83 protein-coding genes, 3 pseudogenes and 2 riboswitches are annotated in these 95,400 nt (G+C 65.5%); of the genes and pseudogenes, 36 read left to right on the top strand and 50 right to left on the bottom strand.

Annotation, left to right across the window (positions count from 1 at the left end; all coding sequences use genetic code 11):
• Positions 1-2 precede the first annotated feature (2 nt).
• A complete protein-coding gene (locus GPA27_RS10130) occupies positions 3-779 on the top strand; it encodes a lysophospholipid acyltransferase family protein (protein ID WP_211164921.1) in 777 nt (258 codons plus the stop codon).
• Here the strand turns inward: GPA27_RS10130 and GPA27_RS10125 are convergent.
• The 13 genes from GPA27_RS10125 to GPA27_RS10065 form a co-directional block, all read right to left on the bottom strand.
• Positions 776-1,573 carry a symmetrical bis(5'-nucleosyl)-tetraphosphatase gene (locus tag GPA27_RS10125; protein WP_169140080.1) on the bottom strand — a complete coding sequence of 266 codons (798 nt, stop codon included), beginning with the start codon at positions 1,571-1,573 and terminating at the stop codon, positions 776-778. The two genes, GPA27_RS10130 and GPA27_RS10125, sit on opposite strands and share 4 nt — an antisense overlap.
• 189 nt (positions 1,574-1,762) lie before the next feature.
• Positions 1,763-3,655, bottom strand: coding sequence for a nucleoside-diphosphate sugar epimerase/dehydratase (locus GPA27_RS10120; RefSeq protein WP_169140078.1), 1,893 nt, complete (start codon positions 3,653-3,655; stop codon positions 1,763-1,765).
• Between the two features lie 53 nt (positions 3,656-3,708).
• Positions 3,709-4,884, bottom strand: a complete 1,176-nt coding sequence (locus tag GPA27_RS10115) for a DegT/DnrJ/EryC1/StrS family aminotransferase (protein ID WP_169140076.1) — start codon at positions 4,882-4,884, stop codon at positions 3,709-3,711.
• 2 nt (positions 4,885-4,886) lie between these two features.
• Positions 4,887-5,546, bottom strand: a complete 660-nt coding sequence (locus GPA27_RS10110; protein WP_169140074.1) for an acetyltransferase — start codon at positions 5,544-5,546, stop codon at positions 4,887-4,889.
• Entirely contained in the window at positions 5,543-6,148 is a 606-nt protein-coding gene (locus GPA27_RS10105; RefSeq protein ID WP_256222883.1) for a sugar transferase, read from the bottom strand. The genes GPA27_RS10110 and GPA27_RS10105 overlap by 4 nt, the downstream gene beginning before the upstream one ends.
• A complete protein-coding gene (locus GPA27_RS10100) occupies positions 6,148-7,401 on the bottom strand; it encodes a glycosyltransferase family 4 protein (protein ID WP_256222882.1) in 1,254 nt (417 codons plus the stop codon). Before GPA27_RS10100 ends, GPA27_RS10105 begins: the two co-directional genes overlap by 1 nt.
• Entirely contained in the window at positions 7,386-8,516 is a 1,131-nt protein-coding gene (gene wecB, locus GPA27_RS10095) for a non-hydrolyzing UDP-N-acetylglucosamine 2-epimerase (RefSeq protein ID WP_169140072.1), read from the bottom strand. The genes GPA27_RS10100 and wecB overlap by 16 nt, the downstream gene beginning before the upstream one ends.
• Positions 8,517-8,536: 20 nt before the next feature.
• Complete coding sequence (wbjC, locus tag GPA27_RS10090) at positions 8,537-9,655, bottom strand: UDP-2-acetamido-2,6-beta-L-arabino-hexul-4-ose reductase (RefSeq protein WP_169140070.1); 1,119 nt, start codon at positions 9,653-9,655, stop codon at positions 8,537-8,539.
• A 3-nt stretch (positions 9,656-9,658) separates the two neighbouring features.
• The gene (locus tag GPA27_RS10085) at positions 9,659-10,699 is read right to left on the bottom strand and encodes a polysaccharide biosynthesis protein (protein ID WP_169140068.1); all 1,041 of its coding nucleotides are present in this window, start codon (positions 10,697-10,699) and stop codon (positions 9,659-9,661) included.
• Entirely contained in the window at positions 10,686-11,906 is a 1,221-nt protein-coding gene (locus tag GPA27_RS10080; protein WP_169140066.1) for a glycosyltransferase, read from the bottom strand. The genes GPA27_RS10085 and GPA27_RS10080 overlap by 14 nt, the downstream gene beginning before the upstream one ends.
• A 161-nt stretch (positions 11,907-12,067) precedes the next feature.
• Positions 12,068-13,675 carry a hypothetical protein gene (locus tag GPA27_RS10075; protein ID WP_169140064.1) on the bottom strand — a complete coding sequence of 536 codons (1,608 nt, stop codon included), beginning with the start codon at positions 13,673-13,675 and terminating at the stop codon, positions 12,068-12,070.
• Between the two features lie 161 nt (positions 13,676-13,836).
• Positions 13,837-15,177 (bottom strand): MATE family efflux transporter, encoded by a 1,341-nt coding sequence (locus GPA27_RS10070; RefSeq protein WP_169140062.1) that lies wholly within the window; start codon positions 15,175-15,177, stop codon positions 13,837-13,839.
• A gap of 520 nt (positions 15,178-15,697) precedes the next feature.
• Entirely contained in the window at positions 15,698-16,705 is a 1,008-nt protein-coding gene (locus GPA27_RS10065; RefSeq protein ID WP_169140060.1) for an NAD-dependent epimerase, read from the bottom strand.
• A 202-nt stretch (positions 16,706-16,907) separates the two neighbouring features.
• On the opposite strand from GPA27_RS10065, the gene waaA reads away from it, so the two are divergent.
• Positions 16,908-18,170, top strand: coding sequence for a lipid IV(A) 3-deoxy-D-manno-octulosonic acid transferase (waaA, locus tag GPA27_RS10060; protein WP_169140058.1), 1,263 nt, complete (start codon positions 16,908-16,910; stop codon positions 18,168-18,170).
• A gap of 448 nt (positions 18,171-18,618) precedes the next feature.
• On the opposite strand, the pseudogene GPA27_RS10055 reads toward waaA, so the two are convergent.
• Positions 18,619-18,815, bottom strand: a pseudogene (locus GPA27_RS10055) (ISAs1 family transposase); the annotation flags it as partial.
• Here GPA27_RS10055 and GPA27_RS10050 point away from each other — a divergent pair.
• On the top strand, positions 18,763-19,971 hold the full coding sequence (locus GPA27_RS10050; RefSeq protein WP_308446328.1) for an acyltransferase family protein: 1,209 nt from the start codon (positions 18,763-18,765) through the stop codon (positions 19,969-19,971). The pseudogene GPA27_RS10055 and the gene GPA27_RS10050 overlap by 53 nt on opposite strands.
• A 177-nt stretch (positions 19,972-20,148) precedes the next feature.
• Here the strand turns inward: GPA27_RS10050 and GPA27_RS10045 are convergent.
• The 9 genes and pseudogenes from GPA27_RS10045 to GPA27_RS10005 all read right to left on the bottom strand — a co-directional run bounded on the left by GPA27_RS10045 (position 20,149) and on the right by GPA27_RS10005 (position 30,899).
• A pseudogene (locus tag GPA27_RS10045) lies at positions 20,149-21,185 on the bottom strand (IS5 family transposase).
• Positions 21,186-21,227: 42 nt separating this feature from the next.
• Positions 21,228-21,837, bottom strand: a pseudogene (locus tag GPA27_RS10040) (IS3 family transposase); the annotation flags it as partial.
• Between the two features lie 113 nt (positions 21,838-21,950).
• Entirely contained in the window at positions 21,951-23,267 is a 1,317-nt protein-coding gene (locus GPA27_RS10035; RefSeq protein WP_169140054.1) for a TolC family outer membrane protein, read from the bottom strand.
• Between the two features lie 30 nt (positions 23,268-23,297).
• Entirely contained in the window at positions 23,298-23,621 is a 324-nt protein-coding gene (locus GPA27_RS10030; RefSeq protein WP_169140052.1) for a rhodanese-like domain-containing protein, read from the bottom strand.
• 11 nt (positions 23,622-23,632) lie between these two features.
• Complete coding sequence (locus GPA27_RS10025) at positions 23,633-24,286, bottom strand: protein-L-isoaspartate O-methyltransferase family protein (protein ID WP_169140050.1); 654 nt, start codon at positions 24,284-24,286, stop codon at positions 23,633-23,635.
• Between the two features lie 67 nt (positions 24,287-24,353).
• A complete protein-coding gene (locus GPA27_RS10020) occupies positions 24,354-27,569 on the bottom strand; it encodes an efflux RND transporter permease subunit (RefSeq protein ID WP_169140048.1) in 3,216 nt (1,071 codons plus the stop codon).
• The gene (locus tag GPA27_RS10015) at positions 27,566-28,660 is read right to left on the bottom strand and encodes an efflux RND transporter periplasmic adaptor subunit (RefSeq protein WP_169140046.1); all 1,095 of its coding nucleotides are present in this window, start codon (positions 28,658-28,660) and stop codon (positions 27,566-27,568) included. Before GPA27_RS10015 ends, GPA27_RS10020 begins: the two co-directional genes overlap by 4 nt.
• A complete protein-coding gene (locus tag GPA27_RS10010) occupies positions 28,657-29,304 on the bottom strand; it encodes a TetR/AcrR family transcriptional regulator (protein WP_169140044.1) in 648 nt (215 codons plus the stop codon). The genes GPA27_RS10015 and GPA27_RS10010 overlap by 4 nt, the downstream gene beginning before the upstream one ends.
• 194 nt (positions 29,305-29,498) lie before the next feature.
• Entirely contained in the window at positions 29,499-30,899 is a 1,401-nt protein-coding gene (locus GPA27_RS10005) for a carbonic anhydrase (RefSeq protein ID WP_169140042.1), read from the bottom strand.
• A gap of 146 nt (positions 30,900-31,045) precedes the next feature.
• A riboswitch (yybP-ykoY riboswitch) is annotated at positions 31,046-31,226 on the top strand.
• Between the two features lies 1 nt (position 31,227).
• Here GPA27_RS10005 and GPA27_RS10000 point away from each other — a divergent pair.
• A complete protein-coding gene (locus GPA27_RS10000) occupies positions 31,228-31,806 on the top strand; it encodes a TMEM165/GDT1 family protein (protein WP_169140040.1) in 579 nt (192 codons plus the stop codon).
• A 36-nt stretch (positions 31,807-31,842) separates the two neighbouring features.
• On the opposite strand, the gene GPA27_RS09995 is transcribed toward GPA27_RS10000, so the two are convergent.
• The 6 genes from GPA27_RS09995 to GPA27_RS09970 form a co-directional block, all read right to left on the bottom strand.
• Positions 31,843-32,664, bottom strand: a complete 822-nt coding sequence (locus tag GPA27_RS09995) for a thiazole synthase (RefSeq protein WP_169140085.1) — start codon at positions 32,662-32,664, stop codon at positions 31,843-31,845.
• A 30-nt stretch (positions 32,665-32,694) separates the two neighbouring features.
• Positions 32,695-32,898, bottom strand: coding sequence for a sulfur carrier protein ThiS (thiS, locus tag GPA27_RS09990; RefSeq protein ID WP_169140038.1), 204 nt, complete (start codon positions 32,896-32,898; stop codon positions 32,695-32,697).
• Complete coding sequence (gene lipA, locus GPA27_RS09985) at positions 32,895-33,848, bottom strand: lipoyl synthase (protein WP_169140036.1); 954 nt, start codon at positions 33,846-33,848, stop codon at positions 32,895-32,897. The genes thiS and lipA overlap by 4 nt, the downstream gene beginning before the upstream one ends.
• A 300-nt stretch (positions 33,849-34,148) precedes the next feature.
• Complete coding sequence (locus GPA27_RS09980) at positions 34,149-35,261, bottom strand: acetoin dehydrogenase dihydrolipoyllysine-residue acetyltransferase subunit (RefSeq protein ID WP_169140034.1); 1,113 nt, start codon at positions 35,259-35,261, stop codon at positions 34,149-34,151.
• Positions 35,261-36,271, bottom strand: coding sequence for an alpha-ketoacid dehydrogenase subunit beta (locus GPA27_RS09975; RefSeq protein ID WP_169140032.1), 1,011 nt, complete (start codon positions 36,269-36,271; stop codon positions 35,261-35,263). Before GPA27_RS09975 ends, GPA27_RS09980 begins: the two co-directional genes overlap by 1 nt.
• A 29-nt stretch (positions 36,272-36,300) precedes the next feature.
• Positions 36,301-37,275 (bottom strand): thiamine pyrophosphate-dependent dehydrogenase E1 component subunit alpha, encoded by a 975-nt coding sequence (locus GPA27_RS09970; protein WP_169140030.1) that lies wholly within the window; start codon positions 37,273-37,275, stop codon positions 36,301-36,303.
• Positions 37,276-37,672: 397 nt separating this feature from the next.
• On the opposite strand from GPA27_RS09970, the gene GPA27_RS09965 reads away from it, so the two are divergent.
• A complete protein-coding gene (locus GPA27_RS09965) occupies positions 37,673-39,715 on the top strand; it encodes a sigma-54-dependent Fis family transcriptional regulator (protein WP_169140029.1) in 2,043 nt (680 codons plus the stop codon).
• Positions 39,716-39,797: 82 nt separating this feature from the next.
• Here GPA27_RS09965 and GPA27_RS09960 read toward each other — a convergent pair whose 3' ends face one another.
• The 3 genes from GPA27_RS09960 to GPA27_RS09950 form a co-directional block, all read right to left on the bottom strand.
• Positions 39,798-40,220, bottom strand: coding sequence for a c-type cytochrome (locus GPA27_RS09960; protein ID WP_169140027.1), 423 nt, complete (start codon positions 40,218-40,220; stop codon positions 39,798-39,800).
• 111 nt (positions 40,221-40,331) lie between these two features.
• On the bottom strand, positions 40,332-41,993 hold the full coding sequence (locus tag GPA27_RS09955) for a pyrroloquinoline quinone-dependent dehydrogenase (RefSeq protein ID WP_169140025.1): 1,662 nt from the start codon (positions 41,991-41,993) through the stop codon (positions 40,332-40,334).
• A 29-nt stretch (positions 41,994-42,022) separates the two neighbouring features.
• On the bottom strand, positions 42,023-42,913 hold the full coding sequence (locus GPA27_RS09950) for a transporter (protein WP_169140023.1): 891 nt from the start codon (positions 42,911-42,913) through the stop codon (positions 42,023-42,025).
• Positions 42,914-43,242: 329 nt separating this feature from the next.
• Between GPA27_RS09950 and thiD (GPA27_RS09945) the strand changes: the two genes are divergently transcribed.
• The 15 genes from thiD (GPA27_RS09945) (at position 43,243) to mgtE (ending at position 58,152) form a co-directional block, all read left to right on the top strand.
• Positions 43,243-44,082 (top strand): bifunctional hydroxymethylpyrimidine kinase/phosphomethylpyrimidine kinase, encoded by an 840-nt coding sequence (gene thiD / locus GPA27_RS09945; RefSeq protein WP_169140021.1) that lies wholly within the window; start codon positions 43,243-43,245, stop codon positions 44,080-44,082.
• A gap of 152 nt (positions 44,083-44,234) precedes the next feature.
• Positions 44,235-44,345, top strand: a riboswitch (TPP riboswitch).
• 51 nt (positions 44,346-44,396) lie between these two features.
• Complete coding sequence (gene thiC, locus GPA27_RS09940; protein ID WP_169140019.1) at positions 44,397-46,313, top strand: phosphomethylpyrimidine synthase ThiC; 1,917 nt, start codon at positions 44,397-44,399, stop codon at positions 46,311-46,313.
• Between the two features lie 261 nt (positions 46,314-46,574).
• Entirely contained in the window at positions 46,575-47,576 is a 1,002-nt protein-coding gene (locus tag GPA27_RS09935) for a c-type cytochrome (RefSeq protein ID WP_169140017.1), read from the top strand.
• Between the two features lie 126 nt (positions 47,577-47,702).
• Entirely contained in the window at positions 47,703-47,849 is a 147-nt protein-coding gene (locus GPA27_RS09930) for a hypothetical protein (RefSeq protein WP_169140015.1), read from the top strand.
• Positions 47,850-47,939: 90 nt separating this feature from the next.
• The gene (locus GPA27_RS09925; protein ID WP_169140013.1) at positions 47,940-48,467 is read left to right on the top strand and encodes a DUF2478 domain-containing protein; all 528 of its coding nucleotides are present in this window, start codon (positions 47,940-47,942) and stop codon (positions 48,465-48,467) included.
• A gap of 3 nt (positions 48,468-48,470) precedes the next feature.
• Positions 48,471-48,728 carry a YkgJ family cysteine cluster protein gene (locus tag GPA27_RS09920; RefSeq protein ID WP_169140011.1) on the top strand — a complete coding sequence of 86 codons (258 nt, stop codon included), beginning with the start codon at positions 48,471-48,473 and terminating at the stop codon, positions 48,726-48,728.
• 110 nt (positions 48,729-48,838) lie between these two features.
• Positions 48,839-49,663, top strand: a complete 825-nt coding sequence (locus GPA27_RS09915) for an undecaprenyl-diphosphate phosphatase (protein ID WP_169140010.1) — start codon at positions 48,839-48,841, stop codon at positions 49,661-49,663.
• A gap of 62 nt (positions 49,664-49,725) precedes the next feature.
• Positions 49,726-50,313 (top strand): YqiA/YcfP family alpha/beta fold hydrolase, encoded by a 588-nt coding sequence (locus GPA27_RS09910; RefSeq protein ID WP_169140008.1) that lies wholly within the window; start codon positions 49,726-49,728, stop codon positions 50,311-50,313.
• Positions 50,310-51,158, top strand: a complete 849-nt coding sequence (locus GPA27_RS09905) for a methyltransferase domain-containing protein (RefSeq protein ID WP_169140006.1) — start codon at positions 50,310-50,312, stop codon at positions 51,156-51,158. Before GPA27_RS09910 ends, GPA27_RS09905 begins: the two co-directional genes overlap by 4 nt.
• On the top strand, positions 51,155-52,054 hold the full coding sequence (rarD, locus tag GPA27_RS09900) for an EamA family transporter RarD (protein ID WP_169140004.1): 900 nt from the start codon (positions 51,155-51,157) through the stop codon (positions 52,052-52,054). The genes GPA27_RS09905 and rarD overlap by 4 nt, the downstream gene beginning before the upstream one ends.
• A 72-nt stretch (positions 52,055-52,126) precedes the next feature.
• Positions 52,127-54,040: a ribonuclease catalytic domain-containing protein gene (locus GPA27_RS09895; protein ID WP_169140002.1), complete on the top strand. Its 1,914-nt coding sequence runs from the start codon at positions 52,127-52,129 to the stop codon at positions 54,038-54,040.
• A 12-nt stretch (positions 54,041-54,052) separates the two neighbouring features.
• Positions 54,053-55,048 carry an energy transducer TonB gene (locus GPA27_RS09890; protein WP_169140000.1) on the top strand — a complete coding sequence of 332 codons (996 nt, stop codon included), beginning with the start codon at positions 54,053-54,055 and terminating at the stop codon, positions 55,046-55,048.
• Positions 55,045-55,884 (top strand): shikimate dehydrogenase, encoded by an 840-nt coding sequence (gene aroE / locus GPA27_RS09885; RefSeq protein WP_169139998.1) that lies wholly within the window; start codon positions 55,045-55,047, stop codon positions 55,882-55,884. Before GPA27_RS09890 ends, aroE begins: the two co-directional genes overlap by 4 nt.
• Positions 55,881-56,573, top strand: a complete 693-nt coding sequence (gene mtgA, locus GPA27_RS09880; protein WP_169139996.1) for a monofunctional biosynthetic peptidoglycan transglycosylase — start codon at positions 55,881-55,883, stop codon at positions 56,571-56,573. The genes aroE and mtgA overlap by 4 nt, the downstream gene beginning before the upstream one ends.
• 136 nt (positions 56,574-56,709) lie before the next feature.
• The gene (mgtE, locus tag GPA27_RS09875) at positions 56,710-58,152 is read left to right on the top strand and encodes a magnesium transporter (RefSeq protein WP_169139994.1); all 1,443 of its coding nucleotides are present in this window, start codon (positions 56,710-56,712) and stop codon (positions 58,150-58,152) included.
• A 97-nt stretch (positions 58,153-58,249) separates the two neighbouring features.
• Here the strand turns inward: mgtE and hemL are convergent, their stop codons facing one another.
• From hemL to thiD (GPA27_RS09860), 3 genes are all read right to left on the bottom strand, one after another.
• Positions 58,250-59,533: a glutamate-1-semialdehyde 2,1-aminomutase gene (gene hemL / locus GPA27_RS09870; protein ID WP_169139992.1), complete on the bottom strand. Its 1,284-nt coding sequence runs from the start codon at positions 59,531-59,533 to the stop codon at positions 58,250-58,252.
• Between the two features lie 83 nt (positions 59,534-59,616).
• Positions 59,617-60,261: a thiamine phosphate synthase gene (gene thiE, locus GPA27_RS09865; protein ID WP_169139990.1), complete on the bottom strand. Its 645-nt coding sequence runs from the start codon at positions 60,259-60,261 to the stop codon at positions 59,617-59,619.
• The gene (thiD, locus tag GPA27_RS09860; RefSeq protein ID WP_169139988.1) at positions 60,242-61,207 is read right to left on the bottom strand and encodes a bifunctional hydroxymethylpyrimidine kinase/phosphomethylpyrimidine kinase; all 966 of its coding nucleotides are present in this window, start codon (positions 61,205-61,207) and stop codon (positions 60,242-60,244) included. Before thiD (GPA27_RS09860) ends, thiE begins: the two co-directional genes overlap by 20 nt.
• 390 nt (positions 61,208-61,597) lie before the next feature.
• Here thiD (GPA27_RS09860) and GPA27_RS09855 point away from each other — a divergent pair, with 390 nt between their 5' ends.
• The 5 genes from GPA27_RS09855 to GPA27_RS09835 all read left to right on the top strand — a co-directional run bounded on the left by GPA27_RS09855 (position 61,598) and on the right by GPA27_RS09835 (position 71,143).
• On the top strand, positions 61,598-61,993 hold the full coding sequence (locus GPA27_RS09855; RefSeq protein WP_169139986.1) for a response regulator: 396 nt from the start codon (positions 61,598-61,600) through the stop codon (positions 61,991-61,993).
• Between the two features lie 16 nt (positions 61,994-62,009).
• The gene (locus tag GPA27_RS09850; protein WP_169139984.1) at positions 62,010-62,375 is read left to right on the top strand and encodes a response regulator; all 366 of its coding nucleotides are present in this window, start codon (positions 62,010-62,012) and stop codon (positions 62,373-62,375) included.
• A 6-nt stretch (positions 62,376-62,381) separates the two neighbouring features.
• Positions 62,382-62,897, top strand: a complete 516-nt coding sequence (locus GPA27_RS09845) for a chemotaxis protein CheW (protein WP_169139982.1) — start codon at positions 62,382-62,384, stop codon at positions 62,895-62,897.
• A gap of 67 nt (positions 62,898-62,964) precedes the next feature.
• Complete coding sequence (locus GPA27_RS09840) at positions 62,965-65,100, top strand: methyl-accepting chemotaxis protein (protein ID WP_169139980.1); 2,136 nt, start codon at positions 62,965-62,967, stop codon at positions 65,098-65,100.
• 28 nt (positions 65,101-65,128) lie between these two features.
• Entirely contained in the window at positions 65,129-71,143 is a 6,015-nt protein-coding gene (locus GPA27_RS09835) for a hybrid sensor histidine kinase/response regulator (RefSeq protein ID WP_169139978.1), read from the top strand.
• A gap of 25 nt (positions 71,144-71,168) precedes the next feature.
• On the opposite strand, the gene GPA27_RS09830 is transcribed toward GPA27_RS09835, so the two are convergent.
• Complete coding sequence (locus GPA27_RS09830) at positions 71,169-72,608, bottom strand: cryptochrome/photolyase family protein (RefSeq protein ID WP_169139976.1); 1,440 nt, start codon at positions 72,606-72,608, stop codon at positions 71,169-71,171.
• Positions 72,609-72,704: 96 nt separating this feature from the next.
• Here GPA27_RS09830 and GPA27_RS09825 point away from each other — a divergent pair, with 96 nt between their 5' ends.
• From GPA27_RS09825 to GPA27_RS09805, 5 genes are read left to right on the top strand one after another with little or no spacing between them, the layout of a single operon-like run.
• Positions 72,705-73,271 carry a YqgE/AlgH family protein gene (locus tag GPA27_RS09825; protein ID WP_169139974.1) on the top strand — a complete coding sequence of 189 codons (567 nt, stop codon included), beginning with the start codon at positions 72,705-72,707 and terminating at the stop codon, positions 73,269-73,271.
• On the top strand, positions 73,264-73,743 hold the full coding sequence (gene ruvX, locus GPA27_RS09820; protein WP_169139972.1) for a Holliday junction resolvase RuvX: 480 nt from the start codon (positions 73,264-73,266) through the stop codon (positions 73,741-73,743). Before GPA27_RS09825 ends, ruvX begins: the two co-directional genes overlap by 8 nt.
• On the top strand, positions 73,730-74,230 hold the full coding sequence (gene pyrR / locus GPA27_RS09815) for a bifunctional pyr operon transcriptional regulator/uracil phosphoribosyltransferase PyrR (RefSeq protein ID WP_169139970.1): 501 nt from the start codon (positions 73,730-73,732) through the stop codon (positions 74,228-74,230). Before ruvX ends, pyrR begins: the two co-directional genes overlap by 14 nt.
• Positions 74,223-75,197 carry an aspartate carbamoyltransferase catalytic subunit gene (locus GPA27_RS09810; protein WP_169139968.1) on the top strand — a complete coding sequence of 325 codons (975 nt, stop codon included), beginning with the start codon at positions 74,223-74,225 and terminating at the stop codon, positions 75,195-75,197. The genes pyrR and GPA27_RS09810 overlap by 8 nt, the downstream gene beginning before the upstream one ends.
• A complete protein-coding gene (locus GPA27_RS09805; RefSeq protein WP_169139966.1) occupies positions 75,197-76,477 on the top strand; it encodes a dihydroorotase in 1,281 nt (426 codons plus the stop codon). The genes GPA27_RS09810 and GPA27_RS09805 overlap by 1 nt, the downstream gene beginning before the upstream one ends.
• A gap of 24 nt (positions 76,478-76,501) precedes the next feature.
• Here the strand turns inward: GPA27_RS09805 and GPA27_RS09800 are convergent, their stop codons facing one another.
• From GPA27_RS09800 to GPA27_RS09785, 4 genes are read right to left on the bottom strand one after another with little or no spacing between them, the layout of a single operon-like run.
• Positions 76,502-76,804, bottom strand: a complete 303-nt coding sequence (locus tag GPA27_RS09800; RefSeq protein ID WP_169139964.1) for a DUF167 domain-containing protein — start codon at positions 76,802-76,804, stop codon at positions 76,502-76,504.
• The gene (locus GPA27_RS09795; RefSeq protein ID WP_169139962.1) at positions 76,801-77,379 is read right to left on the bottom strand and encodes a YggT family protein; all 579 of its coding nucleotides are present in this window, start codon (positions 77,377-77,379) and stop codon (positions 76,801-76,803) included. Before GPA27_RS09795 ends, GPA27_RS09800 begins: the two co-directional genes overlap by 4 nt.
• Positions 77,380-77,384: 5 nt before the next feature.
• Positions 77,385-78,197 carry a pyrroline-5-carboxylate reductase gene (proC, locus tag GPA27_RS09790; RefSeq protein ID WP_169140083.1) on the bottom strand — a complete coding sequence of 271 codons (813 nt, stop codon included), beginning with the start codon at positions 78,195-78,197 and terminating at the stop codon, positions 77,385-77,387.
• Between the two features lie 8 nt (positions 78,198-78,205).
• On the bottom strand, positions 78,206-78,907 hold the full coding sequence (locus GPA27_RS09785; RefSeq protein WP_169139960.1) for a YggS family pyridoxal phosphate-dependent enzyme: 702 nt from the start codon (positions 78,905-78,907) through the stop codon (positions 78,206-78,208).
• Positions 78,908-79,009: 102 nt separating this feature from the next.
• Between GPA27_RS09785 and GPA27_RS09780 the strand changes: the two genes are divergently transcribed.
• Together GPA27_RS09780 and GPA27_RS09775 are read left to right on the top strand one after the other, a co-directional pair.
• A complete protein-coding gene (locus tag GPA27_RS09780; RefSeq protein WP_169139958.1) occupies positions 79,010-80,050 on the top strand; it encodes a type IV pilus twitching motility protein PilT in 1,041 nt (346 codons plus the stop codon).
• A 131-nt stretch (positions 80,051-80,181) separates the two neighbouring features.
• Positions 80,182-81,315: a PilT/PilU family type 4a pilus ATPase gene (locus GPA27_RS09775; RefSeq protein WP_169139956.1), complete on the top strand. Its 1,134-nt coding sequence runs from the start codon at positions 80,182-80,184 to the stop codon at positions 81,313-81,315.
• Between the two features lie 180 nt (positions 81,316-81,495).
• Here GPA27_RS09775 and GPA27_RS09770 read toward each other — a convergent pair whose 3' ends face one another.
• The 3 genes from GPA27_RS09770 to GPA27_RS09760 form a co-directional block, all read right to left on the bottom strand.
• Complete coding sequence (locus GPA27_RS09770) at positions 81,496-82,656, bottom strand: THUMP domain-containing class I SAM-dependent RNA methyltransferase (RefSeq protein WP_169139954.1); 1,161 nt, start codon at positions 82,654-82,656, stop codon at positions 81,496-81,498.
• A gap of 83 nt (positions 82,657-82,739) precedes the next feature.
• Positions 82,740-83,159: a CopD family protein gene (locus GPA27_RS09765; RefSeq protein WP_169139952.1), complete on the bottom strand. Its 420-nt coding sequence runs from the start codon at positions 83,157-83,159 to the stop codon at positions 82,740-82,742.
• Between the two features lie 9 nt (positions 83,160-83,168).
• Entirely contained in the window at positions 83,169-84,053 is an 885-nt protein-coding gene (locus tag GPA27_RS09760; RefSeq protein WP_169139950.1) for an NAD-dependent epimerase/dehydratase family protein, read from the bottom strand.
• A 21-nt stretch (positions 84,054-84,074) separates the two neighbouring features.
• Between GPA27_RS09760 and GPA27_RS09755 the strand changes: the two genes are divergently transcribed.
• The gene (locus GPA27_RS09755) at positions 84,075-85,094 is read left to right on the top strand and encodes a CDP-6-deoxy-delta-3,4-glucoseen reductase (RefSeq protein WP_169139948.1); all 1,020 of its coding nucleotides are present in this window, start codon (positions 84,075-84,077) and stop codon (positions 85,092-85,094) included.
• 4 nt (positions 85,095-85,098) lie between these two features.
• Entirely contained in the window at positions 85,099-86,235 is a 1,137-nt protein-coding gene (locus tag GPA27_RS09750; RefSeq protein WP_169139946.1) for an EAL and HDOD domain-containing protein, read from the top strand.
• Positions 86,236-86,305: 70 nt separating this feature from the next.
• Here the strand turns inward: GPA27_RS09750 and GPA27_RS09745 are convergent, their stop codons facing one another.
• The 4 genes from GPA27_RS09745 to GPA27_RS09730 all read right to left on the bottom strand — a co-directional run bounded on the left by GPA27_RS09745 (position 86,306) and on the right by GPA27_RS09730 (position 90,087).
• Positions 86,306-86,614, bottom strand: coding sequence for a c-type cytochrome (locus GPA27_RS09745; RefSeq protein ID WP_050417422.1), 309 nt, complete (start codon positions 86,612-86,614; stop codon positions 86,306-86,308).
• A gap of 186 nt (positions 86,615-86,800) precedes the next feature.
• Positions 86,801-87,532 carry a PA4824 family protein gene (locus GPA27_RS09740; protein ID WP_505606748.1) on the bottom strand — a complete coding sequence of 244 codons (732 nt, stop codon included), beginning with the start codon at positions 87,530-87,532 and terminating at the stop codon, positions 86,801-86,803.
• A 93-nt stretch (positions 87,533-87,625) separates the two neighbouring features.
• Entirely contained in the window at positions 87,626-88,477 is an 852-nt protein-coding gene (gene queF / locus GPA27_RS09735) for an NADPH-dependent 7-cyano-7-deazaguanine reductase QueF (RefSeq protein WP_169139942.1), read from the bottom strand.
• A 146-nt stretch (positions 88,478-88,623) separates the two neighbouring features.
• Positions 88,624-90,087, bottom strand: a complete 1,464-nt coding sequence (locus GPA27_RS09730) for a TolC family outer membrane protein (protein WP_169139940.1) — start codon at positions 90,085-90,087, stop codon at positions 88,624-88,626.
• 297 nt (positions 90,088-90,384) lie between these two features.
• On the opposite strand from GPA27_RS09730, the gene GPA27_RS09725 reads away from it, so the two are divergent.
• On the top strand, positions 90,385-91,032 hold the full coding sequence (locus GPA27_RS09725) for a transglutaminase-like cysteine peptidase (RefSeq protein WP_256222876.1): 648 nt from the start codon (positions 90,385-90,387) through the stop codon (positions 91,030-91,032).
• A gap of 37 nt (positions 91,033-91,069) precedes the next feature.
• Positions 91,070-92,986 carry a bifunctional diguanylate cyclase/phosphodiesterase gene (locus GPA27_RS09720; protein ID WP_169139936.1) on the top strand — a complete coding sequence of 639 codons (1,917 nt, stop codon included), beginning with the start codon at positions 91,070-91,072 and terminating at the stop codon, positions 92,984-92,986.
• Positions 92,987-93,022: 36 nt separating this feature from the next.
• On the opposite strand, the gene GPA27_RS09715 is transcribed toward GPA27_RS09720, so the two are convergent.
• From GPA27_RS09715 to GPA27_RS09705, 3 genes are read right to left on the bottom strand one after another with little or no spacing between them, the layout of a single operon-like run.
• Positions 93,023-93,346 carry a hypothetical protein gene (locus GPA27_RS09715; protein ID WP_169139934.1) on the bottom strand — a complete coding sequence of 108 codons (324 nt, stop codon included), beginning with the start codon at positions 93,344-93,346 and terminating at the stop codon, positions 93,023-93,025.
• Positions 93,347-93,348: 2 nt separating this feature from the next.
• Positions 93,349-93,972: a response regulator transcription factor gene (locus tag GPA27_RS09710; protein WP_169139933.1), complete on the bottom strand. Its 624-nt coding sequence runs from the start codon at positions 93,970-93,972 to the stop codon at positions 93,349-93,351.
• Positions 93,969-95,387 (bottom strand): HlyD family type I secretion periplasmic adaptor subunit, encoded by a 1,419-nt coding sequence (locus GPA27_RS09705; RefSeq protein ID WP_169139931.1) that lies wholly within the window; start codon positions 95,385-95,387, stop codon positions 93,969-93,971. The genes GPA27_RS09710 and GPA27_RS09705 overlap by 4 nt, the downstream gene beginning before the upstream one ends.
• Between the last annotated feature and the right edge of the window lie 13 nt (positions 95,388-95,400).

Here is a 95,400-nt window from a genome sequence, read left to right as displayed (position 1 = left end):
GGCTGCGCGCGTGGCGTTACCTGCGCCTCGCACTGCACCTGGCGCAAGGGTTGCTCACGGTTCTCACCATCTATCCGCTAAGCCGTGATGCGACGCGCCTCAGCCTGCGTCGCCGCTGGTCGCAGAGACTGCTCGCCATCCTCGGCATCGAACTGCGGGTAGCGGGACAAGCCATCCAGCCCGGCTGCATGCTCGTCGCCAACCACATCTCGTGGCTCGACATTTTCGTCATCAACGCCCTCGCGCCATCGGCCTTCGTGTCCAAGGCGGAAGTGCGCGGCTGGCCGCTGATCGGCTGGCTTGCAACCAGGAACGAAACCGTCTTCCTGCGCCGCGGGAGCCGCGGTCACGCGAAAATCATCAACGCGGAAATCGCCACCCTGCTCGATGGCGGACGCAATGTCGCGGTCTTCCCTGAAGGCACCACCACCGACGGCAGCCACGTCCTGCATTTCCACGCCGCACTGCTGCAGCCGGCGATCGAATGCGGCCATCCGATCCAGCCGCTTGCGCTCACCTACGCAGGCGCCGGCGGTCAGCCCAACCGCGCCGCCGCCTACGACGGGGACATCACCCTCGGACAATGCCTCCGCAACATCGTCGCCGAACCGCACCTCATCGCACGCATCGACGCCGCAGCACCGATAGCCACCCAAGGCGTCCACCGCCGTCACGTGGCTGCGATGTCCCATGCGGCAATCGTCGCGCGATTGCCAAGCGTCGGGGATGTGACTGCGCACAGCCCCGGCGACGAGGACGCGAGAAAGAAGGTCGCCTAAGCCTGAACCTGGAACACGGCGCCGTCCTCGAGGCGCACCGCCGTCAGCTTGCCGCCCCACACGCAGCCGGAATCGAGCGCAATGAGGCCCGGCGCCCGGTAGAAGCCCAGCGCCGACCAATGGCCGCAGACGATCGTGTGGGTCGTGCTCAGGCGCCCGGGCGCCGTAAACCACGGCGTCGTGCCGGCCGGCGCGCGCATCGGCGAACCCTTCGCCTGCAGCGCCATGCGCCCGTCAGCGCTGCAGAAGCGCATGCGCGTCAGCGCATTGACGACGACCCGGAGGCGCTCCAATTCGGTCAGGTTCTCCGACCAAGCATCCGGCTCGTTACCTCCCAGATTCTTGAGCAATTCCTTCGCACCCGGGCCAACCAGAGCGGCACTCACATCCGCCGCCAGTTCCGCCGCACGAGCCACGCTCCACTGAGGCAGCAACCCCGCATGCACCATCGCGAAATCGCCCTCGACGTGCATCAGCGGCCGGCTCGCAACCCACGCCAGCAGCTCATCACGATCCGGTGCTTCCAGCACCTGGAACAGGGTGTCGTCGTCGTCCAGTCGCTTGTGCCCTGCCGCGACCATCAGGAGGTAAAGATCGTGGTTCCCCAGCACGATCGTCGCCGCCTCCCCCAGACCGGAAAGGAAGCGCAGCGTCTGCACCGACTCGGGGCCGCGATTGACCATGTCTCCGACGACCCACAGGCGATCCGCCTTCGGGTCGAAAGCGATCCGCTCCAGCAGGCGCTGGAGCACTGAATAACAACCCTGGATGTCACCTACCGCGAAACTGGCCATGAAAATCGGGTGCGCTACAAGAAGTCCGTCGCGAAATTCTATCGCGTCGGAGCTGCTTCAGTCGCGAATCAACGCCGATTCACCTGCGGGAGCGGCTTCAGCCGCGAATGGGCGGCATCGCACGCTGCACGCCCCATTCGCGGCTGAAGCCGCTCCCACAACTATTCGGCTACGACCCGAACCGCTTAGTCACGCGGCACCACCCACACGCACAACGCTCCGATCGCCCGGCTCGACAACACGCAAGGCAGGACGACCGCTCATCGGGACGTATTCCGGCACCCAACGCAGCAGGCCGCGGCGAACCTCGTCGTCACTCACGGGACCTGCCTGCGCAAGCCACGCATTCAGCTCTGCGAGAAAACCCGTCGCCACCGGCCGCGAACGAGCAATACGCAGCTTCGGATGGGGCGTTTCGCGCGTCACTTCGGAATCCGCGAGCAGCTCCTCATAAAGCTTCTCGCCCGGCCGCAATCCGGTGAACTCGATGCGGATGTCGTCTTCCGTATACCCAGACAACCGGATCATGTTGCGCGCCAGGTCGGCGATCTTCACCGGCTCGCCCATGTCGAGCACAAACACCTCACCGCCCTGCCCCATCGCCGCCGCTTGCAACACAAGTTGCGCCGCCTCGGGTATCGACATGAAGTAGCGGTTGATGTCGGGGTGCGTCACCGTCACCGGCCCACCACGCGCAATCTGCTCCTGGAATTTCGGAATAACGCTGCCTGTGCTACCGAGCACATTTCCAAAGCGAACCATTTCAATCTGCGTTGAACCGCCACGCGAATGCAGCGCCTCACATGCCATTTCCGCGAGACGCTTGGTCGCACCCATCACGTTCGTCGGATTCACTGCCTTGTCCGTTGAAATCAGCACAAAGCGCTCGGCACCATATCGCTGCGCGTGCTCGGCAACGCGCAGCGTCCCCAGCACATTGTTTCGAACGGCCTGCCATGCATTGCGCACTTCCATGAGGGGAACGTGCTTATAGGCCGCTGCGTGAAAGACTGCGTGCGGTCGCCAGGCCGTAAATACCTCGGCCAGTCGCGCGGAATCCTTGACGTCCCCCGCTAGACAGACGATTTCAATCTCGGGCCGATGGAGTGAAAACCACTGCTCGATCGTGTAGAGCGCAAACTCGCTCGCCTCAAAAAGCACCAGCCTCTGTGGTGCAAAGCGCGCCAGCTGCCGACACAGCTCACTGCCGATCGATCCTCCCGCCCCGGTCACCATCACCGTCTTGGCGGCGAGCATCGCCTGGACGTGCGCCGAATCGATACGCACCGGTGCGCGTCCGAGTAAGTCCTCGATTGCCACCGGCCTCATCGAATTGATCGCGACCCGCCCGTTCATCAGGTCTTCGAGACCCGGCACAGTAAACACATGGGCGCCCGCACGAACCGCGAGATCTGTTGCACGACGCAACACGTCACTGGCCGCTGACGGCATCGCCAGAATTACATGCTTGGCCCGATGATCCGCGAGTACGTTCGCGATATCCTCGACGCCCCCCGCAACGGGATGACCGCAGAGTTCCAGCCCCCACTTCGAGCGATCATCATCGACTAGTGCTACGACACGCCAGTCGGGGCTGCGCTCAAGCGCACGCACGAGCATCAAGCCGCCCGATCCGGCACCAACCACTACAACCGGTTTGCCCTGGGCGATCAAACCGCCATATAGATGATGCTCCTTCCACATCCGCCACGCCGCGCGGCCACCGCCCATCAATACAAGCAACAATATCGGGTAGACCAGAATCAAGGACCGCGGTATCAATGGATTTCCGCGATCTAGCGCTACCAAAGCAACCAAGGCAGCAACTGAGATCCCCACGGCCTTGAGCACACGCTTCAAATCAGGAAGGCTCGCAAATACCCACATCCCGCGGTACAAACCAGCCCAACGACAGGCCACAGCCTGCGTCACCAACAACACCCCGAGCCCCAAGAGCCATTGCTGCTCATATCCCTCGGGCCACTCGAAGTTGAACCGAATCAGGAAGCCCCCCAGCCAAGCTACGACGACAGCCAGCAGGTCAAACAGGAAGATCAGCACGGACCGTATTGTATTTTTCATCTGTTGCTCCTCTTCGTGGCCTCCAACTCCCGGGACCACGAGAACTCAAACCGCTACGCCGCAGCCATTTCCATGATCTCGGTCAGCACGTCACAGGTCTTTCCAATTTCGTCCGGTGTCAACGTGGGATGGACGAGGAACATCAGGCTCGTATCTCCCAATTCCCGAGCTTTGGGCAGGCGCGGTTCCGGGCGCCAACCAGTGCCCTCAAATGCCTTCTCCAGGTAGACCTCGGAGCAAGAACCCGAATAACACGGGATTCCGAGCGCATTAATCTCGCCAAGAATGCGGTCACGGCTCCAGTCGGGTTTGAGGTGCTCCGGCTCTACGAACACGTAGCACTTATAGGCGGCATGCTCGACGCCCTCAGGAATTTCGGGCACACGCAGGCCCCTCAATCGGCGCGCACACGACCATAGCGCTTCGGCGTTTTCCAGCCGCTGTGCGTGCCAGTCGGGCATCCGCCGCAACTGGATGCGGCCGATCGCCGCTTGCGTCTCCAGCATGCGCCAGTTAGTACCGAAGCTTTCGTGCAGCCAACGGAAACCGGGAGGGTGATCGCGCTCGTACACCGCCTCCCAGGATTTGCCATGGTCCTTGAACGACCACATCCTTGACCAGAGTTCGCGATCGTTGGTGGTGACCATTCCGCCCTCCCCTCCGGTCGTCATGACTTTGTCCTGACAGAAGGACCACGCACCGACATGCCCGATCGATCCCACCGGACGCCCCTTATACGTGGCTCCGTGCGCCTGGGCGCAGTCTTCGATCACGAACAGGCCCTTCTCTTTCGCCAAGGCCATGATTGGGTCCATGTCGCACGGCCAACCGGCCAGATGGACACAGATAATCGCCTTGGTGCGCGGCGTCAGGACAGGGCGGATCGTCTCGGCGTTAATGTTCTGCGAGTCGCGGTCGACATCGGCAAATATGGGGACAGCCCCCGCGTTGACGATCGCCGAAACCGACGCAAGAAATGTGCGCGGCGTGACGACAACCTCGTCACCAGGACCAACGCCCAGGGCCTTCAGCGCAACATCCAAGGCCACCGTCCCATTGGCAAGGGCGATTGCATACTCAACGCCAGCCCACGCGGCAAACTCCTTCTCGAACGCCCGGCACTCCTGTCCGGTCCAGTAATTAACCTTGTTCGACAGGATGACATTGCGAGCAGCGTCGGCTTCTTCGGCGCTGAAGCTCGGCCAAGGGGAAAAAGGGGTATTCAGCACATTCAACCTCTTACTAACGGTTTGGCCGGGTTTCCGGCCACAGTGACGCCAGGCGGTACATCTCTCGTTACCACGGCGCCCATTCCGATCACCGCACCGCACCCGATCACCAGCGGTCGCCCCGGGCGGCCCTGCCTTATCACGGCACCCGCACCTATGTAGGCATGATCCTCGATCACGACGTTGCCATTGCACTTCACCCCGGGAGCAAACGTTACGTAGTCGCCGATTACGCAGTCATGCTCGACGTAGCTGTAAAGATTGGCATGAAAATGTTGGCCAATGTGAATATTCGAAGTGAGTGTTACAAATGGGCTCAGAATTGCTCCAGCGCCCAGGTTGACATCATCCATCGTCACGACATTGGAGGCGGCAATCGTCCACGGGCGCACGCCGTCGTTGGCACAACGCGAAGCGAGTTGCTCTCGCACCTTGCTATTGGCGATCGCGAGAACCGCGTACCGCTCGGTCGCTTTACGCTCGAGGAAGCTTCTGTAGCTCAATATGGGATGTCCATTGACATTGACCGCTTCGGGATTGTCATCAATGAACACCAGGCTGTCGGCCGAAATGCCCAGCTTCTGCAGTTGCATTCGCGCCAATGGCATGACGCCGCGTCCACAGCCGCTCGCGCCATACACGCCGAACAGAGGCTGCATCATTTCACGCCTCCTGACGAGCCGGTGAAGCGCGGCATGGTCGCCTCGCCTTGGGCACTGATGCCGTCCCGAATCAACACTTTCTTGACAGTCAATAGCAGTATTTTCAGATCCAGCCAGAATGACTGGTGATTGACGTACCACACGTCCAGTTTGAACTTCTCATCCCAACTGACGGAATTGCGACCATTGATCTGTGCCCATCCTGTCACCCCCGGGCGCACCTCGTGGCGCCGCGCCTGCTCTGCCGAATATAGCGGAAGGTATTCCATCAGCAGAGGCCTGGGCCCAACGAGGCTCATGTCGCCCTTGAACACGTTCCAGAGCTCCGGCAACTCGTCAAGGCTGCTCGCACGCAAGAAGTTGCCGAACGGGGTCAGCCGGTCCGCGTCGGGCAACGGGCAGCCCGCCTTGTCGACGGCATCACGCATGGTCCGGAACTTAACCATCTCGAACGGCACACCACCAAGTCCCGGACGGATCTGACGAAAGAGCACCGGCGCCCCCATCTTGCGACGAACCTGCCACGCGACATACGCAAGAACGGGTGAAAGCAACAGGAGCGCCATGCCAGCTGCGGCGATGTCAAATGCGCGCTTGAGCACTACCTACCCCCTTCACACGCAAGACGGGCGAAGATTTCGGAAAAACGAGTCGCTCCCTTCGACAAGGATAGCTCCTCGCGATAAAACCGATGACTATTGGCTGCCATCCTCTCGCGCTCGACCGCACTGCTGTTCATCAACGCCAAGGCGGCGTCGGCGATGGATGCAGCATCCTCGGACGCGGCAACCCTTCCGCAATCGCTGTCCTTCACCAGCTTGGCCGCATCGCCGTCGACGGCCATCAGGATGGGCTTACCGACTGCCATGTAGGCCTGCGTCTTCGACGGGATGGTGATTGTGAATAGCGGATCCCTCTTGAGATGAACGAGGAGGGCATCCGCAGCAGACAACAAGCTACCAACTTCACTCATCGGAACCTGCGGCAGAAAGACCACGTTGTTCAAGGCCATCTCTGCGGAGAGTTGCTTCAGCCGCGGAAGCTCGACGCCTCCTCCGACAAGAACGAAACACAAGGCAGGCGCCCGATCCTGCAGCAGCTTGGCCGCCTGCAGGACAGAATCGAGCGCTTGCGCCTTACCCATGTTCCCGGCAAAGAGAATGCGGAACCTATCCGGACCGGGGAACGAGGACGGCGCCCCTCCCGCCGCCGACGCCAAACTGTCCTCCGCGCACCAGTTATAGACAACTTCGATCTTCGTCTCTGGCACACCTCGCTCAATCAATAGGCGCTTGAAACCGGGCGATAGCACCACCAACTGATCGACATGACCATAGACCCAGTCGCAGACGGCCGAAACCATCTTCAATGCTCTCTCGTTCGAGAACATGCCAGTCGCCCGCAGCGTGTCTGGCCACATATCCTGAATGTCATAAACAACAGGTACGCGCCGAAAAAGCCGGATCAATGCCGCACAGATACCCACGGTCAGCGGCGGATGGTACGCGTAGATCACGTCGGGGCGCGGGGCTCCAAAAAGCCCGTAGAACAATGAGCTCGCCGCGAAACTGACATAGTTCAGCACACGGCCCACCGCGCCAGTGTCATGACTGGGGTACAAGGGCACCCGCACCACCTTGACGCCGTCGATTTCCTCTCGCTGCAGTACCGACAGCTTATATCCCGGGTAGAGCTTGCCACCTGGGTAATTCGGAAACCCCGTGACAACCTCGACCTCGAACCCACGCTTCACCAACTCGCGTGCGAACACCAGCCCCTTGAAAGTCGGCTCAGGATCAAACCACTGCGTGAGCAATAATATCCGGGTCGGCATGCCGCTCAATACTGCTTCCACGTTACGCGGCTAACGTAATCCGCGTAGCTGTGAACGATTCGAACTACTTTGTCCGAGACATTCGGCATGCTGTAGTCAGCCACCAGACGCAGGTTGCGTTCATCACCACGAGCTTGCGACTCCAGCAGCTGCAGTGCTTGCATCACCCGATCGGTATCCAGACCGACCATCATCACTGCGGCCTCCTCCATCCCTTCCGGCCGCTCATGCGCCTCGCGAATATTCAGCGCGGGGAAATTCAGAATAGATGATTCCTCGCTGATCGTCCCGCTGTCGGACAGCACCGCCTTGGCGGTAAGCTGCAACTTGTTGTAATCCTTGAACCCCAAGGGTTTCAGGAGACGCACGTTGGGATGGAATTTGACCCCCATGGCATCGACACGCTTTTGCGTGCGCGGATGTGTCGAGACGATGACAGGATATCCATACGATTCGGCCACGCCATTAAGAACGGCCACGAGCCGCAGAAAATTCTTCTCGGAATCGACATTTTCCTCGCGGTGCGCGCTCACAACGAAGAACTCGCCCGCCCGCAAGTCGAGACGCTTCAGCACATCCGAGGCTTCAATCCCTTCGCGGTAGTGATTGAGGACCTCGAACATCGGGCTGCCGGTCTTGATGATCATGTCGGGCGGCAAGCCCTCGCGCAGCAGGTAGTCACGAGCGATCGTGCTATAGGTCAGATTGATATCGGCCGTGTGGTCGACAATGCGTCGGTTGATTTCCTCGGGCACCCGCATGTCAAAACAGCGGTTGCCGGCCTCCATGTGGAAGGTCGGTATCTTACGACGCTTCGCGGGGATCACCGCCATGCAGCTATTGGTGTCTCCCAGGACCAGCACCGCCTCGGGCTGTTCGTCGGCGAGAACCTTATCGACTGCGATGATCACCTTGCCGATGGTCTCCGCACCGCTGGCGCCCGCAGCATTCAGGAAGTGATCCGGTTTGCGGATCCCGAGATCCTGAAAAAAAATCTCGTTGAGCTCGTAATCGTAGTTCTGCCCGGTATGGACCAGCACGTGCTCGCAGTGCTCATCGAGCTTGGCCATCACACGCGACAGACGGATGATTTCCGGGCGGGTGCCCACCACGGACATTACCTTCATCTTCTTCATTGCAAATCTCTTCTTCTGCGTCAGGCCGCGGTGCCAACGGGACGCGCGTAGGTGTCGGGACGTGCCCGATCGAAAATTTCGTTGGCCCAAAGCATCACGACCATTTCGTCGTCACCCACGTTGGTGATGTCGTGCGTCCAGCCAGGAACGGTTTCCACAATCTCCGGACGTTCACCGTTGGTAAAGAGTTCGTAAAACTCCCCGGTGACAACTTGTCTGAATCGGAAACAGGCCTTGCCCTTGATGACCAGGAATTTTTCGGTCTTCGAGTGATGGTAGTGGCCACCGCGCGTCACCCCGGGGTGCGCGGTGAAGAACGAAAACTGGCCGGAATCCCGCGTCTTCAACATCTCCACGAACACGCCGCGTGCGTCACCGTACTTGGGCACTTCGTAGGTAAAACGCTCCGGCGGCAGGTAGCTCAGGTAGGTCGAGTACAGCGCCCGCGTCAGCCCGGTCCCGACCGCCTCGGTCACCAGGCTCTTGCGGCTGTCGCGGAACGCATACAACTGGTCCGCCAATTCGCCGACCGTAATTCCATATTGAGGCTGGACCTCGGCAAACCCACTTCCTCCACTCCGTCCGTCCATTACGTCCACGAAGCTTCTGACGACGTCATCGATATAGACCAGGCAAATCCGCGCCGCAGGATCGTTGATCTGGATCGGCAAGTCTCTGGCGATGTTATGACAGAAGGTGGCGACAGCCGAGTTGTAGTTCGGTCGGGCCCACTTCCCGAACACGTTAGGAAGACGGAACAGATGAACAGGCGATCCGGAACCCTCGCTCAGGGCCAGGAGGGCTTGCTCAGCACCCCGCTTGCTAACGCCGTATGCGTTGTCCAGTTCGGCCTGGGTCGACGATGTGTACAACACGGGAACCTTGCGCCCGCACTGCGAGATCGCCGCGCAAAGGACTCGTGTCAGATCAGCATTTCCCGACCGGAATTCCGCGGGATCCTTCGGACGGTTGACCCCTGCGAGGTGGAAAACGAAATCCGCATCCCGCACCAGGGACTCCAGCGCCGACAGGTCATGCTGCCGCGTGAAGGGGACGATTTCCACATCCTTGCGCTCGCCGAGATGGACGATCAGGTTCCTTGCGACGAAACCATCTGCTCCGGTAACAAGCACCTTCATGGGTTACTCCTCGGGGCTCACATATTCGCCGCGCTGCAGGCCGCGAATGAAGTCCAGCTTAAGGAGCAAACGTTGCATTCCGTCGACGTCAAGGCGCTCCGTGTTGTGCGAGTTGTAATCCTCGGTGTGCGAAATTCGCTCTTCGCCTTGCTCGACGAACTTCGTGTAATTGAGATCGCGCAGGTCCGGCGGAACCCGGTAGTATTCGCCGCGATCTTCCGCGCACGCCATCTCCTCCCGACTCAGCAGCGCTTCGTAGAGCTTCTCACCATGCCGCGTCCCTATAATCTCGATCGGATAATCGGGCTTGTCGAGCAGAGCCCTGAGCGCCTTCGCCAACGTCTCGATCGTCGCAGCCGGTGCCTTCTGGACAAACAGGTCGCCGTTGTTGCCGTGCTCGAAGGCATAAAGAACTAGATCAACCGCATCCGCGAGCGACATCATGAAACGCGTCATCGACGGATCCGTGATAGTCAACGGCCTGCCCGAGCGCATTTGATCGACGAAAAGCGGTATGACCGAACCGCGCGACGCCATGACGTTGCCATATCGCGTACCACAAATCACCGTTCGAGCCTCGTCCAGATTCCGGGACTTCGCCACCATCACCTTCTCCATCATCGCCTTGGATATACCCATGGCGTTGATCGGATAAACAGCTTTGTCCGTACTCAGGCAGACAACGCGACGCACACCATTCTGAATCGCTGCCTCAAGAACGTTTTCGGTACCGAGTATATTGGTTTTCACCGCCTCCATCGGGTGGAACTCGCACGAAGGCACCTGCTTGAGGGCCGCTGCATGAAAGATGTAATCGACTCCACGCGTAGCGTTCAAGACACTATCATAATCCCTAACGTCACCAATATAAAACCTAATCTTGTCGTTGGCGTAACGCTTTCGCATATCGTCTTGTTTTTTCTCGTCACGCGAGAAGATTCTCACTTCGCCGATATCAGAATCAAGAAACCGCCTAAGAACAGCATTACCGAATGAACCCGTTCCACCCGTAATGAGCAACCTACGTCCGCTAAATTTCATCATAACTAACCCCCATTATCTTCAATAGCGGCAAAACGGCTACCTTCGCGGCCTTGTATTCCCTTACAAAGTCTAGCGCCTTTTTACCTTTCTCTTCTCTCGATTTTGTATCGAGATTGAGGTGCTTCCGCAACGCATCAACAATCTCGAACTCTGACACACCGTCAATAACATCGACGTAATCAAAATACTCAACAGGAATTCCTGGAAGCCGAGTAGTAAGAACTGGAACACCTGTCGCCATATACTCAAGCAGCTTCGACGGGAACGAATACCGAACGTAGTGCTCATCAGGCGCCCTCGTTATTAAGAGCGCAGCTGCCCCTCTTTGAGCACGAAGAAGCTCATCCTGATTGAGAAACCCAAGATTTCGGATACGACGATCCTTAGCCGAGCATTCGTCAATAAACCCCGACAATGGCCCAGATCCGCAAAGCCACAGCTCAGCATCCAAGTTGCTGGCAAGGAAGGCGCTAACAAGCGTCTTGACACCATAAGCTTCGTTTAGACCGCCGGAGTAAAGAAAATAGGGTTTTCCCCCGCGCGGAATCGAATCCACGTTGCCACCCGCCGGAACTTCAGGTGCAATCCCCTCTACGGTAACCGCTGGAAGCATCCTCCACGCGGAAATGTCACGCGAAATGAACTCCGTAACAGTACAGATCCCGTTTGATTTCGAAACCAAATATCGAATCAAATATTTATCTATGCTCTTTAGCGCCTTTCGAAACAAACCGCGCTGCACCCCTACATCCATAAGCTCCGGCAAGTCCGGAATAACAACATAGTACGGAATCCCAAATAACATTTTGCTGATTCTCGCTGACAGCAAAAACGGACTATGCGCCGAATAAACACAAATCGCCTGAGAGCGTACGCCGCGAAAGATGCAGCTAACGAGGCCAATGAAAGAAGAGGCGAGGCGGGTTAATAGCTTTAGACCTGGAAGATTAATAAACGGCAGGGTCGTACAAACTACAGAGCGATACAACCAAGTTCGATATCCGTACAGAATGAACCTGTTGCGAGGATAAGTAGATGACGGAAAAAAACCGAGGACCTTAACCCCAATATTATTGTCAACAAAGCCATTCAAGAAACCAAACTCAAACTTCCTAGCTGCCACTTGCGGAAAATGATCCGACTTCGTGCGCTCTCCAAAGTACGTCGACTCAACAAGAAAGCCGAGCATCACCAAATTGAATCTCACAATCTCCCCTTGCAGTTACAGGAAACAAACCAAGCACAAAACACGGTCGTATCTACGCACAAAACTGCCAGTTTGCTTCAGATACCTGCGAACACCACGAAACCCCGAGCGAAGTCGACGAGACTTCGCATTGCCCTCCTGTTCATAGGAGGAAAGCAGTCTTAATTTCCTCGGACATCGTCAGTGACGCGCTTCGCAGCCTCTCGATAATTCAAACGTTTAGCTACAATTGCACCAAGGACACGCAAGCCGGCATACAACGCTAGCGCAAGAATCGTCCATGCAATGCCATGATCATAGATCAACGGCCCCTCTCCCGGCAGCTGTGAAAAGTGATAACCAGCAATCGCCCCGACAACTCCCAACGCCCCTACGCTTGAACTTTCGTCCAGAGGAAGGCAGGAGAACAATCCAAGAATTACCGAGGCAGCCACGAGAGCAAAGAGCGCGACAGGCCATCCGCCAAGCGCGTATCCAGAAACGTGAACCGATGCGGGAGAAGTGCCAATGCCGGAAAATCTGTCATTCTGGAACATCCGTTTATATATATAGGTACTCGGGCGACAGACTTGCCCGATTCGCGCCTGCTCAACAACGCCGCCGCAGACCGCGCCCTCATTTGTAAAAACTTGATAATAGTACGGATAAATTACAGCCATTCGGTTGACAGCAGTTGAAATAAGCCATGGGGCCTTTTCGAAGGCTGTTTCCACCATCTTAAGTGCCGCCGGTTGATAGTCTTGACTTCGCTTCCCTGATTCGTCCGTTAATGATCTGGCAAGATCTGTTGCGCCAGAAGGAATATCACGGCTACCTTGAATTTGCGCCACACCTTGACTTGCCTTTCCCCCCTCCGCAGCAGAGATAGCGGATTCTGCTTTCGGCGGAATGGTTATAGACGCCGGATTAACTGGTGAAAGGCGAAAAACGTATGTCGAAATCAGTAGGTAGGCGGAGATCAGAAATACGGACCCAATAGCGACCTTAAGGTATACCCTCTTCTTGGCATAGACGAACACCGACAGGATTAGGCCAGCATAGAAGATCAAAATTGGCCATTTCATGTTTATCACGGTCAGAAAAACAGACACAATGACCACATTGAATACCATCGCAACCGCCCAGAACATTTCGCCTGTTCGCATCCATCTCACCAAAGGGTAGATTGAGAGGTATGAAAGCAGCGACATCAGAACGACCTTCGCGACAAAACTCATTTGTCCTAGTATTAGAAATCGAGCTTCAACAGACGAAACGGCATCGGCACCGCGTGCGAACAGCGCGAACGCATCTGCGCGCCACAACGATAGGTACACATACAGCAAGCAAGCTGCAGTAACAACCGCGTAATCAAATCTTTGAAATTCAGGAATCCATGCCGCGATTCTGCACACGCGTCTGCTCATAGTAAGCCGCACAGTCTTGACTACCACCGGGGTGACAAGAAATGGCGCAAAGAGCAAGGCCCAAAATCCTGCGCTGAACAAAGTGTCAAACTGTAGAATCGCTGCTGTATAGCTTGCCGATTGCAGGCTCACCCGCCAGGATGAGGACAGAAAAAATAGGTTCCCAACAACGACGGTTAGAAAGTACGCTAAAAGAAACGTGACCGGCGCGAGATTCTCTGAAACCCACGACCTAAAGGCGTCTCGATTAATCACCAACTCACCCCCTTTTTCTTCTTTCTCACTATGATTTGTTTTCATGTTTTCTTGAAATAATCGCCAGACTGCTACTTGCTTCGATTGTCTCGACCGTACCATCTGCATCACTGTCTCTGCCGGAGATTGATTCCCAAGCACAGACCCTTCATCAACCCCGACGTGCAGCCGACGTTGGCAATTTCTTAAGCGGCCATAATCAGAGTCAACTGCTAAATATGCGCCTCAAGCCTCAAGTGCGCAGACAAAGGCCGCGCGAAATTGCCCGGTCACGTCTTTTGCATTTGCCGTAGAATTGTATATACCCATAAGCACAAACAGAGCGCGTACAATGAAATCCAAACCATTGCGCCGATTACCTCACCATACCCCCCGACAACAAGCATCGACGCTTCAAAAAGAACATTACCAACAACAATTGTGCAGACAATTACGACCACAGGCTGAATAAGAATCGAGATCGGCAAATTTGCGCGCACGATAAGCACTAATATATAGACTATCTGGGCCACCAGAAAAATCGCAGCCGCCCCCAAGGCCCCGTACTCTTCCGAGAACAACAAAAATGCCAACAGTGCGGATGCAGCGACGCTTATTGATATTTTCGCAAGCTCTTGCGTATGCGATTTAATTTCGAACGGCTTTTGGAAGTATATCGCCAAACAGGAGCAGTATATTGCGAAGTACGCAATCGATACTTCATTAAGAATCGACGATAGATCTTTCTGAGTATAGTGGAGCACCATTCTTGCGCCGTAAAACTCCACCAAACACCAGAAGCCACCGAAAATGACTGAAGTTAATCTTGTGCACGTCATTAATAGAGCTACATAATCGCGACCATCTCGATGCGCTCGAAATATTAATGGCTGAGCAGCCATAATAACGGGCATGGAGAGCAGGCTAGCAGCGCCAATTAATAGGTCTTTTGCTGACAGATAGGCGCTATTCTGCGGCGTACTCTGAAGGAATAGTTTTTCTCCCGAACTCATAAGAAGCATTGCAACAGCCCATAAGCTGAGCGGAGCTCCATAACGAACAATAACGAGCAGATTTTCAATTGCTCGCGGACTCAAGTTTATTGTCCACGAGAATAGACCACCTCTAAGACAAATGAGCATTGCCGCGAGAGAAGCAACGAAGTAACTCGCGGCAAAGGCGAGCAATGCCAACCGATAGTCGGACTCGAATGCATCTAGAGAAAAATACGCTGTTATTGGAAGAACAATACTGAATAATAATGACATACCAAGCTGAGGAATGACTTTTCTGTCAGCTTGAAAGACTGCGTTCAGGGTCACATATATTGATTGACTCACGCAGATTAGCCCTACTGTACAAGCGCCGTAGATGTCTGAGATCACAAGCAACGAAGCCACGAATCCACTTCCACCCCCCAGCATTCCCAACACGCAGGCGAGTAGAATGCTATCCGCAATAAATTCTTTTTGATTTGTGGAGACCGGCAGGAAAAACACGATAGAGGGAGCCAGCCATCCGCTGAACAGCTGAAGTGAGATTAAAGCTATTGATAGACCAGTCGAATAGTAGAAATAACCCTCACTCGGAAGGCTCCGAATTAGGTACAGTGCCAGGGTGAAGATGCTCACCGCTGGTAATACTTTTATTGGAACATATGCAACGATGTCACGCAGAAATACCCTCGCACTAATCACAGTCTGACTTACTCCATCGTCACCGCTTACACCATAATCGTCGAACTATCCAATTCCATCCCCGCTTGGCAGTACATCACGTAACATCGACGATTCCCGCCCCAGCCGCAAGGCCGCGCATATTGAAACCTACGGACCTTACTAATGACTCATGGTGGGTTACACAAAATACGGTGAGACCTTGGTCGGAGCAACAGATAATCATTCCCATTTGGCTACGCACGCTCGCCGAGCGATTCACTCGCGACGAGAATACGGACCCGACAACGTCGCGCCGCCTATTCGCCCCGACCGGACTCGTACGGTGCAACTCAAACAGGCCGCATCCCTTTCGACAACGATTGGCCATCTCGAACGCACAGACACGGGAAACTTTGTCCTGCATAAATCTTGGGATTATCGCACCGCAACACGCACTCGGGATACTGCACGAAAGTAATAGAACGTGAAGTACTCACATTCCGTGGTATGCGCGATACCATCTCACAAACCGCCATACTCCGTCCCGCACGCTCGTTGCGGGCACGAAACCGGTGCACGCGTTGAGCTCGGCCGTATCTGCGTACGTGGCAGGAACATCGCCGTCCTGCATCGGCAGAAAGTTCTTCTCGGCCCTTGCGCCGACAGCGTCCTCGATCGCTTCGATGAAGCTCATGAGCTCGACGGGATCGTGATTGCCAATATTGAAGACCCGGTACGGGGCCGAGCTACGGCCCGGGTCGGGCTGGAGGGGATTGAACGCGGGATCCGGTTCGGCTGTGCGGTCAAGGGTGCGAATGACGCCCTGAACGATGTCGTCGATGTAGGTGAAGTCGCGCTTCATCTTGCCGTGGTTAAAGACGTCGATCGGGCGCCCTTCGAGGATGGCCTTCGTGAAGAGAAATAGGGCCATGTCCGGGCGCCCCCAGGGGCCATACACCGTGAAGAAGCGCAGGCCGGTGGTGGGCAGGCCGTAGAGGTGGCTGTAGGTGTGGGCCATCAGCTCGTTGGCCTTCTTGGTGGCGGCGTAGAGGCTTACGGGGTGGTCGACGCTGTCGTGTTCTGAGAAGGGCATCTTGGCGTTGCCGCCGTAGACGCTGGAGCTGCTGGCGTAGACGAGGTGCTGGACCTTGTTGTGGCGGCAGCCTTCGAGGATGTTGATGAAGCCGACGAGGTTGCTGTCGACGTAGGCGTGCGGGTTCTGCAGTGAGTAGCGCACGCCGGCCTGGGCGGCGAGGTGGATGACGCGGTCGAAACTTTCCTCGGCGAAGAGGCGCTCCATGCCGGCGCGGTCGGCGACGTCGAGCTTGACGAAGCGAAAGGCAGGATGCTGAGTGAGGCGCGCAAGGCGGTCGTGTTTGAGCTGCGGGTCGTAGTAGTCATTGAGGTTGTCGAGGCCGACGACTTCGTCGCCGCGTGCGAGGAGCACCTCGCTGGTATGCATGCCGATGAATCCGGCGGCGCCGGTTACGAGGATTTTCATACGGAGTACGACCGTTTGTGGGAATTTTGACCGCGAATTATCGCATGCGCGGAGGGCACCTTCGTTACAGAAAGTTAGGGTTCGCCCTGATCGACATGCAGCGGGAATGGATGGGGTGCGTGGTTGCCCCTCGTTCAGTAGCCGGGCGGTCCTGCCGTGCGGCGGGCGATATACTTCCGGGTCCGTCCGAACCCGACCTTCGATGCTTGTCCGACTGCCTTATACCCTGCTTTGGCTGTGCGCCCTGCCCTTCGTCCTGTTGCGCCTCGTGTGGCGCGCGCGGCGGCAGCCGGCCTACCTGAGACATCTGGGCGAGCGCTTCGGACGTTATGCGGGCCGGGCGCCGCTGCCGGTGATCTGGGTGCATGCGGTGTCCGTGGGGGAAACGCGGGCGGCGGAGCCGCTGGTGCGCGCACTGCTCGCACGCTGGCCGGATCAACGGGTGCTGCTGACGCACATGACGCCGACGGGGCGCGAAACCTCCGAGAGGCTGTTCGGGGGGGAAGCCGGTGTGCTGCGATGTTACCTGCCGTACGACCTGGGGCTGCCGTGCCGGCGCTTCCTCGCGCACTTCCGCCCGCGCGTCGGTATCGTGATGGAGACCGAGCTGTGGCCGACGCTGCTCGCGAGCTGTCGCGCAGTCGGAGTGCCAGTGCTGCTCGCGAATGCGCGGCTTTCGGAGCGTTCTGCGCGGCGCTATGCGCGCTGGCCCACCCTGACGCGCATGACGCTGGGAGCGCTGGCGGCCATCGGCGCGCAGACGGAAGCGGATGCGCGGCGGCTCGGCGAGTTGGGAGCCGAGGGAGTTAGGGTGACGGGCAACATCAAGTTCGACATTGCGCCGCCGGATGCGCTGCTCGCGCTTGGGGCGAGGTTCCGCGAGCGCTTCGGCGGGCGCCGGGTACTTCTCGCGGCAAGCACGCGGGAGGGCGAGGAGGCGATGATGCTCGAGGCGTTCCGGGCGCAGGCGCCGGATGATGCGCTACTCGCTATCGTCCCGCGGCACCCGCAGCGTTTCGACGAGGTCGCGCGGCTTGTGGCGGCGAGCGGGCTCAAGCTGCAACGGCGCTCGGACGAGGCCGCCGTTGCTGCGGACACGCGCGTGTGGCTGGGCGATTCGATGGGCGAAATGTTTGCGTATTACGCGGCAGCGGACGTCGCACTGATTGGTGGCAGCTGGCTGCCTTTCGGGGGACAGAACCTGATCGAGGCGTGCGCGGTGGGTACGCCGGTGGTGCTGGGGCCGCATACGTTCAACTTTGCCCAGATTGCCGATCTGGCGATCGCCGCGGGCGCGGCGCGTCGGGCCGGTGACATCGATGAGGGAATGCGAACGGCGGTCGGGCTGCTGGGAGACGCGGTGGCACGCGAGGCGGTCGGTGCGGCCGGAAAGCGGTTTGCGACCGCTCATCGCGGGGCGACGGCGCGGACGATGGAGATCGTGGAGAGGCTGAACCGGGGGTGATGGTAACCTGGTCACAAGCTACCGTTCGGGCTGAGCCTCGCAAGTCCGCAGTTGAAGACATAGGCGGCATATTTGTCTCGTGCGTGACAGACGATAATCGCACGACAGGGCGTTTTTTTGATTAGGAGATTCAGGACAGCGAAGAGGTCAATTGTTCCACGGTAGTCTTGCTGATGCCGTTTTGGGCATCCTCGCCGATTGTCGCGCCGTGCTTCCAAAGGCAGCGCGGCAGCTTAAGACCCCTCTTCAGGATGCGAAAGCCGCCCTCGATGTCGGCAGCATTCGCTTTCCATCGAAGCGTTCAGCCCAATCTATCGCGGCCTCGTCGACGCAGTAGCTGAAGCGCTCGGCCTGATGGTCGGCCAAGATGAAGCGGATGAGGGCGACCCAGCGACCCCCAAAATCACTGGCGGCCTGAGAAACTTGGGCGGTCGCGAACGCGCAAGTCCAGGTGCAACCGGGTCGACTTCGCTTTGTTCGTTGAGCGACGACTGGACTTGCCATCGATGGCTACGAGCTGATCGCTGCCTGCGCCGGAATCACCATGCCGACCCAAGGCCGAAATTCCGCTTCGAACTCGCGTGGATCGGGCATGGCAGTCACGCACGCGAAAGTAACGTGCGACGGGATGCCGTTCTCGACCACTCAGCGCTCACTGCAAATGATAGTATTTAATATATCTCAATGCACCTCCAATACTATGCAAAATATGTCAGATAGAATCTTATTCGCCCATCTCCTCCGGGGAGTGGGGGCAATTCTTGTACTCATATCGCACTACATCGGCATATTTTGGATTATGCACCCCGATATTTCTAGCCTACTGGGCGCTCCGGTTATAGTAAACTTTCCGAAGTTGCATTTGCCTCTTCGTTTAATTGCGGATTATTGCATTGTTTTCGGCCAACTTGGAGTGGGAGTTTTCTTTATATTGAGCGGATTCGTTATTCCGTTTTCGCTGGAAAACTCAAGCAAGGGAACCTTTCTCGTCCGGCGCGCCATTCGTATATATCCAGTATACATAGTTGGATTTTGTCTCGTTATTTTATCGATCCTTACACTTTCGCATTTCACCGATTCTTTATTCAAATATTCCATTAAAGACATTGTTGCACATTTTGGCGTAATTACGAGAGGCCCGCTTGGAGTTGGACGCATTGACGGGATTAGCTGGACGCTTGAAGTGGAGTTATACTTTTATATTTCGATGGCTATTTTCGGCTCATTGATTTTGAGTTTTGATGCCAAAAAATTCTCAGGATTGGCATGTTTAATTGCACTTTCTTGCTCATTCTATCTGGCTAGCGACAATTATCTTATTGGAGTACAAATTGCATCTGGATTGTTATTAGTACTAGGCATTGCGTACTTTTCTTTTCTAAAAGAACGCATCTCGATAAAAGAGATCTTTGTCATCGAAGTTGTAGTTTTTCTATTAATTTTTGTTCTTTGGGTTTTTGTTGCAAAAACCGCAAATTATACGATGCAGTGGATGACGGGCTATTTGTTGGCAATCGCTGTTTTTCATACTTGCTTTGCCTTGCGAGAGAAGATAGGAAAGAATGCCCTGATATCTCATTTCTCAGACATTAGCTACCCGCTCTATGTGGTTCACGCCTTGTTTGGCTATGCCATAATGTACATTTTGGTGGACATTGGATCGGGAGCTTATCTCGCGATCATCTTGGCATCAATATCAGCGTACATTGCTGCACTTGCTATTCATGCGTTTGTGGAAAAACCAACAATGCGACTGGCAAAAGCAGGGGGGTGGCGCAATTTGGCCGCCTCAAAAACGTAGCTTATTAGAACTGAGCACCTCGAATAACCCAAGGTTTTCAGTGAACCCTGCCGAGAAATGGTGACTGCGACCGAATTCGGTTCAATTTCTCTGGCAAATCACCGCCATTGCCGGCGGTGTTGCCTCGTTTTTACCTCGAATCGCCCCGGACATCGGCGATTCGGCCTATTTCGGGCGTCAGAAGGCCTCGATTCCGGCCTCCATGCAATAGACCAGCCGCTTCAGGTTGTAGCAGGCTGCCATCATCGTCATCGCAAAGTTGGCCCGCGCATGACCGATGGTGCGTAGCAGCTTGCCGCCCATCTGCTCGATGGCTCCGAACACATGCTCGAGCCGCGTACACGTCTTGGCGATACGTTTGTTGCGTCGCTGCTGGCACTCGCACAGCGGCTTATTGCGTTTGCCCTTCCGCTGAATCTGGTTTCGGAAGCCGTTCTCCTTCAGTCAGACTTCGCGCTCCTCCGACGGGTAGCCCAATCGGCATAGACATCACGGCTCGTGTTGCTTGTGTCGAAGAGTTGTCAAAGTGCTGGCTGTCGTGCGTGGAGGCGGTGTCGGTCTCGATCCGGCGGATGATCTTGTACTTCTTGTCGACATTGCTCGACAGCTTGTAGCCGAACTGACTTTTGCCGTCCTTCGTCGTCCAGGTCGCGTCGGCTTCCTTCTGGCGCCGCTACGCTGGCTTCCAATCGGTGGGCATCGCGCCTTGCTCGATCAGTTCTTTCTCGCCGCGCCTGTTGTGCTGCTTGGGCGCGGGAACCCGCGTGGCGTCGATAATCTGGCCGCCGCGCGCGATGAACCCCTTCTGGAGCAACTGGGCCGAGACGCCCCTCGAACAGAGCCTTCGCGCCTGCTTCACCGATCCGGTTCTCGAAGGTCCACACGGTGGTGCAGTCGGGGACGTTCGTCGCGTTCGTCAGTCCGCAGAGGCGCTTGTAGCTCAAGCGGTCGAGCAACTGGTACTCCATCTGCTCATCCGAGAGGTTGTACAGACGCTTCAACAGCAGAATGCGCACCATCGTCTCGGTCGGGTACGGCGCACGTCCGCCCTGCGGACTCATCGGACGAGGCGCCACCCGATCAACCTCCGCCGCCAAGGCAGCAAAGTCGATGTGCGGCTCGATCTCGACCAGTGGGTCGCTCAGCGAGTCGATCATCTTGCGGCGGTGTTCGTCAGCGAACAGGTCGGTCTTCACGGCGCTACGCGGATTAATATGGATCAAACATGGAAAAGATCGGCGCCCGGAAGCTTGAGGTGCTGCCATTTCTTGCTGATTCTTTCGTTCGATCCAGTTCTGCAGGAACGTAGTCGGTGAAAAATATCCCAAGGCGGAGTGGCGGCGATTCCGGTTGTAGAACACGGCGATGTATTGGAACAGATCGCTCGTAACCTCGTTACGAGTCGCGTAGCACACGCCATGAACCCGCTCATTCTTGAGACTGTTGAAGAAACTCTCGGTCGGGGCGTTGTCCCAGCAGCTGCCCTTGCGCGACAGCGATCCGCACATGCCGTATGTGGCCAAGCGGGCCTGGCAAGCATGACGGGAATACCGGCTTCCTCGATCGGAATGAAACAGCCCCCCCCTGGTTCGGAAGATGGCGGAACCACGCCATTGACAGTGCATCGAGGACCAAGTCGGTCGTCATCCGCGGCTTGATCGACCAGCCGACCACCTCGCGGTTGAACACATCGATCACGACTATCAGATACAGCCAGCCCTCGGCGGTGGCGATGTAGGTGATATCGCCCGTCCACACACTATTCAAGACGTCAGGCGCGAAATGGCAATTCCGCACATTCGGTGCCACGGACCGTCTGTGCTTGGAGTCCGGAGTCGCCTTTTAACGCCGCTTGTGCCGCGCCCGGTCCGTTTACTCCTGCTTCGGGATGCGTTTCACGTCGTTCTTCTTGTAGTTGCGTCGATCATACGACGACTGCGTTGGAAGACGAAATTCATAGGGAAGCTCAATTTCCCGAATCACTTCGCCAGCAGCGTGTCGATGAGCTGGACGTCTTCTTCGCCGAGAGTGCCGGCGGCAGCCTTCAGGCGCAGTTGGGCGAGGATGGTGTCGTAGCGGGCGCGGGCGAGCTGGCGTTGGGTGTCGGCGAGTTGGGACTGGGCGTTGAGGACGTCGATGTTGATGCGCACGCCGACTTCGTAGCCGAGCCGGTTGGCTTCGAGGGCGGAGGTCGATGAGACCTGGGCGGCTTCGAGGGCTTTGACCTGCGCCATGCCGCTGGTTACGCCGAGGTAGGCTTGGCGCGCTGCGAGCGCAGCGGAACGGCGGGCGTCGTCGAGGTCGGCGTCGGCCTTGAGCTTGAGGGCCGCAGCTTCGCGTTCGCGCGAGGAGACGGCACCACCGGCGAAGATCGGGACGTTGAGCTGCAGGCCGACGGTGTTGGCGTCGGTGCGCGTCGAGCCGCCTGCGGCGGCGCTGGAGCTGAAGCCTGCGCTGCTGTGGCTGCGGGCGGCGACGACGTCGAGGGTGGGGTAGTGGCCGGCGCGGTTGCGCTCGACTTCGCGCGCGGCGATTTCACGCGCGAGCTGCTGCGCCTGCACTGCGTAGCTGCCCTGCTCTGCGGCTGCCGCCCATTCTGCGATGTCGTCGGGCTGCGGGCGGGACAGGGAAAGGCCCTGCCGCAGACCGGCGAGCGGCGACGGGTCCTTGCCGACGATCTGGACGAGCGTCTGGCGGCGTACATCCAGTTCGTTTTGCGCGGCGATTTCCTGCGCCGAGGCGAGGTCGAAGCGCGACTGGGCTTCATGCACGTCGGTGATCGTGACGGTGCCGACTTCGAAGCTGGCCTTGCCGAGCTCGAGCTGCTCGGCGGCCGCCTTTTTCAGTTGGGACTGCGCGGCGAGGGCGTCCTGGGCGTTGAGGACGTCGAAATAGGCTTGCGCGACGCGCAGGATCAGGTCGTGGCGCGCCTGTCCGAGCTGAACTTCGGCAAGCGCGGTCTGCAGTTCGCCCTGCTTGTACTGGATCCAGTTCTGCCAGCGGAACAACGGCTGCGTGAGTTGCACGCCGTAGCCGTTGCTGTTGTATTCGCGCGTACCGAAGACCCGGGTATGCGTGTCGACGTCATTCCAGGTGGTGTTCGCATTGGCGCCGATGGTCGGCAGGAGCCCGGCCCGACCCTGTACGACACGTTCCTGGCCCGCTTCGTACTGGGCACGGGCGGCGGCGAAGCGCGCGTCGTTGGCGAGCGCGTCGCGATAGACCTGCAGGAGGTCGGTCGACCAGGCGCTGGCCGAAAAAAGGGTTGCAAGACTCAGGGCGATTGCGCGCTTCATCGGCTTCTCCGGGGGCAATTCGCTGTGGTGTCAGTACTGCGGCATGGTCGGGTCGACCTGGGTAGCCCAGGCGGCGACCCCGCCGGCAAGGTTGATGACCTTGGAGAAGCCCTGGCGCTCGAGGAACATGCACACCTGCGCGCTGCGGCCGCCGTGATGGCAGATGACGACGATCTCATCGTCGGGATCGAGCTCGGTCTGGCGCGCCGGCACCGTGGCCATCGGCATCAGCAGCGAGCCTTCGATGCGACAGATCGCGAATTCGCCCGGCTCGCGCACGTCGAGCAGGAGGGGCTGGTCGCCCTGGGGGGCGGCAAGGCGTTCGGCGAGTTCGGTGGCGGTGATCTGTCGCATGCAGGGGCTCCTCAGAAGCGGAATTCGTCCCCGCGCTGTACGTTCTTCAGCAGCGGGACGACGGTTTCGAGCACGTCTTCGGTCTGGTACTGGTCTTCCGAGACGCGCGTGATCAGGCGCGCTTCCATGACCGGCGCCGCGCCGACGAAGGCGAACATGCGGCCGCCGACCTTGAGCTGGTCGAGCAGGCTTTGCGGCACGACCGGCAGACCGCCCGAGACGACGATGACGTCGTAGGGGGCACGGCTGCTCCAGCCGCGGGCGGCGTCGCCTTCCTCGACGATGACGTTCTCGACGCCCGCGCGATTCAGGTTGTCCGTCGCGAACTTGACGAGTTCGGGCTCGATCTCGACCGAGCGGACCCAGTCGGTGCGCGCGGCGAGCAGTGCGGCGAAGTAGCCGGAGCCGGTGCCGATCTCGAGCACCGAGTCCGAACGCTTGAGCGGCAGCGCCTGCAGGATGCGGCCCTCGATGACGGGCTTGAGCATGATCTGGCCGTAGCCGATGGGAATCTCGACGTCCGCGAAGGCAAGCGTCTTGTGGGCGGGAGGAACGAATTCCTCGCGCTTGACCGTCATCAGGAGGTCGAGGACGTCCATATCCAGCACATCCCAGGGGCGGATCTGCTGCTCGACCATGTTGAAGCGGGCGCGTTCGAAGTTCATGGCATTGGCTTCCTGTGCAAATATTAGCACACGCTAATTTAGTGCGCGATAAGTAAACTTTTGCATTTTAGCGCACTTGCTGCACTGCAGGCGGCCCGTCTTCCCCGGTTTTCTGGGGTTCGCGGCGCACGCGGTACCACGCGGCATACAGCGCGGGCAGGAAGATCAGGGTGAGGACGGTGGCGACGGTGAGGCCGCCCATGATGGCGACCGCCATCGGCCCGAAGAAGGCGCTGCGCGACAGCGGGATCATCGCGAGGATCGCGGCGGCGGCCGTGAGCATGATGGGGCGGAAGCGGCGCACGGTCGATTCGACGATGGCATCCCACGCGCTGCGGCCGTGCTCGCGGTCCTGGCGGATCTGGTCGACGAGGATCACCGAGTTGCGCATGATCATGCCGGAGAGCGCGATCGTGCCGAGCATGGCGACGAAGCCGAAGGGTTTGCCGAAGGCGAGGAGGAAGACGGTGACGCCGATCATCCCGAGGGGCGCGGTGAGGAGCACCATCGCGACGAGCGAGAAGCTCTGCAGCTGCAGCATGAGCACAGTGAGCACCGCGATGAGGAACAACGGCAGGCCCGCCGCGACCGACTTGCCGCCCTTGGCGCTCTCTTCGACCGAGCCGCCCACCTCGACGCGGTAGCCCAGCGGCAGCCCGGCTTCGATCGACGCGATCTGCGGGGCGAGGTCTGCGACGACGACGGCCGGTTGCACGCCGCCGTACAGGTTCGCGCGGACAGTGACCGTTGGGATGCGGTTGCGGCGCCAGACGACGCCCTGCTCGAACCCGTATTCGGCCGTCGCGACCTGGGCGAGCGAGACGCTGCGGCCGCCACCGACCGGGATCGCGAGGTCCGGCAACAGGCCCAGATGCACGCGCTCGGCTTCGGCGCCGCGCAGCATCACGTCGATCGTCTCGGGACCTTCACGGAACTGCGTGACGGCGAAGCCCTGCACGGAGGTGTTGAGCAGGGTCGCAATGTCCTGTGTCGTCAGGCCGAGGAGCCGCGCCTTATCCTGGTCGATCTTGAGGCGTACGCGCTTGGAGGGCTCCTCCCAGTCGAGATGCACGTTGGAGAGCTGGGGGTGGGTGCGCAGCTTCGCCGCGACCTCGTGCGCGATGCGGCGCAGTTCGTCGAGATCCTGGCCGCTGACGCGATACTGCACCGGAAAGCCAACCGGCGGGCCGTTCTCCAGCCGGTTGACGACGCCGATGAGTTCGGCCGGGGCCTCGTCGAAAAGCGCGATCAGCCGCGTGCGCAAGGCCTCGCGCGCCGCCGGGCCGTCGGTGAGGATCACGAACTGAGCGAAGCTCGTCTGCGGGAGCTGCTGGTCGAGCGGCAGGTAGAAACGCGGACTGCCGCCGCCGACCCATGCGACGTAGTTCTCGATACCCTGCTGCTGATCCAGAAAGGTTTCCAGTCGTCGGACTGCGCGCTCGGAGGCCTGATGCGAGGCGCCCTCGGGCAGGCGCAGATCGACGAGCAGTTCGGGGCGGGTCGAATCCGGAAAGAACTGCTGTGGCACGAAGCGCCCGAACGCGACGAGCGACGCGGCAAAGACGAACAGGGTCAGCGCGATGACGATCCAGCGGTGCGCGACGCAGGCGTCGACCAGCGCGCGCAGGCGCGTGTAGAAGCGGGTGTGGTAGATCGCGTATTCGTCGTGCAGTTCATGCGCATGGGTGGCGCGTTCGGCGAGGCGCGCCCCGAGTCGCGGCGAGAGGCGGCCGACGAGACGCGCGAGCACCGAGGGCTTGCCGCGCTGGGCGTGGAAGTCCGGCAGGAGGTGGTATCCGAGCCAGGGAACGAAGAGCACCGCCGCGACCCAGGACACGAGCAGCGCGATAACCGTGACCTGGAAGATCGAGCGCGTGTATTCGCCGGTCGACGACGCGGCGGTCGCGATCGGCAGGAAGCCCGCCGCGGTCACGAGCGTCCCGGAGAGCATCGGCATCGCCGTCGTGACGTAGGCGGCGCTCGCGGCCTTCGCACGTTCCCAGCCCTGCTCCATCTTCGTCGCCATCATCTCCACGGCGATGATCGCGTCGTCGACGAGCAGGCCTAGCGCGAGGATCAGCGCGCCGAGCGAGATCTTGTGCAGGCCGATGGCCAGGATGTTCATGAACAGGAAGGTGATCGCGAGCACGACCGGAATGATCACGAGCACGACGACGCCGGTTCGCAGGCCGAGCGAGAGCAGGCTCACCGCCATGACGATGACAACGGCTTCGACGAGCACCTGGACGAATTCGCCGACGGAGCGGGTCACCGCGCGCGGCTGGTCGGCGACACGCTCGAGGCGCACGCCGACCGGCAGTTGCGCATCGATCCGCGCGATGACCGCATCGAGATGGCGGCCGAGCGCGATGATGTCGCCGCCTGCGCGCATCGACACGCCGATACCGAGCGCGTCCTCGCCCTTGAAGCGCAGGCGTTCGCGCGGCGGGTCGGCGAAGCCGCGACGCACCTCGGCCACGTCGCCGAGGCGGAAGCTGCGGCCCTGTGCGCGGATGACGGTGTCGCGGATGGCGTCGAGGTCCTCGAACGCGCCGCTCGGGCGCAGCCACACGCGTTCGTCGCGGGTGTCGAAGAATCCGGCGCCGGCAGTGGCGTTCTGCCCCGCGAGCGCACCGGCGATGTCGCGCACCGAGAGGCCGAAGGTCGCGAGCTTGGTGTTCGAGAGTTCGATATACACGCGTTCGGGTTGCTCGCCGAAAAGGCTGACCTTGGCGACGTCCGGCACGTGCAGGAGTTCGCTGCGGATCGCCTCGGCATAGCGCTTGAGCGCGGCGTAGTCGAGGCCTTCTCCGACCAGCGCGAAGATGTTGCCGTAGGTGTCGCCGAATTCATCATTGAAGAACGGGCCGGCTGTGCCCTGCGGCAGGGTATGACGGATGTCGCCGATCTTCTTGCGCACCTGGTACCACACTTCGGGCATGTCGCGCGCCGGAGTGGAGTCCTTCACGATGAAGAACACCATCGACTCTCCAGGGCGCGAGAAGCTGCGCAGCACGTCGACCTGGGCGACCTCCTGCAGCTTCTTCTCGATCTTGTCGGTGACCTGGCGTGCGACCTCCTCGGCGGCGGAGCCGGGCCACTCGGTGCGGATCACCATCACCTTGAACGTGAAGGGCGGGTCCTCCGACTGGCCGAGCCGGGAATAGGAATACAGGCCGATGATGGCAAGCACGGCCATGAAGTAGAGCACCAGAGTCTGGTGTCGCAGCCCCCAGGCGGAGATGTTGAAGCGCCCTTCGTCGGACTCGCGCGGGGTCGTCATTTGCGTGCATCCAGCGCCACCGGGGCGACTTCATCGACCGCGCGCACGGTTTCCCCGGCGACGAGGCGATGCACGCCCGTCACCACGACGCGCGAGCCCGCCGGCAGCCCGCCGACGACCACGACGCCGTCCTCGCGGAATGCCGCCGTGTCCACCGCGAGCGGCGCGAGGCGCGAGGCCTCGTCGACGACCCAGACGGTCGCGCGGCCATCGACGCGGGTCACTGCGGCGAGGGGCAGGACCGTGTGCGCCGCATCGCCGGATTCCGTAAACGCGACGCTCGCCGTGGCGCCGAGCGGCAACGCGTCATCGGCATCCGCAACGCTCACTCGCACGGCGTAGGAACGGGTCGCGGCATCGGCCGCGGGGGCGATTTCGCGCACCGCCGCGACGTAGGTGCGTGCCGGATGCGCCCACGCACGCACGGCAGCGGGCGAACCCGTCTTCAGATCGGCGAGGCGGCTTTCCGGTACGTGGATCAGCACCTCGCACTGGTCGGGGCGTGCCACGCGCAGCACCGGCTGGCCGGCCGCGACGACCTGCCCGACTTCGGCGGGAGCGGCCGTGACCACGCCCTCATCGGCAACGGTCAGGGCCGCGTAGCCGGCCTGGTTGCCGGCCGTGGCGCGCTGCGCGCGGGCCTGGCGCAGCCGCGCTTCGGCCGCCTGCAGGGCGGTACGCCGGCCGTCCAGCGCCGAGGCGCTGACGAAATTGCGTGCGTGCAGATTCTGCACCCGCTCGAATTCCACCCGCGCCAGCGCCACATCGGCCTCCGCCGCCGACACCTGTGCCGCGGCCGCCTGCTCGGCGAGCTTCACATCCTGCGGGTCGAGGCGCGCGAGCACCGCCCCCGGCCGCACGCGCGCGCCGACGTCCACGTTGCGCTCGACGAGCTTGCCGGCGATGCGGAATCCGATGTCGGCCTCGTGGCGCGCACGCACCTCACCGGTGTATACGCGCAGCTGAGGCTCCGCGGCACCGCTGCCAATGGTGCGCACCAGCACCGCCCGCGGAGGCTTCTCGACCGGCGCAGGGCCGGAACATCCGGCAAGCAGGGCGGTCAGGACGACGCCTGCAAGTGTTGTCTTCATTGCGCATCTCCGCCTGGCGCCGGGGCCAGCAAGCCGTTCAGGACCAGATCGAAATAGGTGTGCAGGTACTGCGCCACGTCGGTTTCCTGGCCGCAGCAGGGGCCGAAGGAGTGCCGCCACATCGCCCGATAGACGAGCGGAGCGATCAGGACGCTGCAGATCGCTTCGGGATCGACTTTGCGAAAGACGCCGCGCTCGATGCCGCGCGCGACCGCCTTGCGCAGGAGCGCGGTGCCGCGCTGTATGACTTCCTGCTGGTAATAGACGGCAACATCGGGGAAGTTGCGCGCTTCGGACATCATCAGCTTCGGGATGCCGCCCAGCTCGGTGCTGCCGATGCGCTCCCACCAGCCCAGCAGGATCGCGCGCAGCAGCGCCAGCGGATCATCGTACTCGTCGAGAAGCACTTCGCCCGCGTGCAGCGCCGGGACGATGCCTTCCTGGATGACGGCCTTGAACAGCGCGTCCTTGCTGTCGAAATAGAGGTACAGCGTGCCCTTGGAAACACCGGCGCGTTCGGCGATGTCATCGAGCCGTGTCGCGGCGAAGCCCTTCTCGACGAAGAGCGACAGCGCGGCGGCGGTCAGTTCCTGGGGACGGGCTTCCTTGCGGCGTCGGCGCGGCGCGGGGCGAGTCTCGGCCATCTTCCTTCCATCGGTCGAGCCGGGATCGACCTGCGAACCACGCAGCGCGCGGCGGGACGACCGGCTATTTAATTACTGACTGGTCAGTAATTTAGACGTCAAAACCCCGAAGCGCAAGACAGGAAAGGAGGGAGTGGGTACAGGCCGCAGGCGCGGGAGGGCCGTGCAGCGGACGGGAGGGGCTGGCAGCGTGCTCAGCGCGACTCGAGGATCAGCCGGCCGTTGTGCGGCTGGATCGGGCGGCCGTTGCGGGCGTAGAGGCGGGCGAAGATCGCGAGTTGTTCGGACGAGAGGTGGAGTGGCTCCTTCATTACCGCCCACAGCACGCCTTCGGTGCACGGCGGGGATTCGAGCGAGCCCATGAAGAGGTAGTGCGCCGACGACGCGGGCAACAGGCCCGCCGGGTCTATCGTTACCGTGGGCGTGTAGTCCGTGCCGCGCTCCAGCGGCAGGTTGTTCCACAGGGTCTGGATCAGCGAGTGCGGACGGTCGCCACTTTCGAGCAGCACGGCGACGACCGCGATGTTGCCGGCGGCGGCGCGGTGGTGGAAATGCACGACCATGTCGGACGCCTGGCCGCCGACGCGCTCGACCGAGGGACGGTGGAATTCGAAGAACTCGAGCTCGTAGCGCTGGCCGCGCAGCACGACGCCCAGGCCTGCCCCCACGTGCACGCGCAGCGTGCGGCCGGTATCGGCGATGCGGAAGCCGGTTTCGCGGTAGTCGAAGCGCGGCGCTTCGAGGTCGACCGCGATGCCATTGCGCAAGTCTATCGGCGACTGGCGCTTGCCCTGGGCGCAGACGGCCCATTCCGGGCGCAGCGAGGCCCACTTGTCGGGCCCCGTGTCGCCTTCATAACTCCACTCCGGACGCCGCCACGCGAAGTCGGGGACGGACGGCACGCGGGACGGCGTGGACGCGAGCGAGGCGACCGTCTCGCTGGCAGTAGCCGAACCGCGGCGCGGCGACGGCGCTCTCTTCCCGGACGGCGAGGATTCCGCGGGTGCGGATTGCGCCCCGGGTGCCGGTGCGCTGCTCCGCGCATGGCGCGCGATGCGCTCGGTCTCGCGTGCCGGGGCATCGGTCGGCACGGCGGCCGAACGGCTCAACGGGACCAGCGGGGTGATGCCGGCATCGGCGTTCATCGCCTCGGCGATCGCCGTCACGTCGCGCGCAATCTTCTTCAGATCGGAGACCGAGGGGGGTTTGCACACTTCCTGCCACAGGCGTTCGTCCACGCTGTTGCGTGCCGCCAGCACCGGACTCTCGTCGAGGCCGCCCTCCTCGCGCAGGACGACGTGGCGCTCGTCCATGTACACGCGCTTGAGCGTGAAGAAGCTGCGGTTGTAGCAGTCGTAGCGGTTCATCGCCTTCACCGACGCATAGCCCTCGATCGCGGCACGTTCGGGCGAGAGCACGATGCGCGCCCACGCGACCTTCTGCCCGCCGTCGGACTGGATCACGCTGGAACGGTCGATCTCGACCGTGCGCTCGCGGTCGCGCACGACCATATCCCAGGTCTGCTCGGCCGAGACGACACCCGGCAGCAGCAGGGCTGCGAGCAGTGCGCAACGGACGGGAAAGCGAGCAGTCATGGCGGACGGGAAGACAGGTAAGACGATGCTGACCGGACCCGGCCACGGCCGGATCCTCCATACGGAAGTCTTCGGCAGCAATCCGCGAATCTTTAGCCTCATCTGCGCGCAATCCTTCCCATCACCGCCGGCGTGCGGTTACAATCCGCGCCGTCATTAGGGAGTAGCCGCCTCCGATCCCCTCGGAGGGACCACGTCAACAAACTTGCCCATCCGGGCATGGCGTGTTCAGTCCTCGGACCTGGCGAGACTTTTGACCGCATGCTCTCCGTTTGTTCGGGCCGGGGAGGCGTGCGGTCATCGGTCATGCGCCGGCCCGGAGAACCTGATGAACCTGCCTCTCGAAGCATTTTCCGTTGCCACCGGCATCGTCGCGCTCGCCGAAATCGGCGACAAGACGCAACTGCTCGCCTTCATGCTCGCCGCGCGCTTCCGCCGTCCATGGCCGATCATCGCCGGCATCCTGGTCGCGACGATCGCGAACCATGCCTTCGCCGGCGCGGTCGGCACCTGGGTCACGACGGTGCTCGGACCGGACGTGCTGCGCTGGGTGTTGGGCCTCTCGTTCATCGCGATGGCGGTGTGGATGATGATCCCCGACAAGCTCGACGAGGACGAGATCACGGTGCCGAAGTTCGGCGTGTTCGCGACGACCGTCGTGGCCTTCTTCCTCGCCGAGATGGGCGACAAGACGCAGATCGCGACCGTCGCGCTGGCCGCGCAGTACGGCGCCTTCGTCGCAGTCGTCGCCGGCACGACCCTGGGCATGATGATCGCGAACGTGCCGGCGGTGCTCGTCGGCAATGGCATCGCCCAGCGCCTGCCGGTGCGGCTGATCCACGGTGTCGCGGCGTCGATCTTCGCGGTGCTCGGCGTCGCGGCGCTGCTGGGTTTCGGGCTCGACTGAGGCCGGAGCGGGCGGAAGCGGGGCGTGGCGGGCGGCTCAGCCCCCGCCCCCGTCGGCGCGCCCGATGAGGCCGCTCGTCGGCGAACTCGGCGACGCCCCGTAGAACTTGCGCGGCATGCGCCCGGCAAGGAAGGCCTCGCGCCCGGCCACGACGGCCTTGCCCATCGCGTCGGCCATCCTGACCGGATCGCCCGCCGCGGCGATCGCGGTGTTCATCAGCACGCCGTCGCAGCCGAGTTCCATCGCGATCGCGGCGTCCGAGGCGGTGCCGACGCCGGCATCGACGATCACCGGCACTTTCGCGCGGTCGATGATGAGGCCCAGGTTCCACGGATTGAGGATGCCCATGCCCGAGCCGATCAGGCTCGCGAGCGGCATGATCGCGACGCAGCCGAGATCTTCGAGGATGCGCGCCTGCACCGGGTCGTCGGCGCAGTAGACCATCACGCGGAAGCCGTCCTTCACGAGGCGTTCGGCGGCGCGCAGCGTCTCGGGCATGTTCGGATACAGCGTGTCGCGGTCGCCGAGCACTTCGAGCTTCACGAGGTCGTGGCCGTCGAGGAGTTCGCGGGCGAGGCGCAGCGTGCGGACGGCGTCGTCCGCCGTGTAGCAGCCGGCCGTGTTGGGCAGGATCGTGAAGCGCGTCGGCGGCAGCACGTCGAGCAGGTTGGGCTCGCCGGGGTGCTGACCGAGATTGGTGCGGCGGATCGCGATGGTGACGATCTCGGCGCCGCTGGCGTCGATCGCCGCGCGCGTGTGCGCGAAGTCGCGGTACTTGCCGGTGCCGACCAGCAGGCGCGAGCGGTAGGCCCGGCCGCCGATCACGAGCGGGGCATCTCCCGCGGATTGCGCGTGCATTCCGCGTGCTTCCATCCTGTGCTCCATGCTTCAGCCTCCCCCGACGGCGATGACGATTTCGATGCGGTCGCCCGCGTTGAGCGCGACTTCGCGGTAGCGCCCGCGCGGGACGATGTCGCCGTTGAGCTCGACGGCGATGCGCTTCCCGCTATGGCCGAGCGCCTCGACGAGGTCGGCGATGCAGCCGCTGCCCGGGATCGGCATCGGGCGGCCATTGACGACGATCGCGCTCATGCCGGCACCCTCGTTGCGGCGCGCGCGACTTCGTCCGCGCGATAGGACGAACGCACCAGCGGCCCCGCAGCGACTTCCGCGAAACCCAGCGCAAGCACCTGCTCGCGCAGGTGCACGAACTGCGTGGGCGAGACGTAGCGGTCCACTGGCAGGTGCGCGCTCGACGGGCGCAGGTACTGCCCGAGCGTCACGATGTCGCAGCCGTGCGCACGCAGGTCGCGCAGCGTCGCGAGCACTTCGTCGTCGGTCTCGCCCAGGCCCAGCATCAGGCCGGACTTGGTCGGCACGTCCGGCAAGCGGCGCTTCACCGCTTCGATCAGCGCGAGCGAGCCGGCGTAGTCGCCGCCGGGACGCGCGGCGCGGTAGAGGCGCGGCACGGTCTCGATGTTGTGGTTGAAGACGTCGGGCGGCGCGGCGGCGAGAAGGTCGAGCGCGCGGGCCTCGCGGCCGCGGAAGTCCGGCGTCAGCACTTCGATGCGGATGGCGGGCACGGCCTCCCGGACGGCGGTGATGCAGTCGGCGAAATGACCGGCGCCGCCGTCGCGCAGGTCGTCGCGGTCGACCGAGGTGATTACGACGTAGCGCAGGCGCATCGCGGCGATCACCGCGGCAAGTTCGCGCGGCTCATCCGGGTCGGGCGGCAGCGGGCGGCCGTGCGCGACGTCGCAGTAGGGGCAGCGGCGCGTGCAGATGCTGCCGAGGATCATGAAGGTCGCCGTGCCGCTGCCGAAGCACTCGCCGATGTTCGGGCAGGCGGCCTCTTCGCAGACGGTGTGGAGATTGTGCTCGCGCAGCACGGATTGGAGGCGCAGCACTTCGGGCGTGCCGGGGTCCCGTGCGCGCAGCCAAGCAGGACGAGGGGCGGACGCGAGGGCCGGGTCGATGCGGACCGGAATGCGGGCGAGCTTTTCCGCGCCGCGCGCGCCGGTGCCGGGAAGTGGGGAATGCATGACGTGTTTTCCGTGTGGGCAGACTGGGCAGGCTTGAGTGCCCCGGGAATCTGATCGGGCACCGTGTTCATCCCCCTTCAAGGGGGCGAAACAGGGGTTTCGGCGAGCACTGCTCGCCGCCAGTGAAGCGGCGAGGCGCAGCCGAGACTCCTGGTTAGGAGGGGGATGGGTTTCCGTCGGGATTAACCGGTGCGTGCACCATCTCGTCCGAAACCCATCCCCACCCCAGCCCTCCCCTTGAAGGGGAGGGAGTGTCCGTGCTGAACTCAACCGGACGGCACGTAACTCAGTGCCGATCGATTACCCCAGGAACCGCGCAATCAGCCGATTCACCTCGTTCGCTGCCTCCATCTGCACCATGTGCCCCTGCCCCGTCAGTACCTCAACGAGCGCATCCTTGCCGGCGGCGCGTGCATGGGCGACCGGGATGATCTGGTCGTTCTCGCCCCAAATCACCAGCACCGGCTTGCCCAGGCCGGCCGCAACCGGCGCGAGGCGGGTCGCCTGGCGGCCGTGCTCGAAGAGCGTGTCGCTGATCGTGCGCAGCGCCGCATCGACGCCTTCGAGGCGCTTGTACTTCAGCATGTCGTCGATGAGCTGGCGCGTGACGAGGCCGGCGTCGGAGAAGAGCTGGCTCAGCACGGGCTTCAGGGCCCGACGGTCGTTGGCGCCGACGAAGCCGTCGATGTAGGCGCCGTTGATCTCGTCACCGAGCGCGGCGCTTGCGATCAGCGTCAGCGAGCGCACGCGCGCCGGCGCTGCCTGCGCGACCGCCATCGACACCGCGCCGCCCATCGAGTGGCCGACGAGATGCGCGGCGTCGAGCCCGACGGCGTCCATGAAGCCGACCACCGCCGCGGCGAGGCTCGCGAGCGAGCCGTCGCCGACGTCCTTCGCCGATTCACCGTGGCCCGGCAGATCGAGCGCGTACACCGTGCGATCGGCCGCGAGCGCCTCGTGGTTGAAGAGCCAGTTGTTGAGGTCGCCGCCGAAGCCGTGGATCAGGATCATCGGCTCGCCACCCTCCCCCCGCTTCAAGTAGCGCAGCTTGCGGCCGCCGACCTCGATCTTTTCCGGCTTCGGCCCGGCGTCTTCCTCGTCGCCGGTATCCGGGGTGAAGTTGGCGAGGAAGTCCGCGATCGCGGCGTCGATGTCGGCATCCGGCACTTCGGCATCGGCGACGATGCCCAAGAGGCCGCCCACCGGGAGCACGTCCTCGGCCGAGGCGATCTGGCGCCGCAGCACGCCGGCGACCGAGGCCTCGACCGCACCGGCGATCTTCTCGCTCTCGACCTCGACGATCTCCTCGCCCACGGCGATGCTCTCACCGATCTCCTTCAACCAGCCATTCACCTTCCCCTCCTGCATCGAGAGGCCCCACTTGGGCATGGTGAGCTTATGAATCGCAGACATCAGCGGTACTCCTTGACTCGGGTGACGGCCGCTTCGATGCGGGCCGGACTCGGAACGTAAAGATCTTCCAGCGCGTCGCTGAAGGGCACGGGGACGTGCGGTGCGGTGACCTGCTCGATCGGCGCTTTCAGCGCGCCGAAGGCCTTCTGCGCGACGATGCCGGCGATGTCGGACGCCATGCTGCAGCGGGGCGTCGACTCGTCGACGATCACCAGCCGCCCGGTCTTCTCGACGCTTTCGAGGATCGTGTCCTCGTCGAGCGGCGAGGTCGTGCGCGGGTCGATCACCTCGCAGTGGATGCCCTGCTTCTGCAGCGCGGCGGCGGCGGTCAGCGCCTGATTCACCATGCGACCGAAGGCGACGATCGTCACGTCGTCGCCCTCGCGCGCGACGTTGGCCTCGCCGAAGGGCACGGTGTAGCTCTCCTCCGGCACCTCGCCTTCCATCGTGTACAGCACCTTGTGCTCGAGGAAGATAACCGGGTCGTTGTCGCGGATAGCCTGGATCAGCAGGCCCTTCGCGTCATACGGATTCGACGGCACGACGACCTTGAGGCCCGGGATGTGCGTAAACATGTTGTACAGGCACTGCGAGTGCTGCGCCGCGGCCCGGAAGCCCGCGCCGTACATCGCGCGGATCACGACCGGCGTCTCGGCCTTGCCGCCGAACATGTAGCGGAATTTCGCGGCCTGGTTGTAGATCTGGTCGAAGCACACGCCGATGAAGTCGACGAACATCAGCTCGGCGACCGGGCGCAGGCCGTTGCACGCTGCCCCGACCGCGGCGCCGACGTAGCCGGATTCGGAGATCGGCGTGTCGAGCACGCGGCCCGGGTACTTGTGGAAGAGGCCCTTGGTGACACCGAGCACGCCGCCCCACGCGTCCTCCTCGCCGGGCGCACCGGCGCCCCCGGCGTTGTCCTCGCCCATGATGATGACGCGCGGGTCGCGCGCCATTTCCTGGTCCAGCGCCTCGTTGATGGCCTGCTGGTAGGTGATCTTTCTTGCCATTTGAATGTCTCCTTCGGATTCTTCGAGGCTCAGTACGATACGTAGACGTCGGTCAGCAGCTCGGCCGGCGCGGGCTTCGGATCGGCCTTGGCGCGCACCACCGAGTCGTCGATCAGCGTCTTCACCTCGCCGTCGATCGCGTCGAGCTGCGCGTCCGTGATCTCGCCGTCGGCGGTCACGCGGCGGCGGAACTGCATCAGGCAGTCCTTGGTTTCGCGCAGCGTCTGCACCTCACCCGGCGCGCGGTAGGTCTGCTGGTCGCCCTCGAAGTGGCCGTAGTAGCGCGAGAGCTTCACTTCCAGCAGCGTCGGACCGCCGCCTTCGCGTGCACGCTTGATCGCCTCGCCCGCCGCCTTGTGCACGGCGAAGAAGTCGAAGCCGTCGACGATCACGCCCGGCATGCCGAAGGCCGGCGCGCGGTCGGCGATGTGCTCGCAGGGCACCGAGTACTTCGACGAGGTCGCCTCGGCGTAGCCGTTGTTCTCGGCGACGAAGATCGCCGGCAGCTTCCACACCGCGGCGAGGTTCATCGCCTCGAAGATCGTCCCCTGATTCGACGCGCCGTCGCCGAAGAAGCACACACCGACGTCCTTCGTGCCGCGAATCTTCGCCGCCAGCGCCGTGCCGCAGATCAGCGGACCGCCGCCGCCGACGATGCCGTTGGCGCCGAGCATGCCGACCGACAGGTCCGCGATGTGCATCGAGCCGCCCTTGCCCTTGCAGGTACCGGTCGCCTTGCCCCAGATCTCCGCCATCATCCCGACCGGATCCACGCCTTTCGCGATGCAGTGGCCGTGGCCGCGGTGGGTGCTGGCGATGTAGTCGGCGCCGGTCAGGTGCATGCACACGCCGGTCGCCGAGGCTTCCTCGCCGGCATACAGATGCACGAAGCCGGGGATCTCGCCGGTGGCGAAATCGGTATGCACGCGCTCTTCGAACTCGCGGATCGTGCGCATGATCCGGTAGGCCTTGAGCAGGCCCTCGCGGTTCAGTGTCTCGCTCATCATTGCTCCTCGCTTGATTTGAAGGGTTTCGAGTCCCGCAGCGGCTGCAGCGAATGCCGCGGACCTGGGCTCCCTTCTGCACGGCGCGTGCCAACCCCGGGCCGAAACGCCGCCTCACCCGTCCGACGATTCGCGCAAGCAGCTGAAAAGACTGATGAAAACGCGGACACGGAGCCGTGCCCGATCCCTGCCATCGCTTTGGCGCCGGCCGCTCGTTCGGGTCGCCCGGGACATCCGCTGAGACACCCGGCCCGCAATTGCCGTGACAGCCGTCTCAATGAAGTGAGACACCTGTCCGCATTGATTTCCCTACGGGCCGGGAATACGCTGAAACCAAAGGAAAAAGCACTTCTGTCCAATACATCCGGCGCGGGACGCCGGAGACGAGAGGAAGGCAATGAGGAGACCTCAGGAGATCGTCCAGCACGTCGGACGCGTGATCGACGTCGTCGAGCGCGGCCTGCCGCTCGGGCGCGACAGTAGTTTCGAGCGCCTTGCGCGCTCGTGGCGGCGGTCGCTCAGCACCCACCAGGTCGATCCGGCGCTCGCGACCACCCCGCGCGTTGTCACCGCGCAGGAGCTGCGCGAACACCGCGACCGCATCGACGCCTTCATGCGCATCGCGCGCGAAGGCATGGATCGCCTGCACACACAGCTGCGGGCGGTGAATTACTGCGTGCTGCTCACCGACGCGGAGGGCGTGACCGTCGACTTTCGCACCGTCCCCGAACTGGACAAGGAATTCAAGGCGGAAGGCTTCCGCGTCGGCACCTGCTGGTCCGAGGCGCTCGAAGGCACCTGCGGCGTCGGCACCGCGCTGATCGACGGCCAGCCGATGCTGGTCCATCGCGACGAGCATTTCCGCTCGCACAACATCGCGTTCAGTTGCAGCTCGGTGCCGATCTTCGGCCCGGACGACCATCCGGTCGCAGTGCTCGACGCCACCGCCTTGCACGCGCCCGCGCAGCGCGAAAGCCAGCTCCTCGTCTATCGCCTCGTGCTCGACCGCGCGCAGCAGATCGAGAACGCCTTCGCGTGGTACAACCTGCGTCCCTACTGGGTTCTGCAGCTCGGGCGCCTTGCCGAATACCTCAGCGTGCAGACCGACTACCTCGTCGCCTTCGACGACAGCGGCCGCCTCGTCGGCGGCAACCGTCGTGCGCGGCTGGAACTGCTCGATGGCGGCGATGGCCCCGCGCCGGCCTTCATCCACGAGCTCTTCGAGTGCACGACGAACGAGATCCTCGCCACCGCGCACGCGCAGCCCGGACAGGCCTTCCCGCTGCGCCTCACGGCGAATGGCGAGCGCCTGTTCGCGATCCTGCGCGCCCCGGCACCGCGCTCGCGCAGCGGGCTCGCACTGCCGCAAGCCGCGTGTGACGCGGCCGAGGACGGCGCCTGCGCGAACATCCCCGGTTTCTCGCACCTCGCGCTCGACGACGCCCGCCTGCGCGGCAACGTCGAACGCGCGCTGAAGGTCGCCAACCGCGACATCCCGGTGATGCTGCTCGGCGAGACCGGCACCGGCAAGGAAGCGTTTGCGCGCGCGATCCACGACTACAGCGATCGCCGCGCCAAGCCCTTCGTTGCGCTCAACTGCGCGGCGATCCCCGAGACGCTGATCGAGAGCGAGCTCTTCGGCTATCGCGACGGCGCCTTCACCGGCGCACGCAGCAAGGGCGTGCGCGGCAAGATCCTGCAGTCGGACGGCGGCACGCTCTTCCTCGACGAGATCGGCGACATGCCGCTGCAACTGCAGAGCCGCCTGCTGCGCGTACTCGCCGAAGGCGAAGTGCTGCCACTGGGCGCGGAAACGCCGACCCCGGTGCGCCTGCACGTCGTCTGCGCGACCCACCAGGACCTGCCGGAACTCGTGCAGCAGGGTCGCTTCCGCGAGGACCTGTATTACCGCCTCAACGGTGCCGTCTTCCTGCTGCCGCCGCTGCGCGAACGCGAGGACATCCGCGGCGTGATCGACAAAGTGACGCGCGAGGAAGCGACAACGATGGATCGCCCGGATCTCCACCTCGCCGCCGCAACGCTCGACGCCCTCGCCCGCCACGACTGGCCCGGCAACATCCGCCAGCTGCGCCACGCGATGCGCTACGCGTGCGCGATCGCCGACGGCGACGCGATCGAGCTCGAACACCTGCCACCGGACCTCTTCCGCGCGCGGCCCGGCGGCCACGCGGCGACGGCGCGCGTCGACGCCTTCGAAGACGCCCCGCCGCTGCGCCTGCCGTTCCACGCGGACGCGCCCCGCCGCGCACTGTCCAATACCGAAGCGGAACTGCGCGCCCAGATGCTCGCCGCGCTGCGCCGCCATCACTGGCAGGTCACGGTCACCGCACGCGAACTCGGCATGTCGCGCGCGACCTTCTACCGCAAGATGGCGCGACTGCAGATCGTCAGTCCCAACCGCCGCGAGTTCGACGCATGAGGCGACGCATGAGGCGACGCATGAGGTCGGGGCGCGGCGCCCAGCCGCGCCCCGACAGGCCATCGCGGGAATTCGTCCCGCCCTACTGCGTCCCGAGGTACTGCAGGTAGGCCACCAGCTCCCAGATCTGCTCTGCGCTGAAGGCCGTGCCCCACGGTGGCATCACGTCCGCGCCGACGCGCCCTTGCGTGATCGTCTCGAACATCACCTGCACAGGCAGGTCCTTGCGGCCCTTGAAATCCGGCGCGCGCCCGCCGACCCCCTCGAAACCGTGGCAGTAGCCCGCGCAGGTCTTATTGAAGCGCTTGCGCCCCACCTCGATGCGCGCGGGATCGGCGAGGTCGAAAGGTGCGGCGAGCGAACCTCCCGAGGGGGCGGCCTCGCGCGCCGCATCCGTTGCCGCGGGTCCGACCGCCACGCAGGTGAAGGACAAGCCGGCAAGGAGGCTCAACAACAATAGCCGGCGCACTGGCGGCACGACCGTGAGGAAAGTCGACGCAGACATGATCGATTCATCCATGGCAATGCAAAGTCGGAAAAAACGGGGCGGCGATCGCCGCCGCCCCGCAACAAGAGCGGGAGGCAAACCCGCTCAAGGAGGAAGGAGGAGTCGCGCTCAATCCACGGTGAACGCGATCAGCGCCGCGCCGCCCGGCAGGTCCTTGATCTGCGGATAGGCCCCGGCGAGGAAGCCCGGCGCGTGCGAACCGAGTCCCGTCGGCACGACGATGTACTGGCGCCCGCCCGCCGCGTAGCTCACCGGTCCACCGCGCAGCCCCGAACCGGCGCTGAAGCGCCACAGCTCCTTGCCGTCGTCGGCGTCGTAGGCGTAGATGCGCCCTTCCATGTCACCGGTAAACACCAGCCCACCGGCCGTCGTCAGCACGCTGGAGAGCGGCGGCATGTCGTAGCGGATGCTCCACTTGACCTTGCCGGTCAGCGGATCGCGCGCATCGAGCCGGCCATGCGGCTTGTCCGCGGGCGGCGGCACGAGTTTGATCTCGTCGATGCCGAGCGACAGCGACGAGATCGCCGTGAGGTTGGCCGGATCGTCACGCCCGGCGACGACCTCGTTGCATACCTCCATCGCATGCGAGTACCACAGGCCGGTGCCGGGGTTGTAGGCGCCGTGGTTCCAGCTGCGCGCACCCAGGAGGTTCGGGCAGAACAGCTTCTTCTTGCCCTCCTCCGGATAGATCGGATCGATCAGCCGGCCGGTCTTCGGGTCGATGCCCTTGACCCAGTTCACGTGCTGCGCGAACTGCCACACGTTCTCGAGCTTGCCGTCGTCCTTGTCCATCACGAACACGAAGCCGCTCTTGTTCAGATGCACGATCACGTCCTCGCCGTCCGCCCCCTTCACCATCAGCGCCTCGTAGGCCGAGTCGAAATCCCACGAGTCGTGCGGGATCTCCTGCCGCGCCCACTTCAGCTTGCCGCTCTTCGGGTCGAGCGCGAGCAGGCTCGCCGTGTACTTGTTGTCGCCCTTGCGGTCGGCGTTGAAGTAGTCCGGCGCGGCGTTCGAGGTGCCGATGTAGATCGTGTCGCTGCGTGGATCGTAGGTTCCGGGCATCCACGCGCTGCCGCCGCCGCGCTTGCGGCTGTCGCCCGGCCAGCTCTCGGGGTCGTCGCGCAGGATCTCGAAGGTCCACGCGGGCTTGCCGGTGTCGGCATTGACCGCGTAGATCTTGCCGCTGATCGGCTGATCGCCCCCGGTCGTGCCGCCGAAGAGCACGTCGCCCGCGAGCTGCGGCGGCGCCGAGAAGAGCGCGCCATATTGCGTCTTCAGGTCGGTGAGCTGCGTCGCCCACAGCTCCTTGCCGGTCTTCTGGTCGAGCGCGACGAAGCGCCCGTCGAGCGTGCCGAGATACACCTTGCCGCGCCCGACCGTCACGCCGCGGCTCGCCGCGGCATAGAAAGTCTGCTTCGCCAGCGGGTCGAGCTTCGCCTCGTAGCGCCACAGCGTGCGGCCGCTGGCGGCATCCACCGCCCACACGTTGTTGTTCGCCGATACGTAGTACAGCACCCCGTCGATCACGATCGGTGTCGCCTGGATGCCATGCGTGATATTGCCGGGCTGGTGGATCCACGCGACCTTCAGCCGCCCGACGTTGTCGCGGTTGATGGCTTGTAGCGGGCTGAAGCGCCACGCGTTGAAGCTGCGGTGGTACTGCGGCCAGTTGTCCGGGTCGTCGAAACCCGGCCCGCTCGCGGCCCACGCCGCACCCGACAATGCCCCCGCGCACGTGAGCGTGACGATCACTTTCTTGGTCTTCATGCCGTTCTCCTCCGGAATCGGGTGCGCGCCTACCAGGCGTAGGCGTACTTCAGGTTGAGGCTGTCCGTCGCCCCATGGCTTTCGCCGTCGATGCCGCGCGAGTAGCGCACGGTGATCGACTGGTTGCCGTAGTACTTGAACATCACGCCGATGCCGGCGGTCGTTTCGTGGCTCTCGGGCAGCTTCACGCCCGCGGCGCGGTTCTTCCAGCCTTGCTGGCGTTCGTAATCGAGTGCGATGAAGGGCTCGATCGCGTCGTCGATCTGGTAGCCCAGCCGGTGATTGGTGTGGAACAGCGTCCCCGGCGTCGCGTCCGCCGCGGTCGATTCGCCGAAGAACACGAAACCCGCGTCCGCCGTGTAGGTCAGCTTGCCGAACTGCACGTCCCAGAAGACGCTCGACAGGTTCTTCCACACGTCGCCGCCGCCGATGTCCTGGTCGCCGACCGGCACCTGCATGAAGGTCTGGAAGCCCAGGGTGGAGTTCGCGCTCGGCTTGTACCAGGCCGCGAAGCCGGTGATCGGGTCGCCGATGCCGCTCGCCGAGCTGCGCGTGTCCGAGTTCCGCACGCCGACTTCCGGGACGATGATCTCGTACGCGAGCCCGATCTTCGGGTTCGATTCCGGCGTCCAGAAGCGCACGTACTTCGACAGGCCGACGATCGTGCGCGTCCTGGCCGCGCGCCGCCGGTCGCCATCGCCGTCCCACTGGCGATCGCCGTCCTGGAAGGTGGCGTACTGCACGAAGACGTTGAAGGGCTTGAAGTCGACCGGCAGGTCGTACTCGTGCGGCCCGATCACGTCGAGCGTGACTTGCGCCTGGACCGGCGCCACCGCACCGAGGGCGGCGGCGACGAGAGCCACCCGCCAGGGCCGCGGCGGGACGACGGCGCGACGGCGGCCGGACTGTTTCTTGTGCATTGAATGTCTCCTCGTTGTGTGTTGCTTGCACTGCGAGCGGACGGCACCGATCGCTGCCCGCCCGGCACACCCCTCGCGAATCGCGTGCCAAACACACTTTCTTTTTATTTCAACGATTTGCACAACACGCCACCGACAGAGCGAGACACACGTCTCGATACGCCGGTGAGACGCGCGAAACAGCTGTCTCAGCCCGCAGGGCTTGGAGCAACCGTTCGGCGGAGGGACGTGGATGGCTCTACGGGAGTTCGCGATTGCCCCGACGGCTTGCCACGGCGGGGACGTTTCGGTAGCGTCGCCCGCCTGCTCTCCCGTTTCGAGGTAAGACCGTGCAGCGCCAGATTCCCAACGTCGTCAGCATCGCCGGCGTCGACCCCAGCGGCGGGGCCGGCGTGTTCGCCGACATCAAGACCTTCTCCGCGCTCGGCGCCTACGGCTGCGGCGTCGTCGCCGCGCTGACGGCGCAGAACACGCAGGCGGTGACCGGCGTGCATACCCCGCCGACCGATTTCCTGCGCCTGCAGATCGACACGCTGTTCGCCGACGTCGCGATCCACGCGGTGAAGCTCGGCATGCTCGGCAGTGCGGAGATCGTCGCGACGGTCGCCGACCGGCTCGCGCATTTCGACGCGCCCTTCGTCGTGTGCGACCCGGTGATGGTCGCGAAGAGCGGCGACCACCTGCTCGCACGCAACGCCGTCGCGATGCTGATCGAGGCGCTGCTGCCGCGCAGCTTCATGATCACGCCCAACCTGCCGGAGGCCGGCGTGCTCCTCGAACAGCGCCCGCCCGAGACAGTGAAGGAGATGTACCGCGCTGCCGAACGGCTGCGCGAGATGCTGCCGCTGTCGTCCGAGCGCTGGGTGCTGTTGAAGGGCGGTCACCTCCCCGGCAGCGAGGTCGTGGACCTGCTGTTCGACGGCGACCGCATGATCGAGCTGCCGTCGCCGCGCATCGAGACGAAGAACACGCACGGCACCGGCTGCACCCTGTCGTCGGCGATCGCCGCGTTGCTCCCACAGCACGCCGGAGGCTTCCGTCCGGTCGAAGCGGCGGTACGCGACGCGCGCGACTACCTGCTGCGCGCGATCGCGGCTTCCGGCGCACTGTCGGTCGGCAAGGGGCACGGCCCCGTGCATCACTTTCACCGCTGGTGGCCGGGGGCCTGATGTGCCCCGCCCGCCTCCGCGGGAAGTTGCGACGGCCCCCTTGCGACCGCAATCACGGCCCGGCGCCGCTTTCCGACGAATATCGCAGTAATAGAACGTCACGTCCCGATTTTTGGTGATTTACACGCACCAAGCTTTGGCGTAACGTGTCGCAACTTACCTAGGGGTCCTTGCATCCGCCTTCGCGGCGGCTGCAGGGTGAGAAAAACCCTTTGAACCTGATCCGGGTAATTCCGGCGAAGGGAAGCGTAGGTGCAATCATGCGCCTCCTCCTTCCGGTCGTCCGCCCGGCCCTGCCCCACCGAGGAGAACGCATGAACGCCACCGAAAAATTCATCGCCGCGAAGGCCCACGTCGACGAGGCGGCGATCGCGCCGCTGCCCAATTCCCGCAAGATCTACGTCGAGGGCTCGCGCCCGGACATCCGCGTGCCGATGCGCGAGATCTCGCAGGCCGACACGCCGACCGCCTTCGGCGGCGAGAAGAACCCGCCGATCTTCGTGTACGACACGTCCGGCCCCTACACCGACCCGACTGCCAAGATCGACATCCGCTCGGGCCTGCCGGCGCTACGCCAGCAGTGGATCGAGGAGCGCGGCGACACCGAAATCCTCGCCGACCTGTCGTCCGAGTTCGGCCGCCAGCGCGCCGGCGACAAGAGCCTCGACGAGCTGCGCTTCCCCGACCTGCACCGCCATCCGCGCCGCGCCAAGGCGGGGATGAACGTGTCGCAGATGCACTACGCGCGCAAGGGCATCATCACGCCCGAGATGGAATACGTCGCGATCCGCGAGAACATGAATCGCCGCGCCTACGTCGAGACGCTGCGCGGCACGGGCCCCACCGGCGAAAAGATGGCGAAGCTCCTGACCCGCCAGCATCCGGGCCAGCACTTCGGCGCATCGATTCCTGAAGAGATCACGCCCGAGTTCGTTCGCAGCGAGGTCGCTCGCGGCCGCGCGATCATCCCGAACAACATCAACCATCCGGAAAGCGAGCCGATGATCATCGGCCGCAACTTCCTCGTGAAGATCAACGCCAACATCGGCAACTCGGCGCTCGGCTCGTCGATCTCGGAAGAGGTCGACAAGATGACCTGGTCGATCCGCTGGGGCGGCGACACGGTGATGGATCTCTCCACCGGCAAGAACATCCACGAGACGCGCGAGTGGATCATCCGCAACTCGCCGGTGCCGATCGGCACGGTGCCGATCTACCAGGCGCTCGAGAAGGTGAACGGCAAGGCCGAGGACCTCACCTGGGAGATCTTCCGCGACACGCTGATCGAGCAGGCCGAACAGGGCGTCGACTACTTCACGATCCACGCGGGCGTGCTGCTGCGCTACGTGCCGATGACGGCGAATCGCATGACCGGCATCGTCTCGCGCGGCGGCTCGATCATGGCGAAGTGGTGCCTCGCGCACCACAAGGAGAGCTTCCTCTACACGCATTTCGAGGACATCTGCGAGATCATGAAGGCCTACGACGTGGCCTTCTCGCTCGGCGACGGCCTGCGTCCGGGCTCGATCTACGACGCCAACGACGACGCGCAGCTGGGTGAATTGAAAACCCTCGGCGAGCTCACCGACATCGCGTGGAAGCACGACGTGCAGACCATCATCGAAGGTCCGGGCCACGTGCCGATGCACCTCATCAAGGAGAACATGGATCTCCAGCTCGAGTACTGCAAGGAAGCGCCCTTCTACACGCTGGGACCGCTGACGACCGACATCGCCCCGGGCTACGACCACATCACCAGCGGCATCGGCGCCGCGCAGATCGGCTGGTACGGCACCGCGATGCTGTGCTACGTGACGCCAAAGGAGCACCTGGGCCTGCCGGACAAGAACGACGTCAAGGAAGGCATCATCACCTACAAGCTCGCCGCGCACGCCGCCGACCTCGCCAAGGGCCACCCCGGCGCGCAGATCCGCGACAACGCGCTCTCCAAGGCGCGCTTCGAGTTCCGCTGGGAAGACCAGTTCAACCTCGGCCTCGACCCGGACAAGGCGAAGAGCTTCCACGACGAGACCCTGCCGAAGGAGTCCGCCAAGGTCGCGCACTTCTGCTCGATGTGCGGCCCGCACTTCTGCTCGATGAAGATAACGCAGGATGTGCGCGACTTCGCCGCGAAAGAAGGGCTGAAGGAAGAGGAAGCCCTCGCCAAAGGCATGGAGGTGAAGTCGGTCGAGTTCGTGAAGGCCGGCGCCGAGGTGTACAAGAAGATCTGACGCTGCCGCGCGAAGCAGGCATCGAAGACGGGCCGCCCAGTGCGGCCCGTATTTTTTCGGGCGGGGCCGCGTGGTCGCCGGCCGCGATCCGCAACGTCAGCGTTAATGCCGCCATCACGCAATTTCGCCATCCATCGCGGTAAACCCCGAGCCCAAACCGGGCAACCTTGAGGACTGAACTGTTGCACCTTGGGAAGGGAATCGATAGAGTTTATATATAAGCATTTAATAATTTTCTGACAATTACGGAGAGAGAAATTCATGAAAGCACGTATCGTCGCGTCCAGCCTCGGGTTGCTGCTTGCGGCGACGCCCGCGCTCGCCCAGGAAGCCCCGACGCTCAGCCTGATCGACCGTCCCGCCCCCTCGCTGGACAAGCTGCCGAAGGACGCCTACGGCGACCTCGTGCGCTACGGCCACGAACTCACGACCCGCACGTTCGCCGTCATCGGACCGGAAGTGCAGGAGCGCAGCATGCGCTTCGCCGGCAACAACCTCGCCTGCACGTCCTGCCACCAGAACGAAGCCACCAAGCCCTACGCGATGCCCTGGGTCGGCGTTTCCGCGACCTTCCCGCAGTACCGCGCACGTGAAGACGCCATCAGCTCGGTCGAGGAACGCGTGAACGGCTGCATGGAGCGCAGCATGAACGGCAAGGCGCTGCCACTCGAGTCGCGCGAGATGAAGGCCTTTGCCGCTTACATCCATTACATGTCCCGCGGCGTACCGGTCGGCGCGAAGGTCGAGGGCGCCGGGGCGAAGCAGATCAAGGTGCCCGACCGCCGCGCCGACCTCGTCGCCGGCGAGGCGGTGTATGCCAGGAATTGCGCCGCCTGCCACGGCGTGGACGGCCAGGGCCAGCGCCGCGGCAAGGTCGGCGACGCCGAGGGTTATGTATTCCCGCCGCTGTGGGGCAAGGACACCTTCAACAACGGCGCCGGCATGAACCGCATGCTGACCGCGGCCGCCTTCATCAGGCACAACATGCCGCAGGGCACCACCCACGTGGCCCCGGTCCTGAGCGACGACGAAGCCTTCGACGTCGCCGGCTATGTGCTGTCGAAGTCGCGCCCGATCAAGGCCGGCCTCGAGAACGACTTCCCGGCGCGCTGGAACAAGCCCGTGGATGCCGCCTTCCCGCCCTACGTCGACGGCGCCTCGGCCGACCAGCACCGCTACGGCCCCTATCCGCCGCTGATGGATCTGGCCAGGCAGCGTGCCGCGGCCCTCAAGGCCGCCCGCGACGCCGCCGCGATGCGCTGACCGGGTCGGCCAGCAGCGTCCGCCGCGGTCGAACTTCGCCCCCATCGCCCCCTCCAACAGCTACGTTCCGCCAGCACCGTCCGCACCAGCGGCGGGCCGGCGGAACGATCGATGGAGGATCCCGCGATGCAAAGAGTGCTGACAGCCCTGCTCACGGCGCTCGTCACGGCCCTTCTCGCAACCGGCACCGGTTGTGCGACGACCGCGAAGGACGGCACGCAGTCATCGGCCCCGGCCCGCGACAGCATGCGCGGTGGCGGCGGAGGCTACTGACGTAGGCCCCGCAAGGGGCCGCCACGTCACCCGCTTCGTCCAAACGTCACGCAGTGCGACAATGGCGGATTACCCACGCGTGCCTCCGCCATGACCACCGACCAGCCCCTGCCGATCGCCGCCATCGTCTACCGCCCCACCGATCACATCGAGCCGGTGCTCCTGGAGGCGGCGCAAGCGCTGGCCGGCCTTGGCGTGCGGCTCGGCGGCATCCTGCAGCACGACATTCCGACGACCATCAATGATCCCTGCGGCATGGAACTGGAGGATCTCGCATCCGGCGAGCGCTTCGCCCTGTCGCAGGATCTGGGCAGCGGGTCGGAAGCCTGCCGGCTCGATCCGGATGCGCTCGCGCATGCCGCGGTCGCGGTGCGCGGGGCGCTCGAACGCGGCGCGGAACTCGTCTTCATCAACAAGTTCGGCGCGCAGGAAGTGAGCGGAGCGGGTCTGCGCACCGAGATGGCGATGGCGGTGACGAGCGGCGTGCCGGTCATCACGGCGGTCGGGGAGCGCTTCCTCGCCGAATGGCAGCACTTCACCGGCGGCCACTCGACGCTCCTCGAACCGAAGGTCGCCGACATCCTCGCGTGGTGGCGCGCCCTGCCCGCGCACACCTGAACGATGGAGTGCCGCCCGGCCTGCGCCGCCTGCTGCATCGCACCGTCCATCTCCAGCCCCATCCCCGGCATGGAGGGCGGCAAGCCCGCCGGTGTGCGCTGCGTCCAACTCGATGAAACCGACCGCTGCCGCCTCTTCGGCGACCCGCGTCGCCCCGCGGTTTGCGGCAGCCTCGCGCCCAGTCCGCAGATGTGCGGCGCGCAGCGCGAGGCGGCGATACGGTGGCTGGCCGACTTGGAAACGCTCACCGCGCCGGCCTGACGCTTACTTTCCGTTGCGACTGAGGGGCGATTTGTGCGGCCCTGCAACATGACGAGGGGTATCATCGCGCCTTTCGTTCATCATCGCCCCGGCGCAAGCCGCCCCGCCTCATGGATCTCGCCCAGCTGTTCGTCGCCCTGCTTCTCGGCATCATAGAAGGCCTCACCGAATTCCTGCCGGTTTCCTCGACCGGCCACCTGATCATCTTCGGCGACCTGCTCGGCTACAACGACGAGGCCAGCAAGGTGTTCAAGATCGTGATCCAGCTCGCGGCGATCCTCGCCGTGTGCTGGGATTACCGCGAGCGCCTCGTGCACGTCGCGACCGGCGTCGCCAGCGATCCTGCCGCGCAGCGCTTCGTCGGACTGCTGATCGTCGGCTTTCTGCCCGCGGCCGTGCTGGGCGTGATGTTCCATTCGAAGATCAAGGCGCTGCTCTTCAACCCGCTCACCGTCGCCACCGCGCTGATCGTCGGCGGCTTCGTGATCCTGTGGCTGGAAAAGCGCAGCTACCATCCGCGCATCAATGCCGTCGACGAGATGCGCTGGCCGGACGCGCTCAAGGTCGGCTTCGCGCAGGCGCTGGCGATGATTCCCGGCACCTCGCGCTCGGGCGCGACCATCATGGGCGGGCTGGTGTTCGGCCTGTCGCGCAAGACGGCGGCGGAGTTCTCCTTCTTCCTCGCGATCCCGACGATGTTCGCGGCGACCGCGTACGACCTGTACAAGGCGCGCGACATGCTCCACGCCGGCGACCTGCCGGTGTTCGCGGTCGGTTTCGTCGCCTCCTTCGTCGCCGCGATGTGGGCGGTGAAGACCTTCATCCGCTTCGTCTCCAACCACACCTTCATCGTCTTCGCGTGGTACCGCATCGTCTTCGGCATCATCGTGCTGGCGACGTGGAAGTTCGGCCTCGTCGCATGGAGCGAGGTCTGAGCGCCCGAAAATCCGCCGCACGTGGTTAAACTAGGGGCTTCGCCACAGCCCCTGCATACGCAATGATCATCTACCTGCATGGTTTCCGCTCGGCTCCGGCGTCGATCAAGGCGCAGGCGCTGCAGCGCCACATGGCGGCGAAGGGGCTGGGCGAGGAATTCTGGTGCGAGCTGCTGCCGCCCGAACCGGACGCCGCCATCGCGCTGGTCGAGCGCCAGATCGCGCGCTGCCGCAGCGCGCGCCCCGCCCTCGCGCCGACGCTGGTCGGCAGTTCGCTGGGCGGCTACTACGCGACGCATCTGGCCGAGAAGCACGCCCTCAAGGCCGTGCTCGTGAATCCGGCCGTCGTCGCACCGCTGTCGCTGGAAGCCTACGTCGGCGAGCAGACCAACCTGTACACGGGCGAAACCTTCGACTTCAAGGAAGCCTACATTGGCCAGCTGCGCGCGATGGACGTCGCGACGCTCGCCCGCCCGCAGGATTTCTGGCTGATGGTCGAGACCGGCGACGAGGTGCTGGACTACCGCGATGCGGTCGCGAAATACGCCGGCGCGCGCCAGACCGTGCTCGAAGGCGGCGACCACGGCTTCTCGCGCTGGACCGACTACCTCGACGAGGTGATCGCCTTCGCCGGGCTCGCGGCACGATGAGCACGCCCGCAGGCTTCGACGCCCGCCGCCTCAAGGCGCAGGAGCGCGCCGGCTTCAACCGCATCGCCGCACGCTACGCGGAAGGGGCCCACCTGCGCGCCGACCTCGCCACGGCGCTGCTCGACGCGGCCGATCTCGCACCGGGACAGACCGTGCTCGACCTCGCAAGCGGTCCCGGACTCCTCGCCCGCGACGCCGCCGCGCGCATCGCGCCGGGTGGCTGGGTGCTCGCGAGCGACATCGCCGACGGCATGCTCGCCGAAGGCGCGCGACGCACGGCCGCCGAGGGCAAGAGCGACGCCCTCGGCTTCGCCGCCGCCGACGCCGAACACCTGTGCCTGCCCGACGCGAGCTTCGACCGCGTGCTCGCCGGCCTCGCGCTCTTCATGTTCCCGCACCCGCAGCAGGCGCTCGCGGAGATGCGCCGCGTGCTGCGCCCCGGCGGACGCGTCGCACTCTCGGTGTGGGGCCCGCGCGAGGCCGTTCCGCTGATTGCGCGCGCGCAGGACTGCATCGCCCGCCAGCTCCCGCCCCCCAAGGTTGCCCGTCCCTCGGTGTTCCGCTTCGGCGACGCGGCCGCGCTGACGACCGCGCTGACCGACGCCGGCTTCGCCGACGTACGCATCGCACCCTGCCCCTTCCGCTGCCACTTTCCCGACGCGGAAAGCTACTGGCAGGCCTTTCTCGATCTCGCCGGCGGTGCGGCCGAGGCCCTCTCGCGCCTGCCCGAAGCCACCCAGGCCACCCTGCGCGCCGCAGTCGAAGCCGACCTCGCAAGCCACCGCACCGAGGACGGCGGCTACACCGTCGAGGCCCTCGCGCTGGTCGCGACCGCCCGTTCATGACGGCGGCAGCAAGCGATTCGCAGCGACGCCGCCAAGGCGTCATCGCGACGCTGATCGCGTTCACGATGTGGGGGCTGATGCCGCTCTACTTCAAGGCGGTCGGCAGCGTGTCGCCGGGCGAAATCGTCGCGCACCGCGTGCTGTGGTCGGTCGTCTTCCTCCTCGCGCTGCTCGCGTTCTGGCGCGGCTTCGACGGGCTGCGCCGCCTGGTGGCGCAGCCGCGCCTGATCGGCCTGCTCGCGCTGTCGGCCTCGCTCACCGGCAGCAACTGGCTGGTCTTCGTGTGGGCGATCTCCGCCGACCGCCTGCTCGAAGCCAGCCTCGGCTACTTCATCAATCCGCTGGTGAGCATCCTGCTCGGCCGCCTCGTGCTCGGAGAACGCATGCGTCCGCTGCAGCAGGCAGCGGTCGCGCTCGCCTGCGCCGGCGTCGCGTGGCGCGTGTGGCAGGTCGGCACGCTGCCGTGGATCGCACTCTTTCTCGCGATCACCTTCGGCGTGTACGGCCTGCTGCGCAAGCGCGCGCCGGTCGATGCGATCAACGGCCTGTTCGTCGAAACCCTGGTCACCGCGCCGCTCGCGATCGGCTGGCTGGCCTGGCTCGCCAGCCGTGGCAGCCTGCAATTCGGCCAGGACCTCGCCACCGACGCGCTGCTGCCGCTCGCCGGCGTGCTCACCGCCGTGCCGCTGATGCTGTTCGCGCTCGGCGCGCAGCGCCTGCCGCTATCCACGGTCGGCTTCGTGCAGTACCTCGCGCCCAGCATCAATTTCCTGCTCGCGGTGTTCGTCTTCCGCGAACCCTTCGACGCCGGCCAGCTCGCCGGCTTCGCGCTGATCTGGGCAGCACTCGCCGTCTATTCGGTCGACATGCTGCGGGCGAACCGCGCGGCACGGTAGTCGTCGGCCACACTCTGCGCCCGGCGGTCGAATCCTTTAAACTGTCGGGCTTGCTCAAGTATGGCGGTTCCGATGTTCGTGCTGTTCGAAGAGGATGGGGCCTTCAAGGCCGGGACCATCCTCGCTGATAACGATTCCTCGCTGCAGGTCGAGACGTCCCACGGCAAGCGCGTGAAGCTGAAAAGCAACCACGTGCTGATGCGCTTCCGCGAGCCGTCGCCGGGCGACCTGCTCAGCCGCGCCGAAGCGGGCGCCGAAGAACTGGACACTGCCTTCCTGTGGGAAGTGAGCGGCGACGACGAGTTCGCTTTCGACGAGTTCGCCGCCGAATACCACGGCCACGCGCCGAACGCCGTCGAGTCCGCGAGCATCCTGCTGCGCCTGCACTCGGCGCCGATGTACTTCCACCGCAAGGGCCGCGGCCGCTTCCGCAAGGCCCCCGCCGACATCCTGCAGGCCGCGCTCGCCGGGCTGGAGAAGAAGCGCCAGCAGGCCGAGGCGATCGAGCGCATGCGCGCCGAGCTGGTCGCAGGCCGGATGCCGGCCGAGATCGCCGGCATGCTGCCGCAACTCCTCTACCGCCCCGACCGCAACCGCGTCGAGACCAAGGCTTTCGAGGCCGCCTGCGTGGACGCCGGGCTGTCGGCCCCGCGCCTGCTGCTGCAATGCGGCGCGCTGGAGTCGAGCTACGACTTCCACTACAACCGCTTCCTGTTCGAATACTTCGCCGAAGGCACCGCCTTCCCGGCCTTCGAAGCCCCGGCCGACCCGGCCGATCTCCCGCTCGCACAGGTCGCCGCATTCTCGATCGACGACGCCACCACCACCGAGATCGACGACGCCTTCTCGGTGACGCCGCGCGAAGGCGGCGGCTGGCGCATCGGCATCCACATCGCCGCACCCGCGCTCGGCTTCGCGCGCGGCTCCTCGCTCGACGCGATCGCGCGCCGGCGCCTGTCCACGGTGTACATGCCGGGCAACAAGATCACGATGCTGCCCGACGTGGTCGTCGAGACCTTCACGCTCGCCGCCGGCCGCGACTGCCCCGCCGTGTCGCTGTACCTCGACGTCACCGCGGCGCTCGCCGTCCAGCGTCATGAGACGGTCGTCGAACGCGTGCCCATCGTCGCGAACCTGCGCCACCACGACATCGAGCCGCTCTTCAACGAGCAGGTGCTGCACGACCACTCCGGCGGCCCCGACTTCGAATGGAAGCGCGAACTCACGCTGCTGTGGGACCTCGCCAACGTGCTCGAGGCCGGCCGCGGCAAGGCCGAGGACAACCGCAACCAGGTCGACTTCAACTTCTACGTCGACTGGCAAACGCACACCGCCGACGGCCCCGGCTACGTCACGATCTCGCAGAGGAAGCGCGGCTCGCCGCTCGACAAGCTGGTGGCCGAGATGATGATTCTCGCCAACTCGACCTGGGGCAAGCTCCTCGACGAGGCCGGCATCCCGGGCCTGTACCGCGTGCAGAGCGGCGGCAAGGTGCGCATGTCCACCGCCGCCGGCCCGCACGACGGCCTCGGTGTGGACTGCTACGCGTGGTCGAGCTCGCCGCTGCGTCGCTATGTCGACATGGTCAACCAGTGGCAGATCGTCTCGGTGCTGCGCGACGAAGCGCCCGCGTTCGCACCGAAGTCCGCCGACCTGATGGCCGCGATGCGCGACTTCGACGTCACCTACGCCGCCTACGCCGACTTCCAGCGCCAGATGGAACGCTACTGGTGCCTGCGCTGGCTGCGCCAGCAGCCGGGCATCGCCGTCGACGGCAAGGTGCTGCGCGACAACCTCGTGCGCCTCGACGCGATCCCGCTGATGGTCAAGGTGCCCTCGCTGCCGGTGATGCTGCCGGGCACGCGCGTGCGCCTGACGGTCGAACACAGCGACCTGCTCGACGTCGACATCAGCGCACGCTTCGTCGAGATGCTCGCCGAGCCCGATCCCGCCGAAGCGGCCGACGCAGCACTCGAAGGCAACTGAACGCCGGACGGCATGGCTCGCAACAACGACCTTCGCACCCCGCACGCGACCGGCAGCGCGGCACGCCCGGCGACTGCCGCAGTTCGCCCCACGGGCGCCGCGGGACGTGCCGCCGGCATAGCCGCCCCCCCTCTCGCGACCCGTCGCAGCAACGACATCCTGCAGGGCGACCCGCTGCTCGCGATCGCCTTCCTCCTGTCTGTCGCGATCCACGCGCTGGCGCTGTCGATCGGCTTCACGATGGACCTCGGGCCACGGCCGCGCGAACTCGACCGCGGCCTGGAAGTGGTGCTGGTGAACGCACGCCATGCGCGCGCGCCGGAAAAGGCCGACGTGCTCGCGCAGGCCAACCTCGACGGCGGCGGCACCAGCGAAAAGAACGTGCGCCCGAAGTCGCCGCTGCCGCCCCAACCCACGCAGCGCGACGGCGACACCCTCACCGAGTCGCGCAAGCGCACCTCGGATCGCAGCGCCGCCCGCCCCGAGGTCATGACGGCACAGAAATCCGCCGCACAGACCCAGGCCGCGGTGCAGCAGCCCGATCCGGCCGCCATCGAACCGAAGCCCTCGGGCCTCGACCTCCTCGACAGCGCCGCGGCCGCCGCGCGCCTCGAGGCGGAGATCGACCGCAAGCTCGACGAGTACGCCAAGCGCCCGCGTAAAATGTTTATCGGCGCGAAGGCGAAGGAATACCGCTTCGCGCAATACCTCGAGGACTGGCGCCAGAAGATCGAGCGCGTCGGCACCCTCAACTACCCCGACGCTGCGCGCGGAAGAATTTACGGCAGCGTGCTTGTATTCGTTGCCATCAAATCTGATGGAACGCTGATCCATGCTGAAATTCAGCGATCATCGGGCGAGAAAGTACTGGATGAAGCAGCACTTCGAATTCTCAACTTGGCTGCTCCATTTGCACCTTTTTCCAATGACCTCAAGGAAAAGGCAGACATTATTGAGTTCGCCCGCACTTGGACATTTACAAACGACAGCAGCGTGACCACACGATGAACCCTAATCGCTACGCCGTCATCGGAAACCCCATCGCCCACAGCAAGTCGCCGGTGATCCATGCCGCCTTCGCCGCCCAGACCGGCCAGACGCTGACCTACGAGGCGCTGCTTGCGCCGCTCGACGGCTTCGCCGCGACGGTCGCCGGGTTCCGCGCCGCGGGCGGGCGCGGCTGCAACGTCACGGTCCCGTTCAAGCTCGAAGCCTTCGCGCTGGCCGAGCGGCGCTCGCCGCGCGCGCAGGCCGCCGGCGCGGTGAACACCCTCAAGTTCGACGCCGAAGGCATCTACGGCGACAACACCGACGGCGCGGGCCTCGTGCGCGACCTCACGCACAACCTCGACTGCCCGCTCGCCGGCCGCCGCATCCTGCTGCTCGGCGCGGGCGGCGCCGCGCGCGGCGTGATGCTGCCCCTGCTGTCCGCCGCGCCCGCCCGCCTCACGCTCGCGAACCGCACCGTGTCGCGCGCCGAAGCGCTCGTCGCCGAATTCTCGGCAGCCGCCGGCAGCACGCCGCTCACGGCCGGCAGCTTCGCCGATCTCGCCGGATCGCAGTTCGACGTCGTCATCAACGCCACCGCCGCGAGCCTTGCCGACGAGGCCCCGCCGCTGCCGCCCGGCCTGTACGCACCCGGCGCGCTGGCCTACGACATGATGTATGGCCGCGGCGACACGCCCTTCCTCGTCGCGGCCCGCGGCGACGGCGCGGCACGGCTCGCCGACGGCCTCGGCATGCTCGTCGAGCAGGCGGCAGAGAGCTTCCTGCTGTGGCGCGGCGTGCGTCCCGCGACGGCCCCGGTCCTTGCCGAGTTGCGGCGCCAGATCGAAGGCGCATGAAGACGCTCCTGCGGCGCGCGGGCTGGGTGTGCGTGGCGCTCGTCGCGCTGCTGGTGTTGTACCAGCTGTGGATCTTCCTGCTGGTGCTGTGGTGGAGCCATTTCAACCCGTCCAGCACCAGCTTCATGGACATCCGCCTCGACGAACTGCAGGAGAAGCGCCCGAAAGCAGAACTCCGCCACGAGTGGGTTCCCTACGAGCGCATTTCCGTCCATCTCAAGCGCGCCGTGATCGCCGCCGAGGACGACAGCTTCGTCGATCACGAAGGCTTCGACTGGGAGGGCATCCAGCGCGCGCTGGAGAAGAACCAGCGCAAGGGCCGTGCGGTCGCGGGCGGCTCCACGATCAGCCAGCAGCTCGCCAAGAACCTGTTCCTGTCGCCGACGCGCAGCTACTTCCGCAAGGCGCAGGAAGCGGTCATCACCGTGATGATCGAGACCGTGTGGAGCAAGCGCCGCATCCTCGAGGTGTACCTCAACGTCGTCGAGTGGGGCACCGGCATCTTCGGCTGCGAGGCGGCCGCGCGCCGCTACTACGGCGTTCCCGCCAGTCGGCTGGGCCCCGACGAGGCCGCGCGCCTCGCGGTGATGCTGCCCAATCCACGCAAGTACGAGAAGCAGTTCGGCCCGCGCCTGGCCGCCCACGCGGCACGCATCCGCGGGCGCATGGCCTACGCCCAGGTGCCCTGAACGCGGCCTCCGCAGCCACGCGCTGCGGGGCGGCTGCGGCGTTGCAACATTTTCGCCTTTCCGGGGTCGCAAGAGGACCGCGAAGTCCGTAGAATTCGCGCCTTACGACCGAACCCCCACACCCCCGGAGGCGCCGATGAGCGAGCAGGACGAACGCCACCCGGACGACGTCCAGCAGCACCTGCGTGAAGTCCAGGAGCTGCTTGCACGCCACAGGGTAGTGGAGGATCTCGTCCATCGCCAGGACATGCCCCGCCACGAGCTGGTGGAGAACCTCGTCCACAAGCAGCACGTCGCCGAACTCCAGACCAAGCTCGATTCGCTGCACCCCGCGGACATCGCCTACATCCTCGAAGCGCTGCCGCTCGAGGACCGCCTGTTCGTGTGGGACCTCGTCAAGGCCGAGCGCGACGGCGACATCCTGCTGGAAGTCTCCGACGCGGTGCGCGAGTCCCTCATCGAGACGATGGATCCGCACGAGCTCAAGGCCGCTGCGGAAACCCTCGACGCCGACGAACTCGCCGACCTCGCGCCCGACCTGCCGCCCGAGGTCATGCTGGACGTGTTCCAGTCTCTCGACAGCGAGGAACGCGAACAGCTGCGCGCGGCGATGTCCTTCCCGGAGGAATCGGTCGGCGCGCTGATGGACTTCGACATGGTGACCGTCCGCGAGGACGTCACGCTCGAGGTCGTGCTGCGCTACCTGCGCCGCTTCGACGAGCTGCCGGACCACACCGACAAGCTCTTCGTCATCGACCGCGAAGACCACCTGAAAGGCATCCTGACGCTGGAATCGCTACTCATCAACGACCCCGAGATGGTCGTCGGCGAGGTCATGCACAAGGAAAACGTCATCAGCTTCGAGCCCGAGGACGAAGCCGACGACGCCGCCCAGGCGTTCGAGCGCTACGACCTCGTGTCCGCGCCGGTGATCGACGCCGAGAAGCGCGTCATCGGCCGGCTGACCGTCGCCGACGTCGTCGATTACATCCGCGAGGAATCCGAGCACGAGATCCTCAGCCACGCCGGTCTGCGTGAAGAGGAAGACATCTTCGCCTCGGTGTGGGACTCGGTGAAGAACCGCTGGGCGTGGCTGGCGATCAACCTCGTCACCGCCTTCATCGCCTCGCGCGTGATCGGCGCCTTCGAGGGCTCGATCGAGAAACTCGTCGCGCTGGCCGCGCTGATGCCCATCGTCGCCGGCATCGGCGGCAACTCGGGGAACCAGACCGTCACGATGATCGTGCGCGCGATCGCGATGGGCCAGGTCGAACAGACCGCAATGCAGCGCCTGATGCGCAAGGAGATGGGCGTCGCCGTCGTCAACGGCCTGGTGTGGGGCGGGCTGCTGGGGCTCCTCGCCTGGGCACTCTACGGCAGCGCCTCGCTCGGCGCGGTGATGACCGCGGCGATGACGCTGAACCTGCTGCTCGCCGCCTGCGCCGGCGTGCTGATCCCGATGGTGCGGCTACGCTTCGGCGCCGACCCGGCCATGGGTGGCTCGGTGATGATCACCGCGCTCACCGACTCGGGCGGCTTCTTCATCTTCCTCGGACTCGCGACGCTGATCCTGCTGTAGCGCGCCAGCCCCTTCGCGGGAGCGGCTGCGGCCGCGAAGGGGCTGATTTTCCGGTGGGAGCGGCTGCTCCCACCGCGCAGGCTATCGCCTGCGCACCTCAGCCCAGCTGTCCGAATACCTTGCGAGCAGCTGCCACGGTCGCATCGATGTCCGCCGCCGTGTGTGCCGCCGACACGAAGCCCGCCTCGAAGGCCGACGGCGCGAAGTAGTGCCCGGCATCCAGCATCGCGTGGAAGAAGCGGTTGAAGGTGTCGCGGTCCGAGGCCATCACCTCGGTGTAGGAGCGTGGCACGCCCTGCGCGAAGTACAGGCCGAACATGCCGCCGACCGAATCGGCGCAGAAGGTCACGCCCGCCTCGCGCGCCGCCGCCGACAGCCCGTCCACCAGCTGCGTCGCACGCGCCGCGAGCGTGTCGTAGAAGCCCGGCTCGCGCACGAGCTTCAGCGACGCCAGGCCCGCCGCAACCGCGACCGGACTGCCCGACAGCGTGCCGGCCTGATACACCGAACCCAACGGCGCGATGTGGTTCATGATGTCGCGCCGGCCACCGAAGGCGCCCACCGGCATGCCACCGCCGATCACCTTGCCCAGCGTCGTCAGGTCCGGCGTGATGCCGTAGAGGCCCTGCACGCCCTGCGCTCCGACGCGGAAGCCGGTCATGACCTCGTCGAAGATCAACACGGCGCCGTACTTCGTGCACAGCTCGCGCAGCCCCTCGAGGAAGCCCGGCAGCGGCTTGATCAGGTTCATGTTGCCGGCGACCGCCTCGACGATCACCGCGGCGACCTCGTTGCCGCGCGCCTTGAAGACATCCTCGACCTGCCCCAGGTCGTTGTAGTCGAGCACGATCGTGTGCTTCGCGAAGTCCGCCGGCACGCCGCCCGAGGACGGATTGCCGAAGGTCAGCAGGCCCGAGCCCGCCTTCACCAGCAGGCTGTCGGCGTGGCCGTGGTAGCAGCCCTCGAACTTGATGATCCCGTCACGTCCGGTGAAGCCGCGTGCGAGTCGGATCGCGCTCATCGTCGCCTCGGTGCCCGAGCTCACCAGCCGCACCATGTCGATCGACGGCATCAGTTCGCAGATCAGTTCGGCCATCTCGACCTCGCCTTCGGTCGGCGCGCCGAAGGACAGCCCGCGCAGCGCCGCCTCGCGCACCGCCTCGACGATGGCCGGATGGGCGTGACCGGTGATCGCCGGCCCCCACGAACCGACGTAGTCGATGTAGTCCTTGCCGTCCGCATCCCATACGCGCGCCCCTTGCGCACGCTCGATGAAGCGCGGCGAACCGCCGACCGAGCGGAAGGCCCGCACGGGCGAATTCACACCGCCGGGGATGGTTTTCTGGGCACGCTGGAAGAGGACTTCGTTCTTGCTCGTCATGTCGGTTCGCACTCGTCGATTGGCAAAGAGGAAATGGATCGAAAAAGGAAACTGCGGGAAGGGCGGAAGGCAGCGCCGCGGACTCAGCCGGACAGCCCGAAGGCGGCACGATACGCCGCCGCACGCCCCCGCGGATCAGGATCGTCGAAGACGTCGGAAATCACCGCCAGCAGATCGGCTCCCGCCGTGATCGCCAGCGGCGCGTTGTCGAGCGTGATGCCGCCGATCGCCGCGACCGGCAGCTTCAGCTCGCGGCGCGCGCGAGTCAGAAGATCCAGCGGCGCATGCACGGCGGCGGGCTTGGTCGGGGACGCGAACACCGCGCCGAAGGCGACGTAGTCGGCTCCCGCGGCGGCCCCCTCCTCCGCCCGCGCCCAGTCGTTGTAGCAGGTCACCCCGAGGATGCGCTCCGGCCCCAGCGCCGCGCGCGCCGCGCCCAGGTCGCCGTCGTCGCGTCCGAGGTGCACGCCATCGGCCCCTACCGCGAGCGCGAGTTCGAGGCTGTCATTGACGATGAAGGGCACGCCGGCCTCGCGGCACAGCGCCGCGATCGCTGCGGCCTGCTCCCGTCGCAGCCCCCCGTCGGCGTGCTTGCTGCGGTACTGCAGCAGCGCCGGGCGCCCGGCGAGCGCGCTGCGGACACCGGCCAGCAGCGCCGCGCTGTCCGCGGTGTCGGGGGTGATCAGATACAGCCCGCGCAAGGCGTGCTCACGCTTTGCCATCGTCATCCTCGTTCGCCCTCGCCCAGAAGAAACGGTCGGGAACGGCCATGCCCATGCCGGGCCGATAGGCGCTGGACAGCGCCTGCCAGGTGAATTCCTGCGCCTCGCGCATCGCCTCGGCCACCGTCATGCCATGCGCCAGCGCCCCCACGAGCGCTGCGGCCAGCGTCGCACCGGCGCCAAGGAAGCGGCCCGGCAGGCGCTCCCACGCATCCGTGCGCACGACGCCCTCGCGCCCGACCAGCACGTTGATGAGCTGCGGCCCGGGCTCGCCGGCACCGGTCAGCAGCACGTACCCAACGCCACGCCCGAGCACGCGCGCGATCGCATCCGCAAGCGACAGAGCATCGTCGTCCTCGTCCGCGTCGTCCTCATCCCCGTCGTCATCTCCTTCCATTGCGCCGGGCGCAAAAAGCTCGCCGAGCTCGTCGAACTCGTCGGCGTCGACGGCCTCATCGCTCTCGTCGTCGCCGTCGCCCGGAGGCGTCAGCGCGGCCAGCTGCAGCACCTCGCTGCGACTCGCGACCAGCACCGTCACCTGCGGCAGCACCAGCTCCGCAAGCGCCGCCAGCATGTCCTCGCCCGCGGCCTCCTCGCCATCCACGATGGACAACGCCGGCTCGAGCACCAGCGGGATGTCGGGATAATCGGAGAGAATCTCGGCGATCGCCGCGACATTCTCGACGCTGCCGACCATGCCCAGCTTGAAGGCCTGCACCGGGATATCCTCGAGCAAGGCCCGCGCCTGCGCATCGACAGCCTCGGAATCCAGCGCCAGCAACTCCTCGACGCCGCGCGTGTCGCGCACCGAGATCGCCGCGACGACCGACAGGGGATGACATCCCATGCTCGCGAGCGTCAGCACATCCGACTGGAGGCCGGAGCCGGCAGTCGCGTCGCTGGTCGCAAAGCACAGCACGACAGGGGGAACAGCGGTGAATCCGAGGGGCATGAAGGAATCTGCCGTCTATACCAGACGGCTGATCTGGCACGGCATGAAAAATGCGGTAAGATGCGGCGGATTTTACAGCCAATTTGCCCGGAGCATGCTTATAGATGGCCACTACGCGCCCCCATACCGGAAGCATCCGGCGCGCGTGCTCATCGGCCACCCTGACGGGTGCAATTGTGCCTGCGGCAAGGCTTGGCGCCTCCGCAAGCGCACCCCGGCAGCCGGACGGGCAGCGGCCTGCCGGCCGCTCCACGCCGCACCTCCGCAGCATGCCCCGAACGACACGCGGATATGCCGCCGCACTGGACCAGGCGGCATGTCGCAGCACCCGCGCGATGCACGCACGCGCGCGCTGCGACCACCCCGGGCCCGCCAGCAAGGATTGAAGCCATGGATCTGACCGGACTCAAGGTGATGGTGATCGACGACAGCAACACCATCCGCCGCAGCGCCGAGATATTTCTCACCAACTCCGGCTGCCAGGTGCTGCTGGCCGAGGACGGCTTCGACGCGCTGGCGAAGATCGCCGACCATCATCCCGACGTGATCTTCGTCGACATCATGATGCCGCGCCTCGACGGCTACCAGACCTGCGCGCTGATCAAGAAGAACGCGCAGCTCGCCGCGACGCCCGTGATCATGCTGTCGTCCAAGGACGGCCTGTTCGACCGCGCCCGCGGCCGCATGGTCGGGTCCGACGAATACCTCACCAAGCCCTTCACCAAGGACAGCCTCCTCAAGGCGGTCGCCACCCATGCCGCGCGCAAGTCCGGCACGGATCATTGACTGGAGACCCATCGCAATGCCAATCAAGAAGATACTGGTTGTCGACGATTCCCCGACCGAACGCCTCGCGCTGACCGAACTCCTGACTGCCAAGGGCTACCAGGTCGTCACCGCCGAGAGCGGCGAGGATGCCATCGTGCGCAGCAAGAGCGAAAAGCCCGACCTCATCCTGATGGACGTCGTCATGCCCGGCATGAACGGCTACCAGGCCACGCGCACCATCTCGCGCGACGAGGCGACGAGTGGCATCCCGATCATCATGTGCACCAGCAAGGGGCTGGAGACCGACCGCATCTGGGGCATGCGCCAGGGCGCGCACGACTACCTCGTCAAGCCCGTCAATCCGGCCGATCTCCTCGCACGCATCCAGGCGCTGGGCTGACGCTCGATGACCAAGCGACTCAGCCTGCGCGAATTCCAGGAAGACCTGGTGCGGCGCTTTGCCGAAGCGCAGAGCGGCAACCGCCGCGCACTGCTGGGCGTGCGGGCGGGACGCGAAAACTGGCTCATCAACCTCACCGACAGCGGCGAGATCCTGCCCGCTCCGCCACTGGCGTCCGTACCGCTCACGCACGAGTGGTTTCGCGGCCTCGCGAACGTGCGCGGCACGCTGTTCAGCGTCGTCGACTTCTCCGCCTTCCACAACGGTCCACTCACCGTTCCCGGCGGACCGGCACGCCTGCTGCTGGTCGGCGCACGCCACGGCACGAACTGCGCGCTGCTGATTTCGAACGCCCTCGGACTGCGCAACCCGGACGATTTCCATACCGATCCCGACGGCAGCGCAGACGAGCGACCCTGGGTCGCCGAGCGCCTGCTCGACGCCCGCGACCAGCACTGGCTGCGGCTCGACGTGCCAACGCTGCTTGCGCACCGCGGCTTCCTGCAGGCCGGACTCGAGTGAGCCCCCACGCGGCCCGTTCCTCCAACCATTACGGCAACCCATCATCCGATCTCGCGGAGCACACACCATGGCCCTCAAGCTTCCGACGCTGAACTTCACGAAAAAGAAGAAGGCCGACCCGGAAGGCGCGCCACTCGCCACCACGATCATGGAGGCGGCCCCGCCTCGGCGCAGTCCGGAACCGGCGGCCGCGAAGAGCGGCGCGAAGCGGAGTGGCAACGCCGCCAACCGCTTCGGCATGCTCGCCACGGTCTTCGCCGCGGCGTCCATCGCCGGCCTGGGTCTGCTGTACTACCAGTACCGCCAATCGGGCAACGCCACCGCTTACATCGCGGCGGCGGGCGAAATGGAAACCACCTCGCAGCGCATCGCCAAGGCCGCCCAGCTCGCCCTGCAGGGCAACGCACAGGCCTTCGCCGAACTGCGCACGAGCACGAACCGCTTCACCGGCCTGCTGGAGGCGCTCGCCAACGGCGGCAACATCGAAGGCCGCGACCTGCCGGCCGCGCCCGCGGGCGCGCAGCCGCAGGTGGAGAACCTCGCGGCGAAATGGCGCCCGACTGCCGAACTCGCGAATCAGCTGATCGCGCAGGAAAAGAATCTCCTCGTGCTCAACCAGTCGGTGGCCACGATCAACCAGCAGAACGAGGCGCTGTACGAGCAGGCACGGCAGATCGTGCAGGCGCGCATCGGAAGCAACGCACGCGATGTCACGGCGGCCACCAACAGCGTCGTGCTGACGCAGCGCATCGCGAAGAACGCGAACGCGCTGCTGGTCGCGAACGCGATCGATCCGGAAACCGCGTTCGCGCTCGGCAAGGATGCCAAGGCGCTCACCGAAGTGATCAACGAGTTGCGCGCGACGACCACCGACCCCGAAGGGCGGCGACGCGTCAATGAATTCGCCACCGGCGCGACCGAAACCCTCGATGCCGTCGACGACATCCTGCAGCACATCCAGACCCTCGTGCAGGCGAAGAAGGCCGGCAGCGACATCTTCGGCGCTTCCGAGCCGCTGTCAGCGAGTGCGCGCGAACTCTCCACCGCGCTGTCCTCGGCGAGCGGCGGCCTGTCGCCGGCCACCCTGGGCATCGCGCTCGCCGCGATCATCGGCCTCATCGCCCTGAGCCGCATGGCACAGGTGAACACGCGCGAACTCGCCGCGCGCCAGCACGAGGCGGAGCAGCATCAGCGCGCCGCGGAAAACGAACGCAACGTCGCGCAGCAGGCGATCCTGCGCCTGATGAACGAGATGGGCGACCTCGCCGACGGCGATCTCACCGTGCGCACCACCGTTTCGGAAGACATCACCGGCGCGATCGCGGACTCGGTCAACTACACCATCGAGGAACTGTCGGTGCTCGTGCGGCGGATCAACGACGCCGCGACGCGCGTCACGCAGGCGACCGAATCCGCGCAGAAGACCTCCAGCGAACTCCTCGGCGCGACCGAACGACAGTCGCGCGAGATCGAGGAAGTCGGCACCACCGTCGAACAGATGGCCAAGACCATGACGGAATCGTCCGAACGCGCCCTGCGCTCCGCCCAGGTCGCGCGCCGCTCGCTGGAATCCGCGCGCAAGGGCGCGGGTGCGGTGGAAAACACCATCAAGGGCATGAACGGCATCCGCGAGCAGATCCAGGAAACCTCCAAGCGGATCAAGCGCCTCGGCGAATCCTCGCAGGAGATCGGCGAGATCGTCGAACTGATCTCCGACATTACCGAGCAGACCAACGTCCTCGCGCTGAACGCCGCCATTCAGGCGGCGTCCGCCGGCGAAGCGGGTCGCGGCTTCACCGTCGTTGCGGAAGAAGTGCAGCGCCTCGCGGAACGCTCCGCCGAGGCGACCAAGCAGATCGCGGCGATCGTGAAGACGATTCAGACCGACACCAAGGACGCCGTGGGCTCGATGGAGAACGCCACCCGCGACGTGGTCGAGGGCGCCCAGCTGTCCGACGCCGCCGGCCAGGCGCTGGCCGAGATCGGCGAGGTCTCGACCGAGGCCGCGCGCCTCATCGAACAGATTTCCAGCGACACGCAGCACCAGGCAGCCACGGCGACGCGCGTCGCGGCAACCATGAAGGAAATTCTCGCGATCACCGAACAGACCGCGACCGGCACGCGCCAGACCGCGGTGTCGGTCGGCCAGCTCGCCGACCTCGCTGTCGAACTCAAGGGCTCGGTGTCGGGCTTCAAGGTCTGACGCACTCGCCCTCGCTCGGGAACCGTCCATGACGCACCCTTCTGAACTGGATCTGGGCCCACTCACCTGGGTCAAGAACGAAATCGACCTCGCCCTCGCGCGGGCCGACGAGTCGCTCGAACAGGCGCTGTCCGCGTCCGACGCCGCGGGCCGCGTACAGTTCGCGCAGACCCACCTGCACCAGGTGCGCGGAGCACTCTCGATCGTTGGCCTGGACGGCCTCACCCAGTTCGCGTCCTCGCTCGACCAGTCCCTCGGGTTGTTTGCCCGCGGCGAACGCCCGCTCGACGCCACGACCATCGCCCTGGCGCGGCGCGCGCTCGCGACGATGGGCAACTATCTCGAAGAGCTCGTGCATGGCACGCCCGACCAGCCGCTGCGCCTGCTGCCGCTGTACCGGGAAATCAGCGCCATCCGCAGCGCGGACCCGGTCTCGCCGGCGGAACTGTTCTTCCCCGACCTCACGCAACGTCCGCCACGCCGCCAGATCGCCAGTATTACGCTGTCCGATGACGCCCGTCAGGCGCAACTGCGGGCGCAGCGCGCACTGTTCCAGCGCGGTCTGCTGCAGTGGCTGCGCACGCCGAACGACCCGGCCGGCCCCACGGCCATGCTCGACGCGGTCAAGGGCATGGAGGTGCTGCATACCGGCACCCCCGTCACCAACCTGTGGTACGCGGCGCAGGCCTTCCTCGAGGCTCTGGTGAACGGCGACCTGCCGGCCCAGCCGGAAGTCAAGCGCCTGTGCTCGCAGCTCGACGCGCAGCTCAAGCGACTGGCCGAGGTGCCGGTCGCAATACCGGACCGCTTCATCCGCGAACTGCTGTACTGGACCGCGCAAGTCCCGGCACGCACCGCGCAGCAGCAGGCCGTGCGCGACACCTGGCAACCCCACGCCCTGATCCCCGAGGCGGGCTCGACCGTCAGCGTCACGCCGCTCGCGCCACTGCTCAAGTCGCTGCAGGGCTCGATGGCCGCCACCAAGCACGCCTGGGACGAGTTCTCCGAAGGCCACGCCGCCGCCCTGCCGCGCTTCGCCAGCAACCTCGCCGACCTTGCCGCGCAGGCACCGCAGCTCGGCCGCCCGGCGCTCGACCGCCTGCTCGAAGCCCTGATCGAGTTCGTCCGGTGGCTGCGCAAGGATCCCCTGCAGAACACCGACAAGGTCGCCATCGAGGTCGCCACCGCCCTGCTGCTCGTCGAAGGGGCGCTTGACCGTGTCGTGCCCGACGCCGGCTTCTCCACCCAGGTTGCCGACACCGTCGGCCGCCTGAGCGCGGTGACCCGCGGCGAGACGGTCGAGCCGGCCGAGCATTCGCCGACGGTAGAGACGGCGCGCCGGCTGCACGAACGCGAGGCGGTCGGCCAGCTTGCGCGGGAAATCCTCTCGAGCCTCGCGCAGGTCGAACAGATCCTCGACGATTTCTTCCGCAACCAGCAGAAGCGCGCGCCGCTCGCGAACCTCGCGACCCCGCTCAAACAGGTCGAAGGGGCGCTGACCCTGATCGGCGACCCCGATGCGATCGCGCTCGTGCACGACGCGGCAACCACCGTCGCGAGGCTCGCGGCGTCCGACGCCGAACCCGAAGCCGGCCAGTTCGAAGGACTCGCGCAGCGGCTGTCGGCCCTCGGCTTCTACGTCCAGACGCTGCAGCACGGCCCGGCGAATCTCCAGGCCTTCCTCGATCCCGCCGCCCGCCGCGAGCGGGCCGGCGCCGAGACGCCTGCCCTCGAGATCGACCTGCCGCGTTTCGCCGAAGTGGTTCCGCCGGCGAAGGCCGCCCCGCCTGCAGCGCCCGTCGAGCCGGCCCGCGCGGCACCGGAGCCGGCCGTCGAAGCGCCGGCGCCTGCTGCGCCCGAAACGCCCGCCCCCGAGGTCCTGGCCGCGGAGGAGGCGGAGATCGAGCCCCCCGTGGCGATCGAGGAGGTCGAAACCGACCTCAACTTCCAGCCGCCGCTCGAACCCGCCGAACCGCCCCCGCCCGAGATCCGCATCGATTTCGCGCCGATCGAGTTGCCGCCCGAAATACCGGCGCCGGCGCCAACGGCTCCGCCGGCAGCACCCGCTGCAGCGCCGGCCGCCCCGGCGCCGAGCGCCGCCGAGATCGACGCGGAACTGCTCGAGATCTTCATCGAGGAAGCCCACGAAGTCCTCGCCAACGTCGCCGAACAACTCGAACTGTCGCGCACATCACCGGCCAACGCCGAGCACCTTACGTCGATCCGGCGCGGCTTTCACACCCTCAAGGGGAGCGGCCGCATGGTCGGCCTGCGCGATCTCGGCGAAGCCGCATGGGCCATCGAACAGACGCTCAACCGCTGGCTCCAGCTCGAGTGGTCGCCGACACCGGCGCTCCACCACCTCCTCGGGGACGCCTGCCAAACCTTCTCCGAATGGGTTTCGGAGCTGGAAGCCGGAGGCAGCCAGGCACGCGACGTCACCGCGCTGATGGCGGAGGCCGAACGCCTGCGCAGCAGCGACACGCCGATCAGCGAACCGGCGCCCCGCGCGATGGCCGCGTCCGCGGCCGAACCGGCGGCAGCAGAAGAAGCCGCCCTCGGGTTCGCAGCGCTCGAACTGGCGGAGAGCGGCGAAATCCTGCCCGTCACGGCGCCCGCGGCCGAGGAGGAGGGCGTCGTCGCAGAAGCGTTCGATGCACTCGAACTCGAGGCGCCGGGCGAAGAACTCGCGCCCGCGGAGGCGGGAACCGAAGAAGCCTTCGAACCGGCGATCGCGAGCGAGTACGTTCCCGAGGCAAGCCCGCTGGCCGAAGACGAGACGAACGGCGAAATCGCCCTGCCGGAAGAGACTGCGACATTCGAGGAATTGTCCCTCGAGCCTACACTGGAAGACTTTACCGCAGCGCCCGAGGAAACGATCACCCTAGAGGCCCTGCCCGGCTTCGAGCTCCCTCCGGCAGCCGAGGAGCTTCCCGCGTTCGACGCCTCCGTCGCTCTGGAGCGGACGGCCGGGATAGCCGCGCCCATCGAACCGGTGGAAACGACGGAGGCCGCGGAAACCGAGAAACTCGAGGACCTGGCCGAACTCGAGGAGGTGGTCGATCTCGAGGATACGATCGAGCTCGAGGAAGCCGTCGAACTGGAGCCCCCCGCCGGGGAGGAAGCGCCCGCCACATCCGAGACCGTCGAGCCCGACAAGGCAGGCGCGCCCGAAGCACCCCTCGCCGAGGAAATTCGCGCTGCAGCCGCAGCGCCCGCCGCCGTATCGGAGGAACTCGAGGAAGCGACCGTCGACCTCGAGGAAATCGAGACGCCGATCGAGCGTGACGTCGTCTTCGTCGGCGACAACGAGATCAGCCGGCCCCTCTACGACCTGTATCTCGGCGAAGCGCGGCACCACATGGGCACCCTGCGCGACGAGCTCGTCCGCCTTGCTGCCAACCCGATGCTGGTCCCCACCGAGGCCGCCTTGCGCGCCGCGCACACGCTCGCCGGCATCTCGGGCACCACACGCCTGATGAGCGTGCAGGCGCTTGCCCGCGCGCTCGAACATGCGATCGAGCGTCTGCGCGAGGGCGCCCACCCGCCGACCGCGGAACAGTCGGCGGTCATGAAGAGTTCCAACGACACCCTCGAGGCGATGGTCGCCCAGATCGCGCTGCGCCAGATGCCGCTCGAGGTGCCCGAACTGACCGAGCAGCTCGACGGCATCGGCCGCACGATTGCGCTCGACTCCGGCTTCGAGGCCGAAGGCGTGGCCGTCGAGGAAGAAGCCCCCGAACGGCCGGCGGCCGCAACCGAAGCCGCCGAGGGCGACGCCCGCGCGGCGACCGTCGCCGATGACCTCGACGAGCAGCTCCTGCCGGTCTTCCTCGAGGAAGGCGCGGAGCTGCTTGCAGACCTGCACGCGACGCTGCGGCGCTGGAGAAGTGGCGACGCCTCGGCCGATCACGCCAAGGCGACGGCCCGGCTGCTGCACACATTGAAGGGCAGCGCGCGCATGGCCGGCGCGATGAGCCTCGGCGAACACGTGCACCAGCTCGAATCGCAACTCGAGGCAGGCCGCGAAGCCGGGCGCGACGCCGCCGGGATGATCGAAGAACTGGTCGGTGGCCTGGACCGCACCGAGCAGTTGATGGGCGCGCTCACCGGCGCCCCTGCCCCGGCAGCCGCAACCACCGGCGCGGCGACCGAAGTCGCGGTCTCCGTCATCACGCCCGAAACGCCGACGACCGAAGGCGAAGGCAGCGCAACGGCCACGTTGCGCGTGCGCGCCGACACCGTCGACCGCTTCGTCAACGAGGCCGGCGAGATCGGCATCGCGCGCACCCGCATCGCGGGCGAGCTGCGCACGCTGCGCCGCTCGCTGCTGGACCTGACCGAAAACGTCATCCGCCTGCGCAACCAGTTGCGCGAGGTCGAGATCCAGGCCGACGTGCAGATGCAGTCGCGCATCGCCCACACCGGCACGCACGAAGGCGAATTCGACCCGCTGGAGATGGACCGCTACACCCGCCTGCAGGAACTCACGCGGATGATGGCGGAGAGCGTCGGCGACGTCACGACGGTGCAGCAGAGCCTGCTGCGCAACCTCGACGGCGCCGAACTCGCGCTAAACAGCCAGGCACGGCTGTCGCGCGACCTGCAGCAGGCGCTGATGCAGGTGCGCATGGTGCCCTTCGACAGCCTCGCCGACCGCCTCTACCGCGTGACGCGCCAGACGGCGAAGGACCTCGGCAAGCGCGCGAACCTCGACCTGCGCGGCGGGCGCATCGAAATCGACCGCAGCGTGCTGGAGCACATCACCGCGCCGCTCGAGCACCTGCTGCGCAACGCGATCGCGCACGGCCTCGAGGATCCCGAGGCCCGCCGCGCCAGCGGCAAGAACGAGATCGGCCAGATCACGCTGCGCGTCAGCCAGGAAGGCAACGAAATCGCGATCAGCCTCGCCGACGATGGTGCGGGCCTCGACTACGAGCGGATCGCCGAACGGGCACGCGCACAAGGCCTGCTCGGTCCGACCGAGATCGCCGACGAGCGCCGCCTGACGAACCTGATCTTCCTGCCCGGCTTCTCGACCGCCAGCAACGTGTCGACGGTGTCCGGGCGCGGCGTCGGCATGGACGTCGTGAAATCCGAGACCGCGGCGGTCGGCGGACGCATCGACATCCGCTCGACGCGCGGCGCCGGTACGGAATTCCGCATCTACCTGCCGCTCACGCTCGCCGTGACGCAGGCCCTGCTGGTCAGCGCGGGCGGCCGCACCTTCGCGATTCCGTCGAGCATGGTCGCCCAGGTGATGGAGCTGAAGACGGGCGCGCTGCAGGAACTGCGCGCCGCCGGCGGCACCGACTGGCAGGACATGCACTTCAACTACCGCTACCTGCCGCGCCTGCTTGGCGACCCGGCCAGCCAGCCCGAGGAACAGCGCTTCAACTGGGTGCTGCTGCTGCGCGCCGGTGCCCAGACGCTGGCGCTGCACGTCGATGCGCTGCGCGGCAACCAGGAAATCGTCGTCAAGAACGCCGGCCCGCAGTTGGCGCGCGTTGTCGGCATCTCCGGCGCGACGGTGCTGGGCGATGGCGAGATCGTGCTGATCCTCAACCCCGTCGCGCTCGCCAGCCGCAGCCTCGCGGAGACCACGGCGGAAGGCACCGCGGAAGCGGGCACCGCCGCATGGCTCGAGCCGGCGCAGGCCGTCCAGCCGACCGTGATGGTCGTCGACGACTCGCTGACGGTGCGCAAGATCACCGGCCGCCTGCTCGAGCGCGAAGGCTATCGCGTGATCACGGCCAAAGACGGCGTCGAGGCGCTGGAGCGCCTGATCGAGTCGGTACCCGACGTGATCCTGTCGGACATCGAGATGCCGCGCATGGACGGCTTCGACCTGCTGCGCAACATCCGCGCCGATGCGCGCACCCACGACGTGCCGGTGATCATGATCACCTCGCGCCTGGCGGACAAGCACCGCCAGTTCGCCGAGAAGATCGGCGCCAGCGAGTACCTCGGCAAACCCTACGAGGAAGGCGAGCTGCTGGCCCTGCTGCAGCACTACACCGCGAAGGCGCGCGCGGAGGCCTGACGCCGGCGGCGGAGCAGCACCGGCGTCAGCTCCGCACGACGGCGAAGCGCGCGAGCGTGCGCTCGCGCGCCAAGGCGTGATCGACGACCGGCGCCGGATAATCCCGGCCGAGGCGCACGCCCGCAGCCGCCTGCTCGGCCGCCCCCATCTTCCACGGCGCATGGATGTGCTTGTCCGGCACGCGTGCGAGTTCCGGCACGTAGCGGCGGATGAAGCGCCCCTCCGCATCGAAGCGCGCCGACTGAGTCACCGGATTGAAAATGCGGAAATACGGCTGCGCGTCGCAGCCCGTCGACGCCGCCCACTGCCATCCGCCGTTGTTCGCCGCGAGGTCGTAATCGAGCAGGTGGTCGGCGAAATGACGCTCGCCGCAGCGCCAGTCGATGCCCAAGTCCTTGGTGAGGAAGGACGAAACGACCATGCGCAGGCGGTTGTGCATGTAGCCCGTGGAGTGGAGCTGGCGCATCGCCGCGTCGACGAGCGGATAACCCGTGCGCCCCTCGCACCACGCCGCGAACAGTTCCGGCGCCGCGTCCCACGCGATGCGCTCGTACTCGGGCCGAAAGCACCCCGTCACGACGCGTGGGTGGTGCCACAGGATCATGTGGTAGAAGTCGCGCCACACCAGCTCGCCGAGCCAGCATTCCGCCCCTGCCCCGCCGTCGGCCCAAGCGAACGCGGCCAGTTCGCGGATCGACACGGTGCCGAAGCGCAGGTGCGCGGAAAGATAGGACACGCCCTTCACCGCCGGATAATCGCGCGCCTCGCGGTAGCGCCCGATACGGCCGGTGAAGTCGCCGAACAACGCGCGGCCGCCGGACATGCCCGTGGGCAGGCGCAGCTCGGCGAGGTTCGTCGCCGTGAAGCCGAGCTCATCGAGGCCCGGCACGCGCTCGCCGTGCGCCTTCGGTGCCAGCTGCGCGGCGTAGCGCTCGACCGGATAGGCCTGCACGTAGAAGCCGTCGAGCTTCTTCAGCCACGCGTTCCGGTAGGGCGTGAACACGCTGTAGGGTTGTCCGCCCTGCGTGAGGATCTCGTCGCGCTCGAAGATCACCTGATCCTTGAAATCCTCGAAACCGATCCCTGCCGCGGCGAGCCCCTCTGCCACACGCCGGTCGCGCGCGATCGCGGCAGGCTCGTAATCGCGATTGGTCAGCACCGCCGTCACGCCCAGCTGCGCCGCGAGCGCCGGGATCAGCGCGTCGGCGCGCCCGTGCCGCACGACGATGCCCGCCCCGCCGCCGCCCGCCCGGCGCGACAGCGCGTCGAGCGCGGTATCGAGCTCCTGCAGGCTGCGCCAGATGAACTCGACGCGCCGGTCGCAGCGGCTCGGCAACGCATCGAGGATCTCCGTGTCGAAGACGAACGCGCAGTGCACGCGATCGAAGCGGCGCAGCGCGTGATACAGCGCGGCGTGATCGTGGCTGCGCAGGTCGCGACGGAACCAGACGAGGGCGGAGCGCATCAGGGGGAATCGGCGAAAGTGAAAAGTCGCATTGTGACGCGATCATGCCGCACAGGTTCCTGCTCAATGCTCCGCGCGAGAGGCTAAAATGCAGCCATGAGCGAAATCATGTCGAACCTCACGCACCATTTTCTGATCGCCATGCCCAGCATGGCCGATCCGAATTTCTCGCGTACGCTGACCTACATCGCCGAACACAACGAGCAGGGCGCGCTCGGGATCATCGTCAACCGCCCGATCGACATGACGCTCGGCACCCTCTTCGAACGCGTCGAGCTGCCGCTCGATGCCGCCGGGTTCGCCGAACAGCCGGTTTATTTCGGCGGCCCGGTGCAGACCGATCGCGGCTTCGTGCTGCACCGGCCGGCAGGCGAGTGGCACTCGACCCTGAACGTCAATGACGAGGCCGGCCTGACCAGCTCGCGCGACATCCTGCAGGCGATCGGCAGCACCGGCCAGCCGTCGGAAGTGCTCGTGACGCTCGGCTACGCCGGCTGGACCGCCGGCCAGCTCGAGCAGGAGATCGCCGACAACGCGTGGCTCACCGTGCGCGCCGATCTCTCCATCGTCTTCGATCTGCCGCCCGAAGAGCGCCTCGCCGCCGCCATGCAGAAACTCGGTATCGACTTCACGAACCTCAGCGAGACGGCCGGGCATGCCTGAGGCGGCCACGCCCGAACCCCGGCCAGCCTCGGACCTCCCTGCGCGCGGCACCCTGCTCGGCTTCGACTTCGGCCTCGTGCGCCTCGGCGTCGCCATCGGCGAGCTCGAAACCGGCCAGACCAGTGCCCTCACGACCATCAGCGGCGAGGCCAATGCACCACGCTTTGTCGCGATCGCAGCGCTCATAGCGGAGTGGCGCCCGGCCGGCCTCGTCGTCGGCATTCCCACGCACCTCGACGGCACCCCGCACGAGATGACCGCGCGCTGCCGCCGCTTCGCGAACCAGCTGCGCGGCCGTTACGGGCTTCCCGTCATGGAAAGCGACGAACGCCTGTCCTCCGCCGCGGCCGAAGCCGCGTTGGAGGAAGCGGGGCAGCGCAGCTGGCGCGCACGCAAGCCGGTACTCGACGCCGTCGCCGCCCAGATCATCCTGCAACACTTCCTGGACACCATCCAACATGCAAAAGCTTGATGCCGAAGCGCTCTTCCAGACCCTGGTCGAGCAGATGCGGCCGCACGTGACGCCCGACACCGCACTGGTCGGCATCCACACGGGCGGCGTCTGGCTGGCCGAACGCCTGCACCCGGCCCTGGGACTGAAGCAGCCGCCGGGCTCGATCGACGTGTCCTTCTACCGCGACGACTTCGGCTCCAAGGGCCTGCACCCTCAGCCCAAGCGCACCGACATCCCGTTCGACGTCGAAGGCGCGCACGTCATCATCGTGGACGATGTCCTGTACACCGGCCGCACGACGCGCGCCGCGATCAACGAGCTGTTCGACTTCGGCCGCCCCGCGCGCGTCGATCTCGCGGTGCTGGTCGACCGCGGCGGCCGCGAACTGCCGATCGCCGCGCGCTACTGCGCCCTCACCCTGCCCCAACCCCTGCCCGCAAGCCAGAACCTGCAGCTCGAAACCGACGCTGCCGGCGCGCTCACCCTGAGGCTGATCGATGCATAACCCCCAGCTCAACAAACACGGCGAACTGCAGCACCTGCTGACGATCGACGGCCTGCCGCGCGACGTCATCACCGCAATCCTCGATACCGCCGCCCCCTTCACCGAAGTCGCCGAGCGCGAAGTGAAGAAGCTGCCGCTGCTGCGCGGCAAGAGCATTTTCAACCTGTTCTTCGAGAACTCCACGCGCACGCGCACCACCTTCGAGATCGCCGCGAAGCGCCTGTCGGCCGACGTCGTGAACCTCAACGTATCGACGAGTTCCACCGCCAAGGGCGAGAGCCTGCTCGACACCGTCGACAACCTGTGCGCGATGCAGGCCGACATGTTCGTCGTGCGCCACGCCGCCAGCGGCGCGCCCTTCCTGATCGCGCAGCACCTGCTGGCGACCGGGCGCGACCACATCCACGTCGTCAATGCCGGCGACGGCCGCCACGCCCACCCGACGCAGGGCCTGCTGGACATGTACACGATCCGGCATTACAAGCGCGATTTCACCAACCTCACCGTCGCGATTGTCGGCGACGTGCTGCACTCGCGCGTCGCGCGCTCGCAGATCAGCGCGCTGACGACCCTGGGCGTGCCCGAAGTGCGCGTGATCGGCCCCAAGACGCTGCTGCCGACCGAGGTCGAGCGCATGGGCGTGCGCGTCTTCCACGACATCCGCGAAGGCCTCAAGGGTGTCGACGTCGTCATGATGCTGCGCCTGCAGAACGAGCGCATGAACGGCGCGCTGCTGCCGACCCCGCAGGAATACTACAAGGTGTGGGGCCTCACCGCCGAGAAGCTGGCACTGGCCAAGCCCGACGCCATCGTCATGCACCCGGGACCGATGAACCGCGGCGTCGAGATCGATTCCTCCGTGGCCGACGGGGCGCAGGCCGTGATCCTGCCCCAGGTCACCTTCGGCATCGCGGTACGGATGGCCGTCATGAGCATGCTGGCCGGCCAGCAAGGGAGCAACAAGTAATGAAGATCCGCATCACCAACGGCCGCCTCATCGACCCCGCGAACGGCCTCGACGACAAGCGCGACCTGTATCTCGCCGACGGCAAGATCGTCGCAAGCGGCCAGGCACCGGACGGCTTCGCCGCCGAGCGCACGATCGACGCTGCCAATCTCGTCGTCGCGCCGGGGCTCATCGATCTGGCCGCGCGCCTGCGCGAACCCGGCTTCGAATACCGCGCCACGCTCGAATCCGAAATGGACGCGGCGATGGCCGGCGGCGTCACCAGCCTCGCGATCCCGCCCGACACCGATCCCGCACTGGACGAGCCGGGCCTGGTCGAAATGCTGTGCTACCGCGCGAAGCGGCTCAACCGCGCCCACGTCTACCCGGTCGGCGCGCTCACCATCGGCCTCAAGGGCGAACGCCTGTCCGAAATGGCCGAACTGGTCGAAGCCGGCTGCGTCGCCTTTAGCCAGGCCAATGTACCGATCATCGACAACAACGTGCTGATGCGCGCGCTGCAGTACGCCGCGACCTTCGATTTCCGCGTGTGGCTGCAGCCGCTCGCCCCCTTCCTGGCGCGCACCGGCGTCGCACACGACGGCGAAGTCGCTACGCGGCTGGGCCTGCCGGGCATTCCCGTCGCGGCCGAGACGATCGCGCTGTACACCTACATCCAGCTCGCCCGCACGACCGGAGCGCGCCTGCACGTCACGCGCCTGTCGAGCGCCGCGGGCCTCGCGCTGGTCGAACAGGCCCGCGCCGAAGGCATGGACATCACCTGCGACGTGTCGATCAACCACCTGCACCTGTCCGACATGGACATCGGCTACTTCAACAGCAACTGCCACCTCGTGCCGCCGCTGCGCAGCCAGCGCGACCGCGAGGCGCTGCGCGCGGGCCTCGCCGACGGCCGCATCAACGCGCTGTGTTCGGACCACACGCCGGTCGACGACGACGGCAAGCTCACCCCCTTCAGCGAATCCGAACCGGGCGCGACCGGTCTCGAACTGCTGCTGCCGCTCACCCTCAAGTGGGCGCAGGAAGCGGGCCTGCCGCTGGTGAAGGCGCTCGCGCGCGTAACCTCGGACGCTGCGCGCATCGTCGGCATCACCAAGGCCGGCCACCTGACGCCGGGCGCACGCGCCGACCTGTGCCTGTTCGACCCGGCCGCACATGTCACCGTGAGCCGCGAGCAGCTGCGCAGCCAGGGCAAGAACACCCCCTTCCTGGGCCTGGAGCTGCCGGGCCGCGTGCACTACACCCTGGTCGAAGGCCAGGTCATGCACGAACTGGCCTGAGAGCGGCTGCGCGGGCGGCCGGCGTCAGCCGAGCGCCCGCAGCCGCGCGAGCGCCCCGGCGCTCGCGCCGTCTATCCGCACCCGCTTGGCGCGCGAGGTCTCGCCGCTGAGCAGCGTCACCGCCACTTTCGGAACATCGCAAAAATCCGCGAGAAAGGCGCACAGCGCCGCGTTCGCCTTGCCATCCACCGGCGGCGCGGCGAGCCGGATCTTCATCGCCTCGCCGTGCAGCCCGACGAATTCGGTCTTCTTCGCCCCCGGCTGGATGTGCAGCGTCAGCACGAGGCCGCCGTCGGCCGCCGCGCGCAGCCAGACGGCTGCCGTCATCCCACCAGCAGCGAAGCGAAGCTGCCGCGCAGGCTGCCCAGCACCATCAGCACGATCTGCAGCACCAGCAGCAGGACCAGCGGTGACAGGTCGACGTTCGCGATCGGCGGCAGGATGCGCCGGAACGGGCGCAGGAAAGGGTCGGCGAGGTTATGGAGGATCGGCGCGGCCGGCGCATGCGGGCTCACCCACGACAGGATCGCCGACATCAGCACGACGCCGAACACCAGATAGATCGCCATGCGGGCGACTTCCAGCAGGCCCAGCCCCCACAGACCGAAGATCAGGCCGCCGGGATTGCCGCCCAGCGATGCCCCGCGCAGCTGCAGCTCGATGAACACGAACAGCGTCTGGAACACCCACGCCGGCAGCAGGCTGGCGAGGTCCAGTCCGAACACGCCCGGAATCACGCGGCGCAGCGGCCGCACGATCCAGTCGGTGGTCGCAACGACGAAGGCCCCGACCTGGTTGCGGAAGGATACGCGTTGCCACTGCATGAAAAAGCGCGCCAGCAGCATCAGCGTGATGAAGCCGAAGGCCGTGTCGAGGATCAGGAGCAGTACATTGCCCAGCATTGCGCTCAGTCCTTGCCGAGTTGGTCACCCAGTTCGCGCCCGCGCACCTCGGCAGCCTTCACCGCGGTCACGATCGCGTCGAAAAAGCCCGACGCCTTCATGCTCGCGAGCGCCGCCTCGGTCGTGCCCCCCTTCGAGGTGACCCGCTCGCGCAGCACGCCCGGCGCCTCGTCAGAGCCTGCCGCGAGCTTCGCCGCGCCGAGCACCGTGTCGATCGCCAGCTTCCGCGCGGTCGCCGCATCGAAGCCGAGCGACGCACCAGCCGCCTCCAGCGCCTCAATGAAGTGGAAGACGTAGGCCGGACCGCTGCCCGATACCGCCGTGACCGCGTCCATCTGCGCCTCGTCGGCGATCCACGCCGTGCTGCCGACCGCAGCGAGCACGCGCTCGGCCGCGGCACGTCCCGCGGCATCCACCGACGGATCCGCATACAGGCCCGACACGCCCGCACCGATCAGCGCCGGCGTGTTCGGCATCACGCGCACGAGACCGGCATAGCCCCCGAGCCAGCGTCCGATGTCGGCCAGGCGCAGTCCCGCCGCGATGCTCACGACCACCTGGCGCGCCAGCCGGCCCGCCAGCGGCGCGAGCGCCGCCTTCATCTGCTGCGGCTTCACCGCCAGCACCAGCACGTCGCAGTCCAGCAGCGCGTCGTCGACCGCGCCCACCGCACGCACGCCGAAGCGCTCCGCCAGATGCTTGCGCCCCGCTTCCTGCAGTTCCACCACCTGGATGTCGGCCGCGGCGAACCCGCGCTCGAGCATGCCGCCGATCAACGCCGACGCCATGTTCCCGCCCCCCAGGAAACTGATCCTGATCCGTTCCGTCATGTCTGTTCCTCACGCAGCTTGCGTGTTCCGAAAATCGCGGTACCCACCCGCACCATGGTCGCCCCTTCGGCGATCGCCAGTTCGAGGTCGTGCGACATCCCCATCGACAGCGTGTCGAGCGCGAAGCCGGCGGCGTTGAGTTCGTCGCGCAACCGGCGCACGGTCGCGAAGCGGCTGCGCAGCAGCCCTTCGTCCCCATCGGGCTCGGGAATCGCCATCAGTCCCCGCAGGCGCAGCCGCGGCAGGGCCGCCACCTGCCGCGCCAGCCCGGGCACCTCTTCCGGCGCAACCCCGCTCTTGCTCGCCTCGCCGCTCACGTTCACCTGGATGCACAGGTTGAGCGGCGGCAATTCCACGTCCCGCTGCTCCGACAGGCGCTCGGCGAGCTTCAGGCGATCGACCGAATGCACCCAGTCGAAGTGGGCTGCGACGGGCCGCGTCTTGTTGCTCTGGAGCGGACCGATAAAATGCCATTCGAGTGCACGCGCCCTCAACTCGGCAATCTTCGCGACGCCTTCCTGCACGTAGTTCTCACCGAACAGCCGCTGCCCGGCATCGGCCGCCGCGGCCACGCAATATGCCGGCCAGGTCTTGCTGACGGCCAGCAGGACGACGTCCTCGGGCCTGCGCCCTGCGGCGATCGCGGCACTGGCGACGCGCTCGCGCACGGCTTGCAAGTTGGCGGCGATTGTTGTCATATAGCGGCGGCACTGGTCTCGAAAATCGGGCCCGGGCGAGTATAGCACCGCGCACCGGCCGGCCTTTCCGCACGCTCCTTTCCGAACACCGTCGAAGAATCCATGGACATCACCGAACTGCTGGCCTTTGCGGTCAAGAACAAGGCCTCCGACCTCCATCTCTCGTCCGGCCTGCCGCCCATGATCCGCGTGCATGGCGACGTGCGGCGCATCAACCTGCCGCCGATGGAGCACAAGGACGTGCACTCCATGGTGTATGACATCATGAACGACCAACAGCGCAAACAGTACGAAGAAATACTGGAGTGCGACTTCTCGTTCGCGGTGCCCAACCTCGCGCGTTTCCGCGTCAACGCCTTCAACCAGAACCGCGGCGCGGCCGCCGTGTTCCGGACCATTCCGTCGAAGGTGCTGAGCCTCGAAGAGCTCAATTGTCCGAAGATCTTCAAGGACATCTCCAACCAGCCGCGCGGCATCGTGCTCGTCACCGGCCCGACGGGCTCGGGCAAGTCGACGACGCTAGCGGCGATGGTCGACCACATCAACGACAACGAATACGGCCACATCCTCACGATCGAGGACCCGATCGAATTCGTGCATGAGTCGAAGCGCTGCCTGATCAACCAGCGCGAGGTCGCGCGCGACACGCTGTCGTTCAACAACGCGCTGCGTTCGGCACTGCGCGAAGACCCGGACGTGATCCTCGTCGGCGAATTGCGCGACCTCGAAACCATCCGGCTCGCGCTGACCGGCGCCGAGACCGGCCACCTCGTGTTCGGCACCCTGCACACCTCCTCGGCTGCCAAGACCATCGACCGTATCGTCGACGTGTTCCCGGCCGCCGAAAAGGAGATGGTGCGCTCGATGCTGTCCGAATCGCTGCGCGCGGTCATCTCGCAGACCCTGCTGAAGACCAAGGACGGCCAGGGCCGCGTCGCCGCGCACGAGATCATGATCGGCACCCCCGCCATCCGCAACCTGATCCGCGAGAACAAGATCGCGCAGATGTACTCGTCGATCCAGACCGGCCAGAACGTAGGCATGCAGACGCTGGACCAGTGCCTGCTCGACCTCGTGCGCCGCAATATCGTCTCCCCCGCGGAAGCCAAGCTCAAGGCGGCGAACAAGGACAACTTCGGCTGACCGCCGCGCCACGGAACGGCCACTCCGTCACGTCCGCCGGCGCATTCCGCCCGCCGCGCCGTTCACGCGGGCGCGCGCGAGGAACATAATTCGAATTTGCAGCCCCCCGAAACTCCGCTGGAGCGCAACACATGGAACGCGATCAGGCCCTCAAGTTCATGCACGATCTGCTCAGGCTGATGGTGCAGAAGAACGGCTCCGACCTCTTCATCACCGGGGGCTTTCCGCCCGCGATCAAGGTCGACGGACGCGTCATCCCGCAGTCGAACCAGTCGCTCACCCAGCAGCACACCGCCGAGCTCGCGCGCGCGGTCATGAACGACCGCCAGGCCGCCGAATTCGAGTCCACCAAGGAATGCAACTTCGCGATCTCGCCGGCGGGCATCGGCCGCTTCCGAGCCAACGCCTTCATCCAGCAGGGCAAGGTCGGCCTCGTGCTGCGCACGATCGCGCAGAAGATCCCGACCTTCGACGATCTGGGCATGCCCACGGTGCTGCGCGACGTCGCGATGGCCAAGCGCGGTCTCGTGATCTTCGTCGGCGGCACCGGCACCGGCAAGACGACCTCGCTCGCGGCGATGGTGGACTTCCGTAACGAACACTCCTACGGCCACATCATCACGGTCGAGGACCCGATCGAATACGTGCATCTGCACAAGAACTGCATCGTCACGCAGCGCGAGATCGGCATCGACACCGACAGCTGGGAAGCGGCGCTGAAGAACACCCTGCGCCAGGCCCCGGACGTGATCCTGATGGGTGAAATCCGCGACCGCGAAACCATGGACTACGCGATCGCATTCGCCGAGACCGGTCACCTGTGCCTCGCGACGCTGCACGCGAACAGCGCGAACCAGGCGCTCGACCGCATCATCAACTTCTTCCCGGAAGATCGCCGCCAGCAGCTGCTGATGGACCTTTCGCTCAACTTGCGCGCGCTGATCTCGCAGCGCCTGCTCCCCAAGAAGGGTGAGAAAGGGCGCGTGCCGGCCGTTGAAGTGCTGCTCAACTCGCCGCTGATCTCGGACCTGATCTTCAAGGGCGAGGTGCCGGGCATCAAGGAAGTGATGAAGCGCTCGCGCGAACTGGGGATGCAGACCTTCGACCAGGCGCTCTTCGACCTGTACGAGGAGGAGCGGATTTCCTACGAGGATGCGCTGCGCAACGCCGACTCGGTGAACGACCTGCGCCTGCAGATCAAGCTCAACAGCAAGCTCGGCGAGAAGGATCTCGTGTCCGGGATCCAGCACCTCGACATCGTCTGAGTTTGCGAATAAATCTACTGCGCGACGCGATTCCGCTCCTGTGATGCTCGCCGTACCACTTGTACGGCTACGCTTCTCGGAACGGACTCGGGCCGCTCGCTACGATTTCTTCACAAACTCCAAGACAGGAAATGTATCCGTGGCCGCTGCGGGAGAAGGTCTCAGCCGCGGACTGCGCCGTCAGGCATCTTCGGCCGGTTTGCGCCGGTTGCTGCCCGCGATCACTTTGTATTCGAACACACGGCACTCGAGCGCGCCGTTGAAGAGCGGCGTGCGCTTGCTCGCCTTCAGCCCGATCAGCTTGGGCAGTGCCGGGTCCGCCGACAGGAAGTAGCAGCGCCAGCCGCTCCAGCGCTTTTTCAGCGCGTCGCCGAACTGCGGATACAGCGCCGCCAGTTCCTCCACCTCGCCGATGCGCACGCCGTAGGGCGGATTGGTCACCATCACCCCTTCCGCCGCCGGCGCCTCCCGCGCGAGGAAGTCCGCGCGATCGAGCGTCACGCAGTCCGCGAGCCCCGCCGCCTGCAGGTTCACGCGCGAGCGCCGCACCTGCTCGCCGACCACGTCGGAGCCGTAGATGCGCAAGGGGCGCGGCGACTTGCGCCGCACCTCCGCAGCCTTGCGGATGGTCGCCCAGGCGGCACGGTCGAAATGGCGGAAGCGCTCGAAGGCGAAACTGCGACCGAGGCCCGGCGCGATGTCGAGCGCGATCTGCGCGGCTTCGATCAGGAAGGTGCCGCTGCCGCACATCGGATCGATGAGCGCCTCGCCCGGCTGCCAGCCGCTGATGCGCAGGATGCCCGCGGCGAGGTTCTCCTTCAGCGGCGCCTCGACGGCAGCGGGCTTGTAGCCGCGCTTGTACAGGGGCTCGCCCGAGGTGTCGAGATAGAGCGTGACGCGGTCGCGCGTCAGGAAGGCGTGGATGCGTACCGCAGGGTTCGCGGTGTCGACGCTGGGGCGCTTGCCGGTCACGGTGCGGAAGTGGTCGCACACGGCATCCTTGATCTTCAGCGTGACGAATTCGAGACTGCGCAGGGGCGACTGCTTCGCGGTCACGTAGATGCGGATCGTGTCGTCGACGGTGAACCATTTCGCCCAGGTCGCGCCATAGGCGAGCCGATAGATGTCCTCCTCGGACTGGTAGCGCCCCTGCGCGAGGCGCCACATCACGCGCGTGGCGATCCGGCTCTCGAGGTTGGCGCGGTAGCAGGTCTGCCAGTCGCCGGAGAAACCGACGCCGCCGTGGGTCGCCTCGACGTCCCGCGCACCGAGCGCGGTAAGTTCCTCGGCGAGCATCGGCTCGAGACCGCGCGGACAGGGGGAAAAGAAGGATTCGGACATGAGGGACGAAGTAAATTGAAGGCGGACGGGATTGGAAACGGCCGACGCCCGCGCGGAAAAGGATCCGGCGCGGGCGGTGCCGCTCAGAAGGGCTTCAGCACGACAAGGAACACGACCGTGAACAGCACCAGCACCGGAACCTCGTTGAACACGCGATACCACTTGTGGCTGCGGGTGTTGCGCCCTGCGGCGAAATCGCGCATGAGCCTACCGCAGTACAGGTGATAGACGATCAGGAAGCTCACGAGCGCGGTCTTCGCGTGCAGCCAGCCGCCAATCGCGAACATGTCGCCGTAACCGAACCACAGCCAGAAGCCGAGCACGACGGCGAGGATTCCCAGCGGCGTCATGAAGCGGTAGAGCTTGTGCTCCATCAGCGCGAGCCGCTCGCGCGTCGCCGCATCATCCACCATCGCATGGTTCACGAACAGGCGCGGCAGGTAGAACAGGCCGGCGAACCAGGCCACGACAAACGAAATGTGCAGGGCTTTCACTACCAGCATCAATTACTCCTAGCTTGATTGTTTCCGGTTGAGCGCCGCGGCGAAGCCTTCGCGCACGGTCGGGTACAGCAGCCGCGCCCGCAGCTCCCGCCGGATGCGGCGATTGTCCAGCTGCCGCGACTCGCTCATGAATGACAGGGCCATCGGCGAAATCCGTGTCGCGAGCTCCGCACGCGACAGGCGCTGCGGCCGCGGCAGACCGAAGGTGTCGGCGGCGAGGTCGAAATAGTCGCCCATCTTCATGCCCGTATCATCAACGGCATTGTAGACGCGTCCCGCGCCGCCACGGAAAAGCGCGAGGCACGCGAAGCGCGCGAGATCCTCGGCGTGGATGTGGTTGGTAAAGACATCCTCATCCGCCCGCAGCACCGGTTCGCCGCGCTCCAGCCTCGCCACCGGCAGGCGGTCGCCCGCGTAGATGCCCGGCGCACGCAGGACGCACACCCGCAGCCCGCGGCGCGCCCCGAAGCGCCGCAGGCGGCCTTCGGCATCGACGCGGCGCTGCGCCCGCGCAGTCTGCGGGCGGCATGGATGGCTTTCGTCGATATGCCGACCGCCGCAATCGCCATACACGCCCGTCGTACTTATATAGACGAGGCGCTGTGGTAGACTCGGTGCGCACGCGAGTGCCGCCAGCAGGCTCGCCGTACGTGTATCCCGCGTGCCGCGGTCGGGGGGAGGCGCGAAATGCAGGACCGCATCCGCGATCCCGGCCAGGCGCCGCAGGCTGCGCCGGTCGTCGAGGTCGGCGAACACCGGCGTTGCGCCGAGCCCCCGCAGTCCGGCGAGCCCCTCTGCACTGCGCACCAGGGCGAACACCCTGAAGCGCCGCACGAGCCACGGAATCGCGCGCCGGGCCACGTCGCCGCTACCGACGATCAATATTCTTTTCATCGACGGATTATCTCACGCCCGATGTCGTTCCAGATTTCACTCGAACCAGGCGGTCAACAGTTCCCGGCCGATACCAACCAGACCATCCTCGAGGCGGCCCTCGCCGCGGGCCTCGTGCTGCCCTACGGTTGCCGCGACGGCGCTTGTGGCGCCTGCAAGGGCAAGGTCATCCGGGGCGAGGTCACGCTCGCCGGGTCGGCCACCGCGCTCAGCGATGCGGACCGCGCGGCCGGCATGACGCTCTTCTGCAGCGCCCATGCGCGTTCGGACCTGGTCCTCGAGGCACGCAACGTGAGCCGCGCCGGCGACATCCCGATCAAGAAGCTCCCGTGCCGGGTGCAGCGCCTGACGCGCGCCGCGCCCGACGTGATGGTGATCGAGCTGAAACTCCCCGCGAGCGAGCCGTTCCGCTTCCGCGCCGGCCAGTACGTCGATTTCCTGCTCGCCGACGGCCGGCGCCGCAGCTTCTCGATCGCGAATGCGCCCCACCGCGAGGACGCCATGGAGTTGCACGTGCGCCTCGTGCCCGGCGGCGATTTCACCGAACACGTGTTCAACGGCATGAAGGAGCGCGACATCCTGCGCTTCGAGGGGCCGCTGGGCAGCTTCGGGCTGCACGAGGAGTCGCAGGCGCCGATCGTGCTGCTCGCGGGCGGCACCGGCTTCGCACCGATCAAGAGCATCGTCGAGCACGCGATCCAATCCGGCAGTGCACGGCCGATGACCCTGTACTGGGGTTCGCGCAGCCGTGCAGGCCTTTACATGGACGAACTCGCGCGCTCGTGGGAGAAGATCCTTCCCGGATTCCGCTACGTTCCGGTATTGTCCGAAGCGGGAGCCGAAGACGACTGGCACGGGCGAACCGGACTTGTGCATCGAGCCGTCATCGAGGACCTTCCCGACCTGTCCGCACATGAAGTCTATGCGTGCGGATCACCGGCCATGATCGACGCTGCGCGCAGCGAATTGACTGCACAGTGCGGCCTGCCAAAGGAGGCGTTCTTCGCGGACGCCTTCACCTTCGCCACCGACGCACGCTGAAGTTATGACCCAGACCACGATCCTTACCCGCGAACCCGTCGTCAACCGGAACCGCGCGATCACGGCCAACCGGCTCATCGCCCACGGGCCGAATATTGGCGCGGTGGTCGAGACGCTGAACGGCCTCGCCGACATCTGGCCGACGCATCACACGGTGTTCGTCTGCCTGGGACGGCTCGTTCCGACACCCGAGCTGATGAACTGGCAGGCACCTCCCAACGCGATGGTGGAAATTCCGTCGCAGGCGCTCGCGCACCCGCAGACGCAGGCGCTGCTGCCGCAACTGCGCGACGCGGGGATCAGCATGTGCCTGAGCTGGTTCGCCCCGGGGACCGCCCTGCCGCCCGACGCCGACTGGCGCTTCGTGCTGATGGACCGCCGCCGCCACGCCACGCCGGCCGGTTCGCCCGGCATCACCCTCGCGTGGGGCCTGCCCAACGTCAATGCCTTCCAGGAAGCCGTACAGGCGGGTTTCGACGGTGCCTCGGGCTGGTTCTTCCTGTATGGCAATCCGGCGGCAAGAGAGTTGTCACCCGCACACGCGCAGATCGTGCGGCTCCTCAACCTCGTGCGCAACAATGCCGACATCAAGGAGATCGAGGCGGTGCTGCGCCAGGACGTCGCGGTGTCGTACAAGCTGCTGCGCTACATCAACTCGGCGGGCTTCGGCCTGAGCTGCGAGATCCAATCCTTCCGCCACGCGGTGACCATCCTTGGCTACGCCAACCTGAACAAGTGGCTGTCGCTGTTGCTGGTCAGCGCGAGCCGCGACCCGGGCGCGCCGGCGATGATGCAGACCTCGATCGCACGCGGACGCTTCATGGAACAGATCGGCGCATCCTTCTTCGACAAGTCGGAGCTCGACAACCTGTTCATCACCGGCGCCTTCTCGCTGCTCAACGCACTGCTGGGCACATCGATGCAGAGCGTGCTGGAGGAGATGCACCTGCCCTCGGCGATCACCGACGCGCTGCTGTTCGAGCAGGGCCCCTACGCCCCCTTCCTCAAGCTGGCCTGTCTGTGCGAATCCTTCGATGCAACCGAACTGCAGAAGCAGGCGACCGAGCTGCAGCTCGCGCCCGAGCAGATCAACCGCGCAATCGTCGGCGCGCTGGGCTTCGCCGACAGCCTGCAGTCCTGACCGGCCGGCGGCGGGCAACAAAAAAAAAGCCAGCCCGCGGGCTGGCTTTTTTTGCATCGACCGGAGCCGATTACTTCTGCGACAGAACCCAGGTAGCGAGGGTCTTGGCTTCTTCGGCGTTGACCTGCGGGTTGGCCGGCATCGGCATCGTGCCCCAGACACCCGAACCACCCTTCTGGATCTTCTCGGCCAGCTTGGCAACCGCGCCCGCGTCGCCAGCGTACTTCTTGGCCACTTCCTGGTAGGCCGGGCCGACCAGCTTCTTGTCTACGGCGTGACAGGCGAGGCAGTTCTTGGCCTTGGCCAGGTCAGCGGAAGCGAAAGCCGGAGCGGCGGAGAGAAGGCCCGCGGCAACCGCGGCAGCAACGAAAACTTTCATGCTCTTTTCCTTTAGATGGTGGTGTGAAACCGGCCGGATATTAAACCAAGCTTCCCCGCCTTGACTACCCGGAAAACGCCTTTTGCACTCTGGCATCCCGGGCTGCCTCGCCGGATCGTCCGACCCAAGCATTCAACGCCCTTGCCCGGGCCGACGTTGACACGACCGAACCCGGGCCCCAGTGGGTCAGAATTCCCAGGCGACGCCAACGTTCGCGATGGTTCGATCGCTACCACGCCCCACAGCCCCCGACACCTTGACGCCTTCCACGATCTCGTAGCGCAAGCCGACCTGCCGGTCCGGCCGGCCGTCGTCGGCACCGAACACTTCGGCGGCAATGGTGAAATCGTCCGTGAGCGGCTGCTCGAAACCGACCCCCCAGGTGTTCGCGGTATGCGTATCACCCGCCGCACGCACCCATTCGCGCCCCAGATTCAGATGCACGCGCGACCCCGACGCGAAGGCCCAGGTTGCGAGACCGGTGACGGAACTGGCTCGCGCGATCTCGTCCGACTCGCCCCCACGCAGATCGACGCGCTCGCGCGCGTATTCAACCTTCAGGCCAGCCGACAACCCGGTCTCGGCCTGCAGTGGAGCCCATTTCACTGCGCCACCGACACCATGCGCCCAGAGTGACGGGTGAGGCTCGTGGTCGCGCGCGCGCGAGTAGGCGATCTCCACCTCGAGGTTCTCGATTGGCCCGTAACCGGCCGCCGCGTCGAAACCACGCGACTGGTCATCACGCATCCAACCGAATTCGAGCTTCGCGCCCCCCTTGTCCAGCGTTCCGGCATCATCGACCACCATGGGTCGCTCCGCATGAGCCAACGGGGAAAGCGCGACACACGAGGCGGCCCCGAGGGCAAGCACCAGTGACCGCGCAATTCGACGATCTCGAACCGACAGTTTTCGAACCATAGTCCTCTCCATGAAAACCGAAGATGTTAACGCAATCGAGCCTGGAACGCACGTGCTAGAGACCCGACATCTCGTTGGATTCGCCGTATCGACTTACTGGCGTATTTCGGCTCGATTGTCGGGAGCCCGGAGCTGGCCCGTCGAGCGGAAGGGATTGATGTCTAGCCCGCCGCGCCGCGTGTAGCGCGCCCACACCGCGAGCTGCCGCGGCCTGCAACGCTGCAGGATGTCGCAAAAGACGCGCTCGACGCATTGCTCGTGGAACTCGTTGTGCTTGCGGAACGAGACGATGTACCGCAACAGGCCGGCACGGTCGATCGCAGGCCCGGTATAGCGCACGACGATGCAGCCCCAGTCCGGCTGGCCGGTCACGAGGCAATTGGACTTGAGCAGATGGGAATGCAGGGTTTCGCTGACCTCGTCTCCGCCGCCGGCGGCCGACAGGAAATCCGGGCACGGCTGGTAGGTGTCGATGTCGATGTCGAGTTCGTCGAGCGACTCGCCCGGCGGCGGCGCGATCACGCGCACCGGGCCGGCGCCCAGCGGCTGGATCTCGACGGCGACGTCAGCGCCCGCTGCCACGGAGAGATCGTGCGCGAAGGTCGCCCTGACTGCGTCGACGCTGTCGAAGCGCGTCTGATTGCAGGAGTTGAGGTAGAGCTTGAGCGATTTCGACTCGATCAGGCGCGGCGAATCGGCCGGGACGCGGAAGGTGGCGAGCGCGACGACGGGCTTGCCGCGCGGGTTGAGCCAGGACAGTTCGTACGCGTTCCACAGGTCCTCGCCGACGAAGGGCAGCTTGCCGGGGACGATGCCGATCTCGTCGCGCTTGATCTGGCGCGCGATCGGGAACAGGAGACCGGGGGTATAGGTGTCGCAGTAGTCGGCCGGCTTGCCCAGCGGCGAGGACTCGGCACCATGCGCGAGGGAAACGGAAGGGTTCATGCGGCGGATTGTACGGGATCGCGCCCGATCGACCGAGGTGCGGAAGATCGTTCCGGTGCGCCGGATGCGGCTGCCGGATACAGAACCGCCGGCCTCCGTGAGGAGGCCGGCGGCAAGGTGACACTACCGGGCCCTTACCTGCTTGCTTACTTGCCCGTGGTGCCGGCCGGAGGCACCGAACCCGTAGCCTTCATCGCTTCCGCCAGCAGCGCGGCCTTGTCGATGTTCATCGGCACCGGCGAGTCGGGCGGACACACCGTCTCGGGATCGATGCCGCTGCGGTCCTGGCCGAGATCGGCCGGCGTCGGCAGATCCTCGCGTGCGACGCCCAGCGTTCCCATCAGCTGCCCCATCCCGGAGAGCGCGCGCGCCTGGGCGATGACCTGGTCGTAACCCGCATTGACGTAGGCGCGCCGCGCCTGGAAGTACTCGTTCTCGGTGTCCAGCAGGTCGAGCAGCGTGCGCTGTCCGATATCGAACTGGCGGCGGTAGGCTTCGCGGGCCTTTTCGATCGACAGTTGATGCTGGTCGAGGTAGCGCATCTGTTCCTGTAGCCGTTGCACGTCGTTATAGGCGATCGCCAGCGTCTGACGCAGGTCGCGGCAGGCTTTCTCTCGCAGGTCCTTGGCCTGGTTGCTCAGATCGCCGGCCTGGCGCAGCCGGGCGCTGTCGGCGCCGCCGCGGAAGATGTTGTAGCTGAGCACCAGCTCGACGACCCCTTCGCGCGAATTCCCGTCGAAGCCGTCGAGGTTGTGGTCGACGGCCTGACGCGCACGCAGGTCGAGGCGCGGATGGAAGGCGGCACGGCGGGAGTCGATGAGCGCCTGGCTGGCGCGCACGTTCTCGATGGCCGCATTGAGGCCGGGGCTCGTGTTGAACGCGGTGCGCAGCGCGTCCTTAGCGGTCGGCGGGATCTGCCCGAGGGCCGTGCCGGCGGGCAGGCCGGGCATGCCCTCCTGCGGAAGCTCGCCGACGATGCGCTGGTAGCGCGCGCTGACGTCGTGCAGGTTCGACACCTCGGTGAGCAGGTTGGATTCGGCCAGCGCCAGACGCCCGGTCGCCTGCTCGAGGTCGACACGGCGGCCGACCCCGGCGCCGGCACGCTCGGAGATCTGGTCATAGATCTGCTTGTGCTGCACGTAGTTCGCCTGCGCATGCCGGGTGAGCTCGCGATAGCGCATTACGTCGCCATAGGCGCGCACCGCTTCGAGCGCGGCGCCTTCGGAGGCGTCGACGAGTTCATAGTAGCGCGTCAGCTTGGCATAGCCGAAGCGGGCGACCTCGCTGCGAGTGAAGAACCCGTCATACACCATCTGATTGAGCGACAGCGTCAGGTTGCGATGGGTAAAGGTGTCGGTCGACTGCCCGGAACGCCGCAACTCCTCACGGCCGACACTCGCGACGGCATCAACCTGAGGCAGATAACCGGCACGTGCGACCTCCTGGTCTTCGCGGGCGGCACGGAACGCATTCCAAGTTGCCTGCACTTCGGGATTGGCCACGACGGCCTTGCGCGCCGCATCGCGCAGGGCTTCCGGTCCCGCCCCCGTTGCAACGAACGGTAGCGCGGTCAGAACAGCCATCGCAATCACGGATCGACACGTTTTCATATTTTCTCCAGTCTGGGGGATATGTATGTCAATTGAATATACCGAATTCTCTCGCCATCCTGTGCGGCGTCAACTGCATAATCAATCTTGTAAGCGAATATTACCGCCCGCTGGCAGCCCGAGAACGCCAACTACGCAACACTGGCGAGGCGAAAAATGTTGAAACCGGTCGCGGGACGAACCGCCCGACGACGTTGGTGGCCGATAATGCGCACGACACCATGCCCCCCCGACGCGATGACAGGAGCACCTTGCCCGCGCAGACGGCGCGCCTTTCCGGGCGCGTTTTCTGCAGCCGTGTACAGCCTCGCGGCACTCGCGAGCCTGCTGTTCGGCCTGTCGTTCGCTGCACCGGATCTGGATCGCATGCTGCAGCTGGCGCGCGAGCGCTACGGCGCGGAGGCTGGCGAATCCGTCGGCGCCTGGCGCCGGATGCTCGGCGACGCGGCCACGCTCGACGAGCAGGAGAAGCTGCAGCGCGTGAACACCTTCTTCAATCGCCGCACCGCGTTCGACGACGACATCGTGATCTGGCAGCAGAAGGATTACTGGGCCACGCCGCTGGAGACGCTCGGACGCAAGGCCGGCGACTGCGAGGACTTCTCGATCGCCAAGTACATGAGCCTGCGCCTGCTGGGCGTCCCGGCCGACAGGCTGCGCCTGATCTATGTGCGCGCCAGCATGGGCGCGCCGGGCAGCGGCATTTCGCAGGCGCACATGGTGCTCGGCTATTACCCGTCGCCCGCGGACGAACCGCTGGTGCTCGACAACCTCATCGGCGACATCCGCACCGCGTCGCGCCGGCCCGATCTGTTCCCGATCTTCAGCTTCAATGCCGAGGGACTGTGGGTGGGCGGCGCCAGCAGTTCGTCGGCCGACCCGACGACGCGGTTGTCGCGCTGGCGCAGCGTGCTTGAACGCATGCGCGAGGAGGGCTTGCCATGATTGCCGCCACGGCCAGAATTTCCGGACAACCATTGTCATGTCCCTGATCAAGCAGCTTTGGATCGCCATCGCGATCGTGACGCTCATCGCCCTGGGCGGCAGCCTGGTCGTGAGCACGCTGTCCGCGCGTCATTACCTCGAGCAGCAACTGCAGGTGAAGAACCTCGACAACGCGACCTCGCTCGCACTGTCGCTGTCGCAGATGCCCAAGGACGCGGTGACCGTGGAGTTGCAGATCTCGGCCCAGTTCGACGCAGGCCATTACCGCCTGATCCGGCTGACCAGCCCGACCGGGGAGGTTCTGGCGGAGCGCGAGTATTCCGGCGTCCTCGATGGAGCGCCCGAGTGGTTCATCAGCCTGATCCCGATCGAGCCGCATGCCGGTGTCGCGCAGGTACAGGACGGATGGCGCCAGTTCGGCACGCTCACGCTGGAGAGCCACCAGCGCTACGCCTATGCGGCACTGTGGCAGGGCACGCTGCAGCTGCTGGGATGGTTCGCGCTGGGCGGGGTGCTGACCGGCCTCATCGGTACGCTGATCATCAGGCACATCACGCGCCCCCTCGGTCGCGTGGTCGAGCAGGCCGAGGCGATCGGCGGGCGCCGCTTCGTGACGACCCCCGAACCGAGCACGCGCGAGTTCCGCAGCGTCGTGCGCGCGATGAACACCCTGTCGGAGCGCGTCCGCGCGATCCTGGCGGAGGAATCCCGGCGCCTCGAACAACTGCGACGGCAGACCCAGCAGGACGAGATGACGGGACTGCTCAATCGCGGCCAGTTCCTGAACCAGCTGGACTCCGCGCTTTCACGCGACGATGCGCATGCGGCCGGCACGCTGCTGCTGGCGCGCGTGGGCGATCTCGCGGAGCTGAACCAACGCGTCGGCCGCGGGGCGACCGACCGCCTGCTGCGCGACCTCGCGCAGCAGTTGGCCGGCCTGGCCGGCGGCAACGCAAACTGGGAAGCCGGGCGCATGAATGGCAGCGACTTCGCGCTGCTGGCGCCCGGCCGCGAGGATGCGGGCGAACTGGCGCACGAGCTGGCGCGGAAACTCCACGACACGCTCGACGCTCACCTGAACGATGTCCGGGTAGCCCTGCCGGTTGCGGCGACGAACTACGCCGCGGGCGAAAACCGCTCGCAGGTCCTTGCCCGTGCCGACGGCGCACTCGCGACGGCCGAACAGGCGGGTGATCGCAGCCTGCGCGTCGAAAGCGGCGGCACCCACGCGCCCTACCCCGACCTCCAGTCCTGGCGTGCCGCCCTGCTGTCGGCGATCGAACGCGACGGTGTGCGTCTGGGCGCCTATCCGGTCGTCGCCAACGACGGGCGCCTGCTGCACGACGAGGCGCCGATCCGCGTGTTGCTCGACGGCATCTGGCAACCCGCGGGCTTCTTCATGCCGCACGCCGCACGCCTGGGCGTAATGCCGCGCTTCGACATCGCGGTCGTGCATGCAGCCTTGCGTGCCATCGCGCACGACGGACGGGAGCGCGGCATCAACGTGTCGGCCGAATCGCTGCGCGATGCGAACTTCCGCGGCGAACTGTTTTCCTTGCTGCAAGCCGACCCGGCAACGGCGAAGCGGCTATGGCTCGAGGTGCCGGAGTACGGCGCATTACGCCACCTGGCGGAGTTCCGCACGCTGTGCGTGGCCTTGCAGCCACTGGGCTGCAGGGTCGGCATCGAGCACGTGGGCGCGCATTTCGGCGAGCTGGGCGACCTGCATGAACTGGGGCTCGACTACGTGAAGATCGACGCGGCAATCGTGCGGGGCATCGACTCCAACGCGGGCAACCAGGCCTTCCTGCGCGGACTGTGCATGATCGCGCATTCGCTCGGGCTAATGACGATTGCCGAAGGCGTGAGTTCGGCGGCGGAACAGAAGGCCTTGCCGGGCCTCGGCATCGACGGCATGACGGGGCCGGCCGTGCGCGAAGGGGCGGCGGCGTAGCAGAGCCCGGGGAGCGACGACCGGACGGGGCGCGGATCAGATCACGCCGTCGTCGTCGAGCAGGCTCAGGTGCTGCATCGCCTCGCGCGCGCCGCGGCGCTCCATGAGCTTGTGCTGCGCGGGTGCCGGCAGGTCGGTGAAGCGGATCAGCGAGCGCTCGACGAGGAGTTCGATCAGATCCTCCAGCACGCGCACCAGACCGAGGTCGGTAGCCCCAAGCGGGTTCGCGCCTTCGATGATGTCGCGCCCGAACCCGAGCAGTTCGGCGTCGTCGGCGCCGGCGGCACTCCAGCCGTCGCCGTCGCCCGGTTCGCGGCTCACGGCGACGATCTTCCCCTGCGTGTCTCGTCTTACGTACATGGTCAATGCACCGGCAGCGTAATGCCGCGATTTTCGGACAGGCGCAGCACCAGCTGCAGCCGGTCGCGCACCCCGAGCTTCTCGAAGATCGCACCCATGTGGGCCTTCACGGTGCGCTCGGTGATGCCGAGCTTCGCGGCGATCTCCTTGTTGCTCAGGCCCTTGACAACCTCCCGGGCCACTTCAGCTTCGCGCCCGGACAGCAACGGTTGTTGCGCCTCCGCGAGCGGCGCGAGCGCACGGCCGGCAGCGCCGACGACACGGGCCATCAGTTCGGGGCCGACCCACAGGCCGCCGTGGCGGACGACCAGTTCGACGTCCCTGAACACGGAAGGCACCGCCAGCGCGTGACAGTATGCCCGCGCACCGCAATCGAGGGCGGCGAGCGCCTCGGCGCTGTCCGGCGTCATGCTGACGACGACGAGGTAACAGCCGGGCAGCGACTTCACCAGCGTGCCGAGCGTGTCCAGCCAGTCGCCGTGCGCAGCGTCGACCCAGACCACGTCGCCCGGACGGGCCGCCGCGGCCAAGGCCCGCTGCTCGTGGCAGACTCCTGCGGGAAACGCATCCAGCCAACGCGCCGACGGGCGAACCGTTTCGGAGCAGAGAAAGATGTTCTGGCTCATCGTTCGGACAGTGCGTTGGCCTTGGCCCGCAGGACGGGCTTCAGCAGGTAGGAGAGAATGGTTTTCTTGCCGGTGAGGATGTCGATTTCGGCCACCATGCCCGGGATGATCGGCAGGCTCTCACCCAGGCTCGACTTCAGGGTTCTCACGCGTACGGTGTAGAAGGCATTGCCCTTCTCGTCGGTGACCGTATCCGCACCGATATGCTCGACCACCGCTTCGAGACCGCCGTAGATCGCGAAGTCGTAAGCCGTGAATTTGACGAGGGCTTTCTGCCCCGGTCGCAGGAAGGCGATGTCCTTGGGCTTGACCTGCGCTTCGAGGATCAGCGCGTCGTCCAGCGGCACGATCTCGACGACCTCCTTGCCCGGCTGCACGACGCCCCCGACCGTATTCACGAGCAGGCGCTTGACCGTGCCGCGCACCGGCGAGCGCACCTCAGCGTGCTTGACGCGGTCGGCGAGCGCACGCCCGCCTTCGGTCAGCGCGGCAAGTTTGGCCATCGTGTCGGAAAGTTCGTTGCGCTGCACGTTGCGCACGTTCAGCTCCACCTCCTGGATCTTGCGCGTGGCCTCGGAGATCGCGGAATGGATGCGCGAGATCTGCGCCGCGGCCTGGTCGCGCTCGCCGCGCAGGCGTGCGACGTCGCGCTGCAGGCGCAGGATCTCGACCTCGGACACCGCGCCGGAAGTCATCAGCGGCCGGGTGACGTTCAACTCCTGCTGCACCAGTTCGAGGCCGCTGCTGCTCTGCGCGTGGCGTGCGCGCACTTCGTTGAGCTCCTGCTGCCGCTGCTCGAGCTGCTGCCGCGCGATCGACAGCTGGGCGTCGAGTTCGGCGACGGTCGAGTTGTACAGGCGGCGTTCATGGTCGGCGATCTCGGGCGCCTCGCGCAGCACGTCGCTCGGCATGTTCAGCGCCGTGCCGGCAGTCACGGCCTCCAGCCGCGCAGCCTTGGCGCGCAGGGCGAAATACTGCGAACGGTTTTCCGCAAGCGACGCCACGAAGCGCGTCGGGTCGATGCGCAGGAGCAGCGCCCCGGCCTCCACGATCTGGCCTTCGCGCACCGGCATCTCCTCGACGACACCGCCATCCACGCTCTGAATGATCTGCACCTGCGAGGACGGGATCACTTTCGCTTCGCCGCGCGTGACCTCGTCGACCGACGCGAAGGCCGACCACAGCAGCAGCAGGAACAGACCGACGGCAACGACGCGCAGCAGCATGCGCGCACGCAGCGGCTCCTCCTGGATGAGCGCCCAGTCGGCGTCCGCGGCCCAGTCGAGGCGTCCGCTGGCGGACGCCTCGGGGAGGAAGCGCGCGAAGATCCGGTCGAACCACGGCCTCAACGGCCTGCCGACCCGTTCCGAGACGTCGCCGATGCGCCGGAAGGACTCCTGGCCGATTTCGCTCATCACTTGGCCCTCC

It is taken from the genome of Aromatoleum toluolicum (assembly GCF_012911005.2).
Classification (GTDB): Bacteria; Pseudomonadota; Gammaproteobacteria; order Burkholderiales; family Rhodocyclaceae; genus Aromatoleum; species Aromatoleum toluolicum.
The sequence above is the reverse complement of the archived record's forward strand: the minus strand, read 5'-3'. Positions and strand labels throughout refer to the sequence as shown.

What these genes read in the sequence shown, in the direction of transcription:
- GPA27_RS10050 (WP_308446328.1), top strand. Translation starts at nt 18,763, where the DNA reads ATGGCAGTCACGCACGCGAAAGTAACGTGCGACGGGATGCCGTTCTCG.
- GPA27_RS09795 (WP_169139962.1), bottom strand. Translation starts at nt 77,379, where the DNA reads ATGCTGGGCAATGTACTGCTCCTGATCCTCGACACGGCCTTCGGCTTC.
- GPA27_RS09845 (WP_169139982.1), top strand. Translation starts at nt 62,382, where the DNA reads ATGACCAAGCGACTCAGCCTGCGCGAATTCCAGGAAGACCTGGTGCGG.
- GPA27_RS09740 (WP_505606748.1), bottom strand. Translation starts at nt 87,532, where the DNA reads ATGGTTCGAAAACTGTCGGTTCGAGATCGTCGAATTGCGCGGTCACTG.
- aroE (WP_169139998.1), top strand. Translation starts at nt 55,045, where the DNA reads ATGAACCCTAATCGCTACGCCGTCATCGGAAACCCCATCGCCCACAGC.
- lipA (WP_169140036.1), bottom strand. Translation starts at nt 33,848, where the DNA reads ATGCATTCCCCACTTCCCGGCACCGGCGCGCGCGGCGCGGAAAAGCTC.
- GPA27_RS09890 (WP_169140000.1), top strand. Translation starts at nt 54,053, where the DNA reads ATGGCTCGCAACAACGACCTTCGCACCCCGCACGCGACCGGCAGCGCG.
- ruvX (WP_169139972.1), top strand. Translation starts at nt 73,264, where the DNA reads ATGCCTGAGGCGGCCACGCCCGAACCCCGGCCAGCCTCGGACCTCCCT.
- GPA27_RS09965 (WP_169140029.1), top strand. Translation starts at nt 37,673, where the DNA reads ATGAGGAGACCTCAGGAGATCGTCCAGCACGTCGGACGCGTGATCGAC.
- queF (WP_169139942.1), bottom strand. Translation starts at nt 88,477, where the DNA reads ATGAACCCTTCCGTTTCCCTCGCGCATGGTGCCGAGTCCTCGCCGCTG.
- wbjC (WP_169140070.1), bottom strand. Translation starts at nt 9,655, where the DNA reads ATGAAGGTGCTTGTTACCGGAGCAGATGGTTTCGTCGCAAGGAACCTG.
- GPA27_RS10085 (WP_169140068.1), bottom strand. Translation starts at nt 10,699, where the DNA reads ATGATGAAATTTAGCGGACGTAGGTTGCTCATTACGGGTGGAACGGGT.
- thiD (WP_169139988.1), bottom strand. Translation starts at nt 61,207, where the DNA reads ATGCCCCTCGGATTCACCGCTGTTCCCCCTGTCGTGCTGTGCTTTGCG.
- GPA27_RS09950 (WP_169140023.1), bottom strand. Translation starts at nt 42,913, where the DNA reads ATGCACAAGAAACAGTCCGGCCGCCGTCGCGCCGTCGTCCCGCCGCGG.
- GPA27_RS09895 (WP_169140002.1), top strand. Translation starts at nt 52,127, where the DNA reads ATGTTCGTGCTGTTCGAAGAGGATGGGGCCTTCAAGGCCGGGACCATC.
- GPA27_RS09720 (WP_169139936.1), top strand. Translation starts at nt 91,070, where the DNA reads ATGTCCCTGATCAAGCAGCTTTGGATCGCCATCGCGATCGTGACGCTC.
- rarD (WP_169140004.1), top strand. Translation starts at nt 51,155, where the DNA reads ATGACGGCGGCAGCAAGCGATTCGCAGCGACGCCGCCAAGGCGTCATC.
- GPA27_RS10020 (WP_169140048.1), bottom strand. Translation starts at nt 27,569, where the DNA reads ATGACGACCCCGCGCGAGTCCGACGAAGGGCGCTTCAACATCTCCGCC.
- GPA27_RS09710 (WP_169139933.1), bottom strand. Translation starts at nt 93,972, where the DNA reads ATGAGCCAGAACATCTTTCTCTGCTCCGAAACGGTTCGCCCGTCGGCG.
- GPA27_RS09785 (WP_169139960.1), bottom strand. Translation starts at nt 78,907, where the DNA reads ATGACAACAATCGCCGCCAACTTGCAAGCCGTGCGCGAGCGCGTCGCC.
- GPA27_RS09715 (WP_169139934.1), bottom strand. Translation starts at nt 93,346, where the DNA reads ATGTACGTAAGACGAGACACGCAGGGGAAGATCGTCGCCGTGAGCCGC.
- GPA27_RS09850 (WP_169139984.1), top strand. Translation starts at nt 62,010, where the DNA reads ATGCCAATCAAGAAGATACTGGTTGTCGACGATTCCCCGACCGAACGC.
- pyrR (WP_169139970.1), top strand. Translation starts at nt 73,730, where the DNA reads ATGCAAAAGCTTGATGCCGAAGCGCTCTTCCAGACCCTGGTCGAGCAG.
- GPA27_RS09730 (WP_169139940.1), bottom strand. Translation starts at nt 90,087, where the DNA reads ATGAAAACGTGTCGATCCGTGATTGCGATGGCTGTTCTGACCGCGCTA.
- GPA27_RS09760 (WP_169139950.1), bottom strand. Translation starts at nt 84,053, where the DNA reads ATGAAAAGAATATTGATCGTCGGTAGCGGCGACGTGGCCCGGCGCGCG.
- GPA27_RS10010 (WP_169140044.1), bottom strand. Translation starts at nt 29,304, where the DNA reads ATGGCCGAGACTCGCCCCGCGCCGCGCCGACGCCGCAAGGAAGCCCGT.
- GPA27_RS09910 (WP_169140008.1), top strand. Translation starts at nt 49,726, where the DNA reads ATGATCATCTACCTGCATGGTTTCCGCTCGGCTCCGGCGTCGATCAAG.
- GPA27_RS10120 (WP_169140078.1), bottom strand. Translation starts at nt 3,655, where the DNA reads ATGAAAAATACAATACGGTCCGTGCTGATCTTCCTGTTTGACCTGCTG.
- GPA27_RS09925 (WP_169140013.1), top strand. Translation starts at nt 47,940, where the DNA reads ATGACCACCGACCAGCCCCTGCCGATCGCCGCCATCGTCTACCGCCCC.
- GPA27_RS09970 (WP_169140030.1), bottom strand. Translation starts at nt 37,275, where the DNA reads ATGAGCGAGACACTGAACCGCGAGGGCCTGCTCAAGGCCTACCGGATC.
- GPA27_RS09810 (WP_169139968.1), top strand. Translation starts at nt 74,223, where the DNA reads ATGCATAACCCCCAGCTCAACAAACACGGCGAACTGCAGCACCTGCTG.
- GPA27_RS09705 (WP_169139931.1), bottom strand. Translation starts at nt 95,387, where the DNA reads ATGAGCGAAATCGGCCAGGAGTCCTTCCGGCGCATCGGCGACGTCTCG.
- GPA27_RS09920 (WP_169140011.1), top strand. Translation starts at nt 48,471, where the DNA reads ATGGAGTGCCGCCCGGCCTGCGCCGCCTGCTGCATCGCACCGTCCATC.
- GPA27_RS10125 (WP_169140080.1), bottom strand. Translation starts at nt 1,573, where the DNA reads ATGGCCAGTTTCGCGGTAGGTGACATCCAGGGTTGTTATTCAGTGCTC.
- GPA27_RS09755 (WP_169139948.1), top strand. Translation starts at nt 84,075, where the DNA reads ATGTCGTTCCAGATTTCACTCGAACCAGGCGGTCAACAGTTCCCGGCC.
- GPA27_RS09745 (WP_050417422.1), bottom strand. Translation starts at nt 86,614, where the DNA reads ATGAAAGTTTTCGTTGCTGCCGCGGTTGCCGCGGGCCTTCTCTCCGCC.
- GPA27_RS09835 (WP_169139978.1), top strand. Translation starts at nt 65,129, where the DNA reads ATGACGCACCCTTCTGAACTGGATCTGGGCCCACTCACCTGGGTCAAG.
- GPA27_RS09825 (WP_169139974.1), top strand. Translation starts at nt 72,705, where the DNA reads ATGAGCGAAATCATGTCGAACCTCACGCACCATTTTCTGATCGCCATG.
- waaA (WP_169140058.1), top strand. Translation starts at nt 16,908, where the DNA reads ATGCTTGTCCGACTGCCTTATACCCTGCTTTGGCTGTGCGCCCTGCCC.
- GPA27_RS10110 (WP_169140074.1), bottom strand. Translation starts at nt 5,546, where the DNA reads ATGATGCAGCCTCTGTTCGGCGTGTATGGCGCGAGCGGCTGTGGACGC.
- GPA27_RS09830 (WP_169139976.1), bottom strand. Translation starts at nt 72,608, where the DNA reads ATGCGCTCCGCCCTCGTCTGGTTCCGTCGCGACCTGCGCAGCCACGAT.
- GPA27_RS09960 (WP_169140027.1), bottom strand. Translation starts at nt 40,220, where the DNA reads ATGTCTGCGTCGACTTTCCTCACGGTCGTGCCGCCAGTGCGCCGGCTA.
- thiC (WP_169140019.1), top strand. Translation starts at nt 44,397, where the DNA reads ATGAACGCCACCGAAAAATTCATCGCCGCGAAGGCCCACGTCGACGAG.
- GPA27_RS09780 (WP_169139958.1), top strand. Translation starts at nt 79,010, where the DNA reads ATGGACATCACCGAACTGCTGGCCTTTGCGGTCAAGAACAAGGCCTCC.
- GPA27_RS10025 (WP_169140050.1), bottom strand. Translation starts at nt 24,286, where the DNA reads ATGAACTTCGAACGCGCCCGCTTCAACATGGTCGAGCAGCAGATCCGC.
- GPA27_RS10030 (WP_169140052.1), bottom strand. Translation starts at nt 23,621, where the DNA reads ATGCGACAGATCACCGCCACCGAACTCGCCGAACGCCTTGCCGCCCCC.
- hemL (WP_169139992.1), bottom strand. Translation starts at nt 59,533, where the DNA reads ATGACGAGCAAGAACGAAGTCCTCTTCCAGCGTGCCCAGAAAACCATC.
- GPA27_RS09995 (WP_169140085.1), bottom strand. Translation starts at nt 32,664, where the DNA reads ATGCACGCGCAATCCGCGGGAGATGCCCCGCTCGTGATCGGCGGCCGG.
- GPA27_RS09775 (WP_169139956.1), top strand. Translation starts at nt 80,182, where the DNA reads ATGGAACGCGATCAGGCCCTCAAGTTCATGCACGATCTGCTCAGGCTG.
- GPA27_RS09800 (WP_169139964.1), bottom strand. Translation starts at nt 76,804, where the DNA reads ATGACGGCAGCCGTCTGGCTGCGCGCGGCGGCCGACGGCGGCCTCGTG.
- GPA27_RS10065 (WP_169140060.1), bottom strand. Translation starts at nt 16,705, where the DNA reads ATGAAAATCCTCGTAACCGGCGCCGCCGGATTCATCGGCATGCATACC.
- GPA27_RS10035 (WP_169140054.1), bottom strand. Translation starts at nt 23,267, where the DNA reads ATGAAGCGCGCAATCGCCCTGAGTCTTGCAACCCTTTTTTCGGCCAGC.
- GPA27_RS09980 (WP_169140034.1), bottom strand. Translation starts at nt 35,261, where the DNA reads ATGTCTGCGATTCATAAGCTCACCATGCCCAAGTGGGGCCTCTCGATG.
- GPA27_RS09955 (WP_169140025.1), bottom strand. Translation starts at nt 41,993, where the DNA reads ATGAAGACCAAGAAAGTGATCGTCACGCTCACGTGCGCGGGGGCATTG.
- GPA27_RS10000 (WP_169140040.1), top strand. Translation starts at nt 31,228, where the DNA reads ATGAACCTGCCTCTCGAAGCATTTTCCGTTGCCACCGGCATCGTCGCG.
- wecB (WP_169140072.1), bottom strand. Translation starts at nt 8,516, where the DNA reads ATGAAGAAGATGAAGGTAATGTCCGTGGTGGGCACCCGCCCGGAAATC.
- GPA27_RS09905 (WP_169140006.1), top strand. Translation starts at nt 50,310, where the DNA reads ATGAGCACGCCCGCAGGCTTCGACGCCCGCCGCCTCAAGGCGCAGGAG.
- GPA27_RS10005 (WP_169140042.1), bottom strand. Translation starts at nt 30,899, where the DNA reads ATGACTGCTCGCTTTCCCGTCCGTTGCGCACTGCTCGCAGCCCTGCTG.
- GPA27_RS09840 (WP_169139980.1), top strand. Translation starts at nt 62,965, where the DNA reads ATGGCCCTCAAGCTTCCGACGCTGAACTTCACGAAAAAGAAGAAGGCC.
- mgtE (WP_169139994.1), top strand. Translation starts at nt 56,710, where the DNA reads ATGAGCGAGCAGGACGAACGCCACCCGGACGACGTCCAGCAGCACCTG.
- GPA27_RS09770 (WP_169139954.1), bottom strand. Translation starts at nt 82,656, where the DNA reads ATGTCCGAATCCTTCTTTTCCCCCTGTCCGCGCGGTCTCGAGCCGATG.
- GPA27_RS09765 (WP_169139952.1), bottom strand. Translation starts at nt 83,159, where the DNA reads ATGCTGGTAGTGAAAGCCCTGCACATTTCGTTTGTCGTGGCCTGGTTC.
- mtgA (WP_169139996.1), top strand. Translation starts at nt 55,881, where the DNA reads ATGAAGACGCTCCTGCGGCGCGCGGGCTGGGTGTGCGTGGCGCTCGTC.
- GPA27_RS09975 (WP_169140032.1), bottom strand. Translation starts at nt 36,271, where the DNA reads ATGGCAAGAAAGATCACCTACCAGCAGGCCATCAACGAGGCGCTGGAC.
- GPA27_RS09915 (WP_169140010.1), top strand. Translation starts at nt 48,839, where the DNA reads ATGGATCTCGCCCAGCTGTTCGTCGCCCTGCTTCTCGGCATCATAGAA.
- GPA27_RS09805 (WP_169139966.1), top strand. Translation starts at nt 75,197, where the DNA reads ATGAAGATCCGCATCACCAACGGCCGCCTCATCGACCCCGCGAACGGC.
- thiE (WP_169139990.1), bottom strand. Translation starts at nt 60,261, where the DNA reads ATGACGATGGCAAAGCGTGAGCACGCCTTGCGCGGGCTGTATCTGATC.
- GPA27_RS10075 (WP_169140064.1), bottom strand. Translation starts at nt 13,675, where the DNA reads ATGCAGATGGTACGGTCGAGACAATCGAAGCAAGTAGCAGTCTGGCGA.
- thiS (WP_169140038.1), bottom strand. Translation starts at nt 32,898, where the DNA reads ATGAGCGCGATCGTCGTCAATGGCCGCCCGATGCCGATCCCGGGCAGC.
- GPA27_RS09935 (WP_169140017.1), top strand. Translation starts at nt 46,575, where the DNA reads ATGAAAGCACGTATCGTCGCGTCCAGCCTCGGGTTGCTGCTTGCGGCG.
- GPA27_RS09855 (WP_169139986.1), top strand. Translation starts at nt 61,598, where the DNA reads ATGGATCTGACCGGACTCAAGGTGATGGTGATCGACGACAGCAACACC.
- GPA27_RS09930 (WP_169140015.1), top strand. Translation starts at nt 47,703, where the DNA reads ATGCAAAGAGTGCTGACAGCCCTGCTCACGGCGCTCGTCACGGCCCTT.
- GPA27_RS10015 (WP_169140046.1), bottom strand. Translation starts at nt 28,660, where the DNA reads ATGAAGACAACACTTGCAGGCGTCGTCCTGACCGCCCTGCTTGCCGGA.
- GPA27_RS09750 (WP_169139946.1), top strand. Translation starts at nt 85,099, where the DNA reads ATGACCCAGACCACGATCCTTACCCGCGAACCCGTCGTCAACCGGAAC.